General features: G+C 63.6%; 107 protein-coding genes, 1 tRNA gene and 5 pseudogenes (2 of these 113 cut by a window edge). 60 read left to right on the top strand and 53 right to left on the bottom strand.

What is annotated here, in order from left to right:
• On the bottom strand, positions 1–68 hold the start of the coding sequence (locus BJ6T_RS40365) for a MarR family winged helix-turn-helix transcriptional regulator (RefSeq protein ID WP_014498273.1). 454 nt of this gene lie to the left of the window's left edge; the window shows 68 of its 522 coding nt (coding positions 1–68); the start codon lies at positions 66–68; its stop codon lies off the left edge, out of view.
• 176 nt (positions 69–244) lie between these two features.
• Between BJ6T_RS40365 and BJ6T_RS40370 the strand changes: the two genes are divergently transcribed.
• Genes BJ6T_RS40370 through BJ6T_RS40380 form a run of 3 tightly spaced genes read left to right on the top strand, consistent with a single transcriptional unit; the run spans position 245 to position 3788 of the window.
• Entirely contained in the window at positions 245–1285 is a 1041-nt protein-coding gene (locus BJ6T_RS40370) for a branched-chain amino acid ABC transporter permease (protein ID WP_014498274.1), read from the top strand.
• A 5-nt stretch (positions 1286–1290) separates the two neighbouring features.
• Complete coding sequence (locus BJ6T_RS40375) at positions 1291–3060, top strand: branched-chain amino acid ABC transporter ATP-binding protein/permease (RefSeq protein ID WP_014498275.1); 1770 nt, start codon at positions 1291–1293, stop codon at positions 3058–3060.
• Positions 3057–3788 (top strand): ABC transporter ATP-binding protein, encoded by a 732-nt coding sequence (locus tag BJ6T_RS40380; RefSeq protein WP_014498276.1) that lies wholly within the window; start codon positions 3057–3059, stop codon positions 3786–3788. The genes BJ6T_RS40375 and BJ6T_RS40380 overlap by 4 nt, the downstream gene beginning before the upstream one ends.
• Positions 3789–3980: 192 nt before the next feature.
• On the opposite strand, the gene BJ6T_RS40385 is transcribed toward BJ6T_RS40380, so the two are convergent.
• Positions 3981–4616, bottom strand: coding sequence for a pyridoxamine 5'-phosphate oxidase family protein (locus BJ6T_RS40385; RefSeq protein WP_014498277.1), 636 nt, complete (start codon positions 4614–4616; stop codon positions 3981–3983).
• 121 nt (positions 4617–4737) lie between these two features.
• Between BJ6T_RS40385 and BJ6T_RS40390 the strand changes: the two genes are divergently transcribed.
• Complete coding sequence (locus BJ6T_RS40390) at positions 4738–5622, top strand: LysR family transcriptional regulator (RefSeq protein WP_014498278.1); 885 nt, start codon at positions 4738–4740, stop codon at positions 5620–5622.
• A gap of 146 nt (positions 5623–5768) precedes the next feature.
• Here BJ6T_RS40390 and BJ6T_RS40395 read toward each other — a convergent pair whose 3' ends face one another.
• Together BJ6T_RS40395 and pobA are read right to left on the bottom strand one after the other, a co-directional pair.
• A complete protein-coding gene (locus BJ6T_RS40395; protein WP_014498279.1) occupies positions 5769–6188 on the bottom strand; it encodes a PaaI family thioesterase in 420 nt (139 codons plus the stop codon).
• A gap of 328 nt (positions 6189–6516) precedes the next feature.
• Positions 6517–7686 (bottom strand): 4-hydroxybenzoate 3-monooxygenase, encoded by a 1170-nt coding sequence (gene pobA / locus BJ6T_RS40400; protein ID WP_014498280.1) that lies wholly within the window; start codon positions 7684–7686, stop codon positions 6517–6519.
• Between the two features lie 260 nt (positions 7687–7946).
• On the opposite strand from pobA, the gene BJ6T_RS40405 reads away from it, so the two are divergent.
• From BJ6T_RS40405 to BJ6T_RS40420, 4 genes are all read left to right on the top strand, one after another.
• On the top strand, positions 7947–8963 hold the full coding sequence (locus BJ6T_RS40405) for a TRAP transporter substrate-binding protein (RefSeq protein ID WP_014498281.1): 1017 nt from the start codon (positions 7947–7949) through the stop codon (positions 8961–8963).
• Between the two features lie 293 nt (positions 8964–9256).
• On the top strand, positions 9257–9766 hold the full coding sequence (locus BJ6T_RS40410) for a TRAP transporter small permease (RefSeq protein ID WP_014498282.1): 510 nt from the start codon (positions 9257–9259) through the stop codon (positions 9764–9766).
• A 2-nt stretch (positions 9767–9768) separates the two neighbouring features.
• Positions 9769–11088, top strand: coding sequence for a TRAP transporter large permease (locus BJ6T_RS40415; protein ID WP_014498283.1), 1320 nt, complete (start codon positions 9769–9771; stop codon positions 11086–11088).
• Between the two features lie 12 nt (positions 11089–11100).
• Positions 11101–11562 carry a DUF3237 domain-containing protein gene (locus BJ6T_RS40420; protein ID WP_014498284.1) on the top strand — a complete coding sequence of 154 codons (462 nt, stop codon included), beginning with the start codon at positions 11101–11103 and terminating at the stop codon, positions 11560–11562.
• 38 nt (positions 11563–11600) lie between these two features.
• Here the strand turns inward: BJ6T_RS40420 and BJ6T_RS40425 are convergent, their stop codons facing one another.
• Positions 11601–12224 (bottom strand): histidine phosphatase family protein, encoded by a 624-nt coding sequence (locus BJ6T_RS40425; protein ID WP_014498285.1) that lies wholly within the window; start codon positions 12222–12224, stop codon positions 11601–11603.
• 88 nt (positions 12225–12312) lie between these two features.
• On the opposite strand from BJ6T_RS40425, the gene BJ6T_RS40430 reads away from it, so the two are divergent.
• From BJ6T_RS40430 to BJ6T_RS40455, 6 genes are all read left to right on the top strand, one after another.
• Entirely contained in the window at positions 12313–13128 is an 816-nt protein-coding gene (locus BJ6T_RS40430) for a DUF2270 domain-containing protein (protein WP_307724529.1), read from the top strand.
• 129 nt (positions 13129–13257) lie between these two features.
• Positions 13258–14067, top strand: a complete 810-nt coding sequence (locus BJ6T_RS40435) for a crotonase/enoyl-CoA hydratase family protein (protein WP_014498287.1) — start codon at positions 13258–13260, stop codon at positions 14065–14067.
• A complete protein-coding gene (locus BJ6T_RS40440; RefSeq protein WP_014498288.1) occupies positions 14064–15947 on the top strand; it encodes a feruloyl-CoA synthase in 1884 nt (627 codons plus the stop codon). The genes BJ6T_RS40435 and BJ6T_RS40440 overlap by 4 nt, the downstream gene beginning before the upstream one ends.
• Positions 15948–15972: 25 nt before the next feature.
• Complete coding sequence (locus BJ6T_RS40445) at positions 15973–16734, top strand: 3-hydroxyacyl-CoA dehydrogenase (RefSeq protein ID WP_014498289.1); 762 nt, start codon at positions 15973–15975, stop codon at positions 16732–16734.
• 25 nt (positions 16735–16759) lie between these two features.
• Positions 16760–17179: an acyl-CoA thioesterase gene (locus BJ6T_RS40450; RefSeq protein WP_014498290.1), complete on the top strand. Its 420-nt coding sequence runs from the start codon at positions 16760–16762 to the stop codon at positions 17177–17179.
• Between the two features lie 89 nt (positions 17180–17268).
• Positions 17269–18420 carry an ABC transporter substrate-binding protein gene (locus BJ6T_RS40455; RefSeq protein ID WP_014498291.1) on the top strand — a complete coding sequence of 384 codons (1152 nt, stop codon included), beginning with the start codon at positions 17269–17271 and terminating at the stop codon, positions 18418–18420.
• Positions 18421–18675: 255 nt separating this feature from the next.
• On the opposite strand, the gene BJ6T_RS40460 is transcribed toward BJ6T_RS40455, so the two are convergent.
• Together BJ6T_RS40460 and BJ6T_RS40465 are read right to left on the bottom strand one after the other, a co-directional pair.
• Positions 18676–19404 (bottom strand): glutathione S-transferase family protein, encoded by a 729-nt coding sequence (locus BJ6T_RS40460; RefSeq protein ID WP_014498292.1) that lies wholly within the window; start codon positions 19402–19404, stop codon positions 18676–18678.
• Between the two features lie 68 nt (positions 19405–19472).
• On the bottom strand, positions 19473–19733 hold the full coding sequence (locus tag BJ6T_RS40465; protein ID WP_014498293.1) for a hypothetical protein: 261 nt from the start codon (positions 19731–19733) through the stop codon (positions 19473–19475).
• A gap of 113 nt (positions 19734–19846) precedes the next feature.
• Here BJ6T_RS40465 and BJ6T_RS40470 point away from each other — a divergent pair, with 113 nt between their 5' ends.
• Both BJ6T_RS40470 and BJ6T_RS40475 read left to right on the top strand, forming a co-directional pair.
• Positions 19847–20545, top strand: coding sequence for a helix-turn-helix transcriptional regulator (locus BJ6T_RS40470; RefSeq protein ID WP_014498294.1), 699 nt, complete (start codon positions 19847–19849; stop codon positions 20543–20545).
• A gap of 5 nt (positions 20546–20550) precedes the next feature.
• Entirely contained in the window at positions 20551–20874 is a 324-nt protein-coding gene (locus BJ6T_RS40475) for a YkgJ family cysteine cluster protein (RefSeq protein ID WP_014498295.1), read from the top strand.
• Here the strand turns inward: BJ6T_RS40475 and BJ6T_RS47850 are convergent.
• Together BJ6T_RS47850 and BJ6T_RS40485 are read right to left on the bottom strand one after the other, a co-directional pair.
• The gene (locus BJ6T_RS47850; RefSeq protein ID WP_014498296.1) at positions 20871–21284 is read right to left on the bottom strand and encodes a hypothetical protein; all 414 of its coding nucleotides are present in this window, start codon (positions 21282–21284) and stop codon (positions 20871–20873) included. The two genes, BJ6T_RS40475 and BJ6T_RS47850, sit on opposite strands and share 4 nt — an antisense overlap.
• A gap of 294 nt (positions 21285–21578) precedes the next feature.
• Positions 21579–21926 carry a DUF3307 domain-containing protein gene (locus tag BJ6T_RS40485; RefSeq protein ID WP_038933545.1) on the bottom strand — a complete coding sequence of 116 codons (348 nt, stop codon included), beginning with the start codon at positions 21924–21926 and terminating at the stop codon, positions 21579–21581.
• Between the two features lie 405 nt (positions 21927–22331).
• Between BJ6T_RS40485 and BJ6T_RS40490 the strand changes: the two genes are divergently transcribed.
• The 4 genes and pseudogenes from BJ6T_RS40490 to BJ6T_RS40500 all read left to right on the top strand — a co-directional run bounded on the left by BJ6T_RS40490 (position 22332) and on the right by BJ6T_RS40500 (position 26167).
• Positions 22332–23777: a TAXI family TRAP transporter solute-binding subunit gene (locus tag BJ6T_RS40490; protein ID WP_014498298.1), complete on the top strand. Its 1446-nt coding sequence runs from the start codon at positions 22332–22334 to the stop codon at positions 23775–23777.
• A gap of 124 nt (positions 23778–23901) precedes the next feature.
• Positions 23902–24119, top strand: a pseudogene (locus BJ6T_RS49015) (hypothetical protein).
• Between the two features lie 140 nt (positions 24120–24259).
• Positions 24260–25369, top strand: coding sequence for a cyclic nucleotide-gated ion channel (locus BJ6T_RS40495; RefSeq protein ID WP_014498300.1), 1110 nt, complete (start codon positions 24260–24262; stop codon positions 25367–25369).
• A gap of 12 nt (positions 25370–25381) precedes the next feature.
• Positions 25382–26167: an enoyl-CoA hydratase/isomerase family protein gene (locus BJ6T_RS40500; RefSeq protein ID WP_014498301.1), complete on the top strand. Its 786-nt coding sequence runs from the start codon at positions 25382–25384 to the stop codon at positions 26165–26167.
• Here the strand turns inward: BJ6T_RS40500 and BJ6T_RS40505 are convergent, their stop codons facing one another.
• Both BJ6T_RS40505 and BJ6T_RS40510 read right to left on the bottom strand, forming a co-directional pair.
• Entirely contained in the window at positions 26168–26602 is a 435-nt protein-coding gene (locus BJ6T_RS40505; protein WP_039228686.1) for a DUF6157 family protein, read from the bottom strand.
• 17 nt (positions 26603–26619) lie between these two features.
• Positions 26620–27264: a glutathione S-transferase family protein gene (locus BJ6T_RS40510; protein WP_014498303.1), complete on the bottom strand. Its 645-nt coding sequence runs from the start codon at positions 27262–27264 to the stop codon at positions 26620–26622.
• An 80-nt stretch (positions 27265–27344) separates the two neighbouring features.
• On the opposite strand from BJ6T_RS40510, the gene BJ6T_RS40515 reads away from it, so the two are divergent.
• Both BJ6T_RS40515 and BJ6T_RS40520 read left to right on the top strand, forming a co-directional pair.
• Positions 27345–28328 (top strand): helix-turn-helix transcriptional regulator, encoded by a 984-nt coding sequence (locus tag BJ6T_RS40515; RefSeq protein ID WP_028170352.1) that lies wholly within the window; start codon positions 27345–27347, stop codon positions 28326–28328.
• Between the two features lie 138 nt (positions 28329–28466).
• Complete coding sequence (locus tag BJ6T_RS40520; protein WP_014498305.1) at positions 28467–28700, top strand: hypothetical protein; 234 nt, start codon at positions 28467–28469, stop codon at positions 28698–28700.
• A 56-nt stretch (positions 28701–28756) separates the two neighbouring features.
• Here the strand turns inward: BJ6T_RS40520 and BJ6T_RS40525 are convergent, their stop codons facing one another.
• The 3 genes from BJ6T_RS40525 to BJ6T_RS40535 all read right to left on the bottom strand — a co-directional run bounded on the left by BJ6T_RS40525 (position 28757) and on the right by BJ6T_RS40535 (position 31700).
• Positions 28757–29704, bottom strand: coding sequence for a fatty acid desaturase (locus BJ6T_RS40525; protein ID WP_028170351.1), 948 nt, complete (start codon positions 29702–29704; stop codon positions 28757–28759).
• A gap of 15 nt (positions 29705–29719) precedes the next feature.
• Positions 29720–30739 carry an alpha/beta fold hydrolase gene (locus BJ6T_RS40530; RefSeq protein WP_014498307.1) on the bottom strand — a complete coding sequence of 340 codons (1020 nt, stop codon included), beginning with the start codon at positions 30737–30739 and terminating at the stop codon, positions 29720–29722.
• A 157-nt stretch (positions 30740–30896) separates the two neighbouring features.
• A complete protein-coding gene (locus BJ6T_RS40535) occupies positions 30897–31700 on the bottom strand; it encodes an MBL fold metallo-hydrolase (protein WP_028170350.1) in 804 nt (267 codons plus the stop codon).
• Between the two features lie 196 nt (positions 31701–31896).
• On the opposite strand from BJ6T_RS40535, the pseudogene BJ6T_RS49490 reads away from it, so the two are divergent.
• Both BJ6T_RS49490 and BJ6T_RS40545 read left to right on the top strand, forming a co-directional pair.
• Positions 31897–33092 (top strand): annotated as a pseudogene (locus tag BJ6T_RS49490) (MFS transporter).
• 195 nt (positions 33093–33287) lie between these two features.
• The gene (locus BJ6T_RS40545) at positions 33288–34238 is read left to right on the top strand and encodes a helix-turn-helix transcriptional regulator (protein ID WP_014498311.1); all 951 of its coding nucleotides are present in this window, start codon (positions 33288–33290) and stop codon (positions 34236–34238) included.
• On the opposite strand, the gene BJ6T_RS40550 is transcribed toward BJ6T_RS40545, so the two are convergent.
• From BJ6T_RS40550 to BJ6T_RS40560, 3 genes are all read right to left on the bottom strand, one after another.
• Positions 34235–35242 carry a zinc-dependent alcohol dehydrogenase family protein gene (locus BJ6T_RS40550; protein WP_028170349.1) on the bottom strand — a complete coding sequence of 336 codons (1008 nt, stop codon included), beginning with the start codon at positions 35240–35242 and terminating at the stop codon, positions 34235–34237. The two genes, BJ6T_RS40545 and BJ6T_RS40550, sit on opposite strands and share 4 nt — an antisense overlap.
• Positions 35243–35258: 16 nt before the next feature.
• The gene (locus BJ6T_RS40555) at positions 35259–36872 is read right to left on the bottom strand and encodes an acyl-CoA synthetase (RefSeq protein WP_014498313.1); all 1614 of its coding nucleotides are present in this window, start codon (positions 36870–36872) and stop codon (positions 35259–35261) included.
• Positions 36873–36939: 67 nt separating this feature from the next.
• Positions 36940–37707 (bottom strand): FadR/GntR family transcriptional regulator, encoded by a 768-nt coding sequence (locus tag BJ6T_RS40560; protein ID WP_039156109.1) that lies wholly within the window; start codon positions 37705–37707, stop codon positions 36940–36942.
• A 165-nt stretch (positions 37708–37872) separates the two neighbouring features.
• Here BJ6T_RS40560 and BJ6T_RS40565 point away from each other — a divergent pair, with 165 nt between their 5' ends.
• Positions 37873–39078, top strand: coding sequence for an ABC transporter substrate-binding protein (locus BJ6T_RS40565; RefSeq protein WP_014498315.1), 1206 nt, complete (start codon positions 37873–37875; stop codon positions 39076–39078).
• A gap of 45 nt (positions 39079–39123) precedes the next feature.
• Here BJ6T_RS40565 and BJ6T_RS40570 read toward each other — a convergent pair whose 3' ends face one another.
• Positions 39124–40068 (bottom strand): helix-turn-helix domain-containing protein, encoded by a 945-nt coding sequence (locus BJ6T_RS40570; RefSeq protein WP_014498316.1) that lies wholly within the window; start codon positions 40066–40068, stop codon positions 39124–39126.
• A gap of 24 nt (positions 40069–40092) precedes the next feature.
• Between BJ6T_RS40570 and BJ6T_RS49030 the strand changes: the two genes are divergently transcribed.
• The 7 genes from BJ6T_RS49030 to BJ6T_RS40600 all read left to right on the top strand — a co-directional run bounded on the left by BJ6T_RS49030 (position 40093) and on the right by BJ6T_RS40600 (position 49088).
• A complete protein-coding gene (locus BJ6T_RS49030; RefSeq protein WP_240537939.1) occupies positions 40093–40725 on the top strand; it encodes a hypothetical protein in 633 nt (210 codons plus the stop codon).
• A complete protein-coding gene (locus tag BJ6T_RS40575; RefSeq protein WP_240538008.1) occupies positions 40674–42230 on the top strand; it encodes an AMP-binding protein in 1557 nt (518 codons plus the stop codon). Before BJ6T_RS49030 ends, BJ6T_RS40575 begins: the two co-directional genes overlap by 52 nt.
• Before the next feature lie 40 nt (positions 42231–42270).
• Complete coding sequence (locus BJ6T_RS40580; RefSeq protein WP_014498319.1) at positions 42271–43242, top strand: ABC transporter permease; 972 nt, start codon at positions 42271–42273, stop codon at positions 43240–43242.
• Between the two features lie 41 nt (positions 43243–43283).
• Positions 43284–44300, top strand: a complete 1017-nt coding sequence (locus BJ6T_RS40585) for a sugar ABC transporter substrate-binding protein (protein WP_014498320.1) — start codon at positions 43284–43286, stop codon at positions 44298–44300.
• A gap of 77 nt (positions 44301–44377) precedes the next feature.
• Complete coding sequence (locus tag BJ6T_RS40590; RefSeq protein WP_028170347.1) at positions 44378–46501, top strand: ABC transporter permease subunit; 2124 nt, start codon at positions 44378–44380, stop codon at positions 46499–46501.
• Positions 46498–47595 carry an NHL repeat-containing protein gene (locus BJ6T_RS40595; protein WP_014498322.1) on the top strand — a complete coding sequence of 366 codons (1098 nt, stop codon included), beginning with the start codon at positions 46498–46500 and terminating at the stop codon, positions 47593–47595. The genes BJ6T_RS40590 and BJ6T_RS40595 overlap by 4 nt, the downstream gene beginning before the upstream one ends.
• The gene (locus BJ6T_RS40600; RefSeq protein WP_014498323.1) at positions 47592–49088 is read left to right on the top strand and encodes a sugar ABC transporter ATP-binding protein; all 1497 of its coding nucleotides are present in this window, start codon (positions 47592–47594) and stop codon (positions 49086–49088) included. Before BJ6T_RS40595 ends, BJ6T_RS40600 begins: the two co-directional genes overlap by 4 nt.
• Before the next feature lie 10 nt (positions 49089–49098).
• Here the strand turns inward: BJ6T_RS40600 and BJ6T_RS40605 are convergent, their stop codons facing one another.
• The 3 genes from BJ6T_RS40605 to BJ6T_RS40615 form a co-directional block, all read right to left on the bottom strand.
• Entirely contained in the window at positions 49099–49587 is a 489-nt protein-coding gene (locus BJ6T_RS40605; protein WP_014498324.1) for a DUF2059 domain-containing protein, read from the bottom strand.
• A 41-nt stretch (positions 49588–49628) separates the two neighbouring features.
• On the bottom strand, positions 49629–50849 hold the full coding sequence (locus BJ6T_RS40610) for an OpgC domain-containing protein (RefSeq protein WP_014498325.1): 1221 nt from the start codon (positions 50847–50849) through the stop codon (positions 49629–49631).
• Between the two features lie 348 nt (positions 50850–51197).
• Positions 51198–54239: an ATP-binding protein gene (locus BJ6T_RS40615; RefSeq protein ID WP_014498326.1), complete on the bottom strand. Its 3042-nt coding sequence runs from the start codon at positions 54237–54239 to the stop codon at positions 51198–51200.
• Between the two features lie 262 nt (positions 54240–54501).
• Here BJ6T_RS40615 and BJ6T_RS40620 point away from each other — a divergent pair, with 262 nt between their 5' ends.
• The 5 genes from BJ6T_RS40620 to BJ6T_RS40640 all read left to right on the top strand — a co-directional run bounded on the left by BJ6T_RS40620 (position 54502) and on the right by BJ6T_RS40640 (position 59590).
• On the top strand, positions 54502–54996 hold the full coding sequence (locus BJ6T_RS40620) for a hypothetical protein (protein WP_014498327.1): 495 nt from the start codon (positions 54502–54504) through the stop codon (positions 54994–54996).
• 311 nt (positions 54997–55307) lie between these two features.
• Positions 55308–56345, top strand: a complete 1038-nt coding sequence (locus BJ6T_RS40625) for a thermonuclease family protein (protein WP_014498328.1) — start codon at positions 55308–55310, stop codon at positions 56343–56345.
• A gap of 350 nt (positions 56346–56695) precedes the next feature.
• Positions 56696–58228 (top strand): tyrosinase family protein, encoded by a 1533-nt coding sequence (locus BJ6T_RS40630; RefSeq protein ID WP_028170346.1) that lies wholly within the window; start codon positions 56696–56698, stop codon positions 58226–58228.
• Positions 58229–58237: 9 nt separating this feature from the next.
• Positions 58238–59047 (top strand): DUF2182 domain-containing protein, encoded by an 810-nt coding sequence (locus BJ6T_RS40635; protein ID WP_014498330.1) that lies wholly within the window; start codon positions 58238–58240, stop codon positions 59045–59047.
• 54 nt (positions 59048–59101) lie between these two features.
• Positions 59102–59590 (top strand): hypothetical protein, encoded by a 489-nt coding sequence (locus tag BJ6T_RS40640; protein WP_225895043.1) that lies wholly within the window; start codon positions 59102–59104, stop codon positions 59588–59590.
• A 10-nt stretch (positions 59591–59600) separates the two neighbouring features.
• On the opposite strand, the gene BJ6T_RS40645 is transcribed toward BJ6T_RS40640, so the two are convergent.
• The 13 genes from BJ6T_RS40645 to BJ6T_RS40705 form a co-directional block, all read right to left on the bottom strand.
• Positions 59601–60038 carry a VirK family protein gene (locus BJ6T_RS40645; RefSeq protein WP_014498333.1) on the bottom strand — a complete coding sequence of 146 codons (438 nt, stop codon included), beginning with the start codon at positions 60036–60038 and terminating at the stop codon, positions 59601–59603.
• Between the two features lie 75 nt (positions 60039–60113).
• Positions 60114–60425 carry a chorismate mutase gene (locus tag BJ6T_RS40650; protein WP_014498334.1) on the bottom strand — a complete coding sequence of 104 codons (312 nt, stop codon included), beginning with the start codon at positions 60423–60425 and terminating at the stop codon, positions 60114–60116.
• The gene (gene ureG, locus BJ6T_RS40655) at positions 60422–61108 is read right to left on the bottom strand and encodes an urease accessory protein UreG (protein ID WP_014498335.1); all 687 of its coding nucleotides are present in this window, start codon (positions 61106–61108) and stop codon (positions 60422–60424) included. Before ureG ends, BJ6T_RS40650 begins: the two co-directional genes overlap by 4 nt.
• The gene (locus BJ6T_RS40660) at positions 61105–61803 is read right to left on the bottom strand and encodes an urease accessory protein UreF (RefSeq protein WP_014498336.1); all 699 of its coding nucleotides are present in this window, start codon (positions 61801–61803) and stop codon (positions 61105–61107) included. Before BJ6T_RS40660 ends, ureG begins: the two co-directional genes overlap by 4 nt.
• 23 nt (positions 61804–61826) lie before the next feature.
• Positions 61827–63530 carry an urease subunit alpha gene (gene ureC, locus BJ6T_RS40665; protein WP_014498337.1) on the bottom strand — a complete coding sequence of 568 codons (1704 nt, stop codon included), beginning with the start codon at positions 63528–63530 and terminating at the stop codon, positions 61827–61829.
• A gap of 12 nt (positions 63531–63542) precedes the next feature.
• On the bottom strand, positions 63543–63881 hold the full coding sequence (locus BJ6T_RS40670; RefSeq protein ID WP_014498338.1) for an urease subunit beta: 339 nt from the start codon (positions 63879–63881) through the stop codon (positions 63543–63545).
• Positions 63878–64456 carry a HupE/UreJ family protein gene (locus BJ6T_RS40675; protein WP_028170343.1) on the bottom strand — a complete coding sequence of 193 codons (579 nt, stop codon included), beginning with the start codon at positions 64454–64456 and terminating at the stop codon, positions 63878–63880. Before BJ6T_RS40675 ends, BJ6T_RS40670 begins: the two co-directional genes overlap by 4 nt.
• Positions 64457–64462: 6 nt before the next feature.
• Positions 64463–64765, bottom strand: coding sequence for an urease subunit gamma (locus tag BJ6T_RS40680; RefSeq protein ID WP_028148889.1), 303 nt, complete (start codon positions 64763–64765; stop codon positions 64463–64465).
• A 26-nt stretch (positions 64766–64791) separates the two neighbouring features.
• Entirely contained in the window at positions 64792–65583 is a 792-nt protein-coding gene (locus tag BJ6T_RS40685) for an urease accessory protein UreD (RefSeq protein ID WP_014498341.1), read from the bottom strand.
• Positions 65584–65813: 230 nt separating this feature from the next.
• Positions 65814–67088, bottom strand: coding sequence for a beta-propeller fold lactonase family protein (locus tag BJ6T_RS40690; RefSeq protein WP_014498342.1), 1275 nt, complete (start codon positions 67086–67088; stop codon positions 65814–65816).
• A gap of 62 nt (positions 67089–67150) precedes the next feature.
• Positions 67151–67732 (bottom strand): cytochrome P460 family protein, encoded by a 582-nt coding sequence (locus tag BJ6T_RS40695; protein ID WP_014498343.1) that lies wholly within the window; start codon positions 67730–67732, stop codon positions 67151–67153.
• A gap of 24 nt (positions 67733–67756) precedes the next feature.
• Positions 67757–68365, bottom strand: coding sequence for a cytochrome P460 family protein (locus tag BJ6T_RS40700; protein ID WP_014498344.1), 609 nt, complete (start codon positions 68363–68365; stop codon positions 67757–67759).
• A gap of 244 nt (positions 68366–68609) precedes the next feature.
• On the bottom strand, positions 68610–70148 hold the full coding sequence (locus BJ6T_RS40705; protein ID WP_014498345.1) for an amidase: 1539 nt from the start codon (positions 70146–70148) through the stop codon (positions 68610–68612).
• A gap of 222 nt (positions 70149–70370) precedes the next feature.
• Between BJ6T_RS40705 and BJ6T_RS40710 the strand changes: the two genes are divergently transcribed.
• Genes BJ6T_RS40710 through BJ6T_RS40725 form a run of 4 tightly spaced genes read left to right on the top strand, consistent with a single transcriptional unit; the run spans position 70371 to position 72267 of the window.
• Positions 70371–70988, top strand: coding sequence for a sulfite oxidase-like oxidoreductase (locus BJ6T_RS40710; RefSeq protein WP_014498346.1), 618 nt, complete (start codon positions 70371–70373; stop codon positions 70986–70988).
• Positions 70948–71736, top strand: coding sequence for a ferredoxin reductase (locus tag BJ6T_RS40715; protein WP_197538869.1), 789 nt, complete (start codon positions 70948–70950; stop codon positions 71734–71736). The genes BJ6T_RS40710 and BJ6T_RS40715 overlap by 41 nt, the downstream gene beginning before the upstream one ends.
• A gap of 5 nt (positions 71737–71741) precedes the next feature.
• Complete coding sequence (locus BJ6T_RS40720; RefSeq protein ID WP_225895044.1) at positions 71742–72008, top strand: DUF6510 family protein; 267 nt, start codon at positions 71742–71744, stop codon at positions 72006–72008.
• Entirely contained in the window at positions 71974–72267 is a 294-nt protein-coding gene (locus BJ6T_RS40725) for a hypothetical protein (protein WP_144038033.1), read from the top strand. The genes BJ6T_RS40720 and BJ6T_RS40725 overlap by 35 nt, the downstream gene beginning before the upstream one ends.
• Positions 72268–72296: 29 nt before the next feature.
• Here BJ6T_RS40725 and BJ6T_RS40730 read toward each other — a convergent pair whose 3' ends face one another.
• The 8 genes and pseudogenes from BJ6T_RS40730 to BJ6T_RS40765 form a co-directional block, all read right to left on the bottom strand.
• A complete protein-coding gene (locus BJ6T_RS40730; RefSeq protein ID WP_014498350.1) occupies positions 72297–72707 on the bottom strand; it encodes a DUF2000 family protein in 411 nt (136 codons plus the stop codon).
• Between the two features lie 123 nt (positions 72708–72830).
• On the bottom strand, positions 72831–73601 hold the full coding sequence (locus BJ6T_RS40735; protein WP_014498352.1) for an SDR family oxidoreductase: 771 nt from the start codon (positions 73599–73601) through the stop codon (positions 72831–72833).
• A 32-nt stretch (positions 73602–73633) separates the two neighbouring features.
• The gene (locus tag BJ6T_RS40740) at positions 73634–74608 is read right to left on the bottom strand and encodes a zinc-binding alcohol dehydrogenase family protein (protein WP_014498353.1); all 975 of its coding nucleotides are present in this window, start codon (positions 74606–74608) and stop codon (positions 73634–73636) included.
• 41 nt (positions 74609–74649) lie between these two features.
• Positions 74650–75519, bottom strand: a complete 870-nt coding sequence (locus BJ6T_RS40745; protein WP_014498354.1) for an alpha/beta fold hydrolase — start codon at positions 75517–75519, stop codon at positions 74650–74652.
• Between the two features lie 187 nt (positions 75520–75706).
• Complete coding sequence (locus BJ6T_RS40750; RefSeq protein ID WP_014498355.1) at positions 75707–76639, bottom strand: helix-turn-helix transcriptional regulator; 933 nt, start codon at positions 76637–76639, stop codon at positions 75707–75709.
• A gap of 346 nt (positions 76640–76985) precedes the next feature.
• Positions 76986–77599, bottom strand: a pseudogene (locus tag BJ6T_RS40760) (response regulator transcription factor).
• A 2-nt stretch (positions 77600–77601) separates the two neighbouring features.
• Positions 77602–77805 carry an ATP-binding protein gene (locus BJ6T_RS49815; protein ID WP_430644625.1) on the bottom strand — a complete coding sequence of 68 codons (204 nt, stop codon included), beginning with the start codon at positions 77803–77805 and terminating at the stop codon, positions 77602–77604.
• Positions 77712–78953 carry a PAS domain-containing protein gene (locus tag BJ6T_RS40765; protein WP_144038034.1) on the bottom strand — a complete coding sequence of 414 codons (1242 nt, stop codon included), beginning with the start codon at positions 78951–78953 and terminating at the stop codon, positions 77712–77714. Before BJ6T_RS40765 ends, BJ6T_RS49815 begins: the two co-directional genes overlap by 94 nt.
• Before the next feature lie 661 nt (positions 78954–79614).
• Here BJ6T_RS40765 and BJ6T_RS49035 point away from each other — a divergent pair.
• Positions 79615–79884 (top strand): annotated as a pseudogene (locus BJ6T_RS49035) (TMEM175 family protein); the annotation flags it as partial.
• 283 nt (positions 79885–80167) lie between these two features.
• Here the strand turns inward: BJ6T_RS49035 and BJ6T_RS40770 are convergent.
• The 6 genes from BJ6T_RS40770 to BJ6T_RS40795 form a co-directional block, all read right to left on the bottom strand.
• On the bottom strand, positions 80168–80674 hold the full coding sequence (locus BJ6T_RS40770; RefSeq protein WP_014498361.1) for a YkgB family protein: 507 nt from the start codon (positions 80672–80674) through the stop codon (positions 80168–80170).
• Between the two features lie 19 nt (positions 80675–80693).
• Positions 80694–81380 (bottom strand): sensor histidine kinase, encoded by a 687-nt coding sequence (locus BJ6T_RS40775; RefSeq protein ID WP_014498362.1) that lies wholly within the window; start codon positions 81378–81380, stop codon positions 80694–80696.
• 37 nt (positions 81381–81417) lie between these two features.
• Complete coding sequence (locus BJ6T_RS40780) at positions 81418–81672, bottom strand: hypothetical protein (RefSeq protein ID WP_014498363.1); 255 nt, start codon at positions 81670–81672, stop codon at positions 81418–81420.
• Positions 81673–81805: 133 nt separating this feature from the next.
• The gene (egtD, locus tag BJ6T_RS40785; RefSeq protein ID WP_310473400.1) at positions 81806–82843 is read right to left on the bottom strand and encodes an L-histidine N(alpha)-methyltransferase; all 1038 of its coding nucleotides are present in this window, start codon (positions 82841–82843) and stop codon (positions 81806–81808) included.
• Positions 82843–83286, bottom strand: a complete 444-nt coding sequence (locus BJ6T_RS40790) for a sigma-70 family RNA polymerase sigma factor (protein WP_223153778.1) — start codon at positions 83284–83286, stop codon at positions 82843–82845. The genes egtD and BJ6T_RS40790 overlap by 1 nt, the downstream gene beginning before the upstream one ends.
• Before the next feature lie 212 nt (positions 83287–83498).
• Positions 83499–83864: a response regulator transcription factor gene (locus BJ6T_RS40795; RefSeq protein WP_014498366.1), complete on the bottom strand. Its 366-nt coding sequence runs from the start codon at positions 83862–83864 to the stop codon at positions 83499–83501.
• A 475-nt stretch (positions 83865–84339) separates the two neighbouring features.
• Here BJ6T_RS40795 and BJ6T_RS40800 point away from each other — a divergent pair, with 475 nt between their 5' ends.
• The 7 genes and pseudogenes from BJ6T_RS40800 to BJ6T_RS40825 all read left to right on the top strand — a co-directional run bounded on the left by BJ6T_RS40800 (position 84340) and on the right by BJ6T_RS40825 (position 97643).
• Positions 84340–84864, top strand: a complete 525-nt coding sequence (locus tag BJ6T_RS40800; RefSeq protein WP_014498367.1) for a YkgB family protein — start codon at positions 84340–84342, stop codon at positions 84862–84864.
• Positions 84865–85306: 442 nt separating this feature from the next.
• Positions 85307–90462: pseudogene (locus BJ6T_RS40810) on the top strand (trifunctional serine/threonine-protein kinase/ATP-binding protein/sensor histidine kinase).
• A gap of 152 nt (positions 90463–90614) precedes the next feature.
• Complete coding sequence (locus tag BJ6T_RS49500) at positions 90615–92045, top strand: serine/threonine protein kinase (RefSeq protein ID WP_014498370.1); 1431 nt, start codon at positions 90615–90617, stop codon at positions 92043–92045.
• The gene (locus tag BJ6T_RS49820) at positions 91961–92452 is read left to right on the top strand and encodes an AAA family ATPase (RefSeq protein WP_430644626.1); all 492 of its coding nucleotides are present in this window, start codon (positions 91961–91963) and stop codon (positions 92450–92452) included. Before BJ6T_RS49500 ends, BJ6T_RS49820 begins: the two co-directional genes overlap by 85 nt.
• Positions 92377–96132, top strand: coding sequence for an ATP-binding protein (locus BJ6T_RS40815; RefSeq protein WP_144038035.1), 3756 nt, complete (start codon positions 92377–92379; stop codon positions 96130–96132). Before BJ6T_RS49820 ends, BJ6T_RS40815 begins: the two co-directional genes overlap by 76 nt.
• Positions 96133–96293: 161 nt before the next feature.
• On the top strand, positions 96294–97214 hold the full coding sequence (locus BJ6T_RS40820) for a DUF427 domain-containing protein (RefSeq protein ID WP_014498373.1): 921 nt from the start codon (positions 96294–96296) through the stop codon (positions 97212–97214).
• Between the two features lie 111 nt (positions 97215–97325).
• The gene (locus BJ6T_RS40825) at positions 97326–97643 is read left to right on the top strand and encodes a hypothetical protein (RefSeq protein WP_014498374.1); all 318 of its coding nucleotides are present in this window, start codon (positions 97326–97328) and stop codon (positions 97641–97643) included.
• Here BJ6T_RS40825 and BJ6T_RS40830 read toward each other — a convergent pair.
• Positions 97624–98667 (bottom strand): AraC family transcriptional regulator, encoded by a 1044-nt coding sequence (locus tag BJ6T_RS40830; protein WP_014498375.1) that lies wholly within the window; start codon positions 98665–98667, stop codon positions 97624–97626. The two genes, BJ6T_RS40825 and BJ6T_RS40830, sit on opposite strands and share 20 nt — an antisense overlap.
• Before the next feature lie 129 nt (positions 98668–98796).
• On the opposite strand from BJ6T_RS40830, the gene BJ6T_RS40835 reads away from it, so the two are divergent.
• Positions 98797–99333, top strand: coding sequence for a carboxymuconolactone decarboxylase family protein (locus tag BJ6T_RS40835; protein WP_014498376.1), 537 nt, complete (start codon positions 98797–98799; stop codon positions 99331–99333).
• Positions 99334–99378: 45 nt separating this feature from the next.
• On the top strand, positions 99379–99888 hold the full coding sequence (locus tag BJ6T_RS40840; protein ID WP_014498377.1) for a YkgB family protein: 510 nt from the start codon (positions 99379–99381) through the stop codon (positions 99886–99888).
• A 74-nt stretch (positions 99889–99962) separates the two neighbouring features.
• Here BJ6T_RS40840 and BJ6T_RS40845 read toward each other — a convergent pair whose 3' ends face one another.
• A complete protein-coding gene (locus BJ6T_RS40845; RefSeq protein ID WP_240537940.1) occupies positions 99963–101069 on the bottom strand; it encodes a LysR family transcriptional regulator in 1107 nt (368 codons plus the stop codon).
• Between BJ6T_RS40845 and BJ6T_RS40850 the strand changes: the two genes are divergently transcribed.
• The 6 genes from BJ6T_RS40850 to BJ6T_RS40875 all read left to right on the top strand — a co-directional run bounded on the left by BJ6T_RS40850 (position 100978) and on the right by BJ6T_RS40875 (position 105479).
• The gene (locus BJ6T_RS40850) at positions 100978–102081 is read left to right on the top strand and encodes an NADH:flavin oxidoreductase (protein ID WP_028170405.1); all 1104 of its coding nucleotides are present in this window, start codon (positions 100978–100980) and stop codon (positions 102079–102081) included. The two genes, BJ6T_RS40845 and BJ6T_RS40850, sit on opposite strands and share 92 nt — an antisense overlap.
• Before the next feature lie 69 nt (positions 102082–102150).
• Positions 102151–102333, top strand: coding sequence for a hypothetical protein (locus BJ6T_RS40855; RefSeq protein ID WP_014498380.1), 183 nt, complete (start codon positions 102151–102153; stop codon positions 102331–102333).
• 341 nt (positions 102334–102674) lie between these two features.
• A complete protein-coding gene (locus BJ6T_RS40860) occupies positions 102675–102971 on the top strand; it encodes a putative quinol monooxygenase (protein ID WP_014498381.1) in 297 nt (98 codons plus the stop codon).
• A gap of 113 nt (positions 102972–103084) precedes the next feature.
• Positions 103085–103810 (top strand): alpha/beta fold hydrolase, encoded by a 726-nt coding sequence (locus BJ6T_RS40865; protein ID WP_014498382.1) that lies wholly within the window; start codon positions 103085–103087, stop codon positions 103808–103810.
• 54 nt (positions 103811–103864) lie between these two features.
• Positions 103865–104791 (top strand): MBL fold metallo-hydrolase, encoded by a 927-nt coding sequence (locus BJ6T_RS40870; RefSeq protein WP_014498383.1) that lies wholly within the window; start codon positions 103865–103867, stop codon positions 104789–104791.
• A 319-nt stretch (positions 104792–105110) separates the two neighbouring features.
• Positions 105111–105479, top strand: a complete 369-nt coding sequence (locus tag BJ6T_RS40875) for a hypothetical protein (protein ID WP_014498384.1) — start codon at positions 105111–105113, stop codon at positions 105477–105479.
• Positions 105480–105682: 203 nt separating this feature from the next.
• On the opposite strand, the gene BJ6T_RS40880 is transcribed toward BJ6T_RS40875, so the two are convergent.
• Positions 105683–106435 (bottom strand): SDR family NAD(P)-dependent oxidoreductase, encoded by a 753-nt coding sequence (locus BJ6T_RS40880; RefSeq protein ID WP_014498385.1) that lies wholly within the window; start codon positions 106433–106435, stop codon positions 105683–105685.
• Positions 106436–106530: 95 nt separating this feature from the next.
• On the opposite strand from BJ6T_RS40880, the gene BJ6T_RS40885 reads away from it, so the two are divergent.
• Entirely contained in the window at positions 106531–106842 is a 312-nt protein-coding gene (locus BJ6T_RS40885; RefSeq protein WP_028170403.1) for an ArsR/SmtB family transcription factor, read from the top strand.
• Positions 106843–107007: 165 nt separating this feature from the next.
• On the opposite strand, the gene BJ6T_RS40890 is transcribed toward BJ6T_RS40885, so the two are convergent.
• Both BJ6T_RS40890 and BJ6T_RS40895 read right to left on the bottom strand, forming a co-directional pair.
• Positions 107008–107916 (bottom strand): PhzF family phenazine biosynthesis protein, encoded by a 909-nt coding sequence (locus BJ6T_RS40890; RefSeq protein ID WP_014498387.1) that lies wholly within the window; start codon positions 107914–107916, stop codon positions 107008–107010.
• A 204-nt stretch (positions 107917–108120) separates the two neighbouring features.
• A tRNA-Met gene (locus tag BJ6T_RS40895) sits at positions 108121–108197 on the bottom strand.
• Between the two features lie 312 nt (positions 108198–108509).
• Here BJ6T_RS40895 and BJ6T_RS40900 point away from each other — a divergent pair.
• Both BJ6T_RS40900 and BJ6T_RS40905 read left to right on the top strand, forming a co-directional pair.
• On the top strand, positions 108510–109967 hold the full coding sequence (locus tag BJ6T_RS40900; protein WP_014498388.1) for a coniferyl aldehyde dehydrogenase: 1458 nt from the start codon (positions 108510–108512) through the stop codon (positions 109965–109967).
• Between the two features lie 113 nt (positions 109968–110080).
• On the top strand, positions 110081–111366 hold the 5' portion of the coding sequence (locus BJ6T_RS40905) for a GMC family oxidoreductase (RefSeq protein ID WP_014498389.1). It continues 313 nt past the right edge of the window; 1286 of the gene's 1599 nt are visible here — the first part of the coding sequence; the start codon lies at positions 110081–110083; its stop codon lies beyond the right edge, outside the window.

Raw genomic sequence — 111366 nt, forward strand, 5'->3', positions numbered from 1 at the left:
TCCTTGCGGCCCTTGGCCGCGTCGCCGGGCTTTTCGGAAGACTTTTCAGCGGTTTTGGAAACGGTCATCGCCTCGTGCTCGTGATCCCGCTAAATTCGGGGCGGGTCGTCCACCCACCCTTGAAGTTATATTTGATAATTGTTATGGACCATATCAAATATCGTCAGCGTTTCAATGGCTGTGAGCGGACCGTCCACCGCAATTGCGGAGGCCGGTCCCGATCTTTGAGGGGGAGCGTCCGGTCTTGAATACCACCATCATGCTGTTCCTGGTACAGGACGGCATCACCAATGGGGCGATCTATGCGCTGCTTGGCCTGGCGCTGGTGCTGGTGTTCGCCGTCACGCGGGTCATCCTCATTCCCCAGGGCGAATTCGTCACCTACGGCGCGCTGACCTATGCCTCGCTGGCCGCGGGCCAGATGCCGGGCACGGCCAAGCTCGCGCTGGCGCTGGGTATCGGCGCCTTCGTGTTCGACCTGTTCGTGGCGCGCAAGGCGCTGCACGGCCGCCTGATCGTGCGCAGCCTCGTCACCAATGTCGTGCTGCCGGCCATCGTGCTGGCGCTGACCATCACCTTCGCCGCCCAGAAGCCGCCGGTGGCGGTCTGTATCGCGCTGTCGCTGGTGATCGTGGCGATGATCGGCCTCTATCTCTACCGCATCGCCTTCCAGCCGCTGGCGCACACCTCCGTGCTGGTGCTGCTGATCGCATCGGTGGGCGTCCATCTCGCGCTCCAGGGACTGGGCCTGCTGTTCTTCGGCGCCGAAGGCCAGCGCGGACCCGCCGTGCTGTCAGGCGCGTTCACCGCCGGCGCGCTGCGCTTCACCGGCCAGAGCATCACCGTTTACGCCATCACCATCACCTTCATCGTCGGACTCTGGCTGTTCTTCGGGCTGACGCTCTACGGCAAGGCGCTGCGCGCGACCGCCGTGAACCGGCTCGGCGCCCGCCTTGCCGGCATCCGCACCACGCTGTCCGGCCAGATCGCCTTCCTGCTGGCCTCCGTCATCGGCGCGCTGTCGGGCATCATGATCGTGCCGATCACCACGCTCTACTACGACTCCGGCTTCCTGATCGGCCTGAAGGGCTTTGTCGCCGCGATCATCGGCGGCCTCGTCAGCTATCCGCTCACCGCCGTCGCGGCGCTGGTCGTCGGCATCGTCGAGGCGTTCTCGTCCTTCTACGCCTCCAACTACAAGGAAGTGATCGTCTTCATGCTGCTGATCCCCGTGCTGCTGCTGCGCTCGCTCGCCGCGCCCGCGGTCGAGGAAGAGAAGGACTGACGCGCATGCAGAGCCGGCTTCCCATCCTCATCTTCGCGCTTCTCATGGCGGCGATCCCGCATCTCCCGGGCATGCCGCCGTTCTGGATCGTGCTACTCGACAATATCGGCCTTGCCGCCCTCGTCGCGATGGGCCTCGTGCTGCTCACCGGCGTCGGCGGCTTGACCTCGTTTGGCCAGGCGGCTTTCGTCGGCTTCGGCGCCTACACCACCGCGGTGCTGTCGACGGCCTATGGCCTGTCGCCATGGCTGACCTTGCCGCTGTCGCTGCTCGTCAGCGGATCGTTGGCGGTGCTGCTTGGCCTCGTCACCGTCCGTCTCTCCGGGCACTATCTGCCGCTCGGCACGCTCGCCTGGGGGCTGGGCCTGTTCTATCTCTTCAGCAAGCTGGAATTTTTGGGAAGAAACGACGGCATCTCGGCGATCCCGCCGCTGTCGATCGGTTCGTTCAAGATGCTCTCGCCCGGCTCGATCTATTACGCGATCTGGGTTGCCGTGATCCTCTCGGCCCTGCTCACGATGAACCTGCTGGATTCCCGCACCGGCCGCGCCATCCGCGCGCTGCGGCGCGGACACGTCGCGGCCGAAGCGTTCGGCGTGCACACGCCGCGCGCCAAGCTCCTGGTGTTCATCCACGCCGCGGTGCTGGCCGGTCTCTCCGGCTGGCTCTACGCGCATCTTCAGCGCGCGGTGAACCCGACGCCGTTCGGCGCGCAGGCCGGCATCGAATATCTCTTCATCGCGGTGGTCGGCGGCGCCGGCTATGTCTGGGGCGGCGTACTGGGCGCGGCGATCGTCGTGGTCCTGAAGGAGGTGCTGCAGAGCTATTTGCCGCTGATCCTGCCCGGCTCCGGCCAGGTCGAGACCATCGTGTTCGGCATCATGCTGGTGGCGCTGCTCCAGCTTGCGCCCGGCGGCGTCTGGCCCTGGCTGATGTCGTTCCTGCCGGAGCGCACCAATGGCAAGAAGCCGGACACCTCGCTGAAACTGGAGCAGCGCACCCGCGCGGCCGGCCAGTCCGGCGTCCTGCTCCAGGTCGAGAAGGCGCGAAAGCAGTTCGGCGGCGTGATCGCGGTCAACAACGTCTCCTTCGACGTGCAGGCGAAAGAGATCGTCGCGTTGATCGGACCGAACGGCGCCGGCAAGAGCACGACGTTCAACCTGATCACCGGCGTGCTGTCGGCGACCTCGGGCTCGATCTCGGTCCTCGGCAAGAAGGTCGACAGGGCGCCTCCGCAGGAGATCGTCAAGCTCGGCATCTCCCGCACCTTCCAGCATGTGAAGCTCGTCCCTGACATGACCGTGCTGGAGAACGTCGCGATCGGCGCGCATCTGCGCGGCCATTCGGGACCGATCTCCTCGATGCTGCGGCTCGACCGCGCCGATGAAGCGAGGCTGCTCGCGGAGGCCGCCCGCCAGATCGAGCGCGTGGGCCTCGCCGAGCAGATGCATCAGCTCGCAGGTTCGCTCTCGCTCGGCCAGCAGCGCATCGTCGAGATCGCGCGTGCGCTGTGCGTCGATCCGATGCTGCTGCTGCTCGACGAGCCGGCCGCCGGCCTGCGCCACATGGAGAAGCAGCGCCTTGCCACGCTGCTCCGCGAACTGCGCGACGGCGGCATGAGCGTGCTTCTTGTCGAGCACGACATGGGCTTCGTGATGAACCTCGCCGACCGCATCGTGGTGCTCGATTTCGGCACCAAGATCGCGGAAGGCACGCCCGCCACGATCAAGACCAATCCCGAAGTGATCAAGGCCTATCTCGGAGTGGCGGCATGAGTGCGCTGTTGTCCGTCGCCGACGCCCATGTCGCCTATGGCAAGGTCGAGGCCGTGCGTTCGGTCTCGCTCGAGGTCGGCGCCAACCAGATCGTCACCATCGTCGGGGCCAATGGCGCCGGCAAGACCACGCTGCTCTCCGCCATCATGGGCATCTTGCCGCTGAAAGGGCGCGTCGCCTTCGCAGGGCAAGATCTGTCACGGCTCGACATCGAGGACCGCGTCGCGATGGGGCTCGGCCTCGTTCCAGAGCACCGCGAGCTGTTCGTGACCATGAATGTCGAGGACAATCTCGAGCTCGGGGCCTTCCGCATCGAGCGCAGCAAGGCGAAAGCCTCGATGGAGCGCGTCTACACGCTGTTCCCGCGGCTGAAGGAGCGGCGCAAGCAGTTGGCGGGCACCCTCTCCGGCGGCGAGCAGCAGATGCTCGCAATGGGCCGCGCGCTGATGGGCGAGCCGAAGCTCTTGATGCTGGACGAGCCGAGCCTCGGCCTCGCCCCGATCATCGTCGCCGACATCTTCCGCATCGTCACCGAGCTCCGCGCCGGCGGCGTCTCCGTGCTGCTGGTCGAGCAGAACGCGCAGGCCGCGCTGAAGATCGCGGACCAGGCCTATGTGATGGAGCTCGGCGAGTTCGTGCTCAGCGGCAAGGCCAGCGATATCGCGGCGAACGAGCGCGTGGCGGCCAGCTATCTCGGCTTCCAGCACGAAGGCGCGAGTGTGATCTGATTTCCTGGCTGGCTCCTCTTCCCTCTCCCTCGTTGGAGAAGTAAGCGCGGGTAAACGTGCCGGATGAGGGGCTCTCTCCACCAATGACGACGTGGGACCATCGCCTGCGGAGAGACACCCCTCACCCCTCTCGCGGCTATGCCGCGAGCCACCCTCTCCCGCAGGGGGAGAGGGTGTACCGTGCGAGCCGAACTAGCTTTCGCTTGAAGACAGACTCGCTTTCCCCTTCAACGCCGCGACCTCCGCTTCCAGCTCCGCGATCCGTTGGTCCCTCGCCGCCAGCGCTGCCGCGACATCCGGCGCATCGAACTTCTGCGGAATGTGCTGCGGGCAGTTGGTGTCCCACGCCGCGATCTTGAACAGGATCACCTGCTCCGGGCGCGCGCGGTAGCCCTTAGGCATCAGCGACGTCGTCAGCGCCTCGTCGTCCTCGACGACGCGCGCCTCGCCCCAGATCTTCACGCGGCGGCGATGGGCGTAGTCCATCACGAAGATATAGGCCTTGGGATTCTCGGACAGGTTTCCCTGCGTGATGTATTGCCGGTTGCCGGCATAGTCCGTGAAAGCCAGCGTCTGCTTGTCCAGCACCTTCAAAAACCCCTTCGGGCCACCGCGATGCTGGATGTAGGGCTGGCCGTCGGCCGAGGCGGTGGCGAAATAAAAGCTGTTGGCGTCAGCCAGGAACGCCGCAAGGTTCTCATCGACCTCGGTGCGCCAGCCGCGCTGCTCGGAATGGGCATAGCCTTCGCGCGATCCCTTTCGGGTCTGGATCGATTTCACCGCCGGCGTGAACGCCACGTCGCTGGCGTAGGTCTGAGCTGCCGTCATCGGAACATCTCCTGAAATCCCGGCGCATTCCTGCGTCTTTCGGGGTCTAAATTGGCCCTTCCGGCGACCAAAACAATCCGGCGGCTTGACACTTCATAATTGCGTTATATGCAATAATACCATGGACCGCCTCGAAGCCATGCACGTCTTCGTCACCGTCGCCGATCTGCGCGGCTTTGCGCCGGCGGCGCGCAAGCTCCAGCTGTCGCCTTCGGCCGTGACGCGGCTGATCGCGGCGCTGGAGGAGCATCTCGGCGCGCGGCTGCTGCAACGCACCACGCGGCAGGTGAGATTGACCGATGTCGGCACGCGCTATCTGGAGCGCGCGCGGCGAATCCTCGCCGACGTCGAGGAGGCCGACGGCTCCGCGCGGGAGGAACGCAACCGGCCGAGCGGGCGTCTCGTGGTGTCAGCGCCGATCGGCTTCGGCCGGCTCCATGTCGGGCCGGTGATGACCGCCTACCTCAAGCGCTATCCCGAGGTCGCCTGCGAACTCAGGCTATCTGACCATCTGGTCAACCTCGTCGAGGATGCCGTCGACGCCGCCGTCCGCATCGGCCATCTCGCCGACTCCTCCCTCGTCGCGCGCCAGGTCGGCGAGATGCGGCGGATCGTGGTGGCGACGCCGGGCTATCTGAAGCGCCATGGCGAGCCGAAGACGCCGGAGGCGCTGCTCGAACACCAGACCATCGCGTTCGGCCCGTCCGCGAGCTGGCGCTTCGTGCAGGACGGCCGCGACATCGAGGTCATGGTCAACCCGCGCTTCACCAGCAACAGCGCCGACGCCGCCCTGCAATATGCCGAGGCCGGCGGCGGCGTGACGCGCGTGCTGGCCTATCAGGCCGCGGAGGGCCTCAAGCGCGGGCGGCTCAAGATCGTGTTGGCGAAATACGAGCAGCCGGCGCTGCCGATCCACATCGTCTATCCGACCTCGCGCCTGCTCTCGGCCAAGGTGCGCGCCTTCATTGATTTGGTCTTGGAGATGGCCGAGTGGAAGTTTGGGTGATGGTCTCGTGTCCCTGACGCGCTGCAACGCGTAGCGTTGCTGCGCAGAGCCGGGACCCAGAAGGCCAGAGCATGGGCTGCGGATGGATGGGCCCCGGCTCTGCGCAGCGGCACTTCGCGCCGCACCGCGTCCGGGGCACGAGAGCCTTACGCCTTCTTTGGCACCACGCGGAACGTCCCGCTCGCCCGTGCGATCACAACGCCGTCGGCCTTGATCAGGCATTGCGCGAAGCAGATCGTCTTGCCGGTCTTGATCACGTCGCTCTCGATCGAACACCACTGCCCGATCTCGGCGGAGCCGACGAAATCGACCGAGAGTGAGACCGTCACGAACGAAGTGGTCCAGTTCGTCACCAGCGCGCAGCTATAGCCCATGGCGTTGTCGGCAAGCGCGGCGATGAGGCCGCCGTGGATCAAGCCACGGCCGTTGGTGTGCGGCCTTGCCAGCCGGAGGCCAATAATGACGGCCTTGTCGGTGTTCTTCGCGTAAAGCGGCTCCCAGGGTTCGGTGAGAGGGCTCTTGCGAAACAACGGCTCGAAGCCGTCGGGAATGTCGGTGTCGATCATAGCGTGCCTCGCGTTGCTGGCTGGCGCCATTGAACGCGATCTGGATGACAGTTTCACCGCCTACAAAGTTTTAAACGGAATTTGCGCAGGTGTTTGAAATGAGCGGTGCCGTCATTGCGAGGAGCGAAGCGACGAAGCAATCCAGACTGTCGCCGCGGAAAGATTCCTGGATTGCTTCGCTTCGCTCGCAATGACGATGTGGAGAGAGCACGCGATGCCGTAGGGTGGGCAAAGGCGCGAAGCGCCGTGCCCACCGTCTCGCCTGGAATAGAGAAGAAGCGGTGGGCACGCTGCGCTTTGCCCACCCTACGGCACCAACGTCACAGTCCTAAAACGGCAGCCCCACATAGTTCTCCGACAGCGACGTCATCGCAGCCTGCGACTGCGTGACGTAGTCGAGCTCGGCGAGCTGGATGCGCCCGCCGATGGTGCCGGTGTCGGGAAATTTGTGCAGCATCGAGGTCATCCACCAGGAGAAGCGCACCGCTTTCCAGACCCGCGCCAGCGCCGTGGCGGAGTAGGCGTCGATGCCGGCGTTGGATTTCTCGTCGTAGAATTCGCGGAGTGCGTTCGACAGATAATGCGCATCGCTGGCAGCTAAGTTCAGCCCCTTCGCGCCGGTCGGCGGCACGATGTGGGCGGCGTCGCCGCACAGGAACATCGTGCCGAACCGCATCGGCTCGGCGACGAAGCTGCGCAGCGGCGCAATGCTCTTCTCGATCGAGGGGCCCGTGACCAGACTGTCGGCCGCCTCCTGGTCGAGCCGGCGCTTCAATTCGTCCCAGAAGCGGTCGTCCGGCCATTGGTCGACATGGTCGTCGAGCGCGCACTGCACATAGTACCGGCTGCGCTTGGTCGAGCGCATGGTGCAGAGCGCAAAGCCGCGGGCATGGTTTGAATAGATCAGCTCGTGGCTGACAGGGGGCGTCTCCGAGAGGATGCCGAGCCAGCCGAACGGGTAGATCCGCTCGAACTCCTCGATCGCCGTGGCCGGGACGCTGGTCCGGCTGACGCCGTGAAAGCCATCGCAGCCGGCGATGAAGTCGCAATCGATCGTGTGGGTGACCCCGTCCTTGACATAGGTGACGCGAGGCCGACTGCCGTCGAAATCGTGCGGCTGCACGTCCTTGGCCTCGTAGACCGAGGTGAGGCCCGCGGCCTTGCGCGCATTCATCAGGTCGAGCGTGACCTCGGTCTGGCCATAGATCATGACCGTCTTGCCGGTCGCGGCCTTCATGTCGATGCGGTGACGGCGGCCGGAAAAGGCGAGCTCGATGCCTTCATGCACCAGGCCTTCGGCATGCGCCCGCGCGCTGGCGCCGATCTGGTCGAGCAGCGCGACGGTTCCCTCCTCGAGGAGGCCGGCACGGATGCGGCCGAGCACGTAGTCCGGGCTCTGCCGCTCCAGAATCACATTGTCGATGCCGTATTGGTGCAGCAGTTGCCCAAGCAACAATCCGGCCGGCCCGGCCCCGATGATTGCGACTTTTGTCCGCAATACTTGCTCCTCCCGATCCTGTAGGTTTTCGCCGCGGCTCGCTTGTCGCGTCGGTCCGCGCAAGATAATTATATCATATAATCGTTGGGCAAAAGGGGAGTGCGCCCGAGCAGCGACAAATCCATGCAACATGGCTGACGTAGATGACGCGGCGGCACGCCGCGCCAGTTCCGGCTTGAATGCGCCGGCAAATTAGATAACATGTTAATTAATGAGACCGGGCCATCGAAGCCCGCCGTCGAAACAGGGAGAGACGACCGATGAGGAAAGCCTGTCTGGCTTTGCTGCTGGCAGCAAGCGTGAGCCCCGCGTTCGCGCAGGACAAGACCTTCGACCTGAAAGTCTCGCACTGGGTGCCGGCGTCGCATCCGCTGCAGAAATCGCTGGAAGACTGGGTGGCCGCGGTGAACAAGGATTCCGGCGGCACGATCACCGGCAAGGTGTTTCCCGCCCAGCAGCTCGGCAAGGCGTTCGACCATTACGACATGGCACGCGACGGCATCGCCGACGTCACCTATGTCAATCCCGGCTATCAGCCCGGCCGCTTCCCGATCGTCGGCGCCGGCGAATTGCCGTTCCTGATCTCGGACGCCAAGGGCGGCTCGATGGGGCTGGACGCCTGGTACCGCAAATATGCCGAGAAGGAGATGAAGGACGTCAAATACTGCCTCGCCTTCGTCCACTCGCCCTCCTCCTTCCATTCCAAGACCAAAAAGATCGTGATGCCGGAAGACGTGAAGGGCCTGAAGATCCGTCCCGCGCACGCCACCATGGCGAATTTCGTCACCTCGCTCGGCGGCACCAACGTGCAGTCCTCCGCGCCCGAAGTGCGCGACATCATCGAGCGCGGCGTCGCCGACGGCGTCACCTTCCCCTGGGGCTCGCTGGTGCTGTTCGGCATCGACAAGGTGACCAAGTACGACATGGAGGCGCCGCTCTACACCACGACCTTCGTGTTCGTGATCAACAAGGACAAGTACAACGCGATGTCCGACAAGCAGAAGGCCGCGATCGACAAGAACTGCTCGACCGAGATGGCCGGCATGGTCGGCGAGCATTGGGGCAAGTTCGAGGATGCGGGCATCGACAAGGTCAAGGCGGAATCAAATCATGAGGTCTACAAGCTGACACCCGAGCAGACCGCCGCCTGGAAGAAGGCCGCCGAGCCGCTGGTCAAGACCTGGGGCGAAGGCGCCAAGAAGGCCGGCGCCGATCCCGACGCCGCGTTGGCGGATCTGAAGGCCTCACTGAAGAAGTACAACGCGCTGGCGGAGTAGGCGCCGCGGCGAAAGAAGCACGGTGGCGAGGACATCTCGCCGCCGTTGTTCTGCAGGCGGGTTGCACGGTGAGGAGCGCACGCCGCTTCCTCCCCCTCTCCCCGCCTGCGGGGAGAGGGTTGGGGTGAGGGGGAGTCTCCGCGGGGGCGGTGACAGTTGGACTCGCGGAGAGTCCCCTCACCCGGAATCCGCGCTTCCAGCGCGAATTCCGGCCTCTCCCCGCACGCGGGGAGAGGCAAAGTGCGCGGCGACATCTGAATCAAGAGAATGACCTCACGCGATAGGACTCTCCCATGAAGCGCTCCTGGATGGACCGCATCATCGACACGATCGAATGGATCGCGGCCGGCTTCGTCGGCATCGTCGCGCTCGACATCTTCCTGTCGGTGCTGCTGCGCAACACGCTGAACTACTCGATCCCCGATTCGTTCGATATCGGCCGCATGTTGCTCGGCATCCTCATCTTCTGGGGCATCGCCGCGACGTCCTATCGCGGCACGCACATCACGGTCGATCTCGTCTGGGGCAATGTCGGACCGCGCTACCAGCGCTGGATCGACGTGTTCGCAACGCTGGTGCTGCTGTTCGTCGTCACCGTGCAGACCTGGACGCTGTTCGACAAGGTGCGCGGCACCTACAACGACAACGTCCAGACCTTCGACATGCACATGCCGACCTGGCCGTTCTTCGCGGTCGCGTGGATCGGTGATGCCGCGGCCGTGCTGCTGATCGCGATCCGCACCTATCGCCTGATCTTCCATCCCGAAGACATGCACGATCCCAAATTGAAGGCGACGGAGTAATCATGAGCACCGATGCCGTCGCCTTAATCGGCTTCGTTTCCCTGTTCGTCCTGATGCTGCTGCGCGTGCCCGTCGGCATGGCCATGGGCCTCGTCGGCGTGTCCGGCTTCGCCTATCTCGTCAACGGGACGGCGGCGCTTAAGCTGGTCGGCCAGACCTCGATGCGCACGGTCACAGACTACACCTTCGGCGTCATCCCGATGTTCCTGCTGATGGGCTCCTTCGTCAGCAATTCTGGCATGAGCCGCGAGCTGTTCCGCGCCGCCAACGGCTTTGTCGGGCATCTGCGCGGCGGGCTCGGCATCGCCACCGTCGGCGCCTGCGGCGGCTTTGCCGCGATCTGCGGCTCCTCCGTCGCGACCGCCGCGACCTTCTCCGCCGTCGCCTATCCCGAGATGCGCCGCTTCGGCTATCCGCAGTCCTTCGCCACCGGCGTGATCGCGGCGGGCGGCACACTGGGCGCGATGCTGCCGCCCTCCACCGTGCTCGCGGTCTACGGCATCATTACCGAGCAGGACATCGGAAAGCTCTTCATCGCCGGCATCATTCCGGGTCTGCTGGCAATGACCATGTACATGATCACGATCTTCCTGATCGGTCATTTCCGCCCGGACTTCCTGCCCAAGGGCAAGGTGCTGCCGTGGCGCGAGCGCTTTGCGGGCCTGAAGGACATCTGGGCGCCGGTCTTGCTGTTCGTCTTCGTCATCGGCGGCCTCTACGGCCTGCCGTTCCTGCCGCGCTTCACGCCGACGGAGGCCGGTGGCGTCGGCGCCGCGGGCGCCTTCATCATCGGCGTGGTCACGGGGCGGCTCGACCGCGAGAAGATATTGGCCTCGCTGCTGCAGGCGACGCGCACCGCGGCCGCCGTGTTCACGGTGCTGATCGGCGCGCTGATCTTCGGCTACTTCCTCACGGTGACGCAGACGCCGCAGAAGGTCACCGAATTCCTCACTGGTCTCGGCCTCGGCCCCTACGGCGTGCTGGCGCTGATCATGGTGATGTATCTCGTGCTCGGCTGCCTGATGGACGCCATGGCGATGATCATCCTCACCGTGCCGATCATCTTTCCCGTGATCACGCATCTCGGGTTTGACCCGATCTGGTTCGGCGTCATCATCGTGATGACCGTCGAGCTCGGTCTGATCCATCCGCCGGTCGGGATGAACGTCTTTGTCATCAAAAGCGTGGTGAAGGACGTCTCCTTCTCCACGATCTTCAAGGGCGTGATTCCCTTCGTGGCGACGGATCTGGTGCGGCTGGTGATTTTGATCGCGTTCCCGCTGCTGGCGACGTGGCTGCCAACACGGATGATGGCGCAATGACGAGGTGAAGCGATGACCACACCCGCGCTCGAGACCAAATACGTCTTCACCATCACCGCAAAGATTGGCGACGTCGTCACCGTCGGCGAGACCGGCATTGGGGTCCGCCGCATCATCCCGATCATCGGCGGCGAGGTGACGGGCGCGATCACGGGCAAGGTGCTGCCGTTCGGCGCCGACTTCCAGACCATCCGCCCCAACGAGCTGATCGATCTCGAAGCGAAATACGCCTTCGAGACCGATGACGGCGCCATCGTCTATGTCGAGAACAAGGGCATGCGCTTCGGCCCGGTCGAGCTGCTGCACAAGCTGAAGCGCGGCGAGCCGGTCGATCCGAAGCTGATTTACTTCCGCACGGTCCCAAGATTCGAGACGGGGCACGACAAATATCGCTGGCTGATGCAGCACATTTTTGTGGCCTCAGCCGCACGCCATGCCGACCGCGTCGTGATCGACGTGCATCAGGTGATGTGAGGGTCACGCATGCCGCGATTGTGGCGGTGCCGAGCGCACTACTTCGCCGCAGCGATCCAGTCGGTGGCCTTTACCCGCGCGACCAGTTTTGGCTGTCCTGACGGATCGGGCTTGTAGACGAACGCCTCGCCTTCCTGCACATCGCCGGCGTCCTTGCCGAAGGCGTCGGCAAAGTTGGTCTTGTGGGTGACCAGGATTGTATCGGTTGCCCGGGACGGAGGCGTGTTGACGAGGTCGCGCACCGCGGCGCCCGCCTTGCGATTGGCGCCGCCCGGGTTCGCCATCGCCGATGCGCTGCCCCCACTGTCGGTCAATGCGTCGACCGCCTGAACGTCCCGGCTGGACAACAGTTTTCCCGTCTCGACGGCGCGGTTGAGCTTGCTGGTGAGCACAAGACCGATGGGAATGCCGAGCTTCCTGACGGCCCGGCCGACGTCCGCAGCCATCTCGCGCCCGTTCGCGCTGAGCTGACGCTGCGCCGTCATGTCGGTGACGTTGAGGGGATAGACGTCCTTTTGACTGTCGTCCGTTGCGCCATGGCGGAACATGATGACATAGCCACCGCCCCGGAGCTCGCTCACCAGCGCATCGGTATCGACCGCTCCTGCCGGATACAAAGGGGCCAGAAAGACCAGGAGAGCGATGCAGGCAATCTTCCTCATTGGACACCTCCGATGAGCCGGCCATCAGTCCACGCACCCAAATGCCCGCGGCGGCGCCGAAAAGCTTTGCCGGGCGCTTGCGGTTTCCTTGATTGTTGCTCCAGATTCGCCCTTTTCGGCGGCGAGGCCCGCGGTCAGCAACCCTGAATCCGCCTTTGACCCAGAGCTCGGCTGGTTTCAGGATGGTCCGGCGCAAGGTTATGCAGACCACGGGAGTCCCACCATGTCTCTTATGGCTTCCAGCGAACCAGCTCCCCGACACACCCTCGACTCCGCCGAAATGGGCGCCATCGCTCATCTCTACCGCGGCGAGGTCTATCGATCGACGATCTGGCGAACGCGGCTCGACAACACGACCAATTGGGCGATCGTCACGATGGGCATCGCACTGTCGACGACCTTTTCGAGCCCGGAGGCTTCGCCTCTGCCGCTCGTACTCGTCGGACTGCTCCTTGCCGTGTTCCTTGGTATGGAGGCGCGGCGTTATCGCTATTTCAATGTCTGGCGTGCCCGGGCTCGTTGGCTGGAGAGGAATTTCTATGCGCCAATCTTCACCGGTGAAGCGCACGATGACAGCTGGAAGGATGTTCTCGCGCGCGACTACACTGCGCCCCGCCATCACATTTCGTTTGTCCGCGCAGCCGGACGGCGGTTGCGTCGCAACTACGTCTGGATCCTCGCCATCCAGGCAACCGCCTATTACGGCAAGATTGCAATCCATCCGACACCTGCGTTGACCTTGACGGAACTTATTGATCGCGCCGCCGTCGGACCGATTCCCGGCTGGATCGTTCTGATCATGGGCTTTGCCTACAATTTCGGGTGGCTGGCGTTCGCGCTCGGCACGATGTGGCTCGACCAACGCGAGCACGGGACCAAGGGCGACCAGGTGGCGATGGGTTGATGACGCGGAGCGGTTAGCCGTTCCTGGGGGAGCCGAGACGAGTGTAGCAGCCCCGCCGTCAGGGAGGACTGCTCCGTCTTGACTCCCCAAAATTCGTTATACAACATAACTATTCTGACAAGGACGCAAATGACACAGGGAAACGCCGAGACCGCTGACGCGGGCGCCTCCGGGCTTTTGAGGATCGAGCGGGCGGACCGGGTTCTGACCGTGGGCCTGAACCGGCCGGCCAAGCGCAATGCGCTCAATGACGGCATTATCCTCGAAATCGGCGAGTGCTTTGCCTCCCTGCCCGAGGATATCGGCGCGGTCGTCATCCACGGCATCGGCGATCATTTCTCCAGCGGTCTCGACCTCTCCGAGCTCCAGGACCACGACGCGACCGGCGGCCTCCTCCATTCCCAGATGTGGCACCGGGTGTTCGACCGCATCCAGTACAGCCGCGTGCCTGTGATCGCCGCGCTCCGGGGCGCCGTGATCGGCGGCGGGCTGGAGCTTGCCTGCGCCGCCCATATCCGCGTCGCCGAGCCCTCGACCTATTTCGCCCTGCCGGAAGGGCAGCGCGGCATCTTCGTCGGCGGCGGCGGCTCGGTGCGGCTGCCGCGACTGATCGGCGTTGCCAGGATGATGGACATGATGCTGACCGGCCGCGTCTACAGCGCGACCGAAGGCGCCTCCTACGGCTTTACGCAATATGTGACGGAGGCCGGCAACGGGCTCGGCAAAGCTCTGGAGCTTGCGACCAAGGTTGCCGCCAACGCACCGCTGACGAACTTCGCCGTGCTCCAGGCGCTGCCGATGATCGCGGAGGCCAATCCGCAGGCCGGCCTGTTGATGGAATCGCTGATGGCAACGGTTGCGCAGAGCGACAAAGAGGCGAAACGCAGGATCCGCGAATTCCTCGAACACAAGACCGCAAAGGTGAAGCCGAAGTCATGAGCGGACAGCCGTCCTCTTCCAGCATGGAGCGCGGCGCGAGCACTTCCCCGCTGCGGCCCATTTCGTTCGGCGATCCCGTCGTCAACATCGAGCGGCGCGACGACGGCACGATTTACCTGCGGCCCAAGCAGCCGCTCGGCGACTATCCAGTCCGCCTCACTGACCGCCTGCATCACTGGGCGACGACGACGCCGGACCGCGTCTTCATGGCCGAGCGCGAAGGCGGCCGCGGCTGGCGCAAGATCACTTACGCCGAGTTGCTCGCCGCCAGCCGGCACATTGCCTCCGGCCTGATTGCGCGCGGCCTGTCGGCGGAGCGGCCGGTCGTCATCCTGTCAGGCAATTCGATCGACCACGCGCTGCTCGCGTTCGGCGCGTTCTATGCCGGAATTCCGTTCTGCCCGGTGTCGCCGGCCTATTCGCTGGTGTCGAAGGATTACGGCAAGCTCTCTTACCTGATGAAGCTGCTGACGCCCGGCCTCGTCTTCGCCGAGGACGCCGGCAAGTTCGCGGATGCGCTCGCCGCCAATGTCTCTGATGGCACCGAGATCGCCGCGTCCTGGGGCAGCGTGCCGGGCCGCGACGTCACCCTGCTCGCCGACCTCATGGCGACGCCGATCCGCAGCGATCTCGACGAGGTGCACGGCAAAATCGGCCCGGACACCATCGCAAAATTCCTGCTGACGTCGGGCTCGACCGGCAACCCCAAGGCCGTCATCAACACCCAGCGCATGATCTGCGCCAACCAGGTGATGTTGCGCGAGACGCTCGCCTTCCTCAAGGACGAGCCGCCCGTCATCATCGACTGGCTGCCCTGGAATCACACCTTTGGCGGCAACCACAATATCGGCCTGACGCTCTACAATGGCGGCTCGATGTATCTCGACGCCGGCAAGCCGGTGCCGGGCGGCATCGAGGAGACCGTGCGCAATCTCCAGGAGATTTCGCCGACGGTCTATTTCAACGTCCCCAAGGGGTATGAATCGCTGCTGCCTTATTTGCGCGACGACCAGGGCCTGCGCGCAAAGTTCTTCGACCGGCTGCACGCGATGTTCTTCTCGGGCGCAGCACTATCGCCGTTCGTCTGGAACAGCCTCGACGAGCTCGCGGTGAAGGAAAAAGGCTACCGCGTGCCGATGCTGACCGGCTTGGGCGCGACCGAGACCGCGCCGTTCTTCATGTCGGTTAATCCGCGCACCAGCCGCTCCGGCCATGTCGGGTTGCCCGTGTCGGGCAATGACGCCAAGCTGGTGCCGAACAACGGCAAGATGGAGGTGCGGGCCAAGGGGCCGAACGTGATGCCCGGCTATTGGCGCCAGCCCGACATCACCGCAAAATCCTTCGACGAGGAAGGATTTTACAAGATGGGCGACGCGCTCAAGCCCGTCGATCCCGACGATCTCAACGCCGGCTTCGATTTCGACGGCCGCGTCAGCGAAGACTTCAAGCTCGGCAGCGGCACCTGGGTCAGCGTCGGCCCGCTGCGTGCGCGCTTCGTCGCGGCCTGCGCGCCGCTGGTGCGCGACGTCGTCATCGCCGGCATCAACCGCGACGAAATCTCGGCGCTGGTGCTGCTCGATCTCGACGGCTGCCGGCTGATCAACCCGACGCTGCCGGCCGACGATCTCACCGTCACCGCCCGCGACCGGCTGGTCCGTGAAGCCTTCCGCGAGCGCCTGACGCGCTTTCTGTCTTCGGCCACCGGTTCCTCGACGCGGATCACGCGCGCGATCCTGCTGGATACGCCGCTCTCGATCGACAAGGGCGAGGTCACCGACAAGGGCTCGATCAACCAGCGCGCGGTGCTCGAGCATCGCGGCGCGCTGATCGAGGAGCTCTACGCTGCCAATCCATCAGACCGTGTGATATCGGTCGGGTAAGAAACCATCGCTACAGGAGAACGCCATGTTGTTGAAGGATCAGGCAGTCATCGTTACCGGCGGTGCATCGGGACTGGGCGCTGCGACCGCGCGAAAGCTGGCGGCGCAGGGCGCCAAGGTCGCGGTGTTCGACCTCAATGCCAAGCTTGCGGAGACCGTCGCCGCCGAGCTCAAGGGCGTCGCCGTGACCTGCGACGTCTCCGACGCCGCCTCGGCTGAGGCCGCGATCACGCAGGCGACCAAGGCGCATGGACCCGCGCGCGTGCTGGTGAACTGCGCCGGCATCGGCGTCGCCAAGCGCGTGGTCGGCCGCGACGGGCCGATGGCGCTTGCCGATTTCGACAAGGTGATCAGGGTCAACCTCATCGGTACCTTCAACATGTTGCGCCTCGCCGCAACCGAGATGTCCAAGCTCGAGCCGCAGGCGACCGGCGAGCGCGGCGTCATCATCAACACGGCGTCCGTTGCCGCCTATGACGGCCAGATCGGCCAGTCGGCCTATTCGGCCTCGAAGGGCGGCATCGTCGGCATGACGCTGCCGATCGCGCGCGAGCTCGCGCAGTTCGGCGTCCGCGTGCTGACGATCGCGCCGGGCCTGTTCCTGACGCCGCTGCTCGCCAACCTGCCGCAGGAAGCGCAGGACTCGCTCGCGGCTGCGATCCCGTTCCCGCGCCGGCTCGGCCATGCCGACGAGTTCGCCGCGCTCGCGCTGCACATGGTCGAGAATTCGTACCTGAACGGCGAAGTGGTGCGCCTCGACGGCTCGCTGCGCATGGCGCCGAAGTAAGGCGCAACGAAAGCAGGGCCATCGCATGTTCGTGAACCGGCGCGACGTCCAGATCCAGTGGGGCGATTGCGACCCCGCCAACATCGTCTATTACCCGCGCTATTTCGCGATGTTCGACGATTCGACGTCGACCCTGTTCGAGGTCGCCGGATTCTCCAAGCAGGACTTGGTCCGCAAATACGGCCTGGTGGGCATCCCCATGGTCGACACGCGGTCCAAGTTCTACATCCCTTCGACCTATGGCGACTGGATCACCATCGAGACGAAGATCGAGAGCATCAAGCGCTCGAGCTTCGAGGTGAAGCACAACGTCTACAAGGGCGAGGCGCTGGCGATCGAGGGTTTTGAGACCCGCGTCCTGGTCGGCCGCGATCCCGTTAACCCCGACAAGCTGAAATCGGCACCGTTTCCGGCGGAAATGGTCGCCAAATTCACGGGAAATTAGGTCTGGAGCTAAATCGCCGCATCGCCAAAAGAGGGGGCTGAATTACCCCCGATTTCTGCTTTCAAAGAAACACGTCAAGGGAGGAATAGATGAAACGCTTTTACCTGACCGCCGCCATCACTGCTGCGACGCTTGCCCTGCCGGCTCTGCCTGCACTGGCCCAGACCAGCGAAATCACCATCGGCATCACCACCACCACGACCGGCCCGGGCGCGGCGCTCGGCATTCCCGAGCGCAACGCACTGGAATTCGTGCCGAAGGAGATCGGCGGCGTGCCGCTGAAGGTGATCGTGCTCGACGACGGCGGCGATCCCACCACGGCAACTACCAACGCTCGACGCTTCGTGACCGAATCCAAGGCGGACATCATCATGGGCTCGGCGCTGACGCCGCCGACCATCGCGGTCTCCAACGTCGCCAACGAGGCCGGCATTCCGCATTTCGGCCTGGCGCCGTTCCCGATCACGCCTGAGCGCATGAAGTGGTCGGTGGCGATGCCGCAGCCGATCCCGATCGTCGGCAAGGTGCTGTACGACCACATGAAGTCGAAGGGCGTGAAGACCATCGGCTATATCGGCTATTCCGACTCGTACGGCGATCTCTGGTTCAACGATCTGAAGGCCCAGACCGGACCGATGGGCATGACCATCGCCGATGAGGAGCGCTTCGCCCGTCCTGATACGTCGGTGACCGGACAGGTGCTCAAGCTCGTTGCCGCCAATCCCGACGCGATCCTGGTCGGCGCCTCCGGCACCGCGGCCGCGCTGCCGCAGACCGAGCTGCGCGAGCGCGGCTATCAGGGCCTGATCTACCAGACCCATGGCGCCGCCAGCATGGACTTCATCCGCATCGCCGGCAAAGCGGCGGAAGGCGTGCTGATGGCCTCCGGTCCCGTCATGGATCCCGAGGACCAGCCGGACGAAGCCGCCACCAAGAAGCCGGGCCTCGCGCTCAACACCGCCTATGAAGCCAAGTACGGTCCGAACAGCCGCAGCCAGTTCGCCGGTCATTCCTATGATGCGTTCGAGATCCTCAAGCGCATCATTCCGACGGCGCTGAAGACGGCGAAGCCCGGCACGCCGGAATTCCGCGAAGCGATCCGCCAGGCGCTGCTGTCGGAGAAGGAGCTGGCAGCGAGCCAGGGCGTCTACAACTTCACCGAAAAGGACCGCTACGGCCTCGACGAGCGCTCACGCATCCTGCTCACGGTGAAGAACGGCAAGTACACGCTGGTGAGATAAGGCGCGACGAAAGTTTCGAGGCGACGAGAGCCGGCCTGATGGGCCGGCTCTTTTGTTTTGGCTGTAGCAACGAGCTGCGGGCCCACTGTCGCTGCGCCCCCTCTCCCGCTTGCGGGAGAGGGTTGGGGAGAGGGTGCCTCCGCAGTGGGATTGTCTGAAGCAGTCCCCCAGCGGAGAGAGCCCCCACCCGGCGCTTCGCGCCGACCTCCCCCGCAAGCGGGAGAGGTTGCACCGAGCCTGCGGATATGCCGAGCCCTAAGCCGCCTGCCGCAACGGCGTCCAGGCGAACTCCGGATAGTAATTGTCCATCATGCGATCGACATACGCCGTGAGATTGCCAAATCCCTCGGCCCTTTGCCGCAGTCCGGATTCGAAGAAGGGCGTCAGGATTCCGGCGAGTGCGCCGAAGGCGGTGGCATCGACGCCGCAGGGCTTGTTGCCCATCAGGTAGGCCTTGTCGCCGAGCTGGACCGAGAGCGCGAACAGCGAACGCACCGCGAGATCGACGTCGTCATCGGGCGCGTGGCGGCCGAGGCCGGAGAGCAGATAGTTCTCGGCGACACGGAATTGCGCATCTTCGCGCAACTTTTCGCGATTGTGCTCCGGTGCGCCGTCGAAGAAATGCGCGGGCCCCTTGGCGAAGTTGACCGGATCGACCCAGCGCGCCCCGACCAGCGCCCAGTAGACGTGATGCTCGATCATGCGCTCGAACGCCCAGGCCTGCGCCCGCTCGGCCAGCGACAGCCCGGCGTCGAAATCGAAGCCATAGCGGCGCTCGATATGGGCGCGGATGAAGGTGGAATCGGCCACAGCCTCGCCGCCGTCGTCGATGAACGGCAGCTGCCCCTTGGGCGAGGCCGGCGGCATTGCCCGCTCATTCCGGTAGGGCAGTCCCGCCATCTTGAGCTGCACCTCGGTCTTGGTGACGAAGGGGCTGATTTCCGGCAGGCCGAAGCCGGCGCCAAAGCCATAAAGCGTGATCATGCGAACTCTCTCCTGGACCTGCGAAATTTGGGTTTGCGAAATTTGGACTTGCGAAACTTTGAGGGAACCTAGTGACCGGCTGCTGCCACCATGGTGGCAGCAGCCGTGATATCTTCTGCGAAACGGGCCCCCCGCCAGGCGCGGGCCATGACATGGCGGGCCAGCGCGTCCGCAGCCCGGGTCAGCAAGCGTGCCATCACGCTTGCGAGAGCAAATCGGAGGTCGACGGCCATGAGATCGAGCGAAACGAGGCGGCCGAGCGCCCAGGCGGACCAGACCTGTGCCCGCAACATCGGAATCGCCGGGCCGAAATGGGTTGGAATGATCATGGACAAATCCTCTTCAGTCGATGTGTTGTCCCGGTATAGACACCCCCTGCTGCCAACATCCTGTCAGCAGCAGCGCGCCGTTTTCTGATCCGTCCCCCGATGAGAGAATTGCCATGAGACGCGCCGACCGGCTGTTTCAGATCATCCAGGTGCTGAGGCGCACGCGTAAGCCGCTGACCGCGGACGCGATCGCGGCCGAGCTCGAGACCTCGAAGCGCACCATCTATCGCGACATCGCAACCTTGATCGGCCAGCGCGTGCCGATCCGCGGCGAAGCCGGCATGGGCTACATCCTGGAGAAGGGTTTCGACCTGCCGCCCTTGATGCTGACACCCGACGAGATCGAGGCGGCCGTGCTGGGCGCGCAATGGGTCGCGGGCCATGCCGATTCCGCGCTGGCACGCGCGGCCGAAGATTTGATGGCCAAGATCGCCGACACCGTGCCTGAGCGCTTGCGTCCCTTCGTGCTGGAGCCGGCAAGCCGCGCGCGGCCGAGCTGGAACAGGGAGCCGGACCGCCTCGACATGGCGCGCACGCGCACCCAGATCCACGAAGGCAAGAAGATCATGCTGCGTTATCGCGACGAGCAGGGTCGCCCCAGCGAGCGCATGATCTGGCCGATCTCGGTCGGCTATCTCGAAGCCGTGCGCCTGCTTGCGGCCTGGTGCGAGCTACGCGGCGACTTCCGCAGCTTCCGCACCGACCGCGTCGTGGATGCTAGCTATCTCGACGATAAATATCCGGAGCGGCGCGATGTGCTGCGCGCAAGATGGCGGCAGAGCCTGGTCTGGGGCCCGCCAAAGGACACGTGAGCGCGATGGAAGAGATCTCCCCCGTCGACCTGTCGAGCTGGTGCCAGAGCTGCGGCGCCTGCTGTGGCTATTCGGAGAACTGGCCGCGCTTCTCGATCGAGAGCGACGAGGAGCTTGCCGCAATCCCCGAGACGCTCGTCAACGCGCGCCAATCCGGCATGCGCTGCGAGGGCGATCGCTGTTCGGCGTTGCGGGGGGAGATCGGAAAGCAGACGGCCTGCGGCATTTACGAGGTGCGGCCGGAGGTGTGCCGCACCTGCATGCCGGGAGACGCCGAATGCGCGATGGCGCGGCGGAAATTCGGACTGCCGGTAGTCGAGGCCGCTTAGGCTGGAACGGCTACAGCTGGAACGGCTTCGCTGACCTCGTCGTCGAACCCGTCCTCAAGCGGTGCAAGCACCGAGAGCGGCTTGGTCGACAGCGTGATCGGCTTGCGGCCCCCCGACAGCGACGGCGACGATTTGACCGTGCTTTCGCGCGACAGCGCGTAGAGCGTCGAGCCGACGCGGCCGCCGTTGTCGATCAGGTCACGCTCGCTGCAGCTGGCTGCGATCGCGACCGCCAGCGAGTGCAGATGGCTGCGGCGATAGCAGAACAGCGCCAGCCTGGCGCGCGCGTCAGGGGAAACACTCTCAACCAGCCTCGGCAGGCCACTCTCGCTGGCGCGATACATCTCGCCAAGGAGTTCGTCGCGGACCGGGCAGAAATCGCTTTCATAGGCGTCGCGGCTTGAAAACATTGCAGTTCTCCCTCGATGCGGAAGATGCAGCGCAATTCTCTAATGAAAGGTTAACCACGCCGCCCGGTAGTCACCCGGGGTCCTTGCGCCCCGGTCGCGAATCCGAGGCGCCCTGGTGGTTTGACAACGGGGTTGGCGACCGCCTGCGGCCATCCTTCGATACGCCCGCCGTTGGCGGGCTCCTCAGGATGAGCTCTGCTTCTGCTGAAGGGTCCTAACCCCTCATGGTGAGGAGGCGCGAAGCGCCGTCTCGAACCATGCAGGCCCGGCAGCCACTCCGGAGAGCCGCCGGCCTCAGTTCGCCGCCATGAAGATGGAAAGGCCGAAACCGGTCAAATGATGCAGGGCCTGGTCGACGCCGATCAAGGTCCAGAACCAGGGATGCGCCAGGTCGACACCGAAATTGGCGGAGACGAACCCCTTGGCGCGGTCGATGGTGATATGGATCGCGAAGTCGATGAACGCGACGAACCAGAACCGCGGTGCCACCAACAGGATCAGCGGCAGCGCAACCGCGAGATGAATCAGGCAATGCACCAGAAGCGGCAAAGCCCAGCCGTGCTTCTGGTCCTTGCCGTGCGCCATCCAGGCAGTCTGGAGCACGAAATCGGCGATGATGTGCTTGAAGGTGAGCAGCAACATCCAGCCAATGAGCGCTTCGACCGGAACCGCCGATGACATGGGTGGAAACGACAAGCTGACGCCCTCATTGACGTGACAAGAAAGATCGGAGCGTTCAGCGCAACTTCTTTTTTGGACCGGTCAAATCGCCGGGACGTGTGATTTATGACATCTCCCGCGACGGAATGCAGCCGGGGGGAACTGGAAAATCGCCAACTGTGGCTAACTAGTGATAGGATGACCAATCGCCGCGGCCAGATCGAGTAAGGTTACCTCCGGCTCGAAATTTGCTTTCCGGCATCGGCACGCTATCATTGTCGGCAGAGAAATTTCGTTCTTTTTTCAGACGTTTAGGAATTGCAGGGCGCCCGCCGCGATCGCATCCGCGAGCCGTCCGCCACTCAGAAATAGGGCCGGAGTGCTGCCATGAGTACTGAAGGCCCGACCTCGTCACCGACCGAACCGCCGCCGCGGCGCCCCAAGGTAATCAAGACCAATCAGCAGCAGGTCCTTCTCTACGTCGTGCTGACCCTGCTGCTGTCGCTCGCTACCGTCTGGGGCGGCCGCGCCATGCTGCACAATTCGGAGACGCTGACCTTTGCCGTCGGCCCCCCCAACAGCGACGAAGCGCTGTTCGCCGCCAAGCTCGCCACCTTGCTGAAGAACAACGCCTCGCGCTTCCGGATCAAGATCGTCAACAACGCAGACAATGCCAAGGCGCTCGCACAGTTCGACCGCAAGCAGGCCGACCTCGCCGTCCTTCGCACCGATACCAAGGTGCCGCTGCGGGCGCGCACGCTCGCCATCCTCGAGCACGATCTGGTGCTCCTGCTCGGTCCCGGCAACAAGAAGATCAAATCGCTCGCCGAGTTGAAGAAGAAGAAGGTTGCCGTCCTCGCCGAGAACGAATCCTCGCTCGCCTTCGTCCGTAGCATCCTCGACATTCCCGACGGTCCGGATGCCGCGAAGATCCAGATGGCGCCGCAGGGTGCAACGCTCGACAAGCTGTTCGCACCGGCGAGCGGCTTTGGCGCGGTGATCGCCATCGTCCATGCCTCCAGGGCGGTGCGGGACAAGGCCTATGAGCAGGTCGCCAGGCGCGGCGGCTTCACGCTGAACGCGATCGACGAGGCCAAGGCGCTGGCGCGCAGGATTCCTGGCATTTCCAGCGAGACGCTGACCGCGGGCACGCTGTCTGCGTCGCCGGAAATTCCCGACGACGACCTCGACACGATCGGGCTCGAATGGCTGCTGGTCGCGCAATCCAGGATGTCGGCGGGCACGGCGGGGGAGCTCGCGCGCGTCGTCTATGAGAACAAATCCGCGCTCGGGCTCGACAACGGCTTCGCCAGCCGAATCGAGCCGGCCTCCGTCGAGAAGGATGCCTACGTGATGGCGCATCAGGGGGCGGCCGACTACATCAACGACGACACCAAGTCGTTCATGGATAAGTACAGCGACCTGATGTATCTGGGCGCCGCCGCGCTCAGCGTGATCGGCTCGATCTTCGCTGCGATCTACGCCAAGATCACCCGGATCGCGCCCGAGAAGGCTGGCGAGCTTTCCACCGCCGTCCTCGACATCGGCGAACGCATCGAGCACGCCCATTCTCTGGACCAGCTCGAATGTCTCCAGGATGAGCTGGAGGGCATTCTGCGCGGCGCCGTCATAGGTCTCAGGGACGGCACGATCAGTACCGACGGGCTCGACACCTTCAAGCTCGGCTACGAGTTCGTCCGCGACGAGATCGGCATGCGCCGCGACTATCTCAAACGCCACTGCGGCGAGGCCGACAAGGTCGCCCAGGATACGGCCCCTCCCCAGCAGGACGAGAGCAAGATCGTCGTGGTCAAGACAGCTCAGAGTGCCTGACCTGTCGATTTGACGGGTCTCGCAGCGGCACCTTGCCGGCATTTCCCGTGAATCTCCCGGCCGAATCCGGGAACCGTCCCCGGTCCACAACCGTTTGCTCCCGGATACAACCGGAGCACGCGCGATGCGTACACTCCTCGTCATCATCCTTCTGGGCATGCTGGTGGCGGCTGGATATTTCGCCTATTCCGCAATGGCGGTCGAGGGCGAGCCGATCCCGACGGAAGGCTATGTGGCATTGGCGCTGGGGGCGGGTTTCGCCATCGTCGTCGGCGTCGGCCTGATGATGTTGCTTTTTTCAGCAGCCGCCGCGGCTACGACGAGCCGCCGCATTTCAGGTAGCGCCCCGGATCCACCACGGCACCGGGCTCGATGCTGCGGGCAGCCCCTGCCCGTCGTTGACGGCTCCCGCCCGGGCGGGCACTTTGGCGGTGGCGTCCCAGCCGGGACCCAGAGAGACACGATCGAGCCCGCCTTCCCGCATGTCCAAGCCGCTGATCCCCGCACTGGCCCAGTTCGTGGCCGCCACGGCCGGCCGCAACATGACCAAGGCGGCCTATGCCGCGGTCGGCCTCGGCGTGCTCAGCATGGTGCTGCTGACGGTCAACCCGGCCTATGAGACGGCGTCCCGCTGGGTCGACGCCCTGCTATGGGCCTGCCTCGTCTATTTCGTGTTCGAATGGGTGGTCCGGCTGCGCCACATGGCACAAACGGGGCGCCTGTCGCTCTACATGACCTCCTCTGCCGGAGTGGTCGATGCTCTGGGCGCGCTGGCCGTGCCGGTCGCGCTCCTGATCGGCATCGAGGCGAAGACGGCGTGGCTGCTCAGCGTGCTCTGGGTGATGAAGGTGGTGCCGGGCATTCCGGGCCTGCGGCAGCTGCGCCGGGTGCTGGTGCTGGAATCGGGGCCGCTGGTCAGCGTGCTCGTGATCTTCCTGATGGTGGTGTTCCTCGCTTCCGTCGCCGAATATTTCCTGGAACGGGACGTGCAGCCGCAGACATTCGGCAGCGTCCCCGCCGCGCTGTGGTGGGCTGTCGTCACGCTGACGACGACGGGCTATGGCGACGTGGTGCCGGTGACGCCGCTGGGGCGCATGGTGGCGGCGATGGTGATGATCTCGGGCCTCGGCGTGTTCGGGCTGTGGACCGGTATCCTGGCGACCGGCTTTGCCGCCGAGACCCGCCGCGACAACTTTCTCAAGACCTGGGAATCCGTCAGCAAGGTGCCGTTCTTCGCCGCACTCGGGCCGGCGGCGATCGCCGACGTCACCCACATGCTGCGGACCATGGAGCTGCCGGCGCGCACCATGATCATCCGCAAGGGCGCGCAGGGCGACTGCATGTATTTCATCGCCGCCGGCGAGGTCGAGGTCGACCTGCCCGGCAAGAAGGTCCAGCTCGGCGAGGGCGCGTTCTTCGGCGAGATGGCGCTGCTCGGCAACAACAAGCGCGGCGCCAACGTCTCGACCACGAAGGTGTCGCGGCTGCTGGTGCTCGACCTCGTCGACTTCCGCGTGCTGATGGCGCGGCACCCCGATCTCGCCGAGACCATCGATGCGGAAGCCAAGCGCCGCACACTCGAAAACAAATAAATGGAGACAAGAATGTCGGACACAGCCGACGCAGCCTCAGGCCCCGTGCTCGAACGTGACGGCGCACGCGCCACCATCCGCCTCAACCGGCCCAAACATCTCAACCGGCTCCAGGCCGAGGATCTCGGCGAGCTGGTCAGGCTTTTCGACCGGATCGAGGCCGATCCTGATATCCGCGTGCTGGTGCTGACCGGCACGGGGCGGGCCTTCTCGGCGGGCTATGACCTCAACTCGGTTGCCGAGCGCGCGGTCAGCGCCAACGAGCAGCAGAGCGCGGGCTCGGCGTTCGAGGTCGTCGTCAACCGGCTGGAGGATCTCGGCGTGCCGACGATCTGCCGGCTCAATGGCGGCGTCTATGGCGGGTCGACCGACCTCGCGCTCGCCTGCGATTTCCGCATCGGCGTCGACACCGCCGAGATGTTTATGCCGGCGGCGCGGCTCGGGCTGCACTACTACAGAAGCGGCATCAAGCGTTACGTGACGCGGCTCGGCCTCGACAATGCGAAGAAGCTGTTCCTCACCGCGCAGAAGATCAGCGCGCCGGAGATGCTGCGGATCGGCTATCTCACCGCCATGGTGCCGGTGGATTTCCTCGACGAGGAGGTCGACAAGCTCGCCAACATCCTCGCCGGCAACGCGCCGCGGGCAATGGCCGGCATGAAGCGCGCCATCAACGAATTCGCTCGTGGCGAATTGGACGAAGCGGCCGCCGATCAGCGCCACCGCGAGAGCATGCGCGGCGACGAGATCAAGGAGGGTATCAAGGCGTTCGCGGCAAAACGGCCGCCAAAATTCTGATCACGCCCGCTGCGACCGCATCGCGCGCACCTGTGTGAGCTTGGGATCGCGGACGAGCACCTGGTAGCGCTTGCTGTCGACGGCGTAAATCGCGATCCGGCCCTCACTGTCGGCATGAACGCCCCAGCCGAAGCGCTTGCCCAGGCTCGACGCCCTCATGCAGGCCTGCCCCCGGGAGAAGAACGCTTCACGAGCCGCACGCTTCTCCGTCTTCGTCGCCTTCGCATCGAGCTCGCGTCCCGGCGCGGACGTCGCGAAGATCACGTCGTCGGACGTGTGCTTGTAGGGTGCCTTGGTGATCATCTCGTATTGCAGGCACGCCACCGTCGGCTTTCCCGCGCGCAGCGGCGGCTCCTCGCCGGTATGCGCGGGACAGTCTTCAGCCACCCGGATGAAGGTGTTGAAGCAGTTGGTCGTGTGGATCGAGTTTGTCATCTGCAACCCTGGATCATTCAACCACCTGCAGCCGCGGCATGCTGCGCCGCCATCTCATCGTCGGCGGCATTGATCCGCTGGAACGCAGGCCGCGAGGTCATGCGTTCGGCATAACGAACGAATTCGTCTTTCTTCGGCACGATGCCGAACATCATCGTCCAGCTGAACGCGACACCCCACAAGATATCGGCGGCCGTCATCCGCTCGCCGAGCAGATACGGCCCCTTCGATAATTGCGTCTCGAGCGCGCCCAGCATGGTGTCGTAATCGGCGTAGGGCGACTGCATGATCGGCGCCGGCTCGCGCTGCATGAACTTGTCGATCAAGGCCGGCTCGAACGATGCGCCGTAATAGGCGATCCAGCGCAGGTAGGGACCGCGCAGCGGGTCGTTCAGCGCGGGCGTCAGCCCCGCCTGCGGAAACAGATCGGCGAGATAGATAGTGATCGCGACCTGCTCGGTCACCAGCGCCTCACCGTGGCGGACCGCCGGCACCTTGCCGAGCGGATTGATGGCGAGGTAGGCGCCCTGGCGCTGTTCGCCGGCCTTCATGTTGAGGACGTGGAGATCGTAGGGCGCGCCCAGCTCCTCCAGCAGCACCCGCGTGCCGGTGGCGCGGCTTTGCGGCGAATAATACAGGGTGATGCGGTTTTGATCGGTCATAACACGTCTCCATCTGGCCGGCGATGGCGCTTATAGCGGACCATACCTGACATCCTGTGTCAGGTATGGTTTAAGGGATCATGCGCGCGAGCAGAATGTTGTCGATTCTCACCACCCTTCAGGCCAGGGGGCAGGTCACTGCGCCCGAGCTCGCGGAAGCCTGCGAGGTCTCGGTGCGCACGATCTATCGCGACATCGATGCACTCGCGGCGTCCGGCGTCCCTGTCTACGCCGACCGTGGCGCGGAGGGTGGCTATCGCCTGCTCGACGGTTATCGCGTGCGTTTGAACGGCCTGTCGCAGAACGAGGCGGAGGCCCTGTTCCTTGCGGGACTGCCGGGGCCGGCCGCGGCGCTCGGGCTGGATGCGGCGATGATCGCCGCGCAGAACAAGCTCATGGCGGCACTTCCTGCCAACCTTCGCGAAGACGCCGGGCGGATGCAGGAGCGTTTTCACCTGGACGCACCCGGCTGGTTCGGCGAGACGGAAGAACCCAAACATCTTCGCTCCATCGCCGGCGCGGCTCTGCGCGGGACGCTGATCAAGATCCGCTACCAGAGCTGGCGCGCGGAGAAGCAGCGCCGCGTCGCACCGCTCGGGCTCGTGCTGAAGGGCGGCAGCTGGTATCTCGCAGGCCAAGTCGACGGCAGCGTGCGCACCTATCGTGTCGCGCGCGTGCTGGACTGCACCGCGCTCGACGACCGCTTCGATCGCCCCGCCGCGTTCGATCTCGCCGCCTATTGGCAGGCAGCGACGCTTCGCCTCGAAGCCGAGATGCATCCCAATGTCGCGATCGTGCGGCTGTCGCCGTTCGGCGTCAAACTGCTCGACGCGCTGAGCCAGCCTTACGTCAAGGCGCGCACGCAGCTTGCAGAGACCATCGATGCGGACGGCTGGCGCATCGCGCGCGTGCCGACCGGCAAGACGTCATGGCACGCCGCGGCCGAATTGTTGCGGCTCGGGCCCGAGGCCGAAGTGCTGGAGCCCGCCGATCTCCGCGAGAAGATGGCGGAGATGACGCAGGCGATGGCTGCGCGCTATCGCGCAGCGGCGCGAAAAGCCTGACAGCGGCGCATTTCGCCGAAGCCCACGAAACATTCCTGAAACACGATTCCTGCCTCGCGCCCTGAACGCGTTCGCGTCTCGGCCCGACGGAGAAGCAGGGACACAACAACGGCCTTAGCGCCACACTGGAGAATGAAAATGTTTCGTAAGCTTGCTCTTGGTCTGATCGCTGCTGGTTCGCTCGGTGCTGCCGCTCTCGCGCCCACCGCGGCTTCGGCCCACGGCTTCCATCATCACTGGGGTCCCGGCTGGGGTTTTGGCGGCGTCTACGTCAACACCGGCGTCAGCAACTGCTACCAGGAGCGCGTCGTCCGGACCCGCCATGGCCTGCGCGTCCGCGTCGTGAATGTCTGCGCCTACGGGATCTACTGATATCTGACGTCCTCGACAAAGCTCCGGTCGCAGTGCGGCCGGAGCTTTGCATTGGGTTAACCAATCTGCCGATGCCGGCGAAACCAGGCCCAGGTCTCGCGCGTCGTCCTGATATAGCCACGGCCGCGATGGACGATCTCGCCGTCGACGATCTCGTTCAGCTTCGGCAGCGCGTGGAACGGGATCGAGGGATAGGCGTGGTGCTCGACATGGTAGGGCATGTTCCACGCGAACCATTTGACGATCGCGCTGGTGTAGGTGGTGCGCGTGTTCTGGAAGGCGCTGCGGGTGCGGTCGCAGCCGGTGTGCTCGGCATAGAGATAGGGCCGCAGGAAGGACTGCCCGATCATCAGCGGAACGATCCAGACCCAGAGCAGCAGCGCGGAGGAAAACCAAAGCGAGAGCGCGAGCAGCAACGCATAGAGCCCGGCGTAGGCGCGCGCCTCGCGCGCGATGGTGGCGCGCTTGTTTTCGGGAATCCAGGGCACGGTGACCTTGCCGGTGACGGCGTGGCCGAGCATCAACCGGAGGCGGCCGGCGACCTGAAGCAGGCCACTATAGGCGAGCGCGAGTTGCGTGTCGGATGTCGGCTTCACGCCGACGATCAGCTCCGGGTCCTTGTCCGGATCCTGGGTGTAGCGGTGATGGTCCCAGTGAAACAGGCAGTAATATTCGTAAGGTTGTCCGATGATGAAGGCCGAGGGATAGCCGACCGCAAGGTTGAGGCCACGGCTCCTGAACGCGGTCTTGTGCGCGGTCTCGTGCAGCGCCATGAACAGGAAGGCGACGAAATAGCCCTGCACCGCCATCAGCGGCAGCGCCCACAACACGCCCCAGGCTGAAGAGACCTTCCAGACCAGCGCGCCGACCAGCACGACCAGGCCGTAATGGCTGAGACTTTTCGCGGCCCCCCTGAGATTGGATCGCACCGACAATTCACGCAGCATCGCCGGTGTCAGCGGCTTCAGGCGATGGCCGGGCTCTGAAACGGTCGCGTCAGTCATCATCGAAGGCTCGTCCTATTTGCTGAGAAGCTCTGCGACCTCGGCCTTGAGGAAGGCCTGGTCGCGCGGATTGTTGACGGGGTTGCCGGCGCGATGGCCGTGCTGCGACGGAATCGGATGCAGTACCGCCGATTTTGCGTTGATCAGCCTGCCGAGCTCGTCCTCGTTGTCGCGAGCGTCGAAATAGCGGTCGGTCGCACCCGGCATCAGCAGCATATGCGCCTTGATCGCGGCCAGCGCCCGACCGAGGTCGCCATCGAATGACGCGCAACGACTGATGTCACCGCGCTGCCAGATTCCGGCTTGCGCGAGGAGATCATTGGCGTCACGCCGGGCAAAGGTCGCGTCCCAGTTCCGGACCAGATAATCCTCGAGCGAGGTGAAGCCCGCCTCGCGCCACAGCTCGTCGCGGTAGAAGCCGTGCGACATCGCCCAGCCGGCATAGACGCGTCCCATGGCGCGATAGCCGGCAACGGGCTTCTCGACGAAGCGACCGTCGCGGAAGGCGGGATCACCGGTCAGCGCGGCCTTCACGCTTTCGAGGAAGACGTAATTATAGGGCGCACATCGCGCACTGCCGCAGACCACCGCGGCCCGCACGACCATGTCGGGGTGCAGCGCCGCCCAGTGATAGGTCTGCATGCCGCCCATCGACCAGCCATAGACCAGCGCGAGCTTTGTGATGCCGAAGCGCTCGGTCAGCAGCCGGTGCTGGATCGCAATGGCGTCGTGATAGGTGATTTGCGGGAATGGCGCCTCGCCAGAATTCGACGGCGAGGACGACAGGCCGTTGCCGAACAGGTTCGGGATGATGATGAAGTAGCGCGTAGGGTCGAGCACGCCATCGGGCCCGATCAGCCATTCCGTGTCGTAGTGTTGGGCGCTGAACGAGGTCGGGTAGAGGATAACGTTGTCCCTGGCGGGACTGAGGGTGCCGTAGGTCTTGTAGGCGAGCTTCATCGCGGGGGAGACGGCGCCGGACTGAAGCGTGACGTCGCCGGCCTCGAATATCTCGTAGTCGCGCTGCCCGGTCATGCGTCCAACTCCCGCTCACGCGGCCGCTGCATGCGCCCGCCGAGACAACGATGCATCGTTCGTGCCGGACCAGCAAACGCATCGTTGCGCCGCGCTTAATATCTGTACTTATAGTACAGTTATTAGGTCAGAACAAGGGGGTTTTGGTCGTCCCGCGTCAGGCGATGGCCGCGATGTATCGCTGCACGGACGCTGCGAATGCGGCCTTGGCGCCGGAGGCGATGTTGCGGCCCCACCAGGCGCCGTAGATGCGGTCAAAGGCGAGCGGCTCCACAGCGGCTGCGATCCGCCGCACCGCGGCGGCGTTGAGCGGCATGTAGTTCGGATAGGAGTACATGAAGCTGACGAAGCGGCGGTCCATCGTCACCTGCGCGATATCGCCGGTGAGCAGCGCGCCCTTGCCCTCCGCGCCGCGCAACCAATGCATCATGGTGGCGCCGGCGAAATGACCGCCGGTGCGGAGCAACAGCACGTCACCGGAGATGCGATGCTGATCGCCGGTCCAGTGCACGATGGCGGGATGCGGACGCGTCACCCATTGGCGATCATCGGCATGCAGATAGACCGGTACGCCGCCGAACGCCTCGCTCCAGTCGGCAAGCGCGCCATAGTAATGCGGATGCGAGATCGCGATCGCCTTCAGCCCGCCGAGCGAGCGCACATGCGCGACAGCTTCCGACGTCGCTAGCGGGACGCAGTCCCACATCAAACAGCCGTCACCGAGCGGCACCAACAGCGCGCGCTGGCCGATGGCGAAGCTCGGCTCGGACCCGATGCCGGTGAGGCCGAGATCGTCGCGCCAGGCGAGGCGGTGCCGTTCCGCCAACGCTTCGCGTGTGAGGAAGGTTTGGCCCCTCCAGTTCACGAATTGCCGCTCGTCCTCGCAGATCGGACAGGATGCGGGCGGTTTTTCACTTTCAGGAAATTGGGCGCCGCAGGTTTCGCAGGTCCAGAGAGGCATGGCCATGATCCAGAAGAAGGAGGGGACACCCACGAGATGACGCCGTAGCCCTCCCATCGCAAGTGCGGAGGAACCAACCCGGCTAGCACATGTTACTTTCCGGTCCGCCCCGGCGCCAGTTGGCCGGTCATGTGAGCCCGTCTTGTCAGCCCTGCTTGTGCAAGACCATTTCCGCCGGCAGTCGCTCAACGTCCCGATGGCATCGCGCTCCCCTCCCCGCCTCTGGCCCCTCTACGCAGTCAACTTCTTCATGGCCGACATGCAGTCGGGCATCGGACCGTTCGTCGGCGTGTTTCTCCAGGAGCGCGGCTGGGGGACCGGATTGATCGGCAGCGCGCTGACGATCGGCAATGTCGCGGGCATGCTGGCCACGACGCCGATCGGCGGCTTCATCGATTCCAGCCGCAACAAGCGCCTGTGGGTCGTCATTCCCGGCATCTGCGTGGTGCTCGCGTCCGCAATCATCCTGATCTCGCAAAATTTCTGGGCGGTCACGTTTTCGCAAGTTGCGCAATCGCTGGCGAGCGCCGCGATCGTGCCGGCGGTCACAGGCATTACCTCGGCATCGCCAGGCAAAAGGGCTTCAATGCGCTGAACGGCCGCAACCAGGCCTTCAACCATGCCGGCAACATGGTGGGCGCAGCGCTGTCGGGCTATCTCGGCTACAAGTTCGGCTATGTCGCCGTGTTCGTGCTGGCGGCGATGTTCGGCGCCATCGCGATCGCCTGCGTGCTGATGATCCCCGCAAAGGCGATCGACGATCGCGCCTCGCGCGGCTCCAAGGAGGATGATCCCGACAGCGCGCCGGATGCGTTCACCATGCTGCTCAAGCACCGGGCGCTGCTCGTGCTGGCGCTCGCGCTCGCGCTGTTTCATCTCGGCAACGCCGCGATCGTACCGCTCTATGGACTTGCCGCGGTGGCCGAAGGCCAGGCCAACGGCCCGACCTTCGTCGCGACCACCGTCGTAATCGCGCAGGGCGTGATGGTCGTGACGTCGCTGATCGCGATGAAGGCGGCGAGCAAGCGCAACTACTGGCCGGTGATCCTGGTCTCTTTCATGTTCCTGCCCATCCGCGGCGTGCTCGCCTTCTTCGTCACGGGATGGTGGGGCGTCGTGCCGATGCAGGTGCTCGACGGCATCGGCACCGGGCTGCAGACGGTGGCCGTCCCCGGCATGGTCGCGCGCTCACTCAACGGCACCGGCCGCATCAATCTCGGCCAGGGCGCGGTCATCACCGTGCAGGGCGTCGGCGCGAGCCTCAGCCCCGCGCTCGGCGGCTGGATCGCGCAATGGATCGGCTACGGCCCGACCTTCCTGCTGCTCGGCGGCTTCGGGCTCGCATCGATGGGGCTGTGGCTGGCGTTCGGTGCCGCGGTGAAGACGTATTGAGGCAAGCGGCCGCCCGGACATCGCGGCGCAAACTACCTTTACGATCGGGGCCTACCGGGCTGCGGCACCAGGTCGCGGTCACAGCGCGTCATCGCGAGTGACTTATCACGCAATCCAGCGCTTTTGCGGTTGCGGAGCATCGCCCTGACGATACAACCTGCCGTAATTCGCCAATCAATCTGCCCTTCCCGATCGATGATCCAGCCTCAACTCTCATTCGATGGCGACCCGAATGGCCAGGCCTATGAACGATGGCGCGAGCAGTTCTGCCGCCAGGTCGCCGACGTCGATTTCGTTCCGATCGGGGAAGGACGGGTTCACCGGACCATTTCGCCGGCCATCCTTCCGCGCCTCCGGCTCTCGGCCTCGTTCGGCACGCCGATGTCCTTCGTATCGCTGGGGACGAACGACGAATTGGTGATCACAATGTCGCCGAATTCGGCGCTGAGCGGGGCCATGGGACGACGTCCGCTGGAGGTCGCCGCCGGCGACGTCACGATCGGCGACCCCTCGATCAAGGGCGCCCATATCACTCAGACGACACACGGCAACTTCCAGACCGCGCTGCTGCCGCGCAAGGCGCTGCTGCGCGCGTGCCCGGATGCCGAGGATCTGATCGCGCAGTCGATCCCCGGCGCCAATCCGATCACGTCGATGTTCCTGCGATATTATGACCTCGCGCACACTTATGCCGACAAGCTCGCGCCCGCAGAGCTCGATGCGGTCTCGCAGCATCTGTTCGACCTCTCCGTGCTGATGATCGGAGCGCGCGGCGATGTCGCCGAGCAAGCTCGCATGCGCGGCCTTGCGGCGGCGCGTCTCGAAACCCTCAAATCCGACATCCTGGCGCAGCTCGACAGCCCCGCGCTGTCGCTCACCGTCCTTTCAGCCGCGCACCGGATCAGCCCGCGCACGATCCAGTTGATGTTCGAGCAGGCCGGCATCACCTACAGCGGCTTCGTGCTGGAGCAGCGGCTGCTGCGCGCCGAGCGGCTGCTTCGAAATCCAAACCTGCGCACGCGCAAGATCATCGAGGTCGCGCACCTCGCCGGCTTTCACGACGTTTCCTACTTCCATCGCGCGTTTCGTCGCCGCTTCGGACGGACGCCCGACGACGTCAGGAAGCTCTCCGGCGAGATGGGCTAAGGAAACTCAACCACGATCTTGCCGAAGTGACCGCCCTGCTGCATCAGCCGCAACGCGTCCGGCACGGCATCGAACCCGAGCGCACGGTCAATGACCGGCTTCATGCTGTTGCGGCCGATCGCGGCCGTCATCCCCTCGAACATGCGGCGGCTGCCGACCGACAGGCCGATGACGTGCAGGTTCTTGGAAAACAGGCTCGGAATCGCGATCTGCTGCGAGAAGCCGGTGAGCACGCCGATCACCAGGATGTTGCCACCGACCCTGATAGCCTCGAGCGACTGCGCAAAGGTATCCTTACCGCCGACCTCGACGACGTGATCGACGCCGCCGCCGGTCCAGTCGGCCGCGGCCTTGCCCCAATCCGGCACGGAACGATAATTGATGGTGTGGTCGGCGCCGAGCGCCTTGGCGCGCGCGAGCTTCTCGTCGCTCGACGACGTCACGATCACGCTCGCGCCGGCGAGCTTTGCGAATTGCAGCGCGAAGATCGAGACACCGCCGGTGCCCTGCACCAGCACGGTGTCACCGGGTTTCACCCTGGCCTCTTCGAACAGCGCGCGCCATGCCGTGAGGCCGGCGCAGGGCAGCGTCGCCGCTTCCACGAATGAAAGGTGCGATGGAATGCGGCTGACGCCCTCGGCATCGAGCAGCATCACCTCCTGCAACACGCCCGGCCGCGTACCGCCGAGCGCATAGCGGCGGCTGGTCGCCGACACCTTCCCGTCGATCCAGGACTGGAAGAACATCGGACAGACGCGATCGCCAACCGCGACGCGGGCAACGCCGTCACCGACCGCGACGACTTCGCCGGCACCGTCCGAGAACGGGATCAGCGGCAATCGTGATACGCCGCCCTTGCCCTGCACCGTGAGCAGATCACGGTAGTTGAGCGATGCCGCCTTCATCCGCACCGCGATCTGGCCGGTGCCAGGCGTCGGTTCCGGCAGATCGACCAGCTCCAACCCCTCGATCGACCAGTCGCGCGCGACCTGCCAGACCTTCATGGCGACCGCTCCGTGCCTACGTTCCAAAATTCTTCTGGATCGCCTTGTCGAGCGTCTCGCCGCCGACGAAGCGCTGGCGCAGCTCGCGCTTGAGCAGCTTGCCGCTCGGGTTCTTCGGCAGACTGTCGACGAAGATGACGCGCTTGGGCACCTTGAAATGCGCCATCTGGCCGGCGCAGTGCTTGATGACGGCATCCTCGTCGAGCTTCTCGCCGGTCTTGACCACGACGATCGCCGTGACCGCCTCGATCCAGCGCGGATCGGGCAGGCCGACCACGGCAACCTCGGAGACCGCAGGGATGCGGTAGACCATCTCCTCGACCTCGCGGCTCGCGACATTCTCGCCGCCGGTCTTGATCATGTCCTTGACGCGGTCGACCACGGTGATGTGGCCCTCGGTATCGACGGTGGCGAGATCGCCGGAGTGAAACCAGCCGCCGGTGAAGGCCGCCGCGGTCTTGACGGGGTCATTGTAATAGCCGGAGAGCAGATGCGGCGAGCGGTGCACGATCTCGCCGACCTCGCCGACCTTCACGTCCTCCATCGCCGTGTTGACCACGCGCGTCTCGACGTTGAGGACGGGCTTGCCGGCCGAGCCGGCCTTGCGCAGCTGGTCCTCCGGCCGCAGCACGGTCGCGAGTGGCGCGATCTCGGTCTGGCCGTAAAAATTCCAGAATTTTACGGCGGGCAGTCGGCGCTGGAGTTCGAGCAAGACTTCCACCGGCATGATCGAAGCGCCGTAATAGCCCTTCTGCAAGGTCGACAGATCGGTCTTGTCGAAATTCGGCGAGCGCAGCATCGCGATCCAGATCGTCGGCGGCGCGAAGAAGGACGTGATCTTGTGTGCCTGGATCAGCGCCAGGATGTTGTCGGCGGTCGGCTTGCCCGTGATCACGCCGGAGGCGCCGAGATAGATCTGCGGCCCCAGGAAGACGTCGAGCTGGGCGCAATGATAGAGCGGCAGCGCGTGCAGGAACTTGTCGTCCGCGCTCATGCCGCCGTCGATGATGCAGCTCACGTACTGCCACATCACGGCTTCATGGGTCAGCATCGCGCCCTTGGGCAGCGATTCCGTGCCGCTGGTGTAGACGATCTGTGCGAGATCGCGGCTGTCGACGGATGCCTCCAGGAACGAGCCGTCAGGGCCGAGGAGATCGTCGAAAGTGGCGATGTCCGCGGGCGCCGTGGCCGGATCCTCGCCCGGCAGCCAGATCATCTTTTCGACCGCGCAGTCCTTGGCCGAAGCGGCGCGCGCGGGCTCGACGAAATCGGGACCGGTCGCGAGCAGCTTTGCGCCGGAACTCTTCAGGATGAAATTGATCTCGTCCGGATTGAGCATGAAGTTGATCGGCACCAGCACCGCACCGATCCGCGCCAGCGCGAAGCGCAACGCCGCAAACGCGTGCGAATTGCGCGAGAGCACGGCGACGCGATCGCCCTTGCTGACGCCGAGCCCGAGCAGACCGCGGCCGAGCCGGTTGCAGATCGCGTCCATCTCGGCAAACGTCCAGTTCACATCGCCGCAGCTCACTGCAAGCTTGTTCGGCTCGCGGCCTGCCGAGCGGCGAAGCAGGTCGCCGATGGAGTGCTCACGCGCTTTCGAGATGGTGGCCGCGATGTCGCCGGTCATGTGTTCCTCCATGTGATGTCTTATTTGTTGGATTTCTTTGCTGAAATCTTGCGTCTTCATCAGGCGCCTATCTGCGCCGGGCCGCCTGGGCGTGCTCCATGTACATGTGCTCGACCGACCGATCGAGCGAGGCGATCTTCTCGAAACCGCGCCGCCAGTCCTGCAAGTGCCGGCGCGTCCAGAGCACGCCGGCCTCGCGGTCGCGGCGGCGGATCGCGTCGATCAGATGGCGGTGCGCGGCGACGAGGCGTGGGCCACCTTCGGCAACGCCGGTCACGATCATCTCGGTGGTCGGATAGAACAGCTGCGCCGCCGGCTCGCGTGCGAGCTGGAGCACGCGGTTCTGCGAGGCCTTGGCGACCAGCACGTGGAATTCGGCATCGCATTCGGCAAGCGCGGCGGGATCGCCGACTACGGCCTCGCTGCGCACGAGATTGTTGGTGAGCTCGGCGAGGTTCTCTTCGGTCGCGCGCTCCACCGCGCCTTCGATGCTCGCCACCTCCAGCGTCATCGAGGCCTCGTAGAGCTCGCGGAACGTCACCTCATGCAGCACCAGTGCGCGGCTGAGGCGGCTTGCAAGCTTGGTGTAGCGCGGCAGGCAGGCGTGCAGACGGCGCGAGGAATCGCGGCTGATCAAGCCGCCCTCCTCCAGCACGCGGATGCCTTCGCGAATGGTCGAGCGGTTGACACCGAACTGGCGCACCAGATCATGCTCGGTGCCGATGGGATCGCCGGGCTTGATGCGCCCATTGACGATCTCGCGCTCGATGGCGTCGGCGACTTTCTGATAGGCCGGCGCGACATCGATCGGACGGAAGAGCGGCGAAATCGGCACGGTAGCCCCCAATGGCGATTGTCCGACAAACTATAGGGTCGCCCCGGAGACGCGTCAAACTGCGTCATTCGCACCGCAGATGCAGCAAATTGACTCCTGGGGAACCTCGCTCTAACTTTGTCGGACAAAGGGACAGAATAGTCCCGTACAAGAGGAAACGTATCCATGAGACCTATCGCAGCACTCGTGTCTGCGGCCGGCTTGCTGTCGGCTGCCCTGATCGTCCCCGCCTCCGCCCAGCAGACCCCGCTCAAGATCGGCGTGCTCTCCGACTTCTCCTCGGTCTATTCCGACATCGGAGGCCAGGGGAATGTCGAAGCCACCAAGATGGCGATCGAGGATTTTGGCGGCCAGATGTTCGGCAAGCCGATCGAGATGGTCGCGGCCGACGTGCTCAACAAGCCCGACGTCGCCTCCACCATCGCGCGAAAGTGGTGGGAGACCGAGGGCGTCGACATGATCATCGACCTGCCCACTTCCGCCACTGCACTCGCGGTGATGGAGCTGTCGAAGCAGTACGAGAAGGTGATGATCGTGACCGATGCGGCAAGCTCCGACATCACCGGAAAATCCTGCTCGCCCTACACCGCGCACTGGACCTACGACACCTATTCCAACGCCCACACCGTCGGCAGCGCGATCGTCAAGAACGGCGGCGACAGCTGGTTCTTCCTTACCGCCGACTACGTGTTCGGTCATTCGATCGAGCGCGACACCGGCGACGTGGTAAAGGCAGCCGGCGGCAAGGTGCTCGGCAGCGTCAAGCATCCGCTCAACACGGCCGATTTCTCGTCATTCCTGCTTCAGGCCCAGGCCTCCAAGGCCAAGATCATCGGACTCGCCAATGGCGGCGGCGACACCATCAACGCGATCAAGCAGGCCGGCGAGTTCGGCATCGTCGCCGGCGGCCAGAACCTGGCTGCGATCGTGATGTTCATCTCCGACGTGCACAGCCTCGGGCTCAAGCTCGCGCAGGGCCTGATCATCACCGAGGCCTATTACTGGGACCTCAATGACAAGACCCGCGCCTTCGGCAAGCGTTTCCAGGAGCGCATCAAGCGCATGCCGACCATGAACCAGGCCGCGACCTACAGCGCCACGCTGCACTACCTCAAGGCCGTGCGGGCCGCCGGCACCAAGGACACCAAGACCGTGATGGCCAAGATGCGCGAGCTGCCGGTGAAGGATGCCTTCACCGACAACGGCATCCTGCGCGAGGACGGCCGCATGGTGCACAGCATGTTCCTGTTCCAGGTGAAGAAGCCCGAGGAATCCAAGGGCCCGTGGGACTATTACAAGCTGCTCGCCGAAGTGCCGGCCGACCAGGCCTTCCGGCCGCTGAAGGACGGCGGCTGCCCGCTGGTGAAGTAACGTCGACAACGACGGACCTGCATCGCCGCGCGCGGTGCAGGTTCTCTAGCGCCGTCGCAGGTCGGACGGGCTGTGGCCGAACTTCCTGCGGAACACCGTGCTGAAATAGGACGAACTGCTGAAGCCCAGCTGATAGGCGACCTCGGTGATCGACAGCGACCGTAGCTCTGGGCGCGTCAGCACGTCGTAGCAGCGCTGCAGCCGGCGATCCAAAATCCATTCGGACACCGAGACATCGGTGAGCCGAAAGAGATAGTGCAGATGCCTGAGCGAGACGCCATTGCTCTTCGCGATCTTCTCCAGCGACAGATCCGCATCGGTGAGGTGCGCCTCGATCCAGGCCTTGACCGAGCGCAGGCGGGCCTGCTGCGCGCTCGCATCCTCCGAGAATTCGTCCCGCTCGCCCATGTCGAGCGCGAGCGCCAGCACGTCCATCAGCTCACCGCCCAATCGCGTGCGCGCGGTCTCGTCGAGCGGCGCGCCTTCCGCGGCGAGCGTCGCGCAGAACTCGGCGGCGATCCGGCCAAGTCCGCGGCTCGTCGCCATCGTCGTCACGACCGGCAGCCGTCCCTCGCTGAAGCGCGCCGAGAATTCCGCGCGCGGAATCTCGAGATAGAGCGATCGTACCTTGCCGACGCATTCGAGATCATAGGCCTCGGAGGCCGAGAAGATCGCGCTCACGCCGGGATTCGAAAGCAGGGTCTGGCCGGCCTGAAGCACGTTGACCCGGCCCTGCTGGACGAATTCGACGTAGTAGCAATCCTTGTCGAGCTTTGCGATATGCCGTTCGCGGCGCGAGATGCGCTGCTCCGACAGCAGGACGTCGGTCATCGTCACCGCGCCGAACCGTGCCTCGCGAACGAAGCCGTGATAGTCGGATCGCTCCTCGGCGTTCACGTCGACATGGACGTAGACGTCGCAGATCGCGCCTTGCCACGCGGCGTAGCGTTTGGACGGCTCCAGATCGTCTGTCGAAAACACCAGGTTCATCGTCCGCCCATCCGTTGCGCCGCCATGATGAACGTCGTTTGTGCATCGCACAAACTGGCCACGCATCGAGATTCTAGAGGGCCGCCGCCTACACGCAAGACCGTTTGCGCGGAGAAGCAAAAGCTTTGCGCTCCGGAGCAAGCCGCGCTCCGGCATGTGGCCTATGAAGAACAAAAAACGGTCAATGAGATAGGCGGGAAACGTTCGCTTGCATCAGCTCGGATCAGCCGCAGCACGATCTGCCGTGCCGCCCGAATGGCGGTGCTCGTGAGCAGCGCTTTGCCATCACCCATCACGACGCGGTTCACGCAGCCGGTCAAGACCATCGCCGATATCGAGGCGCTGGAGCAGCGGCCTTACGACTCGCTCATCCCCGCCCGCAATCTTCACCATCTCTTCGAAGCCACGGCGCGCCTGCATCCCGACCGGCCTGCACTAACCATTCTGACCAGGGGCTCGCGCGAGCCCGGGGATGTCACGCTGACTCACCGGCAATTGCTCGCGGCGATCGCCCGCGCGGCCAATTTGTTCAGATCGCACGGGATCGAACAAAAAGCGGGACTGTCGCGTTTCTCTGTCCGATCCTGCCGCAACTATTTCCGGCGCTGCTCGGTGCCCAGGTCGCGGGAGTCGCCAGTTCGATCAACCATCTCCTGAACGAAGACGCGATCGCCGACCTGCTCCAGGCGCAGAATGCAACTGTTCTGGTCGTGGCCTCCGAAGCTGCCGATGCCGCGATCTGGATCAAGGCAAACAACGTCGCGCAACGCGTCCCGTCGCTGAAGACCATTTTTGCGATAGGCGCGAACGGTCCGCTGCCTGGAGGTTTTCTAAACTTCAATGAGGCGGTCGGGAGCACGCGCGGCACGCTGGATTTCGCACCTTCGACCGATCGCAATGCGATCTGCGCCCTCTTCCACACCGGCGGGACCACCGGGCGGCCAAAGCTGGTTCGGCTGACACACGGCAACCAGATCCATGCGGCCTGGAGCTTTGCGCAGGTCCACGGACTGGATGAGCTGGACGCCGCCGTGAACGGTTTTCCGCTGTTTCACGTCGGCGGCACCATGACGCTCGGCCTGTCGATTCTCGCTGCCGGCGGTCATGTGATCATTCCATCGCCGTACAGCCTCAGAAGTCCCGAAGCGATTCGCGACTACTGGCACACGGTGGAGCGGTTTCGCGCGACCATCGTGAGCGGAGTGCCGACTTCGATTGCCGCTCTTGCCGAGGTGCCGATCGGGTCCTCCGATGTCAGCACCGTTCGCATGGCGCTCACGGGCGGGGCCGTGGCTCCCAAGGCTGTCAGCGACAGGTTTCAGGCGCGGACCGGGATTACCTTGTTCGAGACCTACGGGATGACAGAAACCGCGGCCGCGATCGCTTTCAATCCCGGCCGTGGCACTCCCGTGCAAGGCAGCGTCGGCTTCAGGGCACCGTTCGCAGAGACCAAAATCGTCGCTCTGGCTGATGCCGAACTGAAGACAGAGTGTCCGCCTCTCACGAGCGGTCTTGTCCTCGTGAGGGGACCGCAGGTGTTTCCCGGATACGTCGATCCCCAGCACGACAAGGGCGTGCTCACCGACGACCACTGGATCGTCACCGGCGACGTCGGCTATCTCACCCCGGATCAACGCCTCGTGCTGACGGGGCGCGAGAAGGACCTCATCGTACGAAGCGGCCACAATATCGACCCTGCCGCAATCGAGGACGTCGCGAACGCCTTCCCCGGTGTCCAGATGAGCTCGGCCGTCGGCATGCCCGACGCCTACGCGGGAGAGGTCCCAGTTCTCTTCGTGGTGCCCTCCCCCGGAGAGACAATCGATCTGGCGCAATTGCGCGAGCATCTCGAACACAACGTCAATGAGCCTCCTGCGAGGCCAAAGCGCGTCGTCCTGCTCGAAGCTCTTCCGGCTACCGCCGTCGGGAAGATCTTCAAGCCCGCGCTTCGCGATCTCGCGGTCCGGGAAAAGGTCAGGACCGAGATCGATCGCATCTTCGGCCCCGACACGGCGGCAGATATCCTCGTCGAGAAAGACGAGAAGCTCAACACGGTCGTCAGCATCTCGGTCCATTCCGGTGACCTGGATCGAACAAAGATGCTCGTCGAAAGCCTTGCAACGCTTCCACAAACCTATCGCATTGAGAACCGATCGTCCTGACGGTCGCGCAACAGCCGGGTCGAAGAAAGGCAAGACGGGGATGAAGCGCTTTCGTTTCAATCAGCAAGAGATCGTCTTCGCAGTCTTCGCGCTGCTGTTCCTTGTGTTTTCGATCTTCCTGCGCGGCTTTCTGACGCCGGACAACATGCTGACGCTGCTCCAGAACGTGGCAGTGCTCGGCATCCTCGGCCTTGCCATGGCAATCGTCGTAATCGGACGCGGCATCGACATCTCGCTGATCGCAGCCCTTGCGGTGCCGCCGGGACTGGTGCTCCAGATGGTGCAGAACGGTCATTCGCTACCGGCCTCGCTGCTGACCGCCGTCCTGCTCACGATCGCGTTCGGCCTCGTCAACGGCTGGCTGATCGCCTATGCCGAAGTCCCTTCGCTGTTTGCAACGCTGGCAACCGGCCTGTTGCTGGCCGGGCTCGGGCAGACCGCGCTGTTCCAACTCGACGTCGTGCAATGGAGCCCGGGCATGGACGGCTTCGAGCGGCTCGGACAAGGCACCATTCTCGGCATTCCGACGTCGATCTGGATGTTCGCAATCGCCTGCATCGTGGTCGCGTTCCTGCTGCGCCAGACCCGCTGGGGCGCCTATATCTATGCGATCGGCGACAACCCCTACGCCGCGCGTGTCACCGGCATTCCCTCTCGCCCGATCATCGTCCTGCAATATGTGATCACCGCCCTGATCGGCTGCTTTGCTGGCCTCGTGATGGCGGCATCCGTCAACTCGATGCCGACCCGCATCTTCAACTCGACGCTCATCTATGACGTCATCCTGGTCGTCGTGCTTGGCGGCATCGGGCTATCAGGCGGCCGTGGCGGCGTGCTCAACGTCGTCATCGGCACGCTCGTTATCGGAACGATGCTGAACGGCATGACCATCATGGACATCTCCTACGCCGGGCAGAATCTCATCAAGGGCGTGGTGCTGCTGCTCGCCGTCATCACGGATTCCTTCCTGAATCCGCGCAACGAGGAAACGGCACAACAAGGCGACATCTGAGCGATCCGACAATAACGACAACCACAACCAAGGAGGAAGCAATGAAGCATTTCGGCAACCCGACAAGGGCAATTGTTGCCGCACTGGGTCTTGCGGCAATGACCGCGCCGGCCCTCGCCCAGCAGGGCCTGGACGAGCCGTTCCAGAAGCCGTTCAAGGAGGCACTGGCCGGCAAGACCGTGGCCTATGTGCCGGTCGCCATGAATTTCGACCTCACCGAGGGCTGGTATGCCGGACTGAAGAAGGAGCTCGAGCCGTTCGGCGTCAAGTTCGTGATCCGCGACGCCAACTGGAACACCAACGCCGGCGCGCAGGCCGTCACCTCGCTGATCTCGGAGAAGCCGGCGGTGATGGTGGTTCATAATCCGGACGTGCAGACCTACGCCAAGCTGCTGCAGCGCGCCGAGAACGAAGGCATCTACGTCATCCAGATCAACATGGGCTCTGCCTATCGCAGCTCGGCCTTCGTCGGCGCCAATTGGGTCGAGATCGGCGAACGCCAGACCGAAGGCGTGGTCAAGGCCTGCGAGGGCAAGTCCAACAAGATCGCGATCATCCAGGGGGCGCTGTCGGCCGCCGCGAGCGCCTATACGCTGAAGGGCGTCGAGAACGTGCTCGCCAAGCATCCTGAAATCAAGGTGGTGTCGAGCCAGGCCGCCGATTGGGACGCCGCCAAGGCCAAGGCGATCACCCAGACGGTGCTGAAGCAGAATCCCGATCTCTGCGGCATCGTCGGCTTCTGGGATGGCATGGACATCGGCACGGCAGCGGCCGTCAAGGAGGCCGGCCTCACCGGCAAGGTGTTCGTGGCAACTTCCGGCGGCGGCGAGCGCAAGGGCGCGTGCGAACTGGTCAAGTCCGGCGCGTTCGATCTCAACATGAGCTACGACGTGCCGACCCAGGCCGCGCAGATGGCCGGCACCATCAAATGGCTGCTGTCGTCGGGCATCAAGCCCGGCTCCGTCAAGGGCTCGGAATACACCACGCTGATTCCGATCACCAAGGAGAACGCCGATAGCCAGATGGCCTGCTGGAATCTCAGCGACCTCAAGAAATAATTGTCGCGACGCAAGACCCTGGCGTCCCGGACGATCTCACGTCCGGGACGCGGTCTCGAAACTTGCAAGGTCCCGGAATGCCGATGCGCGACACCCTGACAAGCCTGCGTTACCGCTACTGGCCCGATCATCTCCTCGGTGAAATCCTGTCCAAGCGATGGACCGAGACAGCGATCCCGGTCATCCTCCTCCTGATCGTCGGCCTCGCGCTCAGCCGGTCCATCGACAATTTCCTGTCACCAGCGAGCCTTGCCGACACCGCGCGCCAGGCCGGAGAGATCGGCTTCATCGCGCTCGGGCTGGCGCTGGTCGTCATCGTCGGCGGCATCGACCTCTCCGTCGGTTCGATCTTCGCACTGACCGATTTCTGTGCCCTCTATCTTCTCGACGTGCTCGGCTGGCCGGTCCCGGCGGTGGTGGTGGCCACCCTGCTTTGCGGTGCGCTGCTCGGCGCCGTCAACGGCATCCTGATCGGATATTTGCGACTGCGGGCCTTCATCACCACGCTGATCACCCTGATCATCTACCGCTCGGCCTACGATCTCCTGATCCAGCGCTACTCCAACGCGATCGCGTCGGCCTTCCCCGACATTCCGTCCTGGGATTTCATCGGCGGCGGCAGCGTCTTCGGCATTCCGACTGTGGCGCTCGTCTATATCGTCATCGCCATCTTCGGCCATATCTTCATGACCCGGCTGCGCCCGGGCTGGCACATCACCGCGATCGGCGGCTCGCGTCGTTCGGCGTACAATTCCGGCATTCCCGTCCGCCGCACCATCGCGCTCTGCTACGTCGCAAGCGGCGTGCTGACCAGCATCGGCGCGCTGTTCTTCGCGTCGCGGCTTGGCACCGTCGGTGGCGACATCGGCGTCGGACTAGAGGTGATCGTGCTGACCGCGACGGTGCTGGGCGGCATCACGCTCGGCGGCGGCAAGGGCTCGGTCGCCAAATCGGCTGTCGGGGTGCTGATCGTGCTCCTGATCACCAACGGCCTGACGACCATGAATGCACGTGGCGGCGTCAACCGGATGGCGCTTGCCGGCATCCTGCTCGTTGCTGCCATGGTCGACATCCGCTGGCAGAAGAACCGAACCCGCATCATCAGCAAGGTCTACGTTGCGCCAACCTATCACGCGCTACCTCCGCCTCCGCCGACCGAGATCGGGCAAGGCGGCCCGTTCGAGCAGAACGACAAGCTGCGCAACGTCGAGTCGATCGGCCTCGGCCGCATCGAGGCACCGGAGGACGTCATCCTCGATCGCCACGACAATCTCTACGCGGGATCGCGCCATGGCGACATCATGCGCTTCCTCGCGCCCGACTATCAGAAGATGGAGGTGTTCGCCCATATCGGCGGCCAGCCGCTCGGTATGGCCTTCGACCGCGAGGACAATCTCTACGTCTGCATCGGCGGCATGGGGCTCTACCGGATCAAGCCTGACGGCACGGTGGAAAAGGCCACCGACGAGACCAATCGCAGCATGCGCTCTGTCAACGACGACAGCCGCCTGCGGCTCGCCGACGATCTCGACATCACCGACGACGGGCTGATCTTCTTCTCCGAGGCCACCGTGCGTTACGAGATGGACGAGTGGCCGATCGACGGCCTCGAGGCGCGCGGCAATGGCCGCATCATCTGCTACGACACCAAGACCGGCGTGACGCGCACCGAGCTGCGCGGCCTCAAATTCCCCAACGGCATCTGCGTCGCCAGCGACGGCCAGTCAATTCTATTCGCCGAAACCTTCGGCTGCTCGATCAAGCGCTACTACTTCGCAGGGTCAAAGAAGGGCAAGGTCGAGGTTGTCATGGACAATCTGCCGGGCTACCCGGATAACATCAACCTCGCCTCCGACGGCAATTACTGGCTGGCGCTGGTCGGTATGCGTAGCCCCTCGCTCGACCTCGCCTGGAAGATGCCCGGCTTCCGCCGCCGCATGGGCAAGCGCGTGCCGGTGGACGAATGGCTGTTCCCCAACATCAACACCGGCTGCGTGGTCAAGTTCAACGAGCAGGGCAAGATCGTCGAATCGTTCTGGGACTTGCGCGGCGAGAACCATCCGATGATCACCTCGATGCGCGAGCATCGCGGCTATCTCTATCTCGGTGGCATCCTCAACAACCGGATCGGCCGCTACAAGCTCGACAACGCCGATCCGAACTTCGTCCAGTACGACAAGCGGTGGGGGAAGCAATCGTGATCGCGGCCGTCAGGGAGTTCGCCAACCGCTTTCTCGGGCGCGGCGACGCCACCATCACCGTACCGTCTTTCGACGGCGCATTGAAACCCAACCAGAAGCTGGAATCCGCCGAGACCTTGCTGATATGCGAGGCGCCGGAGGATCTTGCCACCGACGGCAGCAATCTCTTCATCGCGGCCGGCCAGCGGTTGATGTCTCTGAATGACGGCACGGCATCGGAGGTCCGCAGCTTCGAGCGGCCAATCTCGGCGCTGTGTGCCCTGCCCGGCGGCGGCCTTGCGGTCGCGCTCGGAGGGCGCGAGGTGCGTCTCTACGCAAATCCCTCGGCCGAGCAGCCGAGCGCGACCTTTGCAGATAGCGCGTTCAATGCCGTCAACGCGCTGACACTCGCGGGGGACAACACGCTGATCGCGACGGACGGTTCGGCGACATGCGGCGTCGATGACTGGGCACGCGACCTGATGGAGCTCAACCGGAGCGGCCGGGTGTTCAGGCTCGATCCCGCCGGCAAGACCGTGACACCGCTGGCCCAGGGACTGGGCCATGCCTTCGGTGCCTGCGCGCATGGCAACGGCGTGCTGGTCAGCGAGAGCTGGCGTCACCGCCTCGTGCTCGTGGCACCGGGTAGATCGCAGCAAACCGTCCTTGCTCACTTGCCCGTCTATCCGTCGCGGCTGTCAAAAGCCTCGGGCGGCGGCTACTGGCTCACCGCCTTCACGGCGCGCACCCAGCTGATCGAGTTCGTGTTGCGCGAGCCTGCCTACCGGCGCCGCATGATGGCAGAGATCGATCCGGCGTATTGGGTTGCCCCACGCCTGCGCTCGGGCTTCTCGTTCAAGGAGCCGATGCAGGGCGCGCACATCAAGACCATGGGCGTGATCAAGCCGTGGGCGCCGCCGCGCTCCTATGGCCTCGTCATCCGGCTCGATGCAGATGGCCAACCGCTCTATTCGCTGCACAGCCGGGTCGACGGCGCCAATCACGGTATCGTTGCGGCGATCGAGATGGGCGGCGATCTCGTCCTGATCGCCAAGGGACCGGGCCGCGTGCTGCGACTGCCGCTGTCCGGTCTTGCTGAGGAGTTCCGCTCATGAGCGACATCGCACTCTCGCTGCGCAAGGCCACAAAACTTTACGCCGGCGTGCCCGCCATCGACGGGGTCGACTTCGATCTGCGCCGCGGCGAGATCCACGCGCTGGTCGGCGAGAACGGCGCCGGCAAATCGACACTGACCAAGGTGATGGCCGGCGTGGTGACACTGACCTCGGGGACCATGACGATCGACGGCGCCGACGTCGCACCACGCACACCGCTGGAGGCGCGCAATCTCGGCATCGCCATGGTGTTCCAGGAAAACAGCCTGGTGCCGACCATGACTGTCGCGCAGAATCTGTTTCTCGGGCAGGAGAAATTCTATAACCGCCTGCGCGGCATCTACATCGCTGCGCAACAGTTCCTGCAATCGCTCAATTTCGACGTCACGCCGACCGCCACCGTCGGCGGCCTCGGCGCCGCCAAGAAGCAGATGGTGGAGATCGCGCGCGCGGTTTTGCACCGCGCCAAGGTCATCATTTTCGACGAGCCGACGGCGTCGCTGACGCCCGAAGAGAAGAAATACTTCTTTGACCTCGTCCGCGATCTCAAGAAGCGCGGGGTCTCGATCGTCTTCATCTCGCACGCCCTGGAAGAAGCTTTGCTGCTGGCCGACCGCATCACGGTCCTGCGCGACGGCAAGCACGTCGTCACCGACGATGCCGCCAAGTTCGACCGCGCGGCGATCGTGCAGGCCATGGTCGGGCGCGACCTCTCCAACACGCTCTACGGCGCGCGGAAGAGCAACGTGCGGCTGCCCGGCGCGCGCGTGCTCACGGTGCAGAACCTGAAGATGGCGCCGATGGTGAAGAACAATTCGCTATCGGTGTTCGCAGGCCAGATCACCGGCGTATTCGGCCTCGTCGGGGCCGGCCGCACCGAGACGTTCAAGATCGTCTCAGGGGTGCTCAAGCGCGACTTCTTCCATGGCGGCGAGATCCTGCTGCACGACAAGCCGGTCCGCTACCGGGTGCCGGCGCCGGCGGTCAAGGCAGGCATCGCCTATGTCACCGAGGACCGCAAGGTCGAGGGCTTCTTCGAGACGTCCTCGATCGCACGCAACATCTATCTCGGCCTTCTGTCGAAATTTCCCAAGGGCCGCATGATGCTGTCGCAGCGAGAGAACGAGGCGATCGGCAGGACCTGGATCGAACGGCTCAAGGTTCGCGCGATCGGCAACGACGGCAAGGTGGTCGAGCTTTCCGGCGGCAATCAGCAGAAGGTCGTGATCGCCAAGTCGCTGGTGCAGGAACCGGACCTGATCATCTTCGACGAGCCGACCCGCGGCGTCGACGTCGGTGCCATCGTCGAGATCCACGAGCTGATCAACCAGCTCGCCGACGAGGGCAAGGCGGTGGTGGTCATCTCATCCTACCTGCCCGAGATCATGGCGCTCTCCGACCGGATCCTGGTCTCACGGCAGGGCAAGGTCGTGGAGGAATTCTCCGCGCTCGACGCGACGGAGGAGAGGATCATGTACGCGGCGATCCACTGAGCATGACGGTCTACGGCTTGTGCGCTTTCTGGCGCAGCGCCTCGATGAGGCGCAGCTTCAGTTCGTCGGCGGCCTTCTGGCTGACGTCCTGGCCGATCTGCGCGCTCGCCTGCGCCAGCGCATCGGACTTTTCCATAAACTTCCGGCCAGCAGGCTGGGCATAGAACGCCTCGATCTGGCGCAGCTCGTCGACGGTGAAGTTTTTGGCATAGAGAGCGGCGATCTGGTCGATCATCGAGGCAAAGAACGGCGCGTAAATGTCGGAGCCCGGCGCCGTCATTGCGTCATAATCGTGCTCGATCTCAGGCCGGTCCTGTGCGACCACGGGTCTCAGCTTGAGCAGGAGTTGCGGGAGCGCCGCGCGATACTGATCTGCGATCTTCAGCGTGGCGACGAGTTTTCGCGCAGCATCCATCGCCTCGGGCGACGGCCCTTGCGCCGACGCGTTGCAGACGAGGAGCAGGAGGGCGCCGGCAATCGTCAACAAAAATCTCGACATGCATCTCTCCCGAAAAATCGTCCCGGCGACGCGATGTGTTCTCAGCGGCGAGCCGGAGCCGCGCCGATGACCGTTACCGGCACGCCTTCGGCGGCGGCCTCCCGCTCGTCGTCGACATCCGTCACCTTGACGAAGAGGCTGGGCACCCGCTCGGCGCGGTCGAGCAGCCACGCCGCCCCGAACATGATGACGAAGCCGGCGAACGAGACGGCGAGTTGCTCCCAGACGCCCCTCGTGTATTGCATCAGGATCCAGTGCGCCGAGAACGACAGGAACACGCTGAGGCAAAAGATCGGCAGCGAATGCTGGCCGCAGAGGATGACCGGGTGCACCCATTTCAAACGCAACGCTTTCCAGTGGCGCGGGATGAAATAGGTCATCCAGATCGCCAGCGCCAGAAAGTGCGTGAAGCGCAGCATGTCGAGGTCGGTCTTGTCGATCGGATAGATCGCCTTGATCATCCATTTCGGGATCAGCGCCTCGAGCGCAGGGATGTGCCAGGTCATCACGATCAGAAACGCGAAGGCGAGCCACGCCGCCGCCAGTCCCATCACCGCCTTCGACCACACCCATGTCGCGATCTTGTCGATCTGGCCGACGCCACACCAGGCGGCGAACACGAACATCAGCTGCCAGCAGAACGGGTTGAAGTACCAGGTCGTGCCGGGCGGATAGGAGGCGATGTTCCAGTCGAACCTGCGCGCCAACACATACAGCACGACGGAGGCGGCCAGCGTCAGGTTCGGCCGGCGCACCAGGCCCCACACGATGAAGGGTGCGGCGAGCACCAGCGTGATGTAGAGCGGCAACACGTCGAGATTGACCGGCTTGTAGCGCAGCGAGAGCGCCTGACCTATCAGGATGTCCGGGTGGTCGAGAAAATTGTGAACGTTGAACTCGTCCGCATACATCGGGTTGTCGAACCTCCTGACCGTGCGGGCGATCTGCGCCGTGAACAGCAGGAACAGCATGATGTGGGCAACGTACATCTCGCCCGCGCGCCGCCACAGCCGCTTCAGCGCGGCGAGAAACCAGCCGCCGGCGACGATCGGCCCGTAGATCCAGCCGACCAGATAGCCGGAGATGAAGACGAAGAACTCGGCGGCGTCACTGAAGCCGTAGTTGCGCAAGGTCAGCCAGGCCACGACGTCGTGCGGGATGTGATCGAGGAAGATCATCCACAACCCGACGCCGCGGAAGAGATCGAGCCGCAAATCGCGCTCGACCGGCGCCAACAAAGCCGACTGGTCCCGTGTGATCATGGCCCCGCCTCGTCCGGATGGGCGTCGCGCCGTCGCGGCGCCGAAAGATCGGATGCTAAAAAATTCAGATCAAAAGTCACCTCGCCCCGCGGCTAGTGCCGACGGTAGCCGACCTTGGCGTCCGTGCAAGGGGCTTCGTCATCGGGGCGCGCAGACCGCGTCCGGCAAATCATGAGACCGTGAACGGCGCCGGCAGGAGGTGGTGGTCTTCCCTGTAAAATATCGAAAACAACCCCATGCACAGTAGAGACGGCCTCTTAAGTCCTTGCCTTGCCTGCGAAACTCAAACGACCCGTCGGGCAAAAAAACAGCCCGACGGTACGATCGCACGCCAGGGAGGGAGCAGGGTCAGGTCAGCTCGCCGCCCCGGGCGAGCATCTCGGTCAGCATCGCCTCGGCCTTGTGCTGGAGCGGCAGCGCGCCGCTCTCGGAGGCGATCACGATGGTCGCGCGCAGGGCGGCGAGGATGGCTGCCTTGTTCTCCTCGCCGGAGGATGGCGTCACCATGGCCTCGCCGAACAGGGCCTCGGCCTCGAGGCCGGAAAACCCCTGCTGGCGGGCGGTGTTGCGCGCCTCGCGCAGCATGTTCTGCGCGGCCTGGACGTCGCCGAGGCGGAAGGTTGCGAGCGCAAGGTAGATCGAGCTGCGCAGCACCGCCGAGGTATAGCCGACCGCCTTCGCCTCCTCGCGCGCCTCGGCCAGCATGCCGCGCGCGCGGTCGAACAGCCCCTGCTCCAGATAGGCGATGCCGAGGTGACAGGCGAGCACCGGCACGAACAGCCGGATGCCGTGCTTCTGCGCCAGCACGAACCCGTCTTCGAGAATGGCAGCGGCCGCGGCCGGCTCGTTGCGCCCGAGCATCAGCCAGCCGCCGCTATAGGCGGCGGCAACGCGGTCGTAGGGACGGTTGGTCTCTTCCGCGATCGCGGCGGCCTGTCGCTGGAGCTGGCCGGCGGCGTCGAGCTCGCCCATGACGGTATGGGTGATGCTGTTCATCATGCAGCACAGCAGGAGCAAAGATCGTGCAGTCGTGCCGATCGGGGCACTCGCAGCGGGCGCGGCGAGATGGGCGCGGGCGGCGGCCAGCATTTCCTCTGCACCATGGTAGCGGCCGGCAAGAAAGTAGGCCTGCCCGAGGCCATACTGCGCGAGATTGCGCCAGGCGGGATTGCCCGAGGTCTCCGCCAGATGCACGACGTCTTCGCCGATCGCGACGGCTTCGACGGGCGTTCCATAGAAATTCTGCGCCCCCGCTCTCATCGTCATGGCCGCGACCTTGCGCCCAATGTCGTTGATCGCATCGGCTCGGCGTTCTGCTTCCCTTCCCAAATCCAGGGCTTCGGCGACACGCGCCGATCCGGCAAAGGCCAAACGCGCCTCCATCCGGAGATCGATGGCGTCCACCTCTCGCGCGTGCGTCACTGGTGTCTTGTCGAGAGATCCCATCGCGATCTCGAAATAGTCGACCGCGTCGGCATAGGCCGAGCGAACCAGACATTTTCGAGCGGCGCTCCTGCCGTGTTGAAACGCCTTCTGCCAATCCTTTGCCCTCGTCGCGTGATAGCAGAGCGTGTCCGGACCATCGGCCCATGCCTCGTCGTCCTCAAGGGCTGCGAGTATGCTGGCATGGATGCCGTCCCGCACCTTTTCGACCATCGAATCGTAGGTCACCTGCCGAACCATCTCATGCCGAAACTCGAGCGAGTCCTCCAATTCACTGTCGATCCTGACGAGCAGTTCGGCGCGATCGAGCGCGGTAAGGCAATCCTGCAGGACGTCTTCCGGCAAGGCCGCCACCTTCCGCAGCATGGCCTGGTTTGCGCGATGTCCAAGCGCCGCGGCGATCTGGAGGAGTGACCGTTCTTGTCGTGACACGCGATCAAGGCGCGCCGCGATGACGCCCTGGATGCTGCTGGGGATTCCCAGCTCATCAACAGGACGCGCGAGGGAAAGATCACCCCACTGACCAAGAAGCATGCCGCTGTCCTTCAGATTGCGGCAGACTTCCTCGATGAACAGCGGAACGTTGGACGTATGAGAAATGATCCGGTTCTTCAGATCTGCGTTGGTCGTGGCGGGGCCAAGCATGTCCGCGAGCATGGCCAGGCCCGAATCGTCGTCGAGAGGCCGCATCGCCACGATTTCCGGGCGACAGCGCGCGATCCACACCGGCATTCCATTGGGCCGCGTCGTCAGCAGCACAAGCAAATCGGGGCATTGCAGCCCGGAGAGGGTGGCCACAACGGCATCGCTGGCCCGGTCGATCCAGTGCAGGTCCTCGATCAGAAGAATCGTGCGCTGGCGACGGGCGACGCTCTCGACGATCGCACAGCTTGCATCTGAAATCGCGCGACCACGCGCGTGAGGCTCCAGCTCGTCCCATTGCGAATCGGAAATCGGCAGGTCGAGGACCGCGTCGACCGCTCGCTGCTGTACTGTTGGCAACGCGTCCCTGAGATCGTCCGCCTTGGTCTGATCAAGGATCGACAGCAGCAGACGCTTGAGGGCGCTGTACGGCGCACCCTGGAGATTGGGGCTGCACTCGGCATCGATCAGCCGCCAGCCACTGGCGCGGAGGTCCTGCGCGAACTCATGCGCAAGCCGCGACTTGCCAATGCCGGCGTCGCCCATCAGCAGAACCGTCTGCCGGCCGCCGCCGACCCTTTCCGCAGCGCGCCACAGCAAGGCCCGCTCCGTCGTGCGATCGACGAAACGGGAAATACTGCGCGCTCGCCGGACCCGCCAGCTCGAAAGATCGCTCGCACCCATGACCCGGTACACGGGCTGGGGTTCACCAAAGCCGCGGAGCACCTTGCGGCCGAGGAATTCAAAGCGGACGTGCCCGTCGGCAAGCTCCTGGCAGGCCTCGGAGACGTAGATCTGGTTCGCCTCCGCTGCTGCCTCAAGCCGCGCGGCCAGATGCTGGGCTGCTCCGCCGATCTCGTAGACCTTGGAGAATTCGCTCGCGACCATGTAGGCCACGACATGGCCCGAGTGGAGGCCAACCCGGACCTGAAGTCCGGGATCGCCCAGGCTGCCGACACGCCGGACCAGCTCAATGGCCGCGTGGCAGGCCAGCGGCGCGTGGTTGTCGTCGGCAATCGGGGCGCCGAATACGGCGGCCAACCCGTCGCCCAACTCCTTGCTGACGATGCCACCGAACTGGCGCACCGCGCCTCTCATTGCCGCGAGCGCCGGTTCAAGGCGCAACACCGCCGCCTCCGGCTCCAGCTCGGCAACAAGTCCTGTGGAATCGACGACGTCGGCGCGCAGAATCGTCACAAACCGCCGTTCGCTGTCGGGGTCGATGCGCTGACGGACCGCCGCCCCGCATTTGGAGCACCAGCTGTCGCCCGGACCAATCGCCGACTGACACGCGAAGCAATGCATTCCAGCGCCTTCAACGACTGCCTCGGCAGTCCCGCTCCAACGCCCGCGAGGCGTTTGACGTACATTACCCATAGTGGAATGCATGGCAATTGGGCTTGCGGGATACGTGATGTTACAGGATGGTAGCCCGCTGGGCGCAGTACAGTCCTGAGTGGTGGCGTAACTGCGCACAACAAATTGCGTGATCGGCCGCAGCGTGACGCGTATTTTCGGCCAGTCCCGCTACAGGTTTTGACAAACAGACATATCGAGGAAAGAGGCGATGGCCGGACTGGTATATAGCGGCAAGGCATTTCGAGACTTGATGAACAGCAATTACTTTCCTTTGGCGAATATGAAAAAGAGCGTCGCGAAGCTCAAGGCATCGGACGACATCGACCTTCCGACTTTGGAATACGGCCAGTACCACCTGATTTTGAACCCGGCATCGAATTGGCCGCAGGGAAGCGCCAAGTATTGGCACAAGGAGAAGGGCCGGGCCCGCGTCGACCTCAGCACCCAGCCGAACACGGTCCCCCTGTCCAAGGATGAGCCGGGCGTCATTCCCCTGACCCGATGCGATCTGCTCGATGCCTGTGTCCGGAAATGCTTCAACTCCGAGCCGCCGATTCCGATGAAGACGAAGATCATCACCCACGCGGCAAGCGATGCTTTCGCGCATCGGCACGAGATCCGGCTGGAGTGGGAGTACAAGAAGGGCGAGGACAAGGCTCCGACACTGCTCTATCTGACGATGGTCTGCCCGCACAGGTCCTGATCTCCAGAAACGTTCTGCTTCGTTCAAGAAGTTGCCGTCGCCCGCGCGCTCCAGGCGCGCGGGCGCATGTTTTTGCCGACTGCTCATGCCACTGGCCACTGGCCCACAGTCAGCCCATCCCCCTTTCGAGCGATCCATCACGAGAGCGCCATGGTCCGCATCGGCCGAGAGCCATTGCCGAAGCCGTAACGTGTCGCGCCTGTCCCATCTCTCGTCATGGGCCTGTCGCACGAAAATGATTCGCTGCCCCTCGGAGTGCATGCGAGTTGCCTCTGTGAGGCGATCGTCCTGCGCGATGACAGGAGCGCCCGATGCCCGTTGGACTGCTGGAGATCGTAGGCACCATCGATGTCGGCCAGTTCTGGCCGGAAGGCCGGTCGGACGCCGACACCACCAAGGTGATGGTGAATGTCGCCCCTGACGCGATCCGCTTCCGCAAGAACGACTCGGTGCCGTTCCAGCCGACCCATGTCTTCGAGGACGCCAAGGTCAAGGGCCGGACCGCGACGGCGCCGATCAAGAACGGCAAGCTCACCATTCGCCTTCAGGGCATCGACGCGCCGGAGCTGCATTATCAGCCCTCGCCGCTCTCGGCCGCCGAGAAGAAGGGCCTGAGCGACGCCAAGCGGCAGGCCTATCACGAGGTCACACACCCATACCGGCAGTTTCTTGGCGCGACGACAAGCAAGGCGCTGCATGACTTCCTCAGCAGCGCCGGCGGGCCGACCCTCGCCTGCCGCGTGTTCACCCATGTCGATGCGCCGAACGAGGTGTTCGACACCTATGGCCGGCTGGTCGGCGACATCGAGGTCACGGTCGCCGGCAAGACCATCGACATCAACCACTGGCTGGTCGAGCAGGGCTTTGCCTATCCAACCTTCTACTCTTCGATGAACGACGACGAGATCAAGGCCTTCCTCGCGCTCGCGAAGCCCGCACGCGCGCAGAAGCTGCCGGTCTGGAAGCATCTCGCCAAGACGATTCCCGCCTTCGACTTCGACCTGCGCGAACCCAGGAAGAACGAGACCGACGTGCTCGCGACCGACAAGGGCCCGGTGATCCTGCCAAAACTCTATCGCCGCTACACCAACTGGTCGGCGCGCAAGAAGGCGAAGGTGACGAGCCAGACCTTCCAGAAATTCTTGGGCGAAGGCTCCGGCGGCAAGCCCGACACCTGCTACGAGATCGACGACTTCCTGACCAACGGCGTGCACTCGGCCACGCCGCGCAATTTCGCCGACTTCGTCGAGGGCGGCAAGACGATCAAGTTTCAGCCGGAAGGGCTGGTGTTCGGCGAAGCGCCGTCGAGCCTCGTGGGGGCGGACGGCAAGCCGATCACGGCGTTCTGAGGATGCGCGCGCGGCCGACCGGGATCGACGGCGTTTTGTCGCAGATTGCTGCCGGCCGTGAGCTCGCATCTTCATGCGCCGCTATTCTCCTGTCGTTGCAGGCATTTCCGGCGGCCGACGCCGGCCGATCAAAGACCACTCGCGCTGACGGTTAGAATCCGCCACTACACAACCATAGATTTTTCGTCTATTTTCCTAGTCGCGGCGATTGCAAGCGTCCTCGGCAGAAGTCCGAGTGACCCAGGATGCCGGCTCTCGAGCTGGTGGATGAGAGGAAGATCAATCCGGCGGAGCCGCCTGCCCGTTCTCTCGGCGGGCCGGCGCCGCAGTCAAGCGACAAGGAGAACGGCATGCTGGTTCGACAGAACGTGTGGGAGCTTGGCGGCGACTGGGCAGATCCGATTCTCTGGTACGCGCGCGCGGTTGGCGCGCTGAGACCGAAGCCGCTCAACGATCGGACCAGCTGGCGCTTCTGGGCCGGCATGCACGGCTATCATCAGGGCCTGTGGGAGTTCTACGGCTACAAGGCGGCCGGCGAGCAGGTTCCTGCCCAGGCCGACTTCGACGAGTTCTGGCAACAATGTCAGCACGGCAGCTGGTATTTTCTGCCGTGGCACCGCGGCTATCTGATCGGGTTTGAGAAGCTCGTTCGCTCGACCGTCGTGACGCTCGGTGGGCCGCCTGACTGGACCTTGCCTTACTGGAACTACTTCAAACCCGGTCAGGATGGCTTGCCGCCGGCATTCGGCAGCCCGGACTGGCCGGACGGCACAGGCAACAATCCCCTCTTCATCGAACAGCGGTGGGGACCCGGCGATCCCTCGCAGCCCGGCAAGGTCTTCGTCCCGCTCGATGCCGTGAACCTGGATGCGATGGACGTTCACGAGTTCACCGGCGTGGCAAGTGGCGGCGACCGCGGCTTCGGTGGCATCGACACCGGCTTCGAGCACGGCGGTACCAAGCATGGCGACATCGAAAGTCAACCGCACGATCAGGTTCACGGCCTTGTCGGCGGCGAGAAGATGTTCCCGGAAGCGAGCCCAAGGCCATTGCCGGGGCTGATGTCATCACCGGTGACGGCCGGTCTGGATCCCATCTTCTGGCTGCACCACGCGAATATCGATCGGCTGTGGCAAAGCTGGAGGCAGAGCGATTCCCGAAACACGGATCCGGAAGAAGCCAGTTGGAAGAAGGGACCTGCCAGCCTCGGCCAGCACAAATTTGTCGTTCCTCTCCCCGACGGCTCGCCGTGGGAGTACACGCCGGAACAGATGTCGGACTTTGCCGGGGTGGGCTATACTTACAGCGATTTCTCGCCGGCAGGCGCGCCATTGGGGGCCGTTGCCGGCAGGACGGCGACACCACCCGGAGCGGTCGCGATGGCGAGATCGACTGGAGCAGCAGTTGAGGTGCTTGGCGCCAATGCCCAATCGCTTCCCGTCGCAGGGAAAGGTGCCGAGACCTCCGTGCAACTCGACGCGCGTACGCATTCAAAAGTTGCCGCCAGGCTGGCTGCCGGCCCCGCGCCCGGGGCACGCGCGGAGCAGGTGTTTCTCAATCTGGAGAATGTGCGCGGATATTCCGACGCTACCGTGTTGCAGGTCTATCTGCAGTTTGCGGGGAAGGACGGCGCGCCGTCCTTCGAGCGGCAGGTCGGGAGCATCGGGCTGTTCGGCGTCACCAAGGCGACGGAGAGCGATACCGGGCACGCGGGAGACGGCTTGTCGTACGCGCTGAACATTACCAAGCCCTATTCGGAGTTCGCCGGTTCGGGCAATGCCGATCCCGCAAAGGTCGGCGTTCGCCTCCAGGCCGTCGCGCCGGTGCAGCAGTCGGCCGACGTGAGTGTCGGCCGCATCAGCATCGTCCGACAGGGCGATTGACGGCCGCTGATGACGCCCGCGGCCTACGAGCGTCTGCAAATCCGTATTCCGCTCACCGTCGCGGCTGCCGCCGCGTGGGTGGCCGTCGTGACGTTGTCGGACCAGCGCAGGCTCGTCGCCTTCTGCAGCAGCGATGTCTGGCCGGCACTGTCGCTCGACCAGCTCGCCCTTGCCATGACGTTCTATTCGCCGGCAAGACTCGCCGGCGAATGGATGCTGATGGTCGCGGCGATGATGACGCCGATGCTCGCGGGCGCTGTCGGGCACGTTCGTGCGCGAAGCCTGCCGCGTCGACGCATGCGGTCGATGGCGCTCTTCATGATCGGATATTGCGCCATCTGGGCTGCCTGTGGGATTCCCATCGTCCTGGTCGTGCTGGCGCTGCAACTGATGCAATCATCATCGATCGTCACGATCGCATTGGCGGGATCGCTCGTCCTGGTCTGGCAATTCTCCCCCGGGAAGCAGATCTGCCTGAACCACTGCCACGACCAGCCGCCGCTGGCGGCTTATGGGATCAGGGCCGACCTGGCTGCTCTCGGATATGGCGTCGCCCAGGGTATCTGGTGTTGCGGCGCCTGCTGGGCGCTGATGCTCGTTCCATTGGCGACGCAAGGCGGGCATTTGCCGGCGATGGCCGTGACCAGTGCATTCCTGATCGCCGAGCGCCTGGACAAGCCGCGGCGCCCGGCCTGGGAGGTGCGATGGCCATCGACCGCTGCCAGGCTGCTATGGTTCAGGCTTGTACGGTTCAGGCTTATACGGTTCAGGCTTGGCCTTTGGCGACGCTCGGAGAGCGCCGGAGTGAAAGCAACCTGATCGGTGCCGACGGCAGGAGCGACGACGCGATTTCCGCGGGCGACCGGGCAAACTTTGCCGGCGACACCGCCGAGCCGGCAATTTTTTCAAGCCACCGATGAGCGCGAGCCCGGAAACATCGGTAAATCCAACGAAAGGATCTGGCACGCACGTTGCTTGCCCTTCGCGATCGTCTTTGGGGGGCCGAACATGCAAGTCACGGCAGGAGCATCAATCTTCGGCTACCAGCCTGCGAAGGCCGGCTCATCGACCGGTGCATCGAAGCCGTCGGTGACCGACAATGGTGGGCTTCCGCAAGCCAACGAGGATAGTGCATCGGGCGACAGCAGCGTCGTGCAGGAGTTCCTGAAATACGCGAAGATGAATCCCTTCGATCGTATGCGGGCTGCCATTCTGAAGAGCATGAATCTCAGCGAGGCCGACCTCGCCAACATGACCCCGGACCAGAGAGCGGCGGTGGAGCAGAAGATCCGGGACGCCATCGAAAAGCAGCTGGAGAAGAAGGACAAGCAGCCCGGCAGTCTGGTCGACCAGTCCGCGTAACGACCGCGCGTCACCAGTGGAATGTCGCGCCTTTTCCAATCTCGCAATCGAATGCCGTATCCTTGAGAACGGCGTCATTGACGGCGTCCAGGATCATCGTGCGCGCCTCGATCCTGCCGTTTGGGTGCCCCCTGAACGACAGGAATTCCTTGACCGCCTTGTCCGGTCTCACCGTGAAATGGGTCGTTGCAAAAGCGATCGTCCCGTCAGGCTGGATCATGTATCCGTCAAATCGCATGCTCGCCTTGACCAGAGGTCCCGCCGCGCCCGTGCCGTGAACTTGACAGGCTGAAAGGTCGACGAGCATGCGAAATTCCTTGCCATCGACGATCGCCTTGTTCAGCGCCGCATAGTCGGCGTTTCCGGGGTCGTCCGCGATCGCGGGGTGCGTCCAGAAGCTCGCCACGATCGCCAGAGCGGCGGCGCAGCTGCGCAGATCATTCGACAAATGTGACTCCCAGGGTTGGCGGCTCTCGGCTGGACCTCGTTTCGCCGGAGCAGGCGTGCGATGACATTGGTTGCCCTAGCCGGCTCCCGACTCGAACTTCACCGCCTCATGATTGGTGATGACTTCTCGAACGACCAGGGCATGCAGCTTCCGGGTGAAATCCGGATCGAGCCCGCTCTGTGCGGCGAGCATGCGAAGCCGCTTCAATTGCGCCGCTTCACGCCTGGGATCCCGGGACTCCAGTCCATGTCTGGCCTTGAGCTCCCCGATCGCATCGGTACAGCGAAAGCGTTCTGCGAGCAGGTGCACCATCGCCGCATCCAGATTGTCGATGCTGCGGCGCAGCCTGGCGAGATCGCTGGCAAACTCCTGGTCATCATCCGTCATCGATCGGCACCTCCGGGCAGCGCCGCGGCGGACAATCCGCCCTTCTGCAGAATGAAACCCGCGATCTCATCGACACCCTGGCCACTCTTCAGATTGGAGAAGATGAACGGTCGCGCGCCTCGCATCCGCCGCGCGTCCGCTTCCATGATCTCCAGGTTCGCGCCCACCATGGGAGCCAGATCGATCTTGTTGATCACCAGCAGATCGGATCGCATGATCCCCGGCCCTCCCTTGCGCGGGATCTTCTCTCCTGCGGCGACGTCGATCACGTAGACGGTCAGGTCCGCAAGCTCCGGGCTGAAGGTGGCGGCGAGGTTGTCGCCGCCCGACTCGACGAAGCAAAGCTCCGCGTCCGGAAACTTCAGGTTCATGTCGTGGATCGCGGCCAGGTTCATCGAGGCGTCCTCCCGTATGGCCGTATGCGGACAGCCACCCGTCTCCACCCCCATGATGCGCTCTGCCGCCAATGCCTGCGCGCGGGTCAGAATGAGCTGATCCTCCTTGGTGTAGATGTCGTTGGTGATGACGTAGATCTCGTAGAAGTCGCGCAGGTGCTTGCACAGCGCCTCCACCAGCGCCGTCCCGGAACCGACGGGACCGCCGATGCCGACGCGCAACGGCCCGTTGGTCGCCGCAATGCCGGGTCTGCGGAGAGACCTGCTCTCGCGTTCAATCGTCTTCATGACCGAAACAACCTCGTATACTGGAGCTCATGTGCGATGGACGCGAGCTCGACCATCAGGCCCGCCGAACCGAGATCGTCGACCGTCTCGCGGCTTGCGATTTCACTGCGCGACAGGATCGGCAGCTCGAGCGCCGCGATGGCGAGCTGACCATCGGTCTGACCGAGAGGCACCAATCGCACCCCCGCGCTCACCAGATTGGCGACATAGCTGTGCAGGAACGCCGGCAGCGCGATGTCGACGGCAATCCGCTCGCGCGCCGCTCGCGCTCCGAGCAGGACGGCCAGCACCGGCGGACATTTCGGATCCGAGAACATGTCCAGAATTCGATCCGGCCAGACACTGCGAAGGGTGGTAAGGCACGCAGACGATTGCTGAGCGGATTCGAGCACGAATTCGGATGTGCCGCGGGAAGCGGCTGCGAGTTCGGCCAGCTCCGGGAGCTGGTCCTCGGCGCCCTCGGCCACACATCGGTAGGCTTCGCTGAAGAAGATGGCTTCGTTTCGGCCGGAGCCGTAGCAAAGGTCGGCCTCGAGCCAATCGATCAGGCTGCGCCGATCGGAGACATAGCCGGCCTCCACGGCCCACTCCAGCCCGTGCGAGTAGCTGTAGGCCCCGTTCGGGAACGACGGCGAGAGCCAGCTCTGCAGCCTCAGGAACGCCAGCGCCGTTTGTCCATAACTCTGGTCTGTCATCGCACCACCATGCCGGCAACGCGTCAGTACATGAAATAGCGCTGCGCCATCGGGACCACATTCACCGGCGGACACGTGAGGAGCCGTCCGTCGGCCCGCACCTCGTAGGTCTCGGGATCGACCTCCATGCGAGGCAGCGCGTCGTTGAGGATCATGGAATGCTTGCCGATCGATCGCGTGTTCGAGACCGGCAGGAGTTGCTTGGCCAGGCCCAGCTGTCTCGTCGTTTCGAGCGAGGCCTGACTGACGAAGGTCACCGAATTTCTTCCGGGAGAACGGCCGAAGGCACCGAACATCGGCCGGTAATATTCCGGCTGAGGCGTCGGTATCGATGCATTGGGGTCGCCCATGATCGCGGCGACGATCATGCCGGACTTCAAGACCATGTCGGGCTTGATCCCGAAGAACGCCGGATCCCAGACGACGATGTCCGCGAGCTTTCCGACCTCGAGCGAACCGACATGGCCTGACATTCCCTGCACGATGGCCGGATTGATCGTGTATTTCGCGACGTAGCGCCGCGCCCTGTAATTGTCGTTCTGCCCGGTCTCCTCCGGCAACCGCCCGAACTGCTTCTTCATCTTGTCGGCGGTCTGCCACGTCCGGGTGATCACCTCGCCGACGCGCCCCATCGCCTGGCTATCCGACGACACGATCGAGAACGCGCCGAGATCGTGCAGGATGTCCTCCGCGGCGATCGTCTCCTTCCGTATGCGGCTCTCCGCGAAGGCGACATCCTCCGGAATGCGCCGGTCCAGATGGTGGGTCACCATCAGCATGTCGAGCGCTTCGTCGAGCGTGTTCGCGGTGTAGGGGCGCGTGGGGTTTGTCGAGGCTGGAATGACGTTGCTCTCGCCGCAGACCTTGATGATGTCAGGCGCATGCCCGCCGCCGGCCCCTTCGGTGTGAGCCGCATGGATCGTCCTGCCCTTGAACGCGGCGATCGTGCGCTCGACGAACCCGCCTTCGTTCAGGGAATCGGTGTGGATCATGACCTGCACGTCCATGTCGTCGGCGACAGAGAGACAGCAGTCGATCGATGCGGGCGTTGCACCCCAATCTTCGTGCAGCTTCAGGCCACATGCGCCGGCTTCGATCTGCTCGACCAGGCCCGCAGGGACGCTCGCATTGCCCTTGCCGAAAATGCCGAAGTTCATCGGGAATCCATCCAGCGCCTCGAGCATCCGATGGATGTGCCATGGCCCCGGCGTACAGGTCGTCGCCGTCGTTCCGGCGGCAGGTCCGGTGCCGCCACCCATCATGGTCGTGACGCCCGAGAAAAGCGCCTCGTCGATCTGCTGCGGGCAGATGAAATGAATGTGCGTATCCATTCCGCCGGCGGTGATGATCTTGCCCTCGCCCGCGATGATTTCCGTCCCCGGCCCGATGATGATCGAGACACCCGGCTGTGTGTCGGGATTGCCCGCCTTGCCGATGGCGGCAATGAGCCCGTCCCTGATCGCGATGTCGGCCTTGACGATTCCCCAGTGATCGAGGATCAGCGCGTTGGTAATGACGGTATCGACCGCTCCCTGCGCGCGCGTGAGCTGCGATTGTCCCATGCCGTCGCGAATGACCTTGCCGCCGCCGAACTTGACCTCCTCGCCATAAATCGTGAGGTCCCTCTCGGGCTCGATGAACAGGTCGGTGTCCGCCAGGCGCACCCTGTCGCCGACCGTGGGGCCGAACATCTGCGCATAGGCCGCGCGGCTCATCGTGTGGGACATGTCTTCCTCACCTTATTCGTTGGCGCCGGACGCACCGGTCCCTGATTCCAGAGGTCCCATCACGCCGCCGCTGAAACCGTAGATGCGCCGCGCTCCGGCAAACGGGATCAGCGAGACCTCGCGCGACTGGCCCGGCTCGAACCGCACGGCCGTCCCGGCCGGGATATCGAGGCGGCATCCACGAGCGGCTGAGCGATCGAACACGAGTGCGGCGTTCACTTCGGCAAAGTGATAATGGCTGCCCACCTGGACCGGCCGGTCGCCGGTGTTGGCTACGGCAATCGATGGTCCGGTCCTGTCCCCGTTCAGGACGACGTCGCCGTCAGCCGGAATGACCTCCCCCGGAATCATGCCACGCCTCCGAGCAGCAGCAGCCCGACAAGCCCGGCGCATACGCCCGCCGCGCGAAGCAAACTTCTTCTGGCCGCGTTTCCTCCTGAAAACCCGATGACCATGCCGGTCAGGAGAAGAGTGGCGGTCGCCGTCGTGAAGCCGATCACGTAGGGAACGAGCATCGAGGCGGCTTCAGTTCCGTGAGCGTGACCATGGAAGAACGCGAACAGGCCGACGGCCGCCGCGCCCAGCATGACGGGCATCCTGAATTCGAACGCAACGAACGCTCCCAGCGCCACCACCGAGAGGCTGATCGCCGCCTCCACAAAGCCCATCTGAAGTCCGGCGCTTGCCGCGGCGAAGCCGCCCAGCATCGCGATCAGAAAGGTCAGCGGCCACACCGCTCTCGCGGATCCGCCCACGAGCGCGCTCCACGTTCCCACCAAGGTGATCGCAATCAGATGATCGGCACGGCTGAACGGATGGACGAGGCCGGCGTCGAACGAACTGCCCGCGCCCGGAATGGGATGAGCGAGCGCCGGCGCGGCAAGCAGACTCAACGCGGCGACGCAAATCGGAATGATGCGCATCATCAGCTCCTATCGGATCGGGTTGTGCACCGGGACAAGCTTGGTCCCGTCCGGAAACGTTGCCTCCACCTGAATCTCGCGGATCATTTCCGGGATGCCCTCCATGACCTGGTCGCGGCGCAGCAGCCGGCCGCCCTCGGACATCAGATCCGCGACCGATCGCCCGTCGCGGGCGCCTTCCATGATGGCATCCGAAATCAGCGCGATGCTCTCGGGGTAATTCAGCTTGACGCCGCGCGCGAGCCGGCCGCGCGCAACGATCGCGGCGAGGGCGATCATCAGCTTGTCTCGTTCCCGTGGCGTCAGATTCAAGATGCTCCTCCCACTTGGCCGCGCTGCTAACAGGACCACATCTTCGGCACTCCGAAGAGACCGGATCCGAGCTCATGGTTGAGTTGATCGAGGAAGCGGCGCAGACCTCGCCTGAGATCCACGCTCGCAATCGCGGCGACCCGGACCACGATGATCGCGCCCACGATCGTGACGCCGCACGCGCATTCCAGCGACGCACCGATCTCGCGCAATCTCTCGAGCCGGGCCTCGAGACCCGGACCGAAATAGATCATGGTCGCGATCGCCTTCCAGTTCGAGAGCAGCGCCGTCTTCCGAAGCTGCAGGAGCGCCTGGTCGGAGGCGAGGAAACCATCTGCCCATACCAGGCGGCCGTCGACCCTGACGCGCCAACTGTCCAGGATATGTCCGGCGAGAACCTCCTCGCCGCTCTCGATGCGGCCGAGAACCAGCCACTCGAGGGCGATCAATTCGGCGCCCGAGCTCAGATCGATCTCGGTCTGCCGCGCGATGCGCGCCTGGTTGAAGACGATCGTCTCTTGCGGAAGCCACGCAAGCCGGGCATTTCCCTCAGCCCTTAGCCGCGTCCGGATTCGGGCAGGCCGATCCAGCGCCCGATAGACCTTCTCCGCGGCCTGCGTGGTCACCGCGACCGACGCATTGCCTTGAGCGACCACCTCGATCCTGATCTCGTCGCCGCCTGCGACGCCGCCCGAGGTATTGATGAGGACCGCCTCCTTGCGCCGACGATCATCGACATTCGGGAAGGCAACGGCCATCGGAAACTTCTGATAGACGTCGATGATCTCCGTGCCGTTCGCGGCGCCGGAGAACACCACGCGAGCTTCCCCGACGGCGCGCTGCAGATCGAATTTTCCGTGGCGCCCTGCCCTTCTCCCGGATGGCCGGGATGAGTCGCGGATGGACCGCGAGAGCGCTCGTGAATTGCCTCAAACATCCGTCTCGGGGCTCATGATTGACCGTGTGTGTCTCGCATGCCGGCGAGGGAGAGGCCGGACGCGGAGCGGCAATGCCGGCCACGCCCGGACCTCGTGTCACGAAACCGGGATCAGAAACCCGCAAGACCCTGGGAGCCGTTGTACGGGATCTTGACGCTGCCGATCTCCTTCAGCGAACCGTCCGGCTGGGTGCCGTAGCTGACCAGCTTCGAGGCGTTGCCATAGATCTGATAGAGATAGGCGCCGTCGGGCGAGATCCAGCTATCGCTGGGACCGCTCGTGACGGTTCCGTTCAATCCCCTCGCGGTGCCGTCGCCGGGGACCTTCGGACACGCCGGATCGCACGCAATCTCCAGACCGCTGCCATTGATGCGGTAGCTGCTGATGTTGCTGTAGCCGAAGTTCGTCGCGTAGATCGTGCGATCATCGGGCGCGATGGCCAGCCAGCACAGCTCGGACGGCAGGCCCGCGCTGGTGTCGATCTTGACGAGCGGGCCGATCTTGATCGAGCCGTTCTTCTCGATGGTGCAGATGGAGCATCCGTCGCCGACGGCATAGCCGATCACGAACGTATTCGGACGCTGATTCAGGAACGCGATGTAGAACGGAGAACCGCCCTTCGCATCGTAGAACCTGGCCGTGCCGAGAGAGCCGTCCTTTTGCAGAGCGAACACGGCGAGGCCGTCCGGATCCGGTGCATTCGACGCGATCGAGTGCAACGCGCCGCCGGCGCGCTGGACCCAGAGAATCGGCGAGCCGTCGGGATACAAGCCGGTGAGCGCGATCGGCTCATCGAAAGTGGTGCCTACAAGCACAAGCTCCTCGTTGGGCGAGACCACGACCATGGTGGAGACGCGGTTCCGCTTGCTGTACGTGTTCACCGTGTATCGCTCGGGCCGCGTCTTGAGCATGCCCTCGGCATCGACCGACATCAGCCGAAGATGATCCGGTCCGAACGCGTGCAGCACGAAGAGGGTGCGCGTCGACGGAGCGAAAGCCAGCGATTTGGCCGTGCCGCTCCTGCCCTCGACCGGGTTACCGGTCGACTTCACGTCGAGCAGCGTGAGACGACCGTCGCTCTCCAGGCGGAAGCTCGAAACGGAATTGTCGCCGCCATTGGTTGCAAACAAGAAGCGCCGATCGGATGTAATGATGACGCTTCCCGCACCCTCGTAGGAGTTGGGCGCGCTTTCCTGGCCGCTGATCGGCTTGAATTCACCGGAGCCGGCGCCGCCCGTCTTGATACGCGCGACCTCGGCCAGCTTGCCGTCCGCCTGCCGCTTGTAGTGAATAATGGCGTTATCGATCTCGTTGGTCTGGATATAGAGATGGCCGGTCTGCCCCTTCGACATTCCCATCTCGCTCGTCGTCGCCTCTTTAGCCATCTCTCGCTCCTTTGATGATTGGCTTTGGTAAATCGAATGACTTTCGGTGACCTGCACCATCGCTATGGCTTCAACGGAGGGTATCCATCGATGTAAACCCAGTCGGACGCCCGCACGGGCACATGGCATGCCTGGCATTGGGCCCTGTAATTCGTCGTCGTCGTTTTCGAGCGATCGCCCGCGTCGAACCAGGACCATCCCCAGCCGTCGCCCCATAACGCGCTCTCCGGGTGACGGTTCGCGGTGTCCTTCACCATCACGAACCATCCCTTCAAAGCATCGGCGCGGCTGACGGTGCCGGTCGTCATTTCAGAGGTTGCCGCCTTGAACACTTCCTTGACCAGCACCGCACCGTCCGGGAAGCGCTTGTCCTTCCGATAGGCGTCGATCACTCCAGGCGAGGCGTACACGACGTGAAGCTCCTTCGAACCGTGAGTGTCGCCTGCCGCAATCGCCCAGCTTCCGAGGAGCTGATAGGTCGTACGATAATCATCGGGTACGTGCAGATGTCCGTCGCGGTCGGCGACACTCGCACCGGTCGAAACACCATCCGCCGCGTTCGCCCGCAGCTGTGACTGCGTGACCGCGGCCGCGATCCCAAGGATCACGATGATGGCGACGCAAGCGGCTTTGAGGATTTTCATGCCGATCTTCCGCCGATTACGCGGTCACCGCGCGTCCTTGTTGTCCAGCAGCGGATAGAACTGGGTCCAGACCTCATCCTTCTTGGCGTTGGCGATATGGCAGTAGGCGCACTCGTCCTTCGACTTCACCTTGGCCATCGGCGCCTTCGGTTCGTGGTGATTGAAGTTGAAATAGCCCCACCCGTTGGTGTCGGCGAAGCGCTTCGAGTCCTTGACGGTCACGTCGGCGCCGTTCCACTTGCCCGGGAAGTAGCCACGCCCCGACGCTTCCGTTCGCGAGCCGTCGGCGTTCTCCTGCGGCAACGTCAACTGCAGCTCCTTGAACAGGATCGTCCCCTCGGGGAATTCGCCGGTCTTCTTGTAGATCGCGTACGAGCCCGGCTCGATATAGACGTTGTGGAATTCCGGGAAGTTCGCCTGTCCGCCGTTGAGGGCATTCGGCGTCAGCGGCGAGCCGACATAGACCCACTCGTGGAAATTCTTCGGCAGGAGCAACTGCCCGTCCGCGGTGTATTCCGGCAGATAGCGCGTATTGCTCTGGGCATTGCTATCCTTGAGCGATCCGAAGAACAGGATCGTTGCGACCGCGCTGCCTACGATGACCGCCGCTGCTGCCTGGACTCTCACGCGCATTGTCTTCTCCCGCGACTGCGGCCGAACGCGCGAGGCGCCGGCACGATTGACCTGTCGAGAGAGGACTTAGCCAGTCGTGGAAGATCCTGCGCGCTGGGGATTGCTTCCGCTTTGGCCATCTTGATGCATTCCGTTCCAAACTCGCGATCGGTGTAGGCATTCATGCTCGAAGCAGGACACGCAGCCCTATCGGCACCGCGATCGCGGCGCGGACGGCGAAGGAGACGACCGAGTGGGTGCGAGGTCAGCGGGTGAGGTCTGAAAGCGGGGCTGCTCTCAGCGGACGCTCGCGACAGATCCGGTAATTGTCCTGCCAGGGGCGAAGCCGCTCGAAAGCCGCGCTCGCGGCCAGCACGTCGAAGTCGGCGTTTCGCCGACCTATGATTTGCATCCCGACCGGAAGCCCGTCGGACAGACCTGCCGGAATCGAGGCCGCCGGATGGCCGGTAAAGTTGACGAAGTAGGTCAGGGCCCATCCGATCAGAGGATCTATCTCGACACCATTGATCGACTTCGGTCCGACCGTGTTGCCGTCGCTGGCGTTGTCGACCGGCGGGCACGCGACGGTCGGCGTGACCAACAGATCGAATCCTTCAAGGACGTTCTGAAAGGCATCGTAGACCTCCGACCGGACGGCCTGGTCGCGGAAGAAATCGAGCCCCGACATGCGATTGGTCTTCTCGACCCAATCCATGTATTCAGGTGGAAAGTCGTCGCGATGCTTGCCGAACAGATCGATGCCGTCGCGCTTCATGTTCTCGATCGCCTGCAGGTTCAGAAGCATGTAGAGACGCGACCAGACGTCGCTCAGCTCCCGTTGCGAGCGGACGATGCCGAGCTTCACCTCCTCCACGTGAGCGCCGGCTTCCTCGAACGCCTGTACCGCGCGGCGGACCGTCGCCGCGACTTTTCCGTCGACCGGAAAGACGTCCAGGTCCGGACTATAGGCAATCTTGAGGCCCCGGATCGAACGACGGGTCGCCGCGGTGAAATCGACGGGCGGCTCGATCAGGCTGAAGGGATCTCGCGGATCAGGACCGGCGAGTACGTTCAGGGCGATGGCGGCATCTTCGACCGTCCGCGTGATGGGTCCTTCGAACAGGAACGGAGAGTCGGCCACGCCGAACGCGTTGGGACGCACGAGAAACGGCACGCGTCCGAACGACGCCTTGTAGCCATACACTCCACACCAGGCGGAGGGGATTCGTATCGAGCCGCCGGCATCCGTACCTTCTGCAATGGGTAGCAGTCCATCGGCGACCGCCGCGGCGCTTCCTCCGGACGAGCCGCCCGTGTTCTTGGCAAGATTGAACGGGTTGCGCGTGGGACCGAACAGGTAATTGTCGCAAGTGCCTCGGAATCCCATCAGAGGGCTGTTGGTCTTCCCAAGGAACACCGCGCCCCCACGCTTTTCCATGCGCTCGCAGAACACGCAGTACCCGTTCACGACGTGGTGCTTGAGCGCGCGGATGCCGCCCAGGCTCGCAGGCCAGCCCGGCTTGAAGTCGAACAGATCCTTGAGCGCCGACGGGATGCCATGCAGCGGTCCCCACTGCTCGCCGGCGACCAATGCGCGCTCGGCCTCCTTCGCTCTCGTGCGGGCGCCGTCGAAATCGAGATAAACCAGCGCATTCAGGCTCGGGTTGCGCGCTTCGATCCGCCGGATGAACGCATCGACCACGTCAACCGGCGACAGATCGCGCCGCCGGATGCGAGCTGCCAGTTCCTGCGCGGTGAGGTACGCGAGTTCGTCGGAATGCAAGGGCAGGCTCACGCTCGACATCGTCTCCTCCTTCTGAACCACTTCAGAACGAAGCCGCATTTGACATTGAAACAGTTCCTGCCTGCGCAGCCGTGATTGCTTCGTCTTTCGCAATCTTGATGCATTCGCCGCGACGGCCATCGACAACGCATCGCTCAAGGTTCATGTGCGCTGACGTGGGCTGCAGGTTACGCCGACGCGCGTTGGGACATCCTGCGCGTCACCGCACAAGGGCACGCTTCCATGGACCGACCTCCCGTTTCTCGCGGCTTCAAATCCAAGCGACAGGCACCCGAAGCCGTGCGGCTGCCGCCGGGCCAGTATCTGACGACCGACTTCCCGGTGCTGTCCGCCGGCCCCACGCCGGATATCCGTGTCGCCGACTGGAAGATTGCGCTTCAACTCGGCGGGTCGTTGCTGGGGAAATGGACCTGGGACGAATTCGAGGCACTGCCCCAGACCACGATCACGGTCGACATTCACTGCGTCACCAAATGGACGAAGCTCAGCACGGTCTGGCAGGGCGTCAGCTTCGACAATCTTCTCAAGGTGGTCGGGCTGAGCGAGCCGCCGGACGCCTATGTCATGGCGCATTGCGACGGCGGATACACGACGAACCTTCCGGTGGCCGACCTGGTCGCGGGAAAGGCGATGATCGCGACCCGCTACGAGGGTCTGCCGCTCGCCCCGGCGCACGGCGGCCCCGCGCGACTTCTGGTGCCGCATCTTTACTTCTGGAAGAGCGCAAAGTGGCTGCGAAGGCTCCGCTTCATGCCCAAGGACGAGCCCGGGTTCTGGGAATCGCGTGGTTATCACAACTATGGCGATCCCTGGCGGGAGCAACGTTATGACGGCGACTGATACGCCTCTGCAGCAGCGCAAGATCGCGTGGCAGACCGGTCGCGTACAGGCCATCGTCGCCGAAACAAGCCGGGTGAAGAGCATCATCCTGCAGCCGGCCAACTGGTCCGGGCACTGGCCCGGCCAGCACGTCGACATACGTCTCACCGCCGATGACGGCTATCAGGCCGAACGAAGCTACTCGATCGCATCGCCTCCGGAAGAAGAACTGCTCACTCTCACGGTGGAACGGGTCGAGGACGGCGAGGTGTCGTCCTATCTCCTCGACGAATTGCGGGTTGGCGACGCTCTCGAATTTCGGGGGCCCATTGGACGGCATTTCATCTGGAGCCAAACGCGCGGCGGACCGATCTGCCTGGTCGCGGGCGGCACCGGGATTACCCCGCTGATGGCCATGTTGCGCCACCGCAGGAGGTCGCTCGCACCCATACCGGCATCATTGATCTATTCGGCACGCAGCCTTGCCGACGTCGTGTACCGGGATGAACTCGATACGATGGCTCACGGCGATCGCGACCTGCGACTGGTCTATGCGCTCACCCGCGAGCATCCGAGCGACTGGAACGGACATCGGGGACGGGTCAACGAGGCTCTGCTCGCAGAGAGCAGCTTTACGCGCGAGCAGAATCCCACGTTCTTCATCTGCGGTCCCACCGGGTTTGTCGAAGGCATCTCGAGCATGCTCGTGAAGCTCGGCTTCGACCCTCTCGCCATAAGAACCGAGCGTTTCGGACCAACAGGAGCATGATCGCCATGGCAGACAACATCGCCGACCTCATTCTTGGCGGTGATCCCGGTACACACTTGCTTCAAGAAGCCTTTGCCTTCGACATCACCTTGACAAAGATTCGATGTGCGGCATGCAACACCGTGTCCTGCCTTGGCGCTCTGGCCGTCGACGGCGGGCACGTGGAGGCGCTCGTCAAGTGCGCGGATTGCGGAAGCGATCTGATGAGGGCGACGCGCACTCAGAGGGGATGTGTCCTTGAAATGCACGGTGCCCGGCACCTGTACTTCTGAATGCCGCGCCCGACCGCCCGCCAAACTCCGAAATCAAAGACCCGCCATGCACGGTGAAGACATCCACCTCGCTGAGATCGAGTGCCAGATTGCCGCCACGGCGGCGAAGCTTCGCGAGCTGATTGAACAGTCCGCCTCACATGTCGTCGCGATGAGCGAAGAGCTTGTCGGCCAGCGAATTGACGATCAGGCCGCGCGGCTCGAGATTCTGATCAGGCGCCGCGACGAGCTCCTCAGAGCCAGATCAGGCAAAGACTGAAACGGCCGGCCGGGGCAGATCGGGAAGCGTCAGCTGTGAAACTTCAATCCGTCGACGATCTTGTCGATCACCTTGCGCTCGGCGCGCATGGAAATCCCAACCAGATTCAGCTCTGTGCGGGAAACTGCCTTCACGACTTCGCGGTTGGCGGCGTCGTGAGCGGTCTTGAACATGTCCTCGGTATAGAGCCCCGGCGTCACTCCGCGCGTCAGCGCGCGATCGAGCGCGCGTGACAGCGCCGCGCGGTCGGCGCCATAGATCAGGATGGGCTGGCCGATCAACGGCAGATATTTCGTCCCCGAGCCGTCTTCGTAGGGATCGCCGATGCAAGCCGGGAAAGCCGCCGCGATCCCGCTGGCGAGGAAAGAGGCCACATTCAGCTTCTGCCACGGCTCAAGGTCGGTGCGGACCACGACCGCGATCTTGGTGTCAAATTGCATGACGGTTTGGTCGCTATTCCTCGGCGCTCGCGAAGAGCGAAAGAGCCCTTACTCCATGCTTGCGCGCATCGAACGCTTTTGCAAGTGGCTCACTTCCGCGGGTGGCCTTCGGGTGAAAACCGATTATATCGACTTCACCTCGCCGCCGTCCATCCGCAACGCCGAGCCGGTCATCCAGCGCGCGCCGGGCGATACGAGGAAGGCCATCAACTCGGCAATCTCTTCCGGCTCGCCGTAACGCGTGATCCCTGCGTCCTTGGGAAATTTCGCCGTAGCTTCCGTGACGGTCATGTTGTGCAGGGGCGCCCAGTGCTCGAGATAGGTGCGGCGGCGGCCCGTCATCACCGGCCCCGGCAGGACGCTGTTGACCTGGACGCCATCGCTGATTCCCTTGTCGGAGAACGCCTTTGCCAAGGCGACGATTGCAGCGTTGATCGTGCCGACCGCGGCATAGGGCGCCTTGGGGAAAGAGGCCGAGTTTCCCGACATCAACACCACCGCCCCCTTCGCGGCCATGAGCGACGGCCAGGCGGCGATCGTGAGCCGCCGGGCGCCATGCAGCTTCAACGCCAGTCCGGCGTCCCACTGTGCCTCTGTCGTCTCGAACAGATCGACCTGAGGTACCGCGCCTGCGATATTGAGCAGGGCATCGATCCGGCCGAACGCCGCCAAGGTCTGGTCGACGACCGATTGAGCAGCACGCGGTTCGGCCAGATCGGCATCGATCACCAGCACCTCGGCGCCGGCGGCCCTGACCGCCTTTGCGGTGTCTTCGAGATTGGCGCGGTTTCGCGCGACCAGGGCAAGCGCCGAGAAATCGCGCGCCAGGCGTACTGCGGTCGCCCTGCCGATCCCCTGGCTCGCCCCCGTCACGATCGCGACTGATTTCGACATGTGACCCCTCCCAAATACCAAGCTTGTAAGTATCAGTCGCGAACGACGACCATCTTTCCGACCGCCTCGTTCGCCTCCATGATGCCGTGCGCCTCACGAATTTCGTCGAAGCGAAAGACCCGCGCTGGCTTGACGTCCAGCCGGCCGGTCGCGGCGTCGGCGGCGATTTCCCGCAGCGGCACGTCGGAGAGCGGAAACCCGGGCGTGCCGAACACGAAGCTGCCGAAGAAGGTCAGATAGACGCCGCTCGGCATCTGCAGCAGCGGATTGAAATCCGGAATCGGATCAAGCCCGCCGAGCCAGCCGGCGAGACAGGAGCGGCCGCCCCGGCGAAGCATGGCGAGGGAGTCGAGCACGACGCTGTTGCCGACGAGGTCCAGAACCGCGTCGACCTGCTTCGCCTCGGGCAGATGCTTTGAGAGATCGCGCCGTTCGATTTCGCACCGCGCGGCTCCGAGCTTCTCCAGCATGGCAAAGCGCTCCCGGCTGCGCGTCGTCGCGATGACGCGCGCGCCGGCATTGACCGCGAGCTTGAGCGCGGCCTGACCGAACGAGGAGGTCGCCCCCCGGATGACGAGAAGCTGACCTTTCTCGAGGTCGAGATTTCGAAAGAGACAGGTCCATGCCGTCGCGAAGGTTTCGGGTATCGCTGCGAGCTCGGCCCAGGGCAAATCCGCATCGACCGATGCGACGTTCGAGACCGGCGCGCGCGTGTATTCGGCATAGCTGCCGTTGATGGTCCGGCCGAGACCGCCCATCAATGCGGCCACCTTGGCGCCCACGGGAAATTCTCCGCCCGGGCACGACTTGACGAGACCGACGCATTCGATACCGCTGATCGGCGCCGCTTCGGCCCATTCGCCCCGGCGCATGTGCATTTCCGCATGATTGATACCGAATCCCTTGACCTCGATGACGGCATGACCAGGCTGCGGCTCCGGCTCCGGAACGTCCCGATAGACGAGGCTGTCCAAACCGCCGAATTTTTCAAGAACGATAGCGCGCATGACGGCTCTCCTGATGTTTTTCGCGGCGAGGGAAGTGACCGTTACCCATTCGAATTCAGCTGGCCAAGAAAATCGCCGATCGCCGCCGCGATCTCCCGCGCATGAGTCTCGAGCGCAAAGTGCCCTGTGTCGAAGAAGCGCACTTCGGCACCCAGCATGTCGCGCTGAAACGCCTTCGCGCCCGCCGGCAGGAAAAAGGGATCGTTCTCGCCCCAGACCGCCAGGAAGGGCGGCTTGTGCTTGCGGAAGTAGGCCTGGAATTCCGGATACATGGCGACGTTCGTCCTGTAGTCGCCGAAGAGATCGAGCTGGATCTCGTCCGCGCCAGGACGCTCGAGATAATGGTTGTCGAGCGTGTATCCGTCAGGGGAGATCAGGGAGGCGTCAGGCACCCCGTGGGTGTATTGCCAGACCGTCGTCTCCGGCGAAAGGAACGATCGCAGCACTGCGCGATTCGCTTGCGATGCATCTTGCCAGTAAGCCCGGATCGGGCTCCAGCCTTCGCTCAATCCCTCCTCATAGGCGTTGCCATTCTGCGAGATGATGGAAACGATGCGTTCAGGATGTCGAAGGGCCATCCGAAAGCCCGTCGGCGCGCCATAGTCGAAGACGTAGAGCGAGAAACGAGCAAGTCCGATGACTTCCGTAAATCGTTCGATCACCTGCGCCAACGCGGCGAACGTATAGGCAAAGCTCTCGCGAGCCGGCATGTCGGACTGGCCGAACCCGGGCAAATCCGGCGCCACCAGTCGGAAGCGATCCGAGAGCACCGGGATCAAATCGCGGAACATGTGGCCAGCCGTCGGAAATCCGTGCAGCAGCAGCAAGGCGGGCGCGTCAGCACGGCCGGCCTCCCGGTAAAATACGTTGAGTCCGTCCACGTCCGCCTTGCGGTATCGAATGCTCGTCATCTGTGGTCCCTCCCTCGACACCTGTTGCGCCCGGTGAAATCAATGATCCGATGGCGGCCGATCCGAGGCGGTCTCGCCTGGACATTTCGTGGCTCGGGGCGATCCGGTTACAGGTTCCCCGGGGATTTCTGCCCGTACGAGACTGCCTGTCGCCTGCTCTGCCCGATCTATCGCCCCTCGGATCTATTCATTCGAACTCCCTGCGATAGTCCGTAGGAGTCCAACCCGTCGCCTTGCGAAAGGCGGAGCTGAAGGAGCTCGTTTGCGCATAGCCCAGGCTGAGTGCGATGTCCGTAATCGATACCGCGCGATCCGCCAGCCGCAGCTTGGCGAACTCCATGCGTCGCTGCACCTGATACTGGTAGGCGGGAATTCCGAACGACTTCTTGAAAGCACGGCAGAAGTGGTGAACGCTGAGCCTGGCGAGCTCGGCGAGCTTCAGGAGGCAGACCTGTTCTCCCAGATGCCCCTCGACGTACTCGACCACGACACGCTTCTGCCAACCTGCGAGACCTCCACGACTGACCGCTGCCGGCTCGCGAACAAGATCGTGATCAGATCTGGAAAGCTCGTGGGCGAGCACGCCGCAGAGCGCTTCGAGGTAGGGCGCGCAATTCGTCTCCGCGCTCTCGATCGCCTTCTTCAATTTGGAGGCGGTCTCCCAGACCAGCGGATCCTCGAAGTATATTCTCGGCGCGAGCCCGGCAGCGCCCTCGTCGGACTTGTGAAGCGCGGCGGGATCGAAATAGAGGAAGGTCACCTGCGCAGACGAGGCAGCCTCATGCCATTCCCGATAGGCGCGTCCCGCCGGGACGAAGGTCAGCCTGTGCTCGGAACCTCGCAGCTTCGACGAGCAGAGGCCATCGATGGAGGTCTCACCGCTTTTCCGTGCCCCCTCGTTGTACAGCGCCAGGAGATGTCTCGATCCCTGAAAGCGAAATTCAATCCGGTTGCCGACCGGGAGGTGAACGCTCTCCGAAAACCACCAGCGCCAGCCGATCCCAAGGCGCTTCACCGGCTCGGAAGGCGTTATGCTGACCGTCGGATGAAGCGCCGCGTCTGACGGCCTGGACGACAGCGTCTCGTCGACCGGCCGGATTGGCGAAGCGGAGACCGCCATCCTTGGCGTGCTCTCACTCGAATTTGATACGTACATCCCCATCGTCGTCGCCCTGTTCTGTGCTCCGGATGGCCGCGTCCGATCGTCAACGAATTTCTGCACGGAGGAGATGCCCTGGTCGCCTGGATACGGGCGTTGAAGCCGCAAGCTGCACGTGGCGTTACCTCTCCGGTCAAGGCGCGCTGCCATCGCCGGCTGGCAGCACCGCACAGGGACAACATGCTTTTCATCGCCCTGCCGAGCAATCTCACGCTTGTGCTGTTCCGGCCCATACTTAGGTATGGGTCGCGTACAGGGACGGCGCCGAAGTGATTCAGCACGAGATGCCAGTCCCCGAGGCGAAGCCTCAGCCCTGGAGTTGGAGCGCTTCTGCCATTCGAACGAGCATTGCCGCGGTCTTTGCCCCGAGCTTCCGCATCACGCTGCCACGATGCATCTTGACTGTCGCTTCGCTGATCGAAAGCTCGCTGGCGACCTGCTTGTTCATCAGACCGGATGCCACCAGCGTCATCACTTGCCGCTCGCGCGTGGTCAGGAGTGCGAACCTCTCCTGCAACTGCGCAAGGTGCGCGTTGTCGTCGCGCCGATCGATGTCCTTTCGGATCGCGGCAGTGATCGCATCGAGAAGATCCTGATCCCGTATCGGCTTGGTGAGAAAATCGACCGCCCCAGCTTCATGCCTCTGACCGACATGGGAATGTCGCCAAAGGCGGTCATCAGGATCACCGGGATTCCGACATTGATTTTCGTCAGGTACTCCTGCAGCTCCAGGCCGCTCGTGCCGGGCAATCTGACATCGAGCACCAGACACGCAGGCGCGTCCGACAGTTCAACCTTGAGGAAATCCGAAGCAGATCCGTACAAGGCGACTTTGTAGTGCAGGGACTCGAGCAGGTCGCCAAGGGACTCGCGAACCGCGCGGTCATCGTCGACGATATGAACAACGCCGGAGGGAGGCATGTCTACCGGCTTTCCGACGTCTGAACCGCCTGGCGAAGCGGGAGAGCGAAGGTGAACTTCGCTCCGCACCTCCCGTTTTCTTCCACCCATAGCTGTCCTCCGTGGAGTTTCACTATCTTGCGGCAGATCGACAGTCCCAGACCGAGTCCCGCTCCCTTCGTCGTATAGAGCGTCTCGAAGACCCGCTCTCTATCGGCCGGGCTGATGCCGCCCCCGTATCCGCGATTGCCACGGAAATCATACCATCGGCGACCCCCGAAGAGAGGGCCAAAATGCGGTTCCCGTCCTCGACCCCCGCCATGGCCTCGATCGCGTTGCGCACGAGATTGAGGGCGACCTGCTGGACCTGGACACGGTCTGCTTCGACACGCGGCGATGATCGATCGAAGTCGGTACGGACGACGACCCCCGCGCGCTCGATTTCCCTTTTCGACAGAAGCAGAACCTCCGCAACCGCATCGTTGATATCGAACTCGGCAAAATGGACCTGCGTGCCCCGCACGAGAGAGCGGACCCCGGTCACAACCTCCGCGGCTCGACGTGCCTGCCTGATGATGCGCGCGGCCGATTTCCGGGCCTCCGCGGCTTGAACGGGATCCCTGGCGAGCCACCGGAGGCAAGCTTCCGCGCTCATGATCATGCCCGTCAGCGGCTGATCGATCTCGTGAATGATCGAGCCGGCGAGCTCGCCAAGGGACGTCAGCCCCGTCGCCCGCGCAAGCTCGTTTCGTGCGTCGGCGAGAGCCTGCTCCGCCGCCTTCCGTTGCGAGACGTCCGTGATGATGCCTTCCAGCTCAAGGTCTCCCGTGGGCCCCTCATCGAATTGCCCAACGGCCACGACATGCAACGTCTTGCCGTCCCGGTGGACCACGCGGTACTCGTGGGTGAAGGGCGACTTCGTGCTGATCGCCTCGGTGAGGGCCTGCTCCAGCGCGGGATAATCCTCGGGGTGGACCCGGCTCCTGAACACCTCGAAGGGCACCGGGTTCACGTCCAGGTCGATATCCAGAATACGGTAACATTCGCGCGATCCGCGCGAGAGCAGCGTGCGCGTGTTCCAGCGATAGCTGCCCATCCCGCCGATCTGCTGACCTCTGACCATCCACATATTGGTCTCGCGCAGCGCTTCGAAAAGGCGGACGGATTCGAATGAGACGGCGGCCTGATTGGCCAGCATGGATGTCACCCAGACGCATCGCGGCGTGAAGATCTCCGCATCCCCATCCGCTTCGAGATAGAGAACGCCGATCGCCCAGTGCTGGTGAATCAACGGCAGGCACAGCTGCGCTATCTTTCCAGACGGCGCGTTCGCGGGATCGATCAGTGCCGAGCTCTCCGCGCCGGCTTGCCTCACGACCGTTTGCTTTCGATCGAGCACCTGTTCGGCAAGGTCGCCCGGCAGGCGAAATTCGGCATGCGGCGGGAAGGAGGCAAGGAAGTTCGCCCTCTCGCGCGGGAAGCTCGCATCGGCCTTGGCAAGCAGCTCTCTTTGCCCGCTGAGCAGGATCGCCCCCGACTGGCCCCGGAGTAGCTCAGCGCCTCCATGAGGAGAGCCTTGGCCAATCCCTGATAGCTGATTTCTCTCGAGATAATCTGAAACGCCTTTGCGACCAGATCGAGTTCGTGCGTCTCGTTATCAAGCCTCATACCGAGATGTCTCGTCGTGACAATCATTTCCGGACGTCTCGACGCATCACCCCGCCGCTTGCGTATCGAGGAGTGGGACGAGAGCGCGTTCAGTACGCCGCAACATGTAACGGTACTTGCGAACGTTGCCAAGTTTGGTTGCAGAGAGCCACGGTTCACGAGCCCGCGCCATGCACGTCGTTGCGCATTGCCACGATTCTTTTCGAAGCAGATGTAACCGATGCGACGGTTGCTCCGAATGTCCACGAAAGTGCGGAGCGGCGGCATCGCGCCCCGCTGGCCGTTGGCATGACGCGCTTGCTGTTCAGGCCCAGTCGGAGCGTCGAGACACTGCCGCGCAGGCCTGCATCGGCAAGGAAATAGGAATGATGACCGCGGACTCTCCGAAGACAGAACGCCTGAATGCCCTCTCGGATGCCGTTTTTGCAGTCGTTATTACAATTCTCGCCCTGGACCTGCGCCCGCCGCATGCTCCGAGCCTCGATGCTCTGTTCGAACTCTGGCCGACCGTCATCGGCTACGCAGTCAGCTATCTCTTCATCGCCATCGTCTGGGTGAACCATCACCATCTTCTGCACTATGCAAGCGCGGCGACGCCCCGACTGATCTGGGGAAACTTCGCCCATCTGTTTTCCGTATCGCTGCTGCCGTTCTCGACGGCCTGGATCGCGAGCTCAAGGCTCGCGCCGCTGCCCGTAACTGTCTATGCCGGCGTATTCGCCCTGGTGAACGCGACCTATCTGTTGCTGTGCTGGGAATCCGTCGACCGGCCGGCGATCGAGGCGATCCCGGGCCAGGCGCGCATGGTGATGCGCATGCGATCCTTGACCACCCTGCTCGGCTTCCTCGCCGCGGCGGCCGTCTCGTTGCACTATCCCATGCTCGCGCTGGCCATGATCTGCATCTGCCTTGCAGTGTATCTCAAGCCCCAAGTCGCAGGACACGCGCCGCGTCCTGCTTCAGAAGATACAACGATACCGCAAGCAGCACGACATCCTTCATCAGGAACGGAACGTTGCCCGTCATCGCCGGAAAGCCACCCGCAGCGGCGTCCCAACCGTCCGGCATGAACGGAATGATCGTGACTGTTGCGATGAAGGTGCCGGTAGATCCAAGGGCGCCCAGAATGCCGAGCCGCTTGCTCCAGAAGCCCGCGAATATCAGGGCACCAAAGGTCCATTCGGCGACGCCGAGGAACCAGCTGGCACCTTGATGGCCGAAAGCGGGATAGAGCCACCAGATCAGCGGACCGTTGCTGATGAACGGGTCCAGGCGATCCGCCTCGTACGCCCACCATTTCTGGTAGCCGAAGAAGAAAAACAGGATCACCATCGACGCCCGGACGATGTGGTAATCCAGGTCTCCCGCAAGCAGTCCCGATATCCTGCTTGCGAACGATTTGCGCTGCTCACTCGCCAATGTACTCATGGTGTCGATCCTCCTGGTCCTAACTGACAGGCCCTTGCGTGGTCGGCGTCTGACCGAGATCGATTAGAAGCCGGCACACAAGACCGTCGCGTGCGAAGTCGAGATCGACCTGTGCGCCCGGCAGGGCCCTTGCGATCAGTTGCGTGCCAAAGCCTCGGCGTTCGGGCTTGGTCACAATCGGCCCGCCGCGCTCGCGCCACTGGATCGCAAGACCTTGTCCGCCGAAATAGGGCGAGCTCTCCCAGATCACATCGACGGCTCCTGCCGTCGATGTCAGCGCGCCGTACTTGCTCGCGTTGGTCGCCAGCTCGTGAATGATGACGTGCAGCGCCAAGGCGATGTGCGGTTCCAACGTGAGGTCCGGCCCCGCGAGCAGAATGCGGCCCTTGTGAAACATCGCATGCGGCTTGAGCGTTCGCTCCAGCATCGCCGCGAGAGACACGCGCTGCTCTCCCGCGGATTCGATCATCCTGTAGGCGTCGGACAGGGTCGCGATCCGTGCCGAAAGCGCCTCGCGAAAATCGGCGGTCGTATTCGCATCGGTGTTGTTCACGAAGCACAGAACGACGCTGAGGATATTGCGCATGCGATGCTGCAATTCTCTAACGACAAGCTCGACCTCGTCATCCCGGATCGGGGCGATCCGCTCAAAGTGCGCGCACCCGCTTCCGTCGTCGTGGAACGAACCGGTGACAGTGTGCCTCATGTGCGGACCTATCGCTGTTTGTTGAAACGGATATCGATCAACACCCGCGGCAGATTTTCAGCTTCTTGTCGAGATCTGCGTCCAGACCTTCCAGTTTCCGGTTGAAGTCGGTAATGCGCTTCTGCAACGCATCCTCAGCAAGTGAATTCGGCATGAATTCATTGCCGCGCGGCTGCACCTGGACGCTCTCGGCCGGGCTCGGCGCTTTCGGCGACGGCGCCGGGAGCGGATCTGCCAGGGCGGTTAGAGGAATGGCGGCGAAGCTCAGGATGAGGGATGAACGGAGTTGCATGGTCGCGCCTCAACGCAGTTGATTGCCGTGATGACGCGCACATTATGCAGCATATGTACGGGCCTCGCTGTTCGTGGATTGCGCCGATTGAGGCGATATTGTTGGAATGATTCCGTCTGCGCGCCGATTCATCCTAGGGTGCCGCCGGCGCGGGCCTTTGCTCCGCGAGAATGACCGAGAAGAGCCCTCTGTCGTCGGTCCAATCGGCGACGGGATTCCACCCACCGGCCTGCAGCAGGACGAAGGCATCCCTCCGCCCGTATTTGAGGCTGTTCTCCGTGTGGATGGTCTCGCCCTTCGACAACGAGAAGACGCGACCGACGACCTCGAAGCGGACGTCGCGCGTGGCTTCCAAATGCATCTCGATACGCGCCTCCGCATCATTCCAGCGCGCCAAATGGCGAAACGCGCCCAGGGGAATCGAGCCGCCCAGCTCGCGGTTGATCCGATGCAGGAGGTTGAGATTGAATGCGGCCGTCAGCCCTTGCGTGTCGTCATATGCCGGCAGCAGAACCTCCTGATCCTTGATACGATCGATGCCGATCAGCAGCATCGATCCGGCACCCAGCGTCGCCGCCATGGCCCGCAACAGGTCGACCGCCGCAGGCACCGTCAGGTTTCCGATCGTCGACCCCGGAAAGAAGCCGAGGCGAGCAGTTGAGGCAATCTCGTCCGGCAGCGCAAAGGGACAGGTGAAATCGGCCTCGGTTGGATAGATCGGCAGCCCCGGGAATGCATGCGACAAGCCTGCCGCAACCTCCCGGAGGAACTCGCCCGAGATGTCGATCGGCACATAGGCGGAAGGCTCCGTCTCCGCCAGCAACAGTCGCGTCTTTGCCGATGAGCCTGAGCCGAATTCTATGACTGCGCGGCCCGGCCCCGCGAGCGCGGCGATTTCCGATACTGCGGACGCAAGGATCGATCGCTCGGTTCGAGTCGGGTAGTATTCGGGCAGCAGCGTGATGGCTTCAAACAGAGCCGATCCGCGGCGGTCATAAAGCCATCTCGCCGGAATTGCCTTTGGCGCGAGGCTCAGCCCTTCCATGATGTCATAGCGGAACGCCGCCGTCAGGTCCGCCACCGCGGATCGCATTTCGTTCTGGAGTTGAAGCAATTTCGGCTTTCCTTCGCACGACGTCTCGGTCGGCCCGGCCGGCGGCCGCAATGACATCAGGAGACCAATGTCGACAATTTCTTCAGGCCGCGATGGATATTGATCTTGACCAGGGCCGCCGACTGTCCGGTCGCACCGGCCGCTCGCGCGATGCTCAGACCGTTGAGCTTCACGAGGCGGATCACGCTCTCCTGCGCAGGCTTCAACCGGCCAAGCAGCTGGTCCAGCGCAGCAGCGCTGATCGCGGCACCTTCGTGATCCTCGATCGCGATGTCTTCGTCGAGCGCGAGCGCGCTGTAGCGAGACGCATCGCGCACGCGATCGACCCATTTGTAGCGGGCAATCGCCGTGACCCAGGCGCCGAAGGGCTTCGAGGCCGCAAACGTGTGGCGTTTCGCGTGAATGGCCAGGAGCACCTCCTGCCTCGCATCGTCGGCGGCGGGATAGGGAAGCCGGCGCGCGTAGTAGGCCCGAAGCCACAGATCCAGCTCCCGCAGCAATCGCTCATATGCGTCTTCATCCCCTGCCCGCGCCGCAAGCAAGAGCCGGCCCCATCGCTCCGAACAATCGTTCCATCTCTCCCAACGGGCCGCCTTCCGGCGATCATGTCGCGGCGAAACCGTATTCCCGCGGGGGCGTGCACGCGCGGGCTCGTCGCCGCCAGACGATTGCGGCGCGCTAGAGGACGTGATGTCGTCACCCGAGAGCGCTTTCATCTTCGAAGGCTCCTGTCGAGACACTCAAGCAGAGCGCTCGTTTCGAACGGCTTTCTGAGAAGGCAGAATGCGCCGATCGAGGCCGCTTCGGCGTCCAGCTGCCTGTGAGGAAGCGCGGTAATGAGAATCACCGGCGCCCCGACCTTCTGCTGCTGGAGCTCGCGAACGAGGTTCAGCCCGCCCATTCCAGGCATGTGAACGTCGGCAATGATGCAGTCGAAGCTGAACCGGTCGACGTAGCTCAGCAGCGCTTCGGCCCTGTCAAACGGCTCGGAGCGGTAGCCGATCGATCGCATCAGATCCACCAAAGACAGGCACAGGGCCTCGTCGTCATCGACGACTCCTACGAAAGGGACCTTCACCTGACTTACCCTCGCAAGACGCGATCATCATCGAAACGCGATCGCAACAGAGGCGATTGAAGCGCAAGCCGCTCCCCGGTTGACCAGACGGCTGCTGTCATGACGTTCGATGCTTGTTCGCGAGAGGCACATGTTCGGTCTCCCCAACTGAGGAAAATCCAGTAGCTGCGCCATGATCGGTTGCGCATGTCGGCCTCGAGCATGCGTTCGGCGGGTGCCTCCTACAATCTCGCGATTGTGATGCACAGACCCATACTTTGGTATGGGTTTGCGACGCCAAGGGCGAGCCACCAACGGCGACGCGATGTCAGGCCACGCCGATCCCCGCCGCCTGCGGCTGAACAGCGCAAGTTTGAAAAATGCACGATAATCCGCGCACAGCGCACCCCTCGAAGCTTGGCTACCGTTCGGATCACGACAGACGTCGACGCCGCCTTGCCGCCAATCCGCGACCTCGAGGATGAAACGACATCAGATGGACCATCTCATAAAGAAACTGTCCGAGCTCGATCTGGTCAGAGGCGATTTTGACTACCATGCAACGCGTGTGGCGATGATCATCGTCTTCTTCGTCTTCAGCTGCCAGAAATGGTTCGACTACGAGGCGCACGCGTTGATCCCGTTCATCAGCAATGGTCCGCTGATCTTCTGGCTGTATCCGGTGTTTGGCGTGCGCGGCGCGGCCTACTTCCTGGGTTCAGCGGAATTGCTGTTTGGATTTCTTCTTCTGCTCGGCTTCTGGAGCAGGAGACTGGCGGTCCTGGGGTCGCTGGGCTCATGCGCGACCTATGTCGCCACCGTGACGATCATTCCGTTTTTCCCCGATGCCTGGGCCGCGCCGGCCGGCGGCTTTCCTGCGGCCACGTTGCCATTCCTCTTCCTCATGAAGGATGTCGTACTGCTCGCGGCTTCCGTCTATCTGCTCAAGCGGGACCTTCTCCGGGCAGCAGCCGACGTATCACCGGCTCAGAACGGGATTGTTCGACAGGAAGCGATGTAATAGCGCCGGTCGGCACTGGAAGAGCAGGATCAACGTCGCCCCCTTGTGACGGCGGTGGCTGCTCGGCTACATCGGCGAGGTCGTTGCCGATGATCTGCGTGAGCGTAGGTTTGCGACGACGGCTTATGGACCCTTGACGCTGTCCACGCTGAGCGACCTTTGGAAGACTCCCGCGATTCCTTCCGCTCAAGCCAGGGAATCTGCGGCTCACGGAAGAGTTCCCGGCACCCGGAGTTCCCGATCAAAATCAAATCTGCCTGTAACCATTGTGGCGGCCTCTTCGAATATTGGGGGCCAGAGGAGCGAGCAGCGTGAAGCCGGCGGGTTCGTTCTGATGAGTGCTGTTGTGGGGGACCTTTTCGAGGATTAGGGTGATGAGGGGGCGATTGGACGGTGGCGTGCCTTCTCCACAGGGCGGCCGGTCAGTTCCGGAGTCCGGCAGATGAATGTGTCCTCGCCGATCCCCACGAACGGAGATGCCGGTCTCGAGATCCTGTGGGACGACGGCGAGCGCGTCTTTTGCCGCGAATGGCGCCGGGGCGCCGATGGCAATTTCAACAATGTCTTGACCGTAAGAGCCGCGGCGGAACATCCGCCCGCGCTCCACGACCGGTTCGCTCACGAATACGCCTTGCGCAACGAGCTCGATCGAACCTGGGCCGTACGGCCGCTGGAGCTGATCCGCGATGGCGATCGTGCCTTGCTGATATTGGAAGACCCCGACAGCGAGCCGCTCGAGCGGCTGCTCGGAGCGCCGATGAAGCTAGACCACTTTTTGCGATTGGCTCCTGCCATTGCCGGAACGATCGCCCAGCTCCACCATCGTGGCCTGATCCACAAGGATCTGAAACCGGCGAACATCCTGGTCGACGCAGCGGGCGCGATCAGGATCACCGGGTTCGGGCTCGCATCTCGCCTGCCGCGCGAACGACAGCAGCTCGAGCCACCGGAGACCATCGCGGGCACGCTGGCCTATATGGCACCCGAGCAGACCGGCCGCATGAACCGGTCCGTCGATTCCCGCAGCGATCTGTACGCACTCGGCGTGACGTTCTACCGGATGCTGACGGGCGCACTGCCGTTCACCGCGGCCAATCCGATGGAATGGGTGCACAGCCACATCGCGAGACGAGCCATTCCGCCAGCCAAACGGGTCGATGGCGTGCCTCGTGCCGTGTCGGCGATCATCATGAAGCTTCTCGCCAAGGCGGCTGAGGACCGCTACCAGACCGCCGCCGGCCTCAAGACCGACCTTGAGCACTGCCTTGCCGAATGGCTGGCGCAAGGCCGGATTGACGGCTTTACGCCCGGTGAGGCGGACCAACCGGACCGCCTCCTCATTCCCGAGCGGCTCTACGGCAGGGAATATGAGATCGAGGCCTTGCTCGACGCATTCGACCGCGTCGCCCGGAGCGGAAAGCCGGAGCTCGTCTTGATCTCGGGCTATGCCGGTATCGGCAAGTCCGCCGTAGTCCACGAATTGCACAGGGTCCTGGTCCCGCTCGGTGGCCTTTTCGCCTCGGGCAAATTCGATCAGTACAAGCGCGACATCCCTTATGCGACGCTCGCACAGGCCTTTCAAAACATCGTCCGTCGCCTCCTCGCCAAGAATGACGCCGAACTTGCATCGTGGCGCGAAGCGATCTGCGAAGCATTGACGCCCAACGGCCAGCTCATGGTCGATCTGGTTCCAGAATTGAAACTGATCATCGGCAATCAGCCGCCGGTCCCGGATGCTTCACCGCAAGACGCCCTGCGACGATTTAAACTCGTCCTGCAGCGCTTCATCGGCGTCTTCGCGCAATCGGATCGGCCGCTTGTGCTGTTCCTCGACGATTTGCAGTGGCTGGATGCTGCGACGCTCGACCTGCTCGAGGAGCTGCTGACCCGATCGGACCTGCAACACCTCTTGCTGATCGGCGCTTATCGCAGCAATGAGATCGATGCCAACCATCCGCTGAGGCGCAAGCTCGCCGCAATTCACGATTCGGGCGCGCGTGTCCGGACGCTCAGCCTGGCCCCCTCATTCGAGCCGACGTCGAGCGTTTCATCGTGGATGCGCTTCGCTCCGAGCCGGCCCGCGCCGCGCCATTGGCGCAACTGATACATGAGAAGACCGGCGGCAATCCGTTCTTCCTGATCCAGTTCCTGCACGCACTCTCGGAAGAACGGTTGCTGGCCTTCGATCATGCGGCAGGCCAATGGCAGTGGGACCTCGCGCGCATCCATGCCAAAGGCTATACCGAAAACGTCGTTGACTTGATGGTCCACAAGCTGAGCCGCCTGCCGGAAGAAACGCGGACGGCTTTGCAGACGCTTGCATGCCTCGGCAGCAGCGCCGAGATCGCAACTCTGTCATTGATGCTCGGCGCGTCGGAACAGCAGGTCGATCTGGATCTCTTCGACGCGGTGCGTCTCGAGCTGGTCGAGCGTCAGGACCGGCACTGCAGGTTCGTGCACGACCGCGTCCAGGAAGCCGCCTACGCACTTATTCCCGAGTCCGAGAAGCCTGCGTCGCACTTGCGAATCGGCCGGCTCCTGGTGGCACGCACACCGCCGGGGCAGCGCGAATTGGCGATCTTCGATATCGTCAATCAGCTCAACCGCGGCCTGTCCCTCGTGGGCTCGCCGAGCGAGCGGGAGCAACTCGCCGAGCTCAACTTGATTGCCGGCCAACGCGCCAAGGCATCCTCGGCGTATAGCTCGGCGCTTGCCTATCTCTCCACCGGAAGCGAGCTCTTGAGCGCCGATTGCTGGGTGCGGCGGCACGAGCTTGCCTTCGCACTGGAAATCAATCGGGCCGCATGCGAGTTCCTGACCGGCCAACCCGATGTCGCGGACGATCGCCTCACTGCACTGGCGACGCGCGCGACCAACCCGCTCGAACAGGCCGCCGTCGCATGCCTGCGCATGGATGTCTATACAACGCTCGGTCAATCCAGCCGCGCTGTCGACGTCGGCCTGGGGTACCTGCGGCAGCTAGGCGTGCACTGGTCTCCCAACCCGACTGATGCGGAGGCGCGCCGCGAGTACGATCTTATCTGGACGGGCATTGGGGAGCGCAGCATCGAAGACCTCGTCAAGCTGCCCTTGATGAGCGACCCTGCCTCGCTTGCGACGATGGATGTCCTGACAAAGTTGCTGCCGCCCGCCCTCTTCACGGATATGAACCTGCTTTCCCTCACGATCTGCAGGGCCGTCAATCTTGGGCTCGAGTGGGGCCACAGCGACGGGTCGTGCGTTGCTTATGTGCAGCTCGGAATGGTGGCCGGCCTGCAATTCGGCGACTACAAATCCGGCTTCCGCTTCGGAGAGCTCGGTTATGAATTGGTCGAGCAGCGCGGAATAAGCCGCTTCCAGGCTGCGACCTATCTGATATTCGGCGCGCACGTGGTGCCGTGGACCAGACACTTCAGGGCCGCGCGCGATCTCCTTCGCCGCGCTTTCGAAAGCGCGCACAGGAGCGGCGATCTTACCTATGCGGCCTACAGCTGCAGCAATCTGAACGGCAATCTTTTCGAGGCCGGCGATCCACTCGTCGAGATTCTGAACGAGGCCGAGACTGGCCTCGCCTTCGTCCGGAAGATGGGGTTCGGGTTCATCGAAGACATCATCGCCGCGCAACGCGGGCTGTTCCGGACGCTTCGCGGGTTGACCCCGACATTCGGTTGCTTCGACGACGAGCAGTTCGACGAGCTTCGGATCGAACAGCACTTTGCCGCCAATCCGAATTTGTGGCGCGCAGAGTGCATTTACTGGATCCTCAAGCTTCGGGCGCGCTTTCTTGCGGGCGACTACGCAACGGCGGTCGGCATCCTGTCGAAGCTGCAGCGGCGGCGATGGACGCCGCTCACTCCGGCGGAGGCCGCTTCGTATTACTTCTATAGTGCGCTTTCTCTGGCTGCAGTGCCGGAAGCGATCGCCGCCGGGCAAGGGCAAATCGACACGATTGTCGGGCATCATCGGCAACTCCAGGCCTGGGCGGAGAATTGTCCGGACAATTTCGCGCACTGCGCGGCGTTGGTCGGCGCCGAAATCGCCCGGCTGGAGGGCCGCGACTCCGATGCAATGCGCCTTTACGAATGCGCAGTTCGCTCGGCCCGCGCAAACGGACTCATTGCCGATGAGGGTCTCGCCTACGAACTGGCTGCGAACTTCTATGCGGCTCGCGATTATGGCGAGTTCGCCGACATATATCGTCGGAACGCGCGCGACGCCTATTCCCGGTGGGGAGCCGATGGCAAGGTACGCCAGATCGACGACATGTATCCGCAGCTTGCGGAGAATGCACCCGTGGTCGCTGCAACTGATACGATCGGCGCACCGATCGAACATCTGGACCTCGTGGCGGCTCTGAAAGTCTCGGAGGCCGTGTCCGGAGAGATCGTCCTCGATAAGCTGATCGACATTCTGATGCGCACGACCATCGAGCATGCCGGTGCGGAACGAGGAATACTGATTTTGCAGCGAGATGCGGCGCTACGGATTCGGGCGGAGGCGACGACCCAGGGAGCTTCGATCAACGTCGATCTGTGCGATCGCCCGATCTCCCGGATGGAAATCCCGGAGTCGCTCGTCCTGTACGCGGCTCGCACGCAAGAGAGCGTTATTCTCGACGATGCCGCTGAAAGTGGAACGTTCAGAGGGGACCCGTACATTCAGCTCGAGAGTGCCCGGTCGGTCCTGATCATTCCGCTCACGAAGCAAGGCGGCCTGGTCGCTCTGCTGTATCTCGAGAACAATCTTGCGAAGGGTGTCTTCACGCCCGCAAAGGTCGCCCTTCTCAAATTTATCGCATCCGAGGCCGCGACGTCGCTCGACAACGCTCGTCTGTACCGGGAGCTTCAGGAGCGCGAGCAGCGTTACCGTGAGGCTCAGATGGAGCTCGCCCACGCCAACCGCGTGGCGGTGATGGGACACCTGACGGCGTCGATCGCCCACGAGGTCAATCAGCCGAACACTGCCGTCATCGCCAGCGCGCAAGCGGCCTTGAGCTGGCTCGATCACCAACCGCCGGCACTGGAGCAGACGCGCAGGGCGCTGACACGCGCCATCGAGAACGGCATCCGCTCCAGCGAGGTCATTGAGCGAATCCGGGATCTCGTGAAGAAATCACCGCCCAAACGGGATTCCCTGGCGATCAACAGCGTCATCGGACAAGTCATCGAACTCACGCAGGCTGAAGCGGCACGGAACGATGTCGCGATCCAAACGGTATTCGCGGATCGTCTGCCCAAGGTCATCGGCGATCGCGTCGAGCTGCAGCAGGTCGCGCTCAACCTGATCCTGAACGCCATCGAAGCGATGAGCGGGACCACGGAGGGCAAGCGCGAGCTGTTGATCCAGACCGCGAGAGCAGATGCCGAGAGCATACGCGTATCGATCACGGATTCGGGACCAGGCTTGTCTGCGGAGGGCCTCGCGCGGCTGTTCGAACCCTTCTACACGACCAAGTCGGGCGGCCTTGGTGTCGGACTGTCGATATGCCGTTCGATCATCGGGACGCATGGCGGCAGGCTGTGGGCGGCTGCAAACGAACCGCGCGGAGCCGTCTTCCAGTTCACCGTGCCGATCGATGACGGCTTTGCAGTTGGTTGAGCCACGCCCCGAAATCGGAATGTGGCTCATATCGTGGCTCCGATCCCGGCTATTGTTGGGGATTGGCGTTGGGAGTACGTTCCCGAGCGGGACAGGTGAACACCTTTCCCTCCCTTTCAATCGACTGGCCGGCTAATTCCGGAGTCCGGCAGATGCACGTATCCTCGCGGGTATCCACGAATGGCAATACCGGTCTTGAGGCGTCATGGGACGACGGCGAGCGCGTCTTTTGCCGCGAATGGCGCCGGGGCGCCGATGGCGACCTCAACAGTGTCCTGACCGTAAGAGCGGCTACCGAACATCCGCCGGCCGCGGTCCTCGACCGGCTCGCCCATGAATACGCCTTGCGCGACGAGCTCGATGGGACCTGGGCCGTGCGGCCGCTGGAGCTGATCCGCGACGGTGGTCGAACCTTGCTGATATTGGAAGATCCCGGCAGCGAGCCGCTCGAGCAACTGCTCGGCGCGCCGATGAAGCTGACCCACTTTCTGCGATTGGCGCTCGGTATCACCACCGCCGTCGACCAGCTGCATCGGCAGGGCCTGGTCCACAAGGATTTGAAGCCGGCCAATCTTCTGGTGACCGGGGCAGACGAGGTCAGGATCACCGGATTTGGCCTCGCATCTCGCCTGCCGCGCGAGCGACAGCAGCTCGAACCACCGGAGACCATGGCGGGCACGCTGGCCTACATGGCGCCCGAGCAGACCGGCCGCATGAACCGGTCCGTGGATTCCCGCAGCGATCTGTACGCACTCGGCGTGACGTTCTACCGTATGCTGACGGGCGCACTGCCGTTTACTGCGTCCAGTCCGATGGAGTGGGTGCACAGCCACATCGCGAGACGTGCCGTTCCGCCCGCCGAACGAGTCGATGGTGTGCCTTACGCCGTGTCGGCGATCATCATGAAGCTCCTCGCCAAGACGGCCGAGGACCGCTACCAGACCGCAGCGGGCCTCAAGAGCGACCTCGAACGATCACTCGCCGAATGGGAAGCGCAGGGACGGATCGATGATTTCGTCCTGGCGCAAACCGATATACCGGATCGCCTGCTGATTCCCGAACGGCTCTACGGCAGGGAGCACGAGATCGAGGCGTTGCTCACCTCGTTCGATCGCGTCACCCGGAGCGGCACGCCCGAGTTGATCCTGGTGTCCGGTCCCTCCGGTATCGGCAAGTCTGCTATGGTCGACGAAATGCAGAAGGCCTTGGTCCCGTTGGGCGGGTTCTTCGCTTCCGGCAAGTTCGATCAGCACAAGCGCGATATGCCTTACGCGACGCTCGCGCATGCGCTTCAGGGCCTTATCCGAGGCCTCCTCGCCAAGAGCGATGCCGATCTGGCACCCTGGCGTAGCGCACTGCACGACGCGCTGGGCCAGCTCGGTCAACTGATGGTGGATCTCGTACCGGAGCTGCGGCTGGTGATCGGGGATCCATCACCTGTCCCGGAGGCACCCCGCAAGACGCACAGCGACGCTTCCAACTCGTCGTTCGACGCTTCATTGGCGTCTTCGCCAAGGCGCACCATCCCCTCGTGCTGTTCCTCGACGACCTGCAGTGGCTCGACCTGGCCACCTTGGATCTGATCGAGTTTCTTCTGAACAGATCCGACCTGCAAAATCTGCTTCTCATCGTCGCCTATCGACGCAACGATGCCGACGTCAAGCATCTGCTGGCACAACGGCTCGTCGAAATCCGGGCCTCCCGTAAGCGGGTGCGGGAAATCGACCTGGCCTCCCTCACCCGCGATGCCGTCCTGGAATTCACCGCGGATGCACTTCATTGCGAGCCGGCACACGCCATGCCCATGGCGCAGCTGATATACGAGAAGACGCACGGGAATCCGTTCTTTCTCACGCAGTTTCTCCGGGCACTGGCCGAAGAAGAACTGCTGACCTTCGATCATGACAAGCGACAGTGGCGCTGGGATCTCGAACGCATCAAGGAAAAAGCTACGCTGAAAACGTCGCCGATCTCATGGTCGGCAAGCTGAGCGGTTTGCGCGAGGAGACACGTCAGGCCCTGCTGGAGCTGGCCTGCCTGGGCAACAGCGCCGAGACCGCGATGCTCTGCCTCGTGCACGGAACATCGGAGCAGACGCTGCACGCGGATTTGAAAGACGCGACGCGTCTCGAACTGGTCCGACGCCTCAAGAGCTCTTACGCGTTCGTGCACGATCGCGTGCAAGAGGCCGCTTATGCGCTTCAACCGGACCAGGACAGGCGAACGGCCTTGCACCTTCGAATCGGTCTGGTCCTGGCAGCGCAGCTGACGCCTGACGAAACCAACGAGCGCGTCTATGTCGTTGCCAACCAGCTGAACCGCGGCATCGCCGCTTTGACGAACGGCGCGGAACGCGAACAGGTCATTGCCGTCAATCTAGCCGCGGGCCGGCGCGCGCGAAATGCAACGGCCTACCACGCGGCAGCAACCTACCTTGAAATCGCCCGCGAACTGCTCGGGGAGGAAGGGCATCCGCGGTTCAGCCGGGACGCCTTCGCGATCGGCCTCCTCCACGCCGAATGCAAATTCCTGCTCGGCGAGCTGACCACGGCGGAAGCGGAATTGACGGTCCTGTCGCAGAGCTGTTCGGACATTCAGGCGAGCGCCGAGGTCGCCAGGCTCCAGGCGCAGCTATACACCACTGCGGGACAGCTCGAGCGGGCGGTCGACGTTTGCCTCGCATTCTTGCGCAGAACCGGGATTGACTGGTCTCCTCATCCCAGCCGCAGAGAGGTGGATGAGGATCGGCGACGCCTGCGGAACTTGACTGAAAAACTGTCCGACGAGCAGCTTCATGCGCTACCGCCGATGACCGATCCGGATCATCGTGCGACCATGGGCATTTTGGCCGACCTCCTCACACCTGCGTTTCTCACCGATCGCAACCTGTCCGACACCATGCTCATGGAGGCCACTCGACTGACGCTCGAGCACGGGACCAGCCCTGAAGCATGCTACCCGCTGACCGCCATATTCGGCGTGCTCGCCAGCAATTCAATCGATGCCGAACTTGGATTCCGGCTATCACAATTTGGCGCAACCCTTGCCGACAGGCAGCCGCAGACAGGGCTGAGCGGCCGGGCACTTCTGGTTTTCGGCCTTCACGTGACCCCATGGATTCTCCCGATCCGATCGGGACGGCCGTTCATTCGGCGCGCTCTCGCAATCTGTTTGACGACCGGAGATCTGGCATTCGCGGCGTATTCGCATCGCGGACTGATATCGGTGGATCTCTTCTGCGGCGATTCGCTCATGGACGTCTGCTCGAGTACCGAGCGGTCCCTGGCATTCGCCGAGGGTCTGGGCGTCCGATTGGCTGCGGTGGGCCTCATCAGGCAACGAGATCTGGCGCTGAGCCTTATGGGGCGCGACGGGCGGAACGACTTCGAGAGCCCCGGGGCGCTTCAGCCCTCGGACGTGAGCGAACCGCTAGGCGTCTTCTTCTACTACGCGACGCGAATTCAGATCGAAGTCATTGCCGGACGTGACGATGTCGCGATTGCCCTGGCCGCACGCGCAGAAGCGCTCTCATGGTGCGTCCGGTCTTATTCGGACTTCACCGAATACCGGTTCTACACGGCGCTCGCTCATGCCGGGGCTTATCACGCATCACGCCCCGAGGAACGCGAGCGGCGCCTCGGCGACCTCCGCGAACACCACCGCAAGCTGACAGTCTGGTCCAACCGCTGCCCCGCAAACTTCGCCGCCCGGCAGAAGCTCGTCACGGCGGAGCTTGCGCGCATCGAAGGTCGCGAACTCGAGGCGGAGCAGCTGTACGAGGAATCGATCCGATTGGCGCAAGAATCCGGCTTCGCCCAGATCGAAGCGATCGCTGCGGAACGTGCGGCAGGGTTCTACGAGGCGCGCGGCATTCGAACGGTCGTCCTGTCCTACCTGACAAAAGCGCGCGATTGCTACGCACGCTGGGGCGCCGAGGCGAAGGTGAGCCAGCTCGAGAAACTCCATCCGAACCTGCGGGAGCGAGGATCCGCGCTCGGCGCCGCAGGGACGATCGGAGCACCCGTCGAACAGCTGGACCTTGCGACGGTTCTCAAGGTGTCGGAGGCTGTCTCAGGCGAGATCGTGCTGGAGAAGCTCACGGAGACCCTGCTTCGCTCGGCCATCGAGCACGCGGGTGCGGAACGTGGCGTGCTGATTTTGCCGAGGGGTTCCGAGCTGAGAATTCGGGCGGATGCGGTGACAGGCGGCGGTTCGATTGCTCTCGATCTCGCGGATTCGCCGATCTCCGCCGCTGAAGTCCCGATGTCGATCGTGCTTTACACGGCTCGCACCCTGGAAAGCGTCGTGCTCGACGATGCTTCGACGAGCAGCGCGTTCGGCGGCGACGAATACATCCAGAAGAAGCACGTCCGATCAGCCTTGTGCGTGCCGCTCGTCAAGCAAGGCAGGGCGGTGGCATTTCTGTATCTGGAGAACAATCTCGCATCGCGCGTCTTCACACCCGCCCGGATCGCGATCCTCAAATTTCTCGCATCCGAGGCCGCGACCTCGCTCGACAATGCCCGCCTGTACCGGGAGCTTCAGGAACGGGAGTCGCGGATCCGCCGGCTGGTCGAGGCCAACATCATCGGGATCTTCATCTTCGATCAAACCCCCGACATTCTCGATGCCAATGACGCATTCCTGAAGACCATGGGATATGATCGCGAGGATCTCGCCGCAGGCCGGTTGCGCTGGGCAGATCTGACGCCGCCCGAATGGCAGGAGCGCACCGACCGCGCCCGGGCCGAATTGAAGGCGACGCGGGTTGTCCACCCGTTCGAGAAGGCGTTCTTCCGCAAAGACGGCAGCCGGGTGCCGGTGCTGACCGGCGGAGCCTTGTTCGACGACGAGCAGGAGCAAGGCGTTGCCTTCGTGCTGGATCTCAGCGAGCGCAAGCGCGCCGAAACCGAGGCACGCGAGAACGAGCAGCGTTACCGCGAGGCTCAGATGGAGCTCGCCCACGCCAACCGCGTGGCGGTGATGGGACAGCTGACGGCGTCGATCGCCCACGAGGTCAACCAGCCGAACACCGCCGTCATCGCCAGCGCGCAAGCGGCCTTGAGCTGGCTCGATCACCAACCGCCGGCACTGGAGCAGACGCGCAGGGCGCTGACACGCGCCATCGAGAACGGCATCCGCTCCAGCGAGGTCATTGAGCGAATCCGGGATCTCGTCAAGAAATCACCGCCCAAACGGGATTCCCTGGCGATCAACAGCGTCATCGGACAAGTCATCGAACTCACGCAGGCTGAAGCGGCACGGAACGATGTCGCGATCCAAACGGTATTCGCGGATCGTCTGCCCAAGGTCATCGGCGATCGCGTCGAGCTGCAGCAGGTCGCGCTCAACCTGATCCTGAACGCCATCGAGGCCATGAGCGAGACCACGGGGGGCAAGCGCGAGCTGTTGATCCAGACCGCAAGAGCGGATGCCGAGAGCATACGCGTATCGATCACGGATTCGGGACCGGGCTTGTCTGCGGAGGGCCTCGCGCGGCTGTTCGAACCCTTCTACACGACCAAGTCTGGCGGCCTCGGTGTCGGACTGTCGATATGCCGCTCGATCATCGTGGCGCATGGCGGCAGGCTCTGGGCGACTGCAAACCAACCGCGCGGAGCCGTCTTCCAGTTCACTGTTCCGATCGATGACGGCTTTTCGGTTGGCTGAAGCATCTCGGCTGGCGTCATCACACCGCAAAATTGGTGGGATGACCTGTAACCAGGGCCGGGCCGCGAACGAAATATAGCCATCGGATCGCGCCGGCGAAGCCAAGCGCGGGCCGGAACAGGTCCGCCACCGACCGACGGTGCGCTGCAGGGAGAGATCAGTTGGGACTGTCCTGGCAACAAGGCCCGCTTTCAACGGGAGCAATCGGCCGCTTTCTCGTCCCCGAGCCGCTGCCAAAGCGCCTCTTGTACGTCGAACCGTTACGCCGCCGCCTCCGCGTGCGCTTTGGGGGAAGCTGGGTCGCGGATAGCGAGCGGGTGCTGCTGCTTTTCGAACCGGGCCGTTATCCCGTGGCCTATTTCCCGGAGGCCGATGTTTCCCCACATGTGCTGGAACCTACCGAGCACATCACGCAACACGCCGATCTTGGGCCGACGTCCTGGTACAGCGTTCGGGTCGACGAGCAACATATCGCGGCGCGAGGAGCCTGGCGGCACGCCAACCCGCCCGCCCATGCAGGCGATTTGCAGGGTCTGATCGCCTTTGCCTGGCGGGCCATGGATGCCTTCTACGAGGAAGACGAACGCATCGTGGGCCATGCCGCCGATCCCTATCACCGCATCGACATCCGCCAGACCTCTCGTAACCTCGTCGTCAACCACCAGGGCCGGGTCATCGCCGATACAAAGCGGCCGCTGGTTCTTTACGAGTCCGGCTTTGCACCCCGCTGGTATGTTCCACGTGCCGACATCGATGAGTCTGCCCTCATTCCGGTCAAGCTCCAGACCTTCTGTCCGTACAAGGGCCTCTGCAGCTACTACTCCATCGGAGACGCGCGCCAGGCGGCATGGTCGTATCCCGACGCCTATCCCGAAGTTCGCCGCATCTCCGATTTTGTATCGTTCGAGCCGGACATCGTGACGGTCCATCTCGATGGCACGCAGCTGCGTCTCGAACCCGGCCAATTGGTGGTTCCACACGGCCCCGATCGCAATCTTGACATCGCCGAGGTGGTCCCCGAGCCAACGCCTGGTGGCCGGCCAGCTGAAGCTGCAACCAGTCCCCTCCATCGACGCTCGTGAGACGAACGAGCATATCTTCGAGATCGCGCAGCATTCAGCCTTTCGTATCCACGACTATTGTGGCCCTCAACGGAGCCGCTCATCCCGAGCCTCCACTACGGGAGCGCCACAATGTCCCATCGTTCGAACCAGACACGCTCGATCCGCTCCGCTTTTGCGGGCCTTCTCCTGATCGCCTTGCTGTCGCCCGCACATGCCTCCGACCGGAACAGCTCTCTCGACGCCCTCCCCGATCTGCCGTCGCGGGCCGCCGCGCGTTTCGCCTCAGCCGAGCCGACGTCGCGCCTGCCCTGGCTCGCTCCGGTCGGCCACCGTCAGCCAAGCCGGGCCGATGCGCCTCATTCGGATGCTCTGTCGGCCTGGGAGCGTGAGCAGCAGCAGCGCGATCAGATGCTGGATCGCAAGCTCATCATCTGCCGCGGATGCTGAGATAGCCCGGCCACCTCACGCGCGCCAGCCTAGGCATTCTCGACACCCGATGCCGCCTCTGCGCTCTTCGCCAGCTCCAGCTCGTCAATCGTCGCAGGCGTCTGCGCAGACTTTCGCCATTGCGCGGGGTGATGCCCATGTGGCTCTTGAACGCCCGCTGGAACGCCGCTTCGGACAGATATCCGACCGCTTCGGCCACCGCTCCGGTCGAGAGCGAGGATTTCCTCAATTCGTTCGTTGCCAGCGTCATGCGGATGTCGGTCAGCAGTTCGCTCGGCGAACGTCCGACCTTCTCTTGGAATTGACGGGCGAGCGTCGCACGCGACATGTTGGCGAGCTGCGCGAGCTCGGGCAGCGTCCATGCGCGCGCGGGCGCATTGAACATGGCCGCGACGACTGGCGCGAGGCGCGGGTGACCTGCAAGCGCAAGCAGCCCGCGTGGCGCATCCCCGGTCTCGCTGGCGAGGCGCAGCACGAGCGCGAACATCGCCGTAGACAGCGCATTCAGCATCGCGCGGCCGCCCAGCTGATCGTCTGCGGTCTCGCCGCGCATCAAGGCAACGAGGCCTGCGAGTTGTCCCGCCGTGTCCCGCTCTCCGGCCTGCGCGCCGGCCCTCACGATCAGCACCGGCGGCAGATAGTTGCGCAGCAGCCGGTCGTGCGGCGGGGCGATCGAAAAATGTCCGCACAGCAGATCGAGCCGGGCGTCCGAGCCGGGATTCTCGCTGATCGTGAAGTTGAGTGACGCGCGGTTGCGGGCCTTCAGCGGCGCAGCTCCGCTGCCGTCGTGCATGACGTGCCGCGGGTTGCGCGGCAGCAGCAGAATGTCGCCGGCCTCCAGTAGCAGCGGCCGGCCTCCCGCCGGATCGTCCAGCATCGCCGAGCCGGCGAGCACCGCGTGGTACGGGATTTCGTTGGCCTCGCCAGGCCCCTGCTCGATGCGCCACGGCGCGCCGTAGGAGCAGCGCAGGTCCAGACGGCCGCGCACCGGCATCATCTCGAACAGCCGGCTCAGCCAATCCATCCTATTCCTCTCTCGGTCGTCGATTGAGACGATTGAGCATATATACAAGCCTATCAAGCATTCAACATCTCATGTCGCGACCCTACTGTCACTCCGCAATCGTTCACCACCCAATCACGGAGTGCCATCATGTCCCGTCTTCCCGTCCCGAACCTCGAAGCTGACGCCGGCCCCTCCGGCCAGGTCTATGCCCAGATCAAGAAGGCCATCGGCAGCGTGCCGAACACCTTTGCGGCCATCGCCGCCCATGGCCCCGCTGCGCTCAAGGCCGTGCTCGCTGCCGACACTGTGCTCGCCTCCGGCGGACTGACCAAGTCCGACAAGGAGATCATCAAGCTCGTCATCAGCGAAGCCGCCGGCTGTGACTATTGTGTCGCCGCCCACAGCCATCTCGCAAAGCTCGTCGGCCTGGCGCCGGAGGTCCTGAAGCAGATCCGCGATGGCCAGCCCACCGGTGATGCGCAGCGCGATGCGCTGGTCGCTTTCGTCGACAAGCTAGCGCGCACCAGCGGCACCATCAGCCACAAGGATTTCGTCGCGATCAAGGCCGCCGGCTACAGCGACGCGCAGCTCGTCGACATCAGCCTCGCCTTTGCCACCACCGTGTTCACCAACGTCTTCAACCGCATCAACGATACCGAGATCGACTTCCCGGCGGTCGCCTAACGCGACGACCGCCACGTCGCTCATCTCACATCAGGGATCACGACCATGACCATGCTTGCCAACACCCACACTGCCCAAAATCCTCTCGTCCGCGCCCTGCAGGGATCCGGCCTGCTCGCGGAAGATCTCGACTACCATGTCGTCCGCGCCTCGATGGTGATCATGTTCTTCTTCTTCGGTTACCAGAAGTGGTTTCCGTACGAATTCGAACGGCTGGTCCCGTTCATCAGCAACGGCCCGTTGATCTGGTGGCTCTATCCCGTGTTCGGCCATGCCGGCGCCAGCTATTTCCTCGGCGTTTCCGAATGGACCTTCGGCGCGCTGCTGCTCGCGGGCTTCTGGAGCCACCGGCTTGGTGTGCTCGGCGCCCTCGGCTCGACCGGCACCTTCATCGCGACCGTCACCATCATTCCCTTCATGCCGGAGGGTTGGGACCTCGCCGCGGGAGGCTTCCCCGCGATGACGGGCAACGTGCCCTTCCTGATGAAGGACGTCGTGCTGCTCGCAGTCTCCTTCTATCTGCTCAGGCAGGATCTGGTTCGCCTGACGCGGTAACAGGTTGCATTCTGCCCAAGGCGATGCGTCGCCGGCGAGCTTTACCGCTCGCCGGCGATTGCGCGTCGCGACGATCACGGCAGTGTGCCCGCAAGCAGCCGTTTTCGCAGAGCATCAATGAACGCTCTTACCCGGACGGGCATTTGCGCGCGGGTCAGGAAAACCGCCCATATCCCAAGCTCAACCGGCGCGGCATCCGCCAGAACGATACGCTTCAACTCTCCGCGTTCAATCTGCTCGTACACGTCCCAATAGGTCATCATGGCGACCCCCACGCCCGCAAGACAGGCCGCTCGAACAGCGTCGACCGTGCTGGCCGACAGCGGGCCGGCGATCCGGATCTGCTCCAATTGGCCTCCACGTACGAACGGCCAGGTCTCCATCGCATGAAGCTTGATGCAGGGGTGGCTCACCAGATCGCCCAGGGTTGCCGGTTCGCCGAAGCGAGCGATGTAGGCCGGCGATGCGCAGAGGATGTAGGGATTGTCGGCGAGCCTTGTCGCGATCATGTCGGAAGGCTTCATCGGCGCCACGCGGATCGCAACGTCGAGACCCATCGAAGCGATGTCGACGCGATCGTCGCTCAGGACCAGATTGACCCGAAGCGCCGGGTTGTCCGCGATCAGCCCGGCCACGACGGGTACGATGACGGCATGGCCGATGACGTTTGGCGCTGTGACCTTGAGCACACCTGAGAGGCCCGAGCCGGCGGACGACACGGACTCGAATGCTGAATCGCGGGCGGCTATCAGGGCCGCGGCGTGAGGCAAAAAGGCCTCGCCCTCAGGGGTGAGCGACAGCGAGCGCGTCGTCCGATGAAACAGGCGCGCGCCGAGCTCGGCTTCGAGCGCTGCAAGCCTTCGACTGACCAACATCGGCGTTGTGCCCATCTCTCGCGCCGCAGCGGACAGGCTGCCGGCGGTCACGATGCTGCGAAACAGGGCGACATCCGCGAAATCCATTTTATAACGATAATCGATAAAGTGCTTAGCTTCCAGCTGGACTTCTGTCGGCTCACGGCAAGCTCTAAATCGCTCTCCAGCAAGGGAGGCCCCTCCCGAAGATAAAGCCCCTGGAGATTCAAAAATGATGGACAGCGAAGCGAAGGCGCTTTTCACGCCAATCGATATAAACGGCCGTACCGCGAAGAACCGTCTTGCTGTTGCGCCAATGACGCGCATCACGGCGACCCAGGACGGCCGGGCCACCGAAACGATGACGCGATACTACGAGCGGTTCGCGCGAGGCGGGTTTGGAACGGTCATCACCGAAGGCATCTACACAGACCAGGCGTTCTCGCAGGGCTATGTCTATCAGCCCGGCATGACCGACGAAATGCAGGCCAAGGCCTGGAAGCCGGTCGTCAACGGCATCAAGTCGCACGGAGCGGTGGCCATCGCCCAGATGATGCATGCCGGAGCGATCAGTCAGGGCAATCGCTTTCGCGACAGCACGGTGGGGCCGTCTGCCATTCAGCCCAAGGGCGAGCAGATGACATTCTACCACGGAAAGGACCGCTACGTGATGCCGGCGGCCATCACCGAAGAGCAGATCGCCGACGCTATTGCCGGCTTCGCAGCCTCGGCTGCGCGAGCGATCCACGTCGCCGGGTTCGACGCCATCGAGATTCACGGCGCCAACGGCTACCTGCTCGACCAGTTTCTGACCGACTACGCCAACCACAGAACCGATCGCTGGGGCGGCGCCACGGAGAACCGCGTGCGGCTAATCGTGGAAACCTTCAAGGCAGTGCGTGCGAAGGTCGGGAGCGCGGTGCCGGTCGGCGTCCGCGTCTCGCAAGGCAAGGTGAACGACTATCATCACAAATGGGCAGGTGCGGAGCGTGACGCGGAAATCATCTTCGGTAGCCTCGCCGATGCCGGCGCCGACTTCGTCCATGTGACCGAGTTTGAGGCGTGGAAGCCCGCTTTCGCCAAGGACGGCCCGTCATTGATGCGCCTCGCCAAGCGCTACGCCCCCAAAGCGACGATTTTCGCCAATGGCAGCCTGCACAACATCGAGCAGGCGGTGGCTGCGCTCGACGATGGCGCCGATGTCGTCACGATAGGCCGCGGGGCGTTGGCGAACCCCGACCTGCCCAAGCGTCTGCTGGACCGCAGCTCCCTGGATGAATTTGACCCTGCGATCCTCGGGCCCATCGCCGACATCAAGGACACCGAACTGATGATGTGAGCGCGTCCCGCGACGTCGATGCCAAGGGCCGACGCTCTGAAGATAGTGCACGCATCAAAAGGAACGATCATGACGGACGCGATCTCCGATGCCTCGGTGGCGTTGTCGCTCATGCTGGAAGCATTGCGCGTGCTCGATGGGCCCGAGCATTCGAAGGCTGCGGCCCACCTTCGAGCAGCCATCGAGGCGCTATCGCCTCACATCGCGCAACAGTTGCTTCCACCTCTCGGTGAGGCTCCGAGCAGGTCCTAAGTGGTAACCGGGCGCGTGACCGCGACGACCTCATTCATCGTTTCGGGACCGCTCATCTCACCGCACGATCCGCGAAGACGATAGGGCCGCGATGATCTAGGCCACCTGTGATTTCATAAAAAGACGCCCAATATGACGCCTATGAATTTTGATACCGATTCTGGATCACGACTCGCAATCGAAGATATGAATCATCATAAGTAACTGAAATAATGGGCATATATTATCTATATCGATCACGACAAAGCGAACCAACACCACACGTTCTTTGATGCGTTTTTATAAAAACGCATTTTATATAGAGACGCGCAAAAGTCGGATGAAACCGAAAGGATCATGGCATGGCCAAGTTCGCCTTCTTCGTCGAGTTGAAAGCCAATCGGGGCAAGGAAGCGGAGGTCGAAGCTTTCCTGAAGCAGGGCGCCGTGATGGCGAAGGCAGAGGCCGGAATAGTGGCGTGGTACGGGCTCAAGGAAGAGGAGCCGGGACGTTACGGAATCATCGACACGTTCAATGACGAAGTCGGGCGAGATGCGCATTTGAACGGCGAACTTGCAAAGGCGCTGTTCGCGAGGGCAGGCGAGCTGTTTTCCGAAGCTCCCAAGGTGCACCGGCTTCACGTCATCGCCCAGAAATAGAGCGTCTTACCGGGGCTCTTCGTTGCAAGGCAGATGATGAGCTTGGGCGGTGCGACTTAACGAGCACTTCAGCGAAGCCACTTCTTCCGCAATTCTCCTGAAAAGGACTCACGATGAACCAGGAATCGCCCAAGCCCACTGTCGTCCTTGTGCACGGGGCCTTCGAAGACGCGTCGATCTGGAATGGAGTGATTGAGAGGCTCCAGCGCGACGGCTACCCGGTCGTCGGCTTCGGCAATCCGCTGCTCGGCCCGGCAATCGACACCGCGTACCTGCGCAGCCTGTTGGACAAGATCCAGGGGCCCGTGATCCTGGCGGCCCACTCCTACGGCGGGGCCGTCATCACGCAGGCCGGGGACGACCCCAAGGTCAAGGGCCTTGTCTACGCGGCCTCCATCATGCCCGCGGTCGGGGAGGCCGCAACCCATTTGCTCGAACGGTACCCCGGCAGCACATTCCCCACGTCCGTCGAGCCGACCACGTACACACTGCCCGACGGTACCAGCGGCACGTATCTCCTCTACCAGCTCGACAAGTTCCACAGCAACGTTGCCGCCGACGTGCCCGCGAGCGTGGCCGCCCTGATGCTTGCCGGCCAACGCCCCATGAACCTGGCGGCCCTGACCGAACCGCTGACATCCGCGTCATGGACGAGCAAGCCGAGCTGGCAAGTCAGGCCCCTGCAGGATCGCGCCATTCCGGTCGACGAATACAAGTTCGAAGCCGATCGCGCCCATTCCACCGTCATCGAGGTCAACGCTTCGCACGCCGTCCCCGTCTCCAACCCGGACGTCGTGGCCGACGCCATCGAACAGGCCGGCCGCGCAGCAGCAAGGTAACGGCCTCCGCAAAACGCGGTTGTTTGCATCATTCAAACAGGGAGGACCCATCCGATGACGCAGGACGGTGAGCAAGAAGCAACGCCGCCCTGGGATGCGGCTCGGGTGAACCTCACATCGAACGAACTGGCCCCCGGCGTTTTCGCGGTCATGCCTGACGACGTGTTCGAGAAAGACCACGTCGCCACCACGGCCGGCTTCGTGATCGGCGAACGCAGCGTACTCGTCGTCGAGTCAATGCTGAATGGCGATCTCGCCTCGCAGCTTATCGGGCTCGTACGTCAGGTGACGTCGAAGCCGATCCGCTTCCTCGTCAACACCAGCTATCACGGTGACCATGCCTACGGGAATTACCTGTTTCCCGACAGCACTGTCGTTATTCAGCATCCGGCGACCAAGCGCTACATGGAAGAAAGCTTCGAGGATGATCGCTGTTTCATGATCAGCCTCATGGGCAAGGGGAAGGGTATTGAACGCGTGCAGGCGCGCGCGGCCGACATCACCGTCCCCGACATGATCAGCGTCGATCTTGGCAGCCGCGTCGTCGAGGTCCGTCACTTCGGGTTCGCGCAGACGCCAGGCGATTTGGTCATATGGGCGCCAGACGCGAAGGTGCTTTGGGTCGGCAACATGATCCAAGCACCGTCTCCGGCGCTTCCGTGGCTCCTCGAAGGGCGGCACAAGGAGACGATCACGACCCTTGCCCGCGTACGCGACTTCCTGCCGGAAGACGCAACCATCATTCCCGGCCACGGCCGGCCGATGCGTCCCGCTGACATCGAGTTTCCGCTTCGCTATCTTCGCGAGCTCGACAGCGCCGTGCGCACGGCGATAGCAGAAGGTCGATCGATCGAGGCCACGCTCGAGGCGGTCGCCATGGCGCACTACGGCGAGTACAGCCTGTTCGATTGGGCGCACAACTCCGTCAACGTGCCCGCGGCCTTCCGCCACCTGCAAGGGCCGGGCGGCGGATTGGCCTAGGGGAACACGCATCGGTGTCGACCGCGGGCCTGGAGCATCTCGTCGTGTTCGCGACCCATCGATCTAGCTGATATTACGTCAATTTTCTCTTGCATCGCCGCGAGAACGTCGATGCCGCCGACGTGTGAATGCAGCTGCGATCGAAGCGCTTGCTGTACAAGTCACCTCATTGTCGGCTCGCAAGGCAACCCCTTTCGCTGATAGACACAGGGTCGGAGGCAGCTTTCGTCATGGAGCAGTTCGACTCGCTCCGAGTCTTCCGGACCGCAAGGCGGAAAGCGACTGCGGATTGGTAAGTGCAAGGAAGTCTGCCCCCGTTGTGGTCTTCGCCCCTTGGGCGATCAATTTGCGGGAGCGACCCTTGGCGAAAGGGTTACAGGAAGGGGAAATCAAGCAGGAGCTGCAAAATGGCGGGCATCTGCGCAATGTCCTCATCATCACCAAGATGATTGAGGGTATGGCCGAGCACCTGGCCTATGTTCGGCCGAGCTGGCGACGCGAATTCCTGCCGCTGCGAACCTGGGGCGACAAGGAAGATCGCACCTACAAGGATCTGGATCGGCTGCTCGTGCTTCTCCGTGACGACTTCGGCTATCGGGGCTTCATTGGGCTCTACATGGATGGTGATCCCGATCTCGTGCGCTACCGGGCGCTTTCGGAAAGCGAAGAGGCCGACGACAAGCCGTAAAGCTCATATCTGACGGCGCCGCTGGCTCACTGCGTGGCTCGCGGTAACATCAGGACTCTCACCCGCAGAAAAAATGGCTCGCTTGATGCGAGCCATTTTCTCATCGAGGACCGGTCAGGTTCGAACCTGGCTGCGGGATACACCACCGACAATGCCGGGACGACGTCCTTCGGCGATTCCGGGCCGCCAGGGCGCGTCACACGTCAGCGAAGGCCGCCGGTGACGTGAAGTGTCTCGCCCGTGACGTAGGACGCTTCGTCCGAAGCGAAGAAGGCCACCGCGGCAGCGATCTCCTCGACCTTGCCGATGCGGCCAAGCGGGGTGGTGGATTCGATCCAGTTGCGCATGTCGCCCTCGTGCAGGCCGGCAGACACGACGCCTTCGGTGGCGATCATGCCCGGATTGACGGCGTTGACGCGGATCTTGCGCGGCGCGAGCTCCTTCGACAGCACGGAGGAGATCGCATCCACCGATGCCTTCGTCGCGGTGTAGACGGCGGTGTTCGCCGGCGCGATGGTCGACACGCCGGAGCTGATGTTGATGATGCTGCCCCCGTTGGGATTGAAGTGCTGCACCGCCTCCCCCGAGATCAAGAGAAGGCCGAGCACATTGAGGTCGAAATGCTTGTGAAAATGCTCAGGCGTGATGGCCTCGAGCGCCGCGAACTCGTAAATGCCCGCGTTGTTGACGAGGATGTCGATCGCACCGAACGCCTTCACGGTCTCCGCGACGACGCTTTTCACGTTTTTGGCATCGGCCAGGTTGCCGTGCACGGCGACAGCTTTGCCACCCTTGGCGATGATGGCGGCGACCACGCGGTCGGCGGCCTCTTTGCTGGCGCTGTAGTTGACGGCAACCGCCGCACCCTCGGCCGCGAGCCGGGCGGAGATTTCGGCACCAATGCCTTTGGATGCGCCGGTCACGAGCGCAACTTTGCCTTCGAGTCTCTTGGTCATCGCATGTCTTCCGTTGTTTGGCGGGATGCCGATATTCAATAGTTCAATACTAGTGAACTATTGAATGAGTTCAAGGGGCATGCTATATTTTGGGCATGGTGCAGTTCGTTCACCCATCGCGGGACGAGATTACACTCGCCGGGGTGCTTGGAGCTCTCGCGGATCCGATGCGGCTGCGCATCGTCAAAAGCCTGGCCGCGCAAAACGATTGCATGTCGTGCACCGAAGCCGCGCCTTGCCCTGACATGGCGAAGTCGACCCTGTCGAACCACTTTCGGATCCTGCGGGAAGCCGGCCTGATCCGGACGTCAAAGCAAGGCGTCCAGCACCGCAACATTTTGCGCGAAGAGGACATCAACGCGCGGTTTCCGAAACTGTTGAAAATGATCCTGAGCTATCCGGACTGAGGGCATTCGCGCGCGACAGATTTGTGGAGCGCGCAAGGGATCGGCTGATGTTGCCACCCGGCGTATCCCAAAACAAAAATGGCCCGCGCTTCCGTCCCGACGCCGTGTGCTGCCCGGCGTTCGCGCCATGATCGATTTTCCGGCGACAGTGCTGAACGCCCGGGTCTAGCGCGCCGTCTCTGCGCCGACCTGCCAAGGCTGCAAGACATGTTGCTCCGCGCGCGTGACGGAGCCTCCAAGCAGGCAACCCACAGGCCTGCTGTCGGCGAAGCCGAGCCGCACCCGGATCTCGGACAACGCCCCCATCGCCCGGCCCTGCATGATGGTGATCGGCGCGCTGTTGCGCTCGACCAGGCCGTTCCTGAGCAGTCCGAACGCGAGCGCCGCGGCGGCAATGCCGGTGGCAGCATCTTCCGGGTAGCCTGATGACTTCGGAAACTGCCGCGCCTCGAAGCGCCGTTCGCCCTGATGGTCCACGGCGTAGGGATAAAGACCGGTGGACCCGATCCGCCCGCAACACGCCTCGATCTGCGCCGGGTCCGGCACCAGCTCATTGAGTTCGCGGACGCCCTTGATCGGGATCAGCGTCTTCACCCGCGACGTGACGGCGTTCTGCACCGGCATATCAAGCAGATCGCGGCGCGACAGCTTGAGCGTCGACAGAACGTCCTCCTCTTCGGCACGCGAGAGATCAACGACCTTGCCGACAGGCTGGCTGATCTCGACGGACGGTTCGCCCGAGTCCACACGATCGACATAGCCCGTCACCGACCCGCTGCGCGTCTCGACGCGGACCTGTTCGCCCGGCAGGCGCCCCTTGGTCGCGAGGACCCAGAGCGCGCCGATGGTCGCGTGACCGCACATCTCCATCTCGTGCCGCGGAACCCAGAACCGGAAGGCATAGTCGGCGTCGCCGCTGGGAGCCGGCAGGACGAAGCCCGACTCATGCCCGAAGTGCCGGGCCACCGATTGCATCCCCTCAGCAGTCAGGTTCGATGCATCGATGACAATTGGACATGGGTTGCCGCCGCGCCCCGTGTGGGTGAACACGTTGACAAGCTCGACCTCGGTCATCGGATAGCTCACTTCATGGAAGGCAGGATGGTGAAGGCGCGACGGCGGCGACGACGGCGATGGTATAGTTATTGGGGTGACATCTGAGAGAGCCGATTTGGCCGAGGGGCTCTGCGCGACTGAGGCGGCTCCCGCAGGTCGCAAAACAAAAATGGCCCGCGTGATGCGGGCCATTTTCGTATCGGAACCGGTAAAGTCCGAACTTGGTTGCGGGGATAGGATTTGAACCTATGACCTTCAGGTTATGAGCCTGACGAGCTACCGGGCTGCTCCACCCCGCGTTAAACCGTTGCGCGCCTTCGCCGAAATGCCGGGGACGATAAATGAGGGCCGGCGCTATTCGCGTGGCTTGCTCTCGCGTCCCAAAGGCTTCCTTGGAAGGCAACCCCGGGGCAAAGCCCCTCGGGTGCAAGGCGTATGTACCAACCCGGGCTGCCTTTGGAAAGGGCCGCGGGGACGTTTTTTTCGACTTTATGACAGTGAGTTGGGCCGATTTCCGGCCCGTTTGGTGCGCTCTTGCCAGAAGTTCCACAAAGGGCCAGCTTGCGGGCAACAAAACCGGGGGCAAACGTCGTTTTCAGGGGAGACCACCCATGGACCACACCTTGGACCGACCCTCGGACCAACCCTTGGCGAGCGCGCCACTCCCGGCGCTGAAGGATGCCTTCGAGGCCATGGTTGCGCGGGCGCGCGCCGAGCCTGCACCTGACCTGGCCGAGCGGCTCGACCGGCTGGCGCGGCTGCGTGCCGTGGTCGCGGACAATGAAGAGCGTTTCCGGCAAGCGATCTCGGCCGATTTCGGCCACCGCTCGGCCGTCGAGACCACCATCGCCGAGACGATGCTGGTGTTCTCCGAGATCCGGCATGCGACCAAGCATTTGAAGAGCTGGATGGCGCCGCAGCGCGTGGCCACCGCGCTGCAATTCCTGCCCGCACGCAACCGGCTGATCCCGCAGCCGCTCGGCGTCGTCGGCATCATCGCGCCCTGGAATTATCCGCTCCAGCTCACGCTTGCGCCCGCGATCGGCGCGCTCGCCGCTGGCAACCGCGTCATCATCAAGCCGAGCGAGCTGTCGCCACACTTCTCAGTGCTGCTGAAGGAGACGGTGGCCGCGAAATTCGATGCCACCGAGCTATTGGTGACAGGCGTCGAGGACGACATCGCAAAAGCCTTCGCACACCTCCCCTTCGACCATCTCGTCTTCACCGGCTCGACTCGGGTCGGGCGGCTGGTCGCGGAGGCCGCCGGGCGCAATCTCACGCCCGTGACGCTCGAGCTCGGCGGCAAGTCGCCTGTTATCATCGACGCCTCCGCCGATCTCGAGGAGGCGGCCGAGCGCATCGCCTACGGAAAGCTGCTCAATGCCGGGCAGACCTGCATCGCGCCGGACTATGTGCTGGTGCCCGAGCGCTCGTTGCAGGCCTTCGCCGAAAAAGTGCGCGCGCAGATGCGGCGCATGTTCGGCACCGATCCCGCCAACAAGGACTACACCTCCGTCATCTCCGACCGGCACTATGCGCGGCTGGAAAATCTCGTCGCGGATGCCGCCCGGCGCGGCGCAAAGATCCTGCAACCGGCGAAGGCGGACGATCCGAACTGGAAAGCACACCGCAAATTCCCGCCGACGCTGATCATGGGCGCGACCGAGGCGATGGCGGTGATGCAGGAGGAGATTTTCGGCCCCGTTTTGCCGGTGCTGGGCTATCGCGATCCGGCGGAGGCGATCGCCTTCGTCAACGCCCGCGACCGGCCGCTGGCGCTCTACTGGTTCGGCAAAGATCGCGCCGCCCGCGACGAGGTGCTGTCGCGCACGATCTCCGGCGGCGTCACCGTCAACGACTGCCTGTTCCACTTCGCGCAAGCCAACCAGCCGATGGGCGGCGTCGGCGCGTCCGGCACCGGCGCCTATCACGGCGAATGGGGTTTTCGCACGTTCAGCAAGCTGAAGCCGGTGTTTTATCGCTCCAAGTTCAACCGCCTCGCCGACCTCTATCCGCCCTATGGCGGCAAGATCGCGCGGCTGGAGAAGTTGATGCGGTTCATGTCGTAGCTTTCAGTCATTGCGCGCGAAGCGAAGCAATCCAGACTGTCTCCGCGGCGAGATTCTGGATTGCTTCGCTACGCTCGCAATGACGAGAAGAAAATGCAGAGGGGGAAACATCAGTGACTGACACATTCGACTTCGTCGTTGTGGGCGCGGGCTCCGGCGGCTGCACGGTGGCCGGGCGGCTGTCGGAGGATGCGGCGACATCCGTGGCGCTGCTCGATGCCGGCGGACGGAACGACAATTGGCGGATCACCACGCCATTCGGGCTCGCTTTGCCGTACAGCGCGGCCAACTGGGCCTTCGATACCGTGCCGCAGAAGGGATTGAACGGCCGCATCGGCTATCAACCGCGCGGCAAAGGCCTCGGCGGCTCCTCGGCGATCAACGCCATGGTCTACATCCGCGGCCACAAATCGGACTACGACCACTGGGCCTCGCTCGGCAATGCCGGCTGGTCGTACGCCGACGTGCTGCCCTATTTCAAACGCTCGGAGAACAATTCCGATTTCGACGGCGAGTATCACGGCAAGGGCGGCCCGCTGCATGTCAACAGACTGCGCTCGGACAATCCGATCCATGACGTCTTCCACCAGGCCGCGCGCGAAGCGCAGTTCCGCATCCGCGAGGACTTCAATGGTGAGGACCAAGAAGGGCTCGGCAGCTACCAGGTGACGCAGCGCCGTGGCGAGCGCTGGAGCGCGGCGCGCGCCTATCTGCAGCCCCACATGGACAAGCGCGCGAAGCTGCGCGTCGAGACGGGGGCGCAGGCCACGAAAATCCTGTTCGAGGGCGGGCGCGCGGTCGGCATCGAATATGTGCAGGGCAAGCAGACCAAGCAGCTGCGTGCCCGCCGCGAGGTGATCCTCGCCGGCGGCGCCTTCCAGTCGCCGCAGCTATTGATGCTGTCGGGCATCGGCGACGGCGAGGCGCTTCGTACGCACGGCCTCGGCGTCACGCATCATCTGCCGGGCGTCGGGCGCAATTTGCAGGACCATCCGGATTTCGTGTTCGTCTATGCTTCCGACTATCCGCACTTCGTTCACGCGTCACTGGGACGGCTGCCATCCCTGCTCCGCGCGATCCAGCGATACCGCAGGGAGCGACGCGGCCTGATGACCACCAATTTCGCGGAGTGTGGCGGCTTTCTGAAGACCAGCCCCGACCTCGATGTGCCGGACATCCAGCTGCACTTCGTCATCGCGATGCTCGACGACCACGGCCGCAAGAAGCACAAGGAGGCGGGCTTCTCGTGCCATGTCTGCCTGCTCAGACCAAAGAGCCGCGGCAGCGTATGGCTGAAAAGCGCCGATCCGCTCGCTGCCCCCATGATCGATCCGAACTTTCTGGGCGAGGCGGAAGATCTCGAGTCGATGGTCGCGGGCTTCAAGACCACGCGGCGGCT

Origin of the sequence: Bradyrhizobium japonicum USDA 6, assembly GCF_000284375.1 — a bacterium.
Lineage (GTDB): Bacteria > Pseudomonadota > Alphaproteobacteria > Rhizobiales > Xanthobacteraceae > Bradyrhizobium > Bradyrhizobium japonicum.

What these genes read in the sequence shown, in the direction of transcription:
- BJ6T_RS40375 (WP_014498275.1), top strand. Translation starts at nt 1,291, where the DNA reads ATGCAGAGCCGGCTTCCCATCCTCATCTTCGCGCTTCTCATGGCGGCG.
- BJ6T_RS40380 (WP_014498276.1), top strand. Translation starts at nt 3,057, where the DNA reads ATGAGTGCGCTGTTGTCCGTCGCCGACGCCCATGTCGCCTATGGCAAG.
- BJ6T_RS40385 (WP_014498277.1), bottom strand. Translation starts at nt 4,616, where the DNA reads ATGACGGCAGCTCAGACCTACGCCAGCGACGTGGCGTTCACGCCGGCG.
- BJ6T_RS40390 (WP_014498278.1), top strand. Translation starts at nt 4,738, where the DNA reads ATGGACCGCCTCGAAGCCATGCACGTCTTCGTCACCGTCGCCGATCTG.
- BJ6T_RS40395 (WP_014498279.1), bottom strand. Translation starts at nt 6,188, where the DNA reads ATGATCGACACCGACATTCCCGACGGCTTCGAGCCGTTGTTTCGCAAG.
- BJ6T_RS40405 (WP_014498281.1), top strand. Translation starts at nt 7,947, where the DNA reads ATGAGGAAAGCCTGTCTGGCTTTGCTGCTGGCAGCAAGCGTGAGCCCC.
- BJ6T_RS40410 (WP_014498282.1), top strand. Translation starts at nt 9,257, where the DNA reads ATGAAGCGCTCCTGGATGGACCGCATCATCGACACGATCGAATGGATC.
- BJ6T_RS40415 (WP_014498283.1), top strand. Translation starts at nt 9,769, where the DNA reads ATGAGCACCGATGCCGTCGCCTTAATCGGCTTCGTTTCCCTGTTCGTC.
- BJ6T_RS40420 (WP_014498284.1), top strand. Translation starts at nt 11,101, where the DNA reads ATGACCACACCCGCGCTCGAGACCAAATACGTCTTCACCATCACCGCA.
- BJ6T_RS40425 (WP_014498285.1), bottom strand. Translation starts at nt 12,224, where the DNA reads ATGAGGAAGATTGCCTGCATCGCTCTCCTGGTCTTTCTGGCCCCTTTG.
- BJ6T_RS40435 (WP_014498287.1), top strand. Translation starts at nt 13,258, where the DNA reads ATGACACAGGGAAACGCCGAGACCGCTGACGCGGGCGCCTCCGGGCTT.
- BJ6T_RS40440 (WP_014498288.1), top strand. Translation starts at nt 14,064, where the DNA reads ATGAGCGGACAGCCGTCCTCTTCCAGCATGGAGCGCGGCGCGAGCACT.
- BJ6T_RS40445 (WP_014498289.1), top strand. Translation starts at nt 15,973, where the DNA reads ATGTTGTTGAAGGATCAGGCAGTCATCGTTACCGGCGGTGCATCGGGA.
- BJ6T_RS40450 (WP_014498290.1), top strand. Translation starts at nt 16,760, where the DNA reads ATGTTCGTGAACCGGCGCGACGTCCAGATCCAGTGGGGCGATTGCGAC.
- BJ6T_RS40455 (WP_014498291.1), top strand. Translation starts at nt 17,269, where the DNA reads ATGAAACGCTTTTACCTGACCGCCGCCATCACTGCTGCGACGCTTGCC.
- BJ6T_RS40460 (WP_014498292.1), bottom strand. Translation starts at nt 19,404, where the DNA reads ATGATCACGCTTTATGGCTTTGGCGCCGGCTTCGGCCTGCCGGAAATC.
- BJ6T_RS40465 (WP_014498293.1), bottom strand. Translation starts at nt 19,733, where the DNA reads ATGATCATTCCAACCCATTTCGGCCCGGCGATTCCGATGTTGCGGGCA.
- BJ6T_RS40470 (WP_014498294.1), top strand. Translation starts at nt 19,847, where the DNA reads ATGAGACGCGCCGACCGGCTGTTTCAGATCATCCAGGTGCTGAGGCGC.
- BJ6T_RS40475 (WP_014498295.1), top strand. Translation starts at nt 20,551, where the DNA reads ATGGAAGAGATCTCCCCCGTCGACCTGTCGAGCTGGTGCCAGAGCTGC.
- BJ6T_RS47850 (WP_014498296.1), bottom strand. Translation starts at nt 21,284, where the DNA reads ATGTTTTCAAGCCGCGACGCCTATGAAAGCGATTTCTGCCCGGTCCGC.
- BJ6T_RS40485 (WP_038933545.1), bottom strand. Translation starts at nt 21,926, where the DNA reads ATGTTGCTGCTCACCTTCAAGCACATCATCGCCGATTTCGTGCTCCAG.
- BJ6T_RS40490 (WP_014498298.1), top strand. Translation starts at nt 22,332, where the DNA reads ATGAGTACTGAAGGCCCGACCTCGTCACCGACCGAACCGCCGCCGCGG.
- BJ6T_RS40495 (WP_014498300.1), top strand. Translation starts at nt 24,260, where the DNA reads ATGTCCAAGCCGCTGATCCCCGCACTGGCCCAGTTCGTGGCCGCCACG.
- BJ6T_RS40500 (WP_014498301.1), top strand. Translation starts at nt 25,382, where the DNA reads ATGTCGGACACAGCCGACGCAGCCTCAGGCCCCGTGCTCGAACGTGAC.
- BJ6T_RS40505 (WP_039228686.1), bottom strand. Translation starts at nt 26,602, where the DNA reads ATGACAAACTCGATCCACACGACCAACTGCTTCAACACCTTCATCCGG.
- BJ6T_RS40510 (WP_014498303.1), bottom strand. Translation starts at nt 27,264, where the DNA reads ATGACCGATCAAAACCGCATCACCCTGTATTATTCGCCGCAAAGCCGC.
- BJ6T_RS40515 (WP_028170352.1), top strand. Translation starts at nt 27,345, where the DNA reads ATGCGCGCGAGCAGAATGTTGTCGATTCTCACCACCCTTCAGGCCAGG.
- BJ6T_RS40520 (WP_014498305.1), top strand. Translation starts at nt 28,467, where the DNA reads ATGTTTCGTAAGCTTGCTCTTGGTCTGATCGCTGCTGGTTCGCTCGGT.
- BJ6T_RS40525 (WP_028170351.1), bottom strand. Translation starts at nt 29,704, where the DNA reads ATGACTGACGCGACCGTTTCAGAGCCCGGCCATCGCCTGAAGCCGCTG.
- BJ6T_RS40530 (WP_014498307.1), bottom strand. Translation starts at nt 30,739, where the DNA reads ATGACCGGGCAGCGCGACTACGAGATATTCGAGGCCGGCGACGTCACG.
- BJ6T_RS40535 (WP_028170350.1), bottom strand. Translation starts at nt 31,700, where the DNA reads ATGCCTCTCTGGACCTGCGAAACCTGCGGCGCCCAATTTCCTGAAAGT.
- BJ6T_RS40545 (WP_014498311.1), top strand. Translation starts at nt 33,288, where the DNA reads ATGATCCAGCCTCAACTCTCATTCGATGGCGACCCGAATGGCCAGGCC.
- BJ6T_RS40550 (WP_028170349.1), bottom strand. Translation starts at nt 35,242, where the DNA reads ATGAAGGTCTGGCAGGTCGCGCGCGACTGGTCGATCGAGGGGTTGGAG.
- BJ6T_RS40555 (WP_014498313.1), bottom strand. Translation starts at nt 36,872, where the DNA reads ATGACCGGCGACATCGCGGCCACCATCTCGAAAGCGCGTGAGCACTCC.
- BJ6T_RS40565 (WP_014498315.1), top strand. Translation starts at nt 37,873, where the DNA reads ATGAGACCTATCGCAGCACTCGTGTCTGCGGCCGGCTTGCTGTCGGCT.
- BJ6T_RS40570 (WP_014498316.1), bottom strand. Translation starts at nt 40,068, where the DNA reads ATGAACCTGGTGTTTTCGACAGACGATCTGGAGCCGTCCAAACGCTAC.
- BJ6T_RS49030 (WP_240537939.1), top strand. Translation starts at nt 40,093, where the DNA reads ATGATGAACGTCGTTTGTGCATCGCACAAACTGGCCACGCATCGAGAT.
- BJ6T_RS40580 (WP_014498319.1), top strand. Translation starts at nt 42,271, where the DNA reads ATGAAGCGCTTTCGTTTCAATCAGCAAGAGATCGTCTTCGCAGTCTTC.
- BJ6T_RS40585 (WP_014498320.1), top strand. Translation starts at nt 43,284, where the DNA reads ATGAAGCATTTCGGCAACCCGACAAGGGCAATTGTTGCCGCACTGGGT.
- BJ6T_RS40590 (WP_028170347.1), top strand. Translation starts at nt 44,378, where the DNA reads ATGCCGATGCGCGACACCCTGACAAGCCTGCGTTACCGCTACTGGCCC.
- BJ6T_RS40600 (WP_014498323.1), top strand. Translation starts at nt 47,592, where the DNA reads ATGAGCGACATCGCACTCTCGCTGCGCAAGGCCACAAAACTTTACGCC.
- BJ6T_RS40605 (WP_014498324.1), bottom strand. Translation starts at nt 49,587, where the DNA reads ATGTCGAGATTTTTGTTGACGATTGCCGGCGCCCTCCTGCTCCTCGTC.
- BJ6T_RS40610 (WP_014498325.1), bottom strand. Translation starts at nt 50,849, where the DNA reads ATGATCACACGGGACCAGTCGGCTTTGTTGGCGCCGGTCGAGCGCGAT.
- BJ6T_RS40615 (WP_014498326.1), bottom strand. Translation starts at nt 54,239, where the DNA reads ATGCATTGCTTCGCGTGTCAGTCGGCGATTGGTCCGGGCGACAGCTGG.
- BJ6T_RS40620 (WP_014498327.1), top strand. Translation starts at nt 54,502, where the DNA reads ATGGCCGGACTGGTATATAGCGGCAAGGCATTTCGAGACTTGATGAAC.
- BJ6T_RS40625 (WP_014498328.1), top strand. Translation starts at nt 55,308, where the DNA reads ATGCCCGTTGGACTGCTGGAGATCGTAGGCACCATCGATGTCGGCCAG.
- BJ6T_RS40630 (WP_028170346.1), top strand. Translation starts at nt 56,696, where the DNA reads ATGCTGGTTCGACAGAACGTGTGGGAGCTTGGCGGCGACTGGGCAGAT.
- BJ6T_RS40635 (WP_014498330.1), top strand. Translation starts at nt 58,238, where the DNA reads ATGACGCCCGCGGCCTACGAGCGTCTGCAAATCCGTATTCCGCTCACC.
- BJ6T_RS40650 (WP_014498334.1), bottom strand. Translation starts at nt 60,425, where the DNA reads ATGACGGATGATGACCAGGAGTTTGCCAGCGATCTCGCCAGGCTGCGC.
- ureG (WP_014498335.1), bottom strand. Translation starts at nt 61,108, where the DNA reads ATGAAGACGATTGAACGCGAGAGCAGGTCTCTCCGCAGACCCGGCATT.
- BJ6T_RS40660 (WP_014498336.1), bottom strand. Translation starts at nt 61,803, where the DNA reads ATGACAGACCAGAGTTATGGACAAACGGCGCTGGCGTTCCTGAGGCTG.
- ureC (WP_014498337.1), bottom strand. Translation starts at nt 63,530, where the DNA reads ATGTCCCACACGATGAGCCGCGCGGCCTATGCGCAGATGTTCGGCCCC.
- BJ6T_RS40670 (WP_014498338.1), bottom strand. Translation starts at nt 63,881, where the DNA reads ATGATTCCGGGGGAGGTCATTCCGGCTGACGGCGACGTCGTCCTGAAC.
- BJ6T_RS40675 (WP_028170343.1), bottom strand. Translation starts at nt 64,456, where the DNA reads ATGATGCGCATCATTCCGATTTGCGTCGCCGCGTTGAGTCTGCTTGCC.
- BJ6T_RS40690 (WP_014498342.1), bottom strand. Translation starts at nt 67,088, where the DNA reads ATGGCTAAAGAGGCGACGACGAGCGAGATGGGAATGTCGAAGGGGCAG.
- BJ6T_RS40695 (WP_014498343.1), bottom strand. Translation starts at nt 67,732, where the DNA reads ATGAAAATCCTCAAAGCCGCTTGCGTCGCCATCATCGTGATCCTTGGG.
- BJ6T_RS40700 (WP_014498344.1), bottom strand. Translation starts at nt 68,365, where the DNA reads ATGCGCGTGAGAGTCCAGGCAGCAGCGGCGGTCATCGTAGGCAGCGCG.
- BJ6T_RS40705 (WP_014498345.1), bottom strand. Translation starts at nt 70,148, where the DNA reads ATGTCGAGCGTGAGCCTGCCCTTGCATTCCGACGAACTCGCGTACCTC.
- BJ6T_RS40710 (WP_014498346.1), top strand. Translation starts at nt 70,371, where the DNA reads ATGGACCGACCTCCCGTTTCTCGCGGCTTCAAATCCAAGCGACAGGCA.
- BJ6T_RS40715 (WP_197538869.1), top strand. Translation starts at nt 70,948, where the DNA reads ATGGCGATCCCTGGCGGGAGCAACGTTATGACGGCGACTGATACGCCT.
- BJ6T_RS40720 (WP_225895044.1), top strand. Translation starts at nt 71,742, where the DNA reads ATGGCAGACAACATCGCCGACCTCATTCTTGGCGGTGATCCCGGTACA.
- BJ6T_RS40730 (WP_014498350.1), bottom strand. Translation starts at nt 72,707, where the DNA reads ATGCAATTTGACACCAAGATCGCGGTCGTGGTCCGCACCGACCTTGAG.
- BJ6T_RS40735 (WP_014498352.1), bottom strand. Translation starts at nt 73,601, where the DNA reads ATGTCGAAATCAGTCGCGATCGTGACGGGGGCGAGCCAGGGGATCGGC.
- BJ6T_RS40740 (WP_014498353.1), bottom strand. Translation starts at nt 74,608, where the DNA reads ATGCGCGCTATCGTTCTTGAAAAATTCGGCGGTTTGGACAGCCTCGTC.
- BJ6T_RS40745 (WP_014498354.1), bottom strand. Translation starts at nt 75,519, where the DNA reads ATGACGAGCATTCGATACCGCAAGGCGGACGTGGACGGACTCAACGTA.
- BJ6T_RS40750 (WP_014498355.1), bottom strand. Translation starts at nt 76,639, where the DNA reads ATGGCGGTCTCCGCTTCGCCAATCCGGCCGGTCGACGAGACGCTGTCG.
- BJ6T_RS40770 (WP_014498361.1), bottom strand. Translation starts at nt 80,674, where the DNA reads ATGAGTACATTGGCGAGTGAGCAGCGCAAATCGTTCGCAAGCAGGATA.
- BJ6T_RS40775 (WP_014498362.1), bottom strand. Translation starts at nt 81,380, where the DNA reads ATGAGGCACACTGTCACCGGTTCGTTCCACGACGACGGAAGCGGGTGC.
- BJ6T_RS40780 (WP_014498363.1), bottom strand. Translation starts at nt 81,672, where the DNA reads ATGCAACTCCGTTCATCCCTCATCCTGAGCTTCGCCGCCATTCCTCTA.
- egtD (WP_310473400.1), bottom strand. Translation starts at nt 82,843, where the DNA reads ATGTCATTGCGGCCGCCGGCCGGGCCGACCGAGACGTCGTGCGAAGGA.
- BJ6T_RS40800 (WP_014498367.1), top strand. Translation starts at nt 84,340, where the DNA reads ATGGACCATCTCATAAAGAAACTGTCCGAGCTCGATCTGGTCAGAGGC.
- BJ6T_RS49500 (WP_014498370.1), top strand. Translation starts at nt 90,615, where the DNA reads ATGCACGTATCCTCGCGGGTATCCACGAATGGCAATACCGGTCTTGAG.
- BJ6T_RS40825 (WP_014498374.1), top strand. Translation starts at nt 97,326, where the DNA reads ATGTCCCATCGTTCGAACCAGACACGCTCGATCCGCTCCGCTTTTGCG.
- BJ6T_RS40830 (WP_014498375.1), bottom strand. Translation starts at nt 98,667, where the DNA reads ATGGATTGGCTGAGCCGGCTGTTCGAGATGATGCCGGTGCGCGGCCGT.
- BJ6T_RS40835 (WP_014498376.1), top strand. Translation starts at nt 98,797, where the DNA reads ATGTCCCGTCTTCCCGTCCCGAACCTCGAAGCTGACGCCGGCCCCTCC.
- BJ6T_RS40840 (WP_014498377.1), top strand. Translation starts at nt 99,379, where the DNA reads ATGACCATGCTTGCCAACACCCACACTGCCCAAAATCCTCTCGTCCGC.
- BJ6T_RS40850 (WP_028170405.1), top strand. Translation starts at nt 100,978, where the DNA reads ATGGACAGCGAAGCGAAGGCGCTTTTCACGCCAATCGATATAAACGGC.
- BJ6T_RS40845 (WP_240537940.1), bottom strand. Translation starts at nt 101,069, where the DNA reads ATGCGCGTCATTGGCGCAACAGCAAGACGGTTCTTCGCGGTACGGCCG.
- BJ6T_RS40855 (WP_014498380.1), top strand. Translation starts at nt 102,151, where the DNA reads ATGACGGACGCGATCTCCGATGCCTCGGTGGCGTTGTCGCTCATGCTG.
- BJ6T_RS40860 (WP_014498381.1), top strand. Translation starts at nt 102,675, where the DNA reads ATGGCCAAGTTCGCCTTCTTCGTCGAGTTGAAAGCCAATCGGGGCAAG.
- BJ6T_RS40865 (WP_014498382.1), top strand. Translation starts at nt 103,085, where the DNA reads ATGAACCAGGAATCGCCCAAGCCCACTGTCGTCCTTGTGCACGGGGCC.
- BJ6T_RS40870 (WP_014498383.1), top strand. Translation starts at nt 103,865, where the DNA reads ATGACGCAGGACGGTGAGCAAGAAGCAACGCCGCCCTGGGATGCGGCT.
- BJ6T_RS40880 (WP_014498385.1), bottom strand. Translation starts at nt 106,435, where the DNA reads ATGACCAAGAGACTCGAAGGCAAAGTTGCGCTCGTGACCGGCGCATCC.
- BJ6T_RS40885 (WP_028170403.1), top strand. Translation starts at nt 106,531, where the DNA reads ATGGTGCAGTTCGTTCACCCATCGCGGGACGAGATTACACTCGCCGGG.
- BJ6T_RS40890 (WP_014498387.1), bottom strand. Translation starts at nt 107,916, where the DNA reads ATGACCGAGGTCGAGCTTGTCAACGTGTTCACCCACACGGGGCGCGGC.
- BJ6T_RS40900 (WP_014498388.1), top strand. Translation starts at nt 108,510, where the DNA reads ATGGACCACACCTTGGACCGACCCTCGGACCAACCCTTGGCGAGCGCG.